The organism is Nonomuraea solani (assembly GCF_900108335.1).
Taxonomy (GTDB): domain Bacteria; phylum Actinomycetota; class Actinomycetes; order Streptosporangiales; family Streptosporangiaceae; genus Nonomuraea; species Nonomuraea solani.
In genome coordinates, this window is record NZ_FNVT01000029.1 from 1 (window position 1) to 111,555 (window position 111,555).

Annotated in this window: 107 protein-coding genes, 4 tRNA genes, 4 pseudogenes and 1 riboswitch (1 of these 116 only partly in view); of the genes and pseudogenes, 64 read left to right on the plus strand and 51 right to left on the minus strand. The window is 69.6% G+C overall.

Annotation, left to right across the window (positions count from 1 at the left end; all coding sequences use genetic code 11):
- The first annotated feature begins 77 nt into the window (after window positions 1-77).
- Window positions 78-602: a hypothetical protein gene (locus tag C4V41_RS53055; protein WP_103963703.1), complete on the plus strand. Its 525-nt coding sequence runs from the start codon at window positions 78-80 to the stop codon at window positions 600-602.
- Between the two features lie 415 nt (window positions 603-1,017).
- Here the strand turns inward: C4V41_RS53055 and C4V41_RS62485 are convergent, their stop codons facing one another.
- Window positions 1,018-1,182: a hypothetical protein gene (locus tag C4V41_RS62485; RefSeq protein WP_160150707.1), complete on the minus strand. Its 165-nt coding sequence runs from the start codon at window positions 1,180-1,182 to the stop codon at window positions 1,018-1,020.
- Between the two features lie 99 nt (window positions 1,183-1,281).
- Between C4V41_RS62485 and C4V41_RS53060 the strand changes: the two genes are divergently transcribed.
- The 7 genes and pseudogenes from C4V41_RS53060 (at window position 1,282) to gap (ending at window position 8,147) form a co-directional block, all read left to right on the plus strand.
- Window positions 1,282-2,055, plus strand: a complete 774-nt coding sequence (locus C4V41_RS53060) for a DUF6544 family protein (RefSeq protein WP_103963704.1) — start codon at window positions 1,282-1,284, stop codon at window positions 2,053-2,055.
- Between the two features lie 285 nt (window positions 2,056-2,340).
- Window positions 2,341-3,207 carry a hypothetical protein gene (locus C4V41_RS53065; RefSeq protein ID WP_146104159.1) on the plus strand — a complete coding sequence of 289 codons (867 nt, stop codon included), beginning with the start codon at window positions 2,341-2,343 and terminating at the stop codon, window positions 3,205-3,207.
- Window positions 3,208-3,209: 2 nt separating this feature from the next.
- A pseudogene (locus tag C4V41_RS53070) lies at window positions 3,210-3,356 on the plus strand (universal stress protein); the annotation flags it as partial.
- Window positions 3,353-3,823, plus strand: coding sequence for a CBS domain-containing protein (locus tag C4V41_RS53075; protein WP_103963706.1), 471 nt, complete (start codon window positions 3,353-3,355; stop codon window positions 3,821-3,823). The pseudogene C4V41_RS53070 and the gene C4V41_RS53075, both read left to right, overlap by 4 nt.
- A 10-nt stretch (window positions 3,824-3,833) precedes the next feature.
- Window positions 3,834-4,352 carry a flavodoxin family protein gene (locus C4V41_RS53080; protein ID WP_103963707.1) on the plus strand — a complete coding sequence of 173 codons (519 nt, stop codon included), beginning with the start codon at window positions 3,834-3,836 and terminating at the stop codon, window positions 4,350-4,352.
- A gap of 77 nt (window positions 4,353-4,429) precedes the next feature.
- Window positions 4,430-6,856, plus strand: a complete 2,427-nt coding sequence (locus C4V41_RS53085; protein WP_103963708.1) for a cation-translocating P-type ATPase — start codon at window positions 4,430-4,432, stop codon at window positions 6,854-6,856.
- Between the two features lie 295 nt (window positions 6,857-7,151).
- Window positions 7,152-8,147 (plus strand): type I glyceraldehyde-3-phosphate dehydrogenase, encoded by a 996-nt coding sequence (gap, locus tag C4V41_RS53090; protein WP_103963709.1) that lies wholly within the window; start codon window positions 7,152-7,154, stop codon window positions 8,145-8,147.
- 178 nt (window positions 8,148-8,325) lie between these two features.
- Here the strand turns inward: gap and C4V41_RS53095 are convergent, their stop codons facing one another.
- Window positions 8,326-8,982, minus strand: a complete 657-nt coding sequence (locus C4V41_RS53095) for a helix-turn-helix domain-containing protein (RefSeq protein ID WP_103963710.1) — start codon at window positions 8,980-8,982, stop codon at window positions 8,326-8,328.
- 293 nt (window positions 8,983-9,275) lie between these two features.
- Window positions 9,276-10,022, minus strand: a complete 747-nt coding sequence (locus tag C4V41_RS53105; protein ID WP_103963712.1) for an HAD family hydrolase — start codon at window positions 10,020-10,022, stop codon at window positions 9,276-9,278.
- Window positions 10,023-10,146: 124 nt separating this feature from the next.
- Between C4V41_RS53105 and C4V41_RS53110 the strand changes: the two genes are divergently transcribed.
- The 3 genes from C4V41_RS53110 to C4V41_RS53120 all read left to right on the plus strand — a co-directional run bounded on the left by C4V41_RS53110 (window position 10,147) and on the right by C4V41_RS53120 (window position 12,089).
- Window positions 10,147-10,989, plus strand: coding sequence for a universal stress protein (locus C4V41_RS53110; RefSeq protein ID WP_103963793.1), 843 nt, complete (start codon window positions 10,147-10,149; stop codon window positions 10,987-10,989).
- A gap of 95 nt (window positions 10,990-11,084) precedes the next feature.
- On the plus strand, window positions 11,085-11,741 hold the full coding sequence (locus C4V41_RS53115; RefSeq protein ID WP_103963794.1) for a CBS domain-containing protein: 657 nt from the start codon (window positions 11,085-11,087) through the stop codon (window positions 11,739-11,741).
- Between the two features lie 21 nt (window positions 11,742-11,762).
- Window positions 11,763-12,089 (plus strand): acylphosphatase, encoded by a 327-nt coding sequence (locus tag C4V41_RS53120; RefSeq protein ID WP_103963713.1) that lies wholly within the window; start codon window positions 11,763-11,765, stop codon window positions 12,087-12,089.
- A gap of 7 nt (window positions 12,090-12,096) precedes the next feature.
- On the opposite strand, the gene C4V41_RS53125 is transcribed toward C4V41_RS53120, so the two are convergent.
- Entirely contained in the window at window positions 12,097-12,738 is a 642-nt protein-coding gene (locus C4V41_RS53125) for a response regulator transcription factor (RefSeq protein ID WP_103963714.1), read from the minus strand.
- 146 nt (window positions 12,739-12,884) lie between these two features.
- Between C4V41_RS53125 and C4V41_RS53130 the strand changes: the two genes are divergently transcribed.
- From C4V41_RS53130 to C4V41_RS53145, 4 genes and pseudogenes are all read left to right on the plus strand, one after another.
- Window positions 12,885-13,715 (plus strand): universal stress protein, encoded by an 831-nt coding sequence (locus C4V41_RS53130; RefSeq protein ID WP_235030943.1) that lies wholly within the window; start codon window positions 12,885-12,887, stop codon window positions 13,713-13,715.
- A 462-nt stretch (window positions 13,716-14,177) separates the two neighbouring features.
- Window positions 14,178-14,971 (plus strand): annotated as a pseudogene (ppk2, locus tag C4V41_RS53135) (polyphosphate kinase 2).
- Between the two features lie 319 nt (window positions 14,972-15,290).
- Window positions 15,291-15,650 (plus strand): effector-associated constant component EACC1, encoded by a 360-nt coding sequence (locus tag C4V41_RS53140; protein ID WP_268808908.1) that lies wholly within the window; start codon window positions 15,291-15,293, stop codon window positions 15,648-15,650.
- A gap of 2 nt (window positions 15,651-15,652) precedes the next feature.
- The gene (locus C4V41_RS53145) at window positions 15,653-17,512 is read left to right on the plus strand and encodes a caspase, EACC1-associated type (RefSeq protein ID WP_103963717.1); all 1,860 of its coding nucleotides are present in this window, start codon (window positions 15,653-15,655) and stop codon (window positions 17,510-17,512) included.
- A 16-nt stretch (window positions 17,513-17,528) separates the two neighbouring features.
- On the opposite strand, the gene C4V41_RS53150 is transcribed toward C4V41_RS53145, so the two are convergent.
- Window positions 17,529-17,804, minus strand: coding sequence for a hypothetical protein (locus C4V41_RS53150; RefSeq protein WP_103963718.1), 276 nt, complete (start codon window positions 17,802-17,804; stop codon window positions 17,529-17,531).
- 55 nt (window positions 17,805-17,859) lie between these two features.
- Between C4V41_RS53150 and C4V41_RS53155 the strand changes: the two genes are divergently transcribed.
- Together C4V41_RS53155 and C4V41_RS53160 are read left to right on the plus strand one after the other, a co-directional pair.
- Window positions 17,860-18,120 (plus strand): hypothetical protein, encoded by a 261-nt coding sequence (locus C4V41_RS53155; protein WP_103963719.1) that lies wholly within the window; start codon window positions 17,860-17,862, stop codon window positions 18,118-18,120.
- 616 nt (window positions 18,121-18,736) lie between these two features.
- Window positions 18,737-19,714 carry an Acg family FMN-binding oxidoreductase gene (locus tag C4V41_RS53160; protein WP_103963795.1) on the plus strand — a complete coding sequence of 326 codons (978 nt, stop codon included), beginning with the start codon at window positions 18,737-18,739 and terminating at the stop codon, window positions 19,712-19,714.
- A gap of 36 nt (window positions 19,715-19,750) precedes the next feature.
- Here C4V41_RS53160 and C4V41_RS53165 read toward each other — a convergent pair whose 3' ends face one another.
- A complete protein-coding gene (locus tag C4V41_RS53165; protein ID WP_103963720.1) occupies window positions 19,751-20,170 on the minus strand; it encodes a pyridoxamine 5'-phosphate oxidase family protein in 420 nt (139 codons plus the stop codon).
- Between the two features lie 343 nt (window positions 20,171-20,513).
- Between C4V41_RS53165 and mihF the strand changes: the two genes are divergently transcribed.
- Window positions 20,514-20,885, plus strand: a complete 372-nt coding sequence (mihF, locus tag C4V41_RS53170) for an integration host factor, actinobacterial type (RefSeq protein ID WP_103963796.1) — start codon at window positions 20,514-20,516, stop codon at window positions 20,883-20,885.
- Window positions 20,886-21,158: 273 nt separating this feature from the next.
- Here the strand turns inward: mihF and C4V41_RS53175 are convergent, their stop codons facing one another.
- Window positions 21,159-21,803, minus strand: a complete 645-nt coding sequence (locus C4V41_RS53175; protein WP_103963721.1) for a hypothetical protein — start codon at window positions 21,801-21,803, stop codon at window positions 21,159-21,161.
- Window positions 21,804-22,455: 652 nt separating this feature from the next.
- On the opposite strand from C4V41_RS53175, the gene C4V41_RS53180 reads away from it, so the two are divergent.
- On the plus strand, window positions 22,456-22,698 hold the full coding sequence (locus C4V41_RS53180; RefSeq protein ID WP_200824869.1) for an STAS domain-containing protein: 243 nt from the start codon (window positions 22,456-22,458) through the stop codon (window positions 22,696-22,698).
- A complete protein-coding gene (locus C4V41_RS53185) occupies window positions 22,695-22,988 on the plus strand; it encodes a hypothetical protein (RefSeq protein WP_146104162.1) in 294 nt (97 codons plus the stop codon). The genes C4V41_RS53180 and C4V41_RS53185 overlap by 4 nt, the downstream gene beginning before the upstream one ends.
- 52 nt (window positions 22,989-23,040) lie before the next feature.
- Here the strand turns inward: C4V41_RS53185 and C4V41_RS53190 are convergent, their stop codons facing one another.
- Complete coding sequence (locus C4V41_RS53190) at window positions 23,041-25,122, minus strand: hypothetical protein (protein ID WP_103963723.1); 2,082 nt, start codon at window positions 25,120-25,122, stop codon at window positions 23,041-23,043.
- Window positions 25,123-25,900: 778 nt separating this feature from the next.
- Here C4V41_RS53190 and C4V41_RS53195 point away from each other — a divergent pair.
- From C4V41_RS53195 to narI, 5 genes are all read left to right on the plus strand, one after another.
- On the plus strand, window positions 25,901-27,082 hold the full coding sequence (locus tag C4V41_RS53195) for an MFS transporter (protein WP_200824870.1): 1,182 nt from the start codon (window positions 25,901-25,903) through the stop codon (window positions 27,080-27,082).
- A gap of 180 nt (window positions 27,083-27,262) precedes the next feature.
- Window positions 27,263-30,895, plus strand: coding sequence for a nitrate reductase subunit alpha (locus tag C4V41_RS53200; RefSeq protein WP_103963725.1), 3,633 nt, complete (start codon window positions 27,263-27,265; stop codon window positions 30,893-30,895).
- Window positions 30,895-32,556 carry a nitrate reductase subunit beta gene (narH, locus tag C4V41_RS53205; protein ID WP_103963726.1) on the plus strand — a complete coding sequence of 554 codons (1,662 nt, stop codon included), beginning with the start codon at window positions 30,895-30,897 and terminating at the stop codon, window positions 32,554-32,556. Before C4V41_RS53200 ends, narH begins: the two co-directional genes overlap by 1 nt.
- On the plus strand, window positions 32,553-33,164 hold the full coding sequence (narJ, locus tag C4V41_RS53210) for a nitrate reductase molybdenum cofactor assembly chaperone (protein WP_103963727.1): 612 nt from the start codon (window positions 32,553-32,555) through the stop codon (window positions 33,162-33,164). Before narH ends, narJ begins: the two co-directional genes overlap by 4 nt.
- A complete protein-coding gene (narI, locus tag C4V41_RS53215; protein ID WP_103963728.1) occupies window positions 33,161-33,871 on the plus strand; it encodes a respiratory nitrate reductase subunit gamma in 711 nt (236 codons plus the stop codon). The genes narJ and narI overlap by 4 nt, the downstream gene beginning before the upstream one ends.
- Window positions 33,872-34,787: 916 nt before the next feature.
- Here narI and C4V41_RS53220 read toward each other — a convergent pair.
- Both C4V41_RS53220 and C4V41_RS53225 read right to left on the minus strand, forming a co-directional pair.
- A tRNA-Lys gene (locus tag C4V41_RS53220) sits at window positions 34,788-34,863 on the minus strand.
- A 48-nt stretch (window positions 34,864-34,911) separates the two neighbouring features.
- Complete coding sequence (locus C4V41_RS53225) at window positions 34,912-36,066, minus strand: acyl-CoA dehydrogenase family protein (RefSeq protein WP_103963729.1); 1,155 nt, start codon at window positions 36,064-36,066, stop codon at window positions 34,912-34,914.
- Window positions 36,067-36,165: 99 nt separating this feature from the next.
- Here C4V41_RS53225 and C4V41_RS53230 point away from each other — a divergent pair, with 99 nt between their 5' ends.
- Window positions 36,166-36,453 (plus strand): PspC domain-containing protein, encoded by a 288-nt coding sequence (locus tag C4V41_RS53230; protein WP_103963730.1) that lies wholly within the window; start codon window positions 36,166-36,168, stop codon window positions 36,451-36,453.
- Here C4V41_RS53230 and C4V41_RS53235 read toward each other — a convergent pair whose 3' ends face one another.
- Together C4V41_RS53235 and C4V41_RS53240 are read right to left on the minus strand one after the other, a co-directional pair.
- Window positions 36,454-37,734 (minus strand): MFS transporter, encoded by a 1,281-nt coding sequence (locus C4V41_RS53235; protein ID WP_103963731.1) that lies wholly within the window; start codon window positions 37,732-37,734, stop codon window positions 36,454-36,456. It abuts the gene before it with no gap.
- Between the two features lie 101 nt (window positions 37,735-37,835).
- Window positions 37,836-38,186, minus strand: coding sequence for a metallopeptidase family protein (locus C4V41_RS53240; RefSeq protein ID WP_200824871.1), 351 nt, complete (start codon window positions 38,184-38,186; stop codon window positions 37,836-37,838).
- Between the two features lie 180 nt (window positions 38,187-38,366).
- On the opposite strand from C4V41_RS53240, the gene C4V41_RS53245 reads away from it, so the two are divergent.
- The 6 genes from C4V41_RS53245 (at window position 38,367) to C4V41_RS53270 (ending at window position 41,025) form a co-directional block, all read left to right on the plus strand.
- Window positions 38,367-39,779: a metallophosphoesterase family protein gene (locus C4V41_RS53245; RefSeq protein ID WP_235030944.1), complete on the plus strand. Its 1,413-nt coding sequence runs from the start codon at window positions 38,367-38,369 to the stop codon at window positions 39,777-39,779.
- Window positions 39,780-39,852: transfer RNA gene (locus tag C4V41_RS53250), tRNA-Glu, on the plus strand. It abuts the gene before it with no gap.
- 100 nt (window positions 39,853-39,952) lie between these two features.
- Window positions 39,953-40,027, plus strand: a tRNA-Asp gene (locus C4V41_RS53255).
- A gap of 5 nt (window positions 40,028-40,032) precedes the next feature.
- A tRNA-Phe gene (locus tag C4V41_RS53260) sits at window positions 40,033-40,109 on the plus strand.
- A 263-nt stretch (window positions 40,110-40,372) separates the two neighbouring features.
- A complete protein-coding gene (locus C4V41_RS53265; RefSeq protein WP_103963733.1) occupies window positions 40,373-40,633 on the plus strand; it encodes a type II toxin-antitoxin system Phd/YefM family antitoxin in 261 nt (86 codons plus the stop codon).
- Window positions 40,618-41,025, plus strand: coding sequence for a PIN domain-containing protein (locus tag C4V41_RS53270; RefSeq protein WP_103963734.1), 408 nt, complete (start codon window positions 40,618-40,620; stop codon window positions 41,023-41,025). The genes C4V41_RS53265 and C4V41_RS53270 overlap by 16 nt, the downstream gene beginning before the upstream one ends.
- Before the next feature lie 83 nt (window positions 41,026-41,108).
- On the opposite strand, the gene C4V41_RS53275 is transcribed toward C4V41_RS53270, so the two are convergent.
- On the minus strand, window positions 41,109-41,948 hold the full coding sequence (locus C4V41_RS53275; RefSeq protein ID WP_103963735.1) for an isocitrate lyase/PEP mutase family protein: 840 nt from the start codon (window positions 41,946-41,948) through the stop codon (window positions 41,109-41,111).
- 114 nt (window positions 41,949-42,062) lie between these two features.
- Here C4V41_RS53275 and C4V41_RS53280 point away from each other — a divergent pair, with 114 nt between their 5' ends.
- Entirely contained in the window at window positions 42,063-43,052 is a 990-nt protein-coding gene (locus C4V41_RS53280) for an ArsR/SmtB family transcription factor (protein ID WP_103963736.1), read from the plus strand.
- Here the strand turns inward: C4V41_RS53280 and C4V41_RS53285 are convergent.
- From C4V41_RS53285 to C4V41_RS53295, 3 genes are read right to left on the minus strand one after another with little or no spacing between them, the layout of a single operon-like run.
- Window positions 43,049-43,846: a hypothetical protein gene (locus tag C4V41_RS53285; RefSeq protein ID WP_103963737.1), complete on the minus strand. Its 798-nt coding sequence runs from the start codon at window positions 43,844-43,846 to the stop codon at window positions 43,049-43,051. The two genes, C4V41_RS53280 and C4V41_RS53285, sit on opposite strands and share 4 nt — an antisense overlap.
- Window positions 43,847-43,872: 26 nt before the next feature.
- Window positions 43,873-44,895 (minus strand): CU044_5270 family protein, encoded by a 1,023-nt coding sequence (locus C4V41_RS53290; protein ID WP_146104164.1) that lies wholly within the window; start codon window positions 44,893-44,895, stop codon window positions 43,873-43,875.
- A complete protein-coding gene (locus C4V41_RS53295) occupies window positions 44,888-45,454 on the minus strand; it encodes an RNA polymerase sigma factor (RefSeq protein ID WP_103963739.1) in 567 nt (188 codons plus the stop codon). Before C4V41_RS53295 ends, C4V41_RS53290 begins: the two co-directional genes overlap by 8 nt.
- 131 nt (window positions 45,455-45,585) lie before the next feature.
- Between C4V41_RS53295 and C4V41_RS53300 the strand changes: the two genes are divergently transcribed.
- From C4V41_RS53300 to C4V41_RS53310, 3 genes are all read left to right on the plus strand, one after another.
- Window positions 45,586-46,227 (plus strand): HNH endonuclease family protein, encoded by a 642-nt coding sequence (locus tag C4V41_RS53300; RefSeq protein ID WP_103963798.1) that lies wholly within the window; start codon window positions 45,586-45,588, stop codon window positions 46,225-46,227.
- A gap of 78 nt (window positions 46,228-46,305) precedes the next feature.
- Window positions 46,306-47,517 (plus strand): cytochrome P450, encoded by a 1,212-nt coding sequence (locus tag C4V41_RS53305; protein WP_235030945.1) that lies wholly within the window; start codon window positions 46,306-46,308, stop codon window positions 47,515-47,517.
- Between the two features lie 49 nt (window positions 47,518-47,566).
- A complete protein-coding gene (locus tag C4V41_RS53310) occupies window positions 47,567-48,064 on the plus strand; it encodes a phosphotransferase-like protein (protein ID WP_103963740.1) in 498 nt (165 codons plus the stop codon).
- 41 nt (window positions 48,065-48,105) lie between these two features.
- On the opposite strand, the gene C4V41_RS53315 is transcribed toward C4V41_RS53310, so the two are convergent.
- Window positions 48,106-50,145: a cellulose binding domain-containing protein gene (locus tag C4V41_RS53315; protein WP_103963741.1), complete on the minus strand. Its 2,040-nt coding sequence runs from the start codon at window positions 50,143-50,145 to the stop codon at window positions 48,106-48,108.
- 132 nt (window positions 50,146-50,277) lie between these two features.
- On the opposite strand from C4V41_RS53315, the gene C4V41_RS53320 reads away from it, so the two are divergent.
- Complete coding sequence (locus C4V41_RS53320; protein ID WP_103963800.1) at window positions 50,278-51,255, plus strand: LuxR C-terminal-related transcriptional regulator; 978 nt, start codon at window positions 50,278-50,280, stop codon at window positions 51,253-51,255.
- Here C4V41_RS53320 and C4V41_RS53325 read toward each other — a convergent pair whose 3' ends face one another.
- Window positions 51,256-54,834 (minus strand): S8 family peptidase, encoded by a 3,579-nt coding sequence (locus C4V41_RS53325; protein ID WP_103963742.1) that lies wholly within the window; start codon window positions 54,832-54,834, stop codon window positions 51,256-51,258. It abuts the gene before it with no gap.
- Between the two features lie 171 nt (window positions 54,835-55,005).
- Complete coding sequence (locus C4V41_RS53330) at window positions 55,006-56,385, minus strand: alpha/beta fold hydrolase (protein ID WP_103963743.1); 1,380 nt, start codon at window positions 56,383-56,385, stop codon at window positions 55,006-55,008.
- A gap of 90 nt (window positions 56,386-56,475) precedes the next feature.
- Between C4V41_RS53330 and C4V41_RS53335 the strand changes: the two genes are divergently transcribed.
- Complete coding sequence (locus tag C4V41_RS53335; protein WP_146104165.1) at window positions 56,476-57,462, plus strand: sensor histidine kinase; 987 nt, start codon at window positions 56,476-56,478, stop codon at window positions 57,460-57,462.
- Between the two features lie 5 nt (window positions 57,463-57,467).
- Window positions 57,468-58,094: a response regulator transcription factor gene (locus C4V41_RS53340; RefSeq protein WP_327537519.1), complete on the plus strand. Its 627-nt coding sequence runs from the start codon at window positions 57,468-57,470 to the stop codon at window positions 58,092-58,094.
- A gap of 78 nt (window positions 58,095-58,172) precedes the next feature.
- On the opposite strand, the pseudogene C4V41_RS66320 reads toward C4V41_RS53340, so the two are convergent.
- Window positions 58,173-58,475, minus strand: a pseudogene (locus C4V41_RS66320) (hypothetical protein); the annotation flags it as partial.
- On the opposite strand from C4V41_RS66320, the gene C4V41_RS53350 reads away from it, so the two are divergent.
- Entirely contained in the window at window positions 58,474-59,043 is a 570-nt protein-coding gene (locus tag C4V41_RS53350; protein WP_103963746.1) for a class I SAM-dependent methyltransferase, read from the plus strand. The pseudogene C4V41_RS66320 and the gene C4V41_RS53350 sit on opposite strands and share 2 nt — an antisense overlap.
- Here C4V41_RS53350 and C4V41_RS53355 read toward each other — a convergent pair.
- Window positions 59,040-59,789 (minus strand): hypothetical protein, encoded by a 750-nt coding sequence (locus C4V41_RS53355; protein ID WP_146104166.1) that lies wholly within the window; start codon window positions 59,787-59,789, stop codon window positions 59,040-59,042. The two genes, C4V41_RS53350 and C4V41_RS53355, sit on opposite strands and share 4 nt — an antisense overlap.
- A 125-nt stretch (window positions 59,790-59,914) precedes the next feature.
- Entirely contained in the window at window positions 59,915-60,409 is a 495-nt protein-coding gene (locus C4V41_RS53360) for a hypothetical protein (protein WP_235030947.1), read from the minus strand.
- A gap of 236 nt (window positions 60,410-60,645) precedes the next feature.
- On the opposite strand from C4V41_RS53360, the gene C4V41_RS53365 reads away from it, so the two are divergent.
- Window positions 60,646-61,464, plus strand: coding sequence for a hypothetical protein (locus C4V41_RS53365; RefSeq protein WP_103963748.1), 819 nt, complete (start codon window positions 60,646-60,648; stop codon window positions 61,462-61,464).
- A 48-nt stretch (window positions 61,465-61,512) separates the two neighbouring features.
- Here C4V41_RS53365 and C4V41_RS53370 read toward each other — a convergent pair whose 3' ends face one another.
- From C4V41_RS53370 to C4V41_RS53385, 4 genes are all read right to left on the minus strand, one after another.
- Window positions 61,513-62,991 (minus strand): hypothetical protein, encoded by a 1,479-nt coding sequence (locus tag C4V41_RS53370; protein ID WP_103963749.1) that lies wholly within the window; start codon window positions 62,989-62,991, stop codon window positions 61,513-61,515.
- Between the two features lie 90 nt (window positions 62,992-63,081).
- Window positions 63,082-63,642, minus strand: a complete 561-nt coding sequence (locus C4V41_RS53375) for a TetR/AcrR family transcriptional regulator (RefSeq protein ID WP_103963750.1) — start codon at window positions 63,640-63,642, stop codon at window positions 63,082-63,084.
- Window positions 63,643-63,715: 73 nt separating this feature from the next.
- Window positions 63,716-65,095, minus strand: a complete 1,380-nt coding sequence (gene lpdA, locus C4V41_RS53380) for a dihydrolipoyl dehydrogenase (protein ID WP_103963751.1) — start codon at window positions 65,093-65,095, stop codon at window positions 63,716-63,718.
- 39 nt (window positions 65,096-65,134) lie between these two features.
- The gene (locus tag C4V41_RS53385) at window positions 65,135-65,509 is read right to left on the minus strand and encodes a tautomerase family protein (protein ID WP_103963752.1); all 375 of its coding nucleotides are present in this window, start codon (window positions 65,507-65,509) and stop codon (window positions 65,135-65,137) included.
- Window positions 65,510-65,527: 18 nt separating this feature from the next.
- Between C4V41_RS53385 and C4V41_RS53390 the strand changes: the two genes are divergently transcribed.
- From C4V41_RS53390 to C4V41_RS53400, 3 genes are read left to right on the plus strand one after another with little or no spacing between them, the layout of a single operon-like run.
- Window positions 65,528-66,178 (plus strand): response regulator, encoded by a 651-nt coding sequence (locus tag C4V41_RS53390; RefSeq protein WP_103963753.1) that lies wholly within the window; start codon window positions 65,528-65,530, stop codon window positions 66,176-66,178.
- 6 nt (window positions 66,179-66,184) lie between these two features.
- Entirely contained in the window at window positions 66,185-67,237 is a 1,053-nt protein-coding gene (locus tag C4V41_RS53395) for a quinone-dependent dihydroorotate dehydrogenase (protein WP_103963754.1), read from the plus strand.
- 15 nt (window positions 67,238-67,252) lie between these two features.
- A complete protein-coding gene (locus tag C4V41_RS53400; protein ID WP_103963755.1) occupies window positions 67,253-67,804 on the plus strand; it encodes a GNAT family N-acetyltransferase in 552 nt (183 codons plus the stop codon).
- A gap of 1 nt (window position 67,805) precedes the next feature.
- Here C4V41_RS53400 and C4V41_RS53405 read toward each other — a convergent pair whose 3' ends face one another.
- The 4 genes from C4V41_RS53405 to C4V41_RS53420 all read right to left on the minus strand — a co-directional run bounded on the left by C4V41_RS53405 (window position 67,806) and on the right by C4V41_RS53420 (window position 71,704).
- Complete coding sequence (locus C4V41_RS53405) at window positions 67,806-69,398, minus strand: beta-N-acetylhexosaminidase (RefSeq protein ID WP_103963756.1); 1,593 nt, start codon at window positions 69,396-69,398, stop codon at window positions 67,806-67,808.
- Entirely contained in the window at window positions 69,395-70,219 is an 825-nt protein-coding gene (locus tag C4V41_RS53410) for an N-acetylmuramoyl-L-alanine amidase (RefSeq protein WP_103963757.1), read from the minus strand. The genes C4V41_RS53405 and C4V41_RS53410 overlap by 4 nt, the downstream gene beginning before the upstream one ends.
- Before the next feature lie 68 nt (window positions 70,220-70,287).
- Window positions 70,288-70,536 (minus strand): hypothetical protein, encoded by a 249-nt coding sequence (locus tag C4V41_RS53415; protein WP_103963758.1) that lies wholly within the window; start codon window positions 70,534-70,536, stop codon window positions 70,288-70,290.
- Between the two features lie 118 nt (window positions 70,537-70,654).
- Window positions 70,655-71,704 carry a LacI family DNA-binding transcriptional regulator gene (locus C4V41_RS53420; RefSeq protein ID WP_268808909.1) on the minus strand — a complete coding sequence of 350 codons (1,050 nt, stop codon included), beginning with the start codon at window positions 71,702-71,704 and terminating at the stop codon, window positions 70,655-70,657.
- A gap of 221 nt (window positions 71,705-71,925) precedes the next feature.
- Between C4V41_RS53420 and C4V41_RS53425 the strand changes: the two genes are divergently transcribed.
- Window positions 71,926-72,522 (plus strand): TetR/AcrR family transcriptional regulator, encoded by a 597-nt coding sequence (locus C4V41_RS53425; RefSeq protein ID WP_235030949.1) that lies wholly within the window; start codon window positions 71,926-71,928, stop codon window positions 72,520-72,522.
- 131 nt (window positions 72,523-72,653) lie between these two features.
- Here the strand turns inward: C4V41_RS53425 and bldC are convergent, their stop codons facing one another.
- Both bldC and C4V41_RS53435 read right to left on the minus strand, forming a co-directional pair.
- Complete coding sequence (bldC, locus tag C4V41_RS53430) at window positions 72,654-72,857, minus strand: developmental transcriptional regulator BldC (protein WP_013133571.1); 204 nt, start codon at window positions 72,855-72,857, stop codon at window positions 72,654-72,656.
- Window positions 72,858-73,179: 322 nt separating this feature from the next.
- Window positions 73,180-74,043, minus strand: coding sequence for a hypothetical protein (locus C4V41_RS53435; protein WP_103963760.1), 864 nt, complete (start codon window positions 74,041-74,043; stop codon window positions 73,180-73,182).
- A 107-nt stretch (window positions 74,044-74,150) separates the two neighbouring features.
- Here C4V41_RS53435 and C4V41_RS53440 point away from each other — a divergent pair, with 107 nt between their 5' ends.
- Together C4V41_RS53440 and C4V41_RS53445 are read left to right on the plus strand one after the other, a co-directional pair.
- Entirely contained in the window at window positions 74,151-75,230 is a 1,080-nt protein-coding gene (locus C4V41_RS53440; RefSeq protein ID WP_235030950.1) for a Leu/Phe/Val dehydrogenase, read from the plus strand.
- Between the two features lie 151 nt (window positions 75,231-75,381).
- Window positions 75,382-75,612 (plus strand): DUF3073 domain-containing protein, encoded by a 231-nt coding sequence (locus C4V41_RS53445; protein WP_103963803.1) that lies wholly within the window; start codon window positions 75,382-75,384, stop codon window positions 75,610-75,612.
- A 93-nt stretch (window positions 75,613-75,705) separates the two neighbouring features.
- Here C4V41_RS53445 and C4V41_RS53450 read toward each other — a convergent pair whose 3' ends face one another.
- Complete coding sequence (locus tag C4V41_RS53450) at window positions 75,706-76,542, minus strand: alpha/beta fold hydrolase (protein ID WP_103963762.1); 837 nt, start codon at window positions 76,540-76,542, stop codon at window positions 75,706-75,708.
- Between the two features lie 82 nt (window positions 76,543-76,624).
- Between C4V41_RS53450 and C4V41_RS53455 the strand changes: the two genes are divergently transcribed.
- Window positions 76,625-77,173: a CGNR zinc finger domain-containing protein gene (locus C4V41_RS53455; RefSeq protein WP_200824872.1), complete on the plus strand. Its 549-nt coding sequence runs from the start codon at window positions 76,625-76,627 to the stop codon at window positions 77,171-77,173.
- Window positions 77,174-77,225: 52 nt separating this feature from the next.
- On the opposite strand, the gene purM is transcribed toward C4V41_RS53455, so the two are convergent.
- From purM to C4V41_RS53475, 4 genes are all read right to left on the minus strand, one after another.
- On the minus strand, window positions 77,226-78,251 hold the full coding sequence (gene purM / locus C4V41_RS53460; protein WP_103963764.1) for a phosphoribosylformylglycinamidine cyclo-ligase: 1,026 nt from the start codon (window positions 78,249-78,251) through the stop codon (window positions 77,226-77,228).
- Window positions 78,248-79,684: an amidophosphoribosyltransferase gene (purF, locus tag C4V41_RS53465; RefSeq protein WP_103963765.1), complete on the minus strand. Its 1,437-nt coding sequence runs from the start codon at window positions 79,682-79,684 to the stop codon at window positions 78,248-78,250. Before purF ends, purM begins: the two co-directional genes overlap by 4 nt.
- A gap of 51 nt (window positions 79,685-79,735) precedes the next feature.
- Window positions 79,736-80,482, minus strand: a complete 747-nt coding sequence (locus tag C4V41_RS53470) for an SDR family NAD(P)-dependent oxidoreductase (RefSeq protein ID WP_103963766.1) — start codon at window positions 80,480-80,482, stop codon at window positions 79,736-79,738.
- Between the two features lie 71 nt (window positions 80,483-80,553).
- Window positions 80,554-80,976 (minus strand): MarR family winged helix-turn-helix transcriptional regulator, encoded by a 423-nt coding sequence (locus C4V41_RS53475; RefSeq protein ID WP_103963767.1) that lies wholly within the window; start codon window positions 80,974-80,976, stop codon window positions 80,554-80,556.
- Between the two features lie 142 nt (window positions 80,977-81,118).
- Between C4V41_RS53475 and C4V41_RS53480 the strand changes: the two genes are divergently transcribed.
- Complete coding sequence (locus C4V41_RS53480) at window positions 81,119-81,997, plus strand: DUF4190 domain-containing protein (protein WP_103963768.1); 879 nt, start codon at window positions 81,119-81,121, stop codon at window positions 81,995-81,997.
- On the opposite strand, the gene C4V41_RS53485 is transcribed toward C4V41_RS53480, so the two are convergent.
- A complete protein-coding gene (locus C4V41_RS53485) occupies window positions 81,994-82,416 on the minus strand; it encodes a sterol carrier family protein (RefSeq protein ID WP_103963769.1) in 423 nt (140 codons plus the stop codon). The two genes, C4V41_RS53480 and C4V41_RS53485, sit on opposite strands and share 4 nt — an antisense overlap.
- A 129-nt stretch (window positions 82,417-82,545) precedes the next feature.
- On the opposite strand from C4V41_RS53485, the gene C4V41_RS53490 reads away from it, so the two are divergent.
- Window positions 82,546-84,606 (plus strand): PhoX family protein, encoded by a 2,061-nt coding sequence (locus tag C4V41_RS53490; RefSeq protein ID WP_103963770.1) that lies wholly within the window; start codon window positions 82,546-82,548, stop codon window positions 84,604-84,606.
- 34 nt (window positions 84,607-84,640) lie between these two features.
- On the plus strand, window positions 84,641-86,515 hold the full coding sequence (locus C4V41_RS53495) for an ABC transporter ATP-binding protein (RefSeq protein ID WP_103963771.1): 1,875 nt from the start codon (window positions 84,641-84,643) through the stop codon (window positions 86,513-86,515).
- On the opposite strand, the gene C4V41_RS53500 is transcribed toward C4V41_RS53495, so the two are convergent.
- On the minus strand, window positions 86,482-87,891 hold the full coding sequence (locus tag C4V41_RS53500) for a DHA2 family efflux MFS transporter permease subunit (RefSeq protein ID WP_103963772.1): 1,410 nt from the start codon (window positions 87,889-87,891) through the stop codon (window positions 86,482-86,484). The genes C4V41_RS53495 and C4V41_RS53500 overlap by 34 nt on opposite strands.
- 72 nt (window positions 87,892-87,963) lie before the next feature.
- Between C4V41_RS53500 and C4V41_RS53505 the strand changes: the two genes are divergently transcribed.
- Window positions 87,964-88,620 carry a TetR/AcrR family transcriptional regulator gene (locus C4V41_RS53505; protein WP_103963773.1) on the plus strand — a complete coding sequence of 219 codons (657 nt, stop codon included), beginning with the start codon at window positions 87,964-87,966 and terminating at the stop codon, window positions 88,618-88,620.
- 10 nt (window positions 88,621-88,630) lie between these two features.
- Entirely contained in the window at window positions 88,631-89,380 is a 750-nt protein-coding gene (locus tag C4V41_RS53510) for a methylenetetrahydrofolate reductase (protein WP_200824873.1), read from the plus strand.
- Between the two features lie 5 nt (window positions 89,381-89,385).
- On the opposite strand, the gene C4V41_RS53515 is transcribed toward C4V41_RS53510, so the two are convergent.
- Genes C4V41_RS53515 through C4V41_RS53525 form a run of 3 tightly spaced genes read right to left on the minus strand, consistent with a single transcriptional unit; the run spans window position 89,386 to window position 93,594 of the window.
- Window positions 89,386-90,828 carry an MFS transporter gene (locus C4V41_RS53515; protein ID WP_103963775.1) on the minus strand — a complete coding sequence of 481 codons (1,443 nt, stop codon included), beginning with the start codon at window positions 90,826-90,828 and terminating at the stop codon, window positions 89,386-89,388.
- Window positions 90,829-90,873: 45 nt separating this feature from the next.
- Window positions 90,874-91,536: a Crp/Fnr family transcriptional regulator gene (locus C4V41_RS53520; protein WP_103963776.1), complete on the minus strand. Its 663-nt coding sequence runs from the start codon at window positions 91,534-91,536 to the stop codon at window positions 90,874-90,876.
- 33 nt (window positions 91,537-91,569) lie between these two features.
- Window positions 91,570-93,594 (minus strand): adenylate/guanylate cyclase domain-containing protein, encoded by a 2,025-nt coding sequence (locus C4V41_RS53525; protein WP_235030951.1) that lies wholly within the window; start codon window positions 93,592-93,594, stop codon window positions 91,570-91,572.
- 196 nt (window positions 93,595-93,790) lie between these two features.
- Between C4V41_RS53525 and C4V41_RS53530 the strand changes: the two genes are divergently transcribed.
- The gene (locus tag C4V41_RS53530) at window positions 93,791-94,702 is read left to right on the plus strand and encodes a collagen-like domain-containing protein (RefSeq protein ID WP_235030952.1); all 912 of its coding nucleotides are present in this window, start codon (window positions 93,791-93,793) and stop codon (window positions 94,700-94,702) included.
- Between the two features lie 46 nt (window positions 94,703-94,748).
- Here C4V41_RS53530 and purL read toward each other — a convergent pair whose 3' ends face one another.
- The 4 genes from purL to purS all read right to left on the minus strand — a co-directional run bounded on the left by purL (window position 94,749) and on the right by purS (window position 98,710).
- Entirely contained in the window at window positions 94,749-96,998 is a 2,250-nt protein-coding gene (gene purL / locus C4V41_RS53535; protein WP_103963777.1) for a phosphoribosylformylglycinamidine synthase subunit PurL, read from the minus strand.
- A 29-nt stretch (window positions 96,999-97,027) separates the two neighbouring features.
- Window positions 97,028-97,708 carry a phosphoribosylformylglycinamidine synthase subunit PurQ gene (gene purQ / locus C4V41_RS53540; RefSeq protein ID WP_103963778.1) on the minus strand — a complete coding sequence of 227 codons (681 nt, stop codon included), beginning with the start codon at window positions 97,706-97,708 and terminating at the stop codon, window positions 97,028-97,030.
- Window positions 97,709-97,856: 148 nt separating this feature from the next.
- Window positions 97,857-98,294, minus strand: coding sequence for an ATP-binding protein (locus C4V41_RS53545; RefSeq protein WP_235030953.1), 438 nt, complete (start codon window positions 98,292-98,294; stop codon window positions 97,857-97,859).
- A 170-nt stretch (window positions 98,295-98,464) separates the two neighbouring features.
- Window positions 98,465-98,710, minus strand: coding sequence for a phosphoribosylformylglycinamidine synthase subunit PurS (purS, locus tag C4V41_RS53550; protein WP_103963780.1), 246 nt, complete (start codon window positions 98,708-98,710; stop codon window positions 98,465-98,467).
- A gap of 222 nt (window positions 98,711-98,932) precedes the next feature.
- Between purS and pdhA the strand changes: the two genes are divergently transcribed.
- The 4 genes from pdhA to C4V41_RS53570 all read left to right on the plus strand — a co-directional run bounded on the left by pdhA (window position 98,933) and on the right by C4V41_RS53570 (window position 102,859).
- Window positions 98,933-100,024 carry a pyruvate dehydrogenase (acetyl-transferring) E1 component subunit alpha gene (gene pdhA / locus C4V41_RS53555; protein ID WP_103963781.1) on the plus strand — a complete coding sequence of 364 codons (1,092 nt, stop codon included), beginning with the start codon at window positions 98,933-98,935 and terminating at the stop codon, window positions 100,022-100,024.
- The gene (locus C4V41_RS53560; protein WP_103963782.1) at window positions 100,021-101,001 is read left to right on the plus strand and encodes an alpha-ketoacid dehydrogenase subunit beta; all 981 of its coding nucleotides are present in this window, start codon (window positions 100,021-100,023) and stop codon (window positions 100,999-101,001) included. The genes pdhA and C4V41_RS53560 overlap by 4 nt, the downstream gene beginning before the upstream one ends.
- 10 nt (window positions 101,002-101,011) lie before the next feature.
- Window positions 101,012-102,424 (plus strand): dihydrolipoamide acetyltransferase family protein, encoded by a 1,413-nt coding sequence (locus C4V41_RS53565; protein WP_103963783.1) that lies wholly within the window; start codon window positions 101,012-101,014, stop codon window positions 102,422-102,424.
- A gap of 141 nt (window positions 102,425-102,565) precedes the next feature.
- The gene (locus C4V41_RS53570; protein ID WP_103963784.1) at window positions 102,566-102,859 is read left to right on the plus strand and encodes a Dabb family protein; all 294 of its coding nucleotides are present in this window, start codon (window positions 102,566-102,568) and stop codon (window positions 102,857-102,859) included.
- Here the strand turns inward: C4V41_RS53570 and C4V41_RS53575 are convergent.
- The 3 genes from C4V41_RS53575 to C4V41_RS53585 form a co-directional block, all read right to left on the minus strand.
- On the minus strand, window positions 102,856-103,107 hold the full coding sequence (locus tag C4V41_RS53575) for a hypothetical protein (protein WP_235030954.1): 252 nt from the start codon (window positions 103,105-103,107) through the stop codon (window positions 102,856-102,858). The genes C4V41_RS53570 and C4V41_RS53575 overlap by 4 nt on opposite strands.
- A gap of 56 nt (window positions 103,108-103,163) precedes the next feature.
- The gene (locus C4V41_RS53580; protein ID WP_103963785.1) at window positions 103,164-104,102 is read right to left on the minus strand and encodes an MBL fold metallo-hydrolase; all 939 of its coding nucleotides are present in this window, start codon (window positions 104,100-104,102) and stop codon (window positions 103,164-103,166) included.
- Between the two features lie 114 nt (window positions 104,103-104,216).
- Entirely contained in the window at window positions 104,217-106,022 is a 1,806-nt protein-coding gene (locus tag C4V41_RS53585; protein ID WP_103963786.1) for an acyl-CoA dehydrogenase, read from the minus strand.
- Window positions 106,023-106,112: 90 nt separating this feature from the next.
- Between C4V41_RS53585 and C4V41_RS53590 the strand changes: the two genes are divergently transcribed.
- From C4V41_RS53590 to C4V41_RS53600, 3 genes are all read left to right on the plus strand, one after another.
- Window positions 106,113-106,922 carry a class I SAM-dependent methyltransferase gene (locus tag C4V41_RS53590; protein ID WP_103963807.1) on the plus strand — a complete coding sequence of 270 codons (810 nt, stop codon included), beginning with the start codon at window positions 106,113-106,115 and terminating at the stop codon, window positions 106,920-106,922.
- Window positions 106,923-106,945: 23 nt separating this feature from the next.
- Window positions 106,946-107,008, plus strand: a riboswitch (guanidine-III (ykkC-III) riboswitch).
- Between the two features lie 32 nt (window positions 107,009-107,040).
- Entirely contained in the window at window positions 107,041-107,355 is a 315-nt protein-coding gene (locus C4V41_RS53595; RefSeq protein WP_103963787.1) for a DMT family transporter, read from the plus strand.
- Between the two features lie 50 nt (window positions 107,356-107,405).
- On the plus strand, window positions 107,406-107,765 hold the full coding sequence (locus C4V41_RS53600; RefSeq protein WP_235030955.1) for a VOC family protein: 360 nt from the start codon (window positions 107,406-107,408) through the stop codon (window positions 107,763-107,765).
- 5 nt (window positions 107,766-107,770) lie between these two features.
- Here the strand turns inward: C4V41_RS53600 and C4V41_RS53605 are convergent, their stop codons facing one another.
- Window positions 107,771-108,220 (minus strand): hypothetical protein, encoded by a 450-nt coding sequence (locus C4V41_RS53605; RefSeq protein ID WP_235030956.1) that lies wholly within the window; start codon window positions 108,218-108,220, stop codon window positions 107,771-107,773.
- Window positions 108,221-108,297: 77 nt separating this feature from the next.
- Between C4V41_RS53605 and C4V41_RS64950 the strand changes: the two are divergent.
- Both C4V41_RS64950 and C4V41_RS64955 read left to right on the plus strand, forming a co-directional pair.
- Window positions 108,298-108,708 (plus strand): annotated as a pseudogene (locus C4V41_RS64950) (GNAT family N-acetyltransferase); the annotation flags it as partial.
- A gap of 42 nt (window positions 108,709-108,750) precedes the next feature.
- Window positions 108,751-109,221 carry a GNAT family N-acetyltransferase gene (locus C4V41_RS64955; protein ID WP_235030958.1) on the plus strand — a complete coding sequence of 157 codons (471 nt, stop codon included), beginning with the start codon at window positions 108,751-108,753 and terminating at the stop codon, window positions 109,219-109,221.
- On the opposite strand, the gene C4V41_RS53615 is transcribed toward C4V41_RS64955, so the two are convergent.
- Window positions 109,208-111,214 carry a molybdopterin-containing oxidoreductase family protein gene (locus C4V41_RS53615; protein WP_103963789.1) on the minus strand — a complete coding sequence of 669 codons (2,007 nt, stop codon included), beginning with the start codon at window positions 111,212-111,214 and terminating at the stop codon, window positions 109,208-109,210. The two genes, C4V41_RS64955 and C4V41_RS53615, sit on opposite strands and share 14 nt — an antisense overlap.
- Before the next feature lie 194 nt (window positions 111,215-111,408).
- Here C4V41_RS53615 and C4V41_RS53620 point away from each other — a divergent pair, with 194 nt between their 5' ends.
- On the plus strand, window positions 111,409-111,555 hold the beginning of the coding sequence (locus tag C4V41_RS53620) for a lysylphosphatidylglycerol synthase transmembrane domain-containing protein (protein WP_103963790.1). The gene runs 2,229 nt beyond the window's last position; only the first 147 of its 2,376 coding nucleotides appear in the window; the start codon lies at window positions 111,409-111,411; the stop codon falls past the right edge of the window.

The window sequence follows — 111,555 nt, forward strand, 5'->3', positions numbered from 1 at the left end:
CTGAGCGCGGGCCGTCCCAAGCGGTGTGATGGGGGTGCGACAAGGACTGTCACGAAGAGCTGAAAGGGAGGCTCGCCATGGCCACCACCATCCACAAGCCGACGGCGGCAGGTACGATCGCCGCTGCTCACCGTCCTGTCGATTATGTCTGGGCGGTCGCCCGGATCTCGATCGGCTGGGTGTTTCTGTGGGCGTTTCTGGACAAGACGTTCGGCTGGGGTTTCGCCACTCCGGCCAACCGGGCCTGGATCGAGGGCGGTAGCCCGACGACCGGGTTCCTGAAGGGGAGCGGCGAGAACGCGCTGGGCGGCTTCTTCTCGGGCCTGGCCGGGCATGCGTGGGTGGACTGGTTGTTCATGGCCGGTCTGCTGGGCATCGGCCTGGCGCTGACCCTGGCGGCCGGCCTGCGGATCGCCGCGTTCACCGGCGGCCTGTTGCTGGTCCTGATGTGGGCGGCCGAGCTGCCCCTGGCCAACAACCCGTTCATGGACGACCACATCATCTACGCCATCGTCCTGGCCGGCCTGGCCCTCGCCGGAGCGGGGACCACGCTCGGACTCGGCAACCTGCCGATCATCCAGCGCACCCCCTGGCTGAAGTAGCGCGAACGACCAGACGCCCACCCCCGCCCGCCGGGGTGGGCGTCTGGTCGGGTCCCCTTCCGGCCACAGAAATGGTGTCCGCCATGTATCTGCCCTTGTGGAGAGCCGTGGATCGGCTCCAGACGTTTCTGGTGAACCCGGTCGTCGCCTGGCTGCTCCGTACGCCATTGCATGACCTGCTGCCGGAGAGGTTCACGCTGCTCGCCCTCACCGGCCGACGAAGTGGGGCCGCCATACGGCTCCCGGTGCGATACGAGCAACTTGGGGGCACCTTCACCGTGCTCAGCAGGCCATCACGGCGGTGGTGGCGCAATCTCGATGACGGTGCGGCGGTTCGGCTCGCGCTGAGAGGAATGGCCCGGCACGGTAACGCCATCGTCACCCGGAAACCCCGCGAACCGACGCAGGGAGCAGGTCACTCGAACCCACCGACGAGATCGTCGTCACCATCCATCTCGAGGCGCAGGAGCCCGTACTCGAGAAGGACCGCGCCGGCTGGCTGATCGTCGCGATCGGCGTTCTCGGCGGGCTGGCCATGGCGGCGACGGTGGCGGCACTCACCGGAGCCGCGATCGCGCACATCCTCGCTCCCGCTCACCGAGTGCCGGTGCTGCGGCCGGCACCCGAGAGGAAGGCAGACGGTGAACAGACCTGAGAGACGTGTGTGGGGAGGACGGTCATGACCGTCGTCGTCGCGCCGCCGTATCTCACTGAGCAGGCACGCCAGGACTGGGAGCTGCTGCAGCGCCAGACCCGGCAGGCAGCCGCGTTCGACCCCGGGCAGGCCGACCTGCTGCCCGAGCCGGCGCGGCGCTGGATCCTCCACGCCATCGCGCCGGGCGCGGCACTTTCTCGGGCGGTCGTGCTGACCATGCGCGGCACGATCAAGCTCGGCAAGTGGCGGCGGTTCTACGCCAATCAGGCCCTGCTGCCGCTGGAAGGCTACGTCTGGTCGGCGAGCGCCTGGCTGGGCCCGGCACCGGTGAGAGGCTTCGACCGGTACCGCGCGGGAGCCGGGGAAATGCGCTGGCGGCTGTTCAACACCGTTCCCGTGATGTCAGGCAGCGGGCCGGACATCACGAGAAGTGCTGCCGGCAGGCTCGCCTGCGAGTTCGTACTGGCGCCCGCTGCCGCGCTCGACCCGCGCGTACGGTGGAAGGCGCTCGATGAGCAGCACGCGGTCGCCACCGTCCCGATCGACGGCGAGGACCATGACGTGACGCTGGCCATCGCGCCGGATGGCCGGCTGGAGCGGGTCACCATGAGCCGGTGGGGCATTCCCGACGGCACTATCTATCGTGAGCATCTGTTCGGCATCGAGTGTGCGGACGAAGGCACGTTCGACGGGTTCACCGTTCCCGCACGTGTCCGGGGCGGCTGGTGGCCGGGGACCGACAGGTGGCCGCAGGGGGAGTTCATTCGCTTTGCCCTCGACGACGTACTGTTCCGCTGACCGGTGATCAGCAGGGAAGGTCCCATCCGGACGGCGTCCGCAGGGCAAAGCTCAGCCGAGCCTTGGTGACGTTCGCTTCGATCATGTGGATCTTGGCGGCGTGCACGTCCTGGAGCAGGCGGGAGAGGTCGTGTTCGGAGGCGTGATCGCGATACCACTGCCGTGCCCAGGACCACCCATGGGACTTCCGGCGGCACCCTTCGGGGCGAACGCCTCTGGGCGGGCGTCGGAGCGGGCGGCAGTGTGGCGATGAGGGCTCGAAGCTCTCCCATGGGGGGTTTCACGATGGATGAGACGATCGTTTCCCGCAGTTGGCCACCGGCATCGGATCCGCCGCGTACCCGGCCAGGGCTTCGGTTCCGGGCGGCCTGGTGGCTGAGCGGGCTCGTGGTGGTCCTCACTGTTGCCGCCGCGGCGGCCGGTCTGTGGAGCGACGGCCTGTATTCCGGCCCGGCGGCGCTGGTCGCCAGGTTCCGCGGCAACGACCTGGCGACACTGGTCGCCGGCATGCCGATCCTGCTTGTGGCGCTCGCCGGATCGGTGAAGGGATCCACCCGCGCCGACCTGGTCTGGGTGGGCATGCTCGCGTACTCGATCTACAACTACGCCTACTATGTCTACGACCCCGCCTTTAACGACCTGTTCCTGCTGCACGTTGCCATCGTCGCCTTGTCGGCGACGTCGCTCGGCCTGGCACTCACGGAGTTGTGCGTCGCCGTCCGGGCGCGGAAGGCCATGCGCTGGGTCGGCGGCCTGCTGCTTCTGCTGGCCGCCGCGATGGTCGGCATGTACAGCGTCTCGCTCATCCGCCAGGCCGCCACAGGCGAGCTGCCGGGTGACGTTCTGCCGCTGCCGTCGGCGCAGGTCCACCTCGGCATGGCCCTCGACCTGACCATGGTGGCGCCGCCTATGGCGCTGGCGGGTTTGCTGTTGCTGCGCTCCGCCTGGGGATACGCGTTGGGCATCGCGACCTGCGTCTACATCGGGGTGTACCAGCTCAACTTCCTGGCGGCGCGGTACTTCGTAGCGGAGGCGGGCGTCCCCGGAGTGGCGCACGCCGATCCGCTGGACCTGATGATCCCGGTCCTGCTGCTGGCTGCCTTGCTCGCTCTCGCCGTCCACCCCCGCCGACCGCGCCAGCGACTCCGGTGAACGCCCGGACGGCCGATCTGGTCGTGGTGGGCTCTCGAGGGCGCGGCGGTCTGGCCTCCGCGGTGCTCGGCTCGGTCAGCCATGGGGTGCTGCACCACGTGACCTGCCCGGTCGCGGTAGTAAGGCCACGCATTGAGGAGACGTCATGAACATTGAGTCGCTGACCGCCGCGCAGGTGATGAGCCGCGTCCTGGTGGTCGTCAAACCGGACGAGTCGCCCCTGATGGCTTGGGAGCTGATGCGCCGCGCCGGTGTGCACCACCTGCCGGTCGTGGACGGCGGACACGTGCTGGGCATCCTGACCCGCGAGCAGCTCGCAGCGTCCTGGTCGGGCGGGCCCGAGCAGCAGTCGGGCCGCCAGGTCCGTGCCCTGCTCGACCGCGGTCAGCGACCACGCGTTCGACCGGACACGCCGCTGGCAAGGGTCACGGCGGTGATGCTCGACGCCGGCTGTGATGCCGTACCGGTGCTCTCCGGTGGCGGGCTGGCCGGGATGGTCACGGCTCGGGACGTGCTGGCGGCCGTGGCCGGACGCTGCAGGTCCGCCGAAGAGCCCGGCGAAGTGGTCGCCGGGATGTTCCACCTCGAACCCGTTCTGCCCCACGAGAACCGATAGGAGGCGCGTGATGGACGCGCTGGTCGTGTACGAGTCCATGTTCGGCAACACCAAGCAGGTCGCCGAGGCGGTCGCCGAAGGGCTGGCCACCCGGCTGCGAACTGAGGTGGTCGAAGTTGGGGCCGCGCCCGCAAGGGTGGGGCCGGAAGTCGGGCTGCTTGTGGTGGGCGGGCCGACGCATGCCTTCTCCATGAGCCGGGCCTCCACCCGCAAGTCCGCCGCCCAGCAGTCCACGCAGCCGCTGGTCTCCCAGGGGAACGGAGTGCGTGAGTGGCTGGCCGTTCTAGGCACGGCCTCGGCCGCGCTCGCCTCAGCCGCCTTCGACACCCGTGTCGCCAAGCCGCGCATGCCGGGCTCCGCCGCACGCGGCATCGCCAAGCGGCTGCGCCGCCTCGGTGTCAAGGCCGCGGCCCCGGCGCAGAGCTTCTACGTCACCGGGACGGAAGGACCGCTGGTGGCGGGTGAACTGGAGCGGGCCCGGCAGTGGGGCGAGAGCCTGGCAGCGTCGTCCCCCGTCGCGACCGCATGAAGGATGGGCCGAAGGTCCTCTCGAGTGAGGGCCTTCGGCTCACGCGCGCTCGGTACGGCGGATGATCTATTGAAGCCATGGACGCTCCCCCGCATGCCCTGACCGGGCTCGCCGCCGACGAGGCCACCCGGCTGCTGGCCGAGCACGGGCGCAACGAACTGCCCGAAGCGAAACCACCCTCCCTGCCGTCCCGGGTGGCGCGCCAGCTCGCCGACCCCCTGTCGATCCTCCTGCTGATCGCCGGCCTGGTCACTCTCGCCGTTCTGCGGGAGGTGCCCGAAGGGGCGGCCATCCTGGCCATTCTGCTGGTCAACGTGGCCATCGGGGTGACCCAGGAGGTCAAGGCCGAGCAGGCGGTCCGCGCCTTGCGGACGCTGACCGCGCCGATGGCCAAGATTCGCCGCAACGGCACAGTGCTCCGGATCCCGGCAGTCGAGGTGGTGCCCGGAGACGTGATCGAGGTCGCGGCGGGCGATCGGGTGCCCGCCGACGCGCGATTGGTCGAGGCGGCCTCGCTGGCGGCCAACGAGTCGATGCTGACGGGGGAATCGCGCTCGGCGACCAAGCGCACCAATGGGCGTACCGACGGACCGCTGGGCGACCGCGATGGCGAGCTGTTCTCCGGGACCATGGTCGTGCGCGGTTCCGGCGTTGCGGTGATCACCGCCACTGGGCCTCGCACCCAGATAGGTGCCATCGCCTCCGCGCTGCAGGGGCACGTGAAGGGACCGCTGGAAGTGGAGCTGGCCCGGGTGTCCAAACGCATCGGCGTCCTGGCGGTGGTGGCGGGCGTGGTCATGGTGGTGCTCGGCTTCACCCGGGGTGGGATCGAGCCGTTCGAACTGGTACTGGCCGGGGTCGCACTCGCCATCGCCGCCGTCCCGGAGAGCATGGCGGCGGCCGTCACCACCGCGCTCGCGCTGGGCTCACAGCGCATGGCCAAGCTCGGCGTGATCGTACGGCGGCTGTCGGCGATCCAGGCGCTCGGCGCCACCACCGTGATCGCCTCCGACAAGACCGGCACGCTCACCACCGGCCGCCTGGCCGTGGCCGACCACGTCACCGTGCCCGGCACGGACCTGTGGCGGGCCGCCACACGCTGCAACGACGCCCGTGACGGGCTCGGCGACGCGGTGGACGTCGCGCTCCAGACCGCCGCGGCAGGCCATAGCGTACGAGCGGACGAGCCGCGGCTGGCCACCAGGCCCTTCGACGCCGACACCCGGTCGATGGCCGTCGTCACCGCAGGACCCGTGCTCACAGTGAAGGGCGCCCCAGAAGTGGTGCTGGCCCGATGCGCTCCAAGCGAGGAGGCCGACCGGCTGCTCGCCACCGTACCCGAGCTGGCCGGACGCGGGCTGCGCGTGCTGGCGCTGGCCGAGGGCGACACCGCCGACCTGGACGCGGCCGGGCTGCGCCCGGTCGGCCTGGTCGGCCTGAGCGACGAGATCCGCCCGTCAGCGCGGCAGGCGGTGGCCGACTCCCGGGCGGGCGGCATCCGGGTGATCATGGTGACCGGTGACCACGCCGACACCGCGCGTGCCGTCGCCAAACAGGTCGGCATCGACCCGGATCCGCTAGTGACCGGGGCGGGACTGGACGGGGAGGACCGCCCGGCCCGGCTGCGTGAGGCGGGAGTGCTGGCGCGCGTCGACCCGGCGACCAAGCTGGACCTGGTACGAGCCCTGCGTGAGGGTGGCGAGGTCGTCGCGATGACCGGCGACGGCGTCAACGACGCCCCCGCCCTGCGCCATGCCGACGTGGGCGTGGCGATGGCGGGGGAGGAGGGCACCGACGTCGCCCGTGAGGCCGCCGCCGTGGTCGTCACCAACGGCGAGCTGGGCACCATCGTGACCGGCGTACGCGAGGGTCGCCGCCTGCATCGCAACGTCGCCTCGATGATCGGTTACCTGCTGACGGGGAACATAGCCGAGATCTTCCTGGTGCTCGTCGGCCTGTTCCTCTGGCCCGACCTGGTCATTCCGCTGCTGCCGGTGCAACTGCTCTGGATCAACCTGGTGCTCGACGGCATCCCCGCCATCGCGCTGGGCGTGGACCGGGCGCCCGGCGACCCGCTGGCCACCCGGCCGGGACGGGATGGCCTGCTGTCCCGGCGGGTGCTGGCCCGCATCGGCGTGCGCTCGCTGATCGTCGGCCTGCTGGTCGTCGCGGCCGTGGAGGCCGCCCGCCGGCTCGGCTGGGACGACACCATGGTCAGAACACAGGCCGTGCTCACCCTCGTCTTCGCCCGCCTCACCCTCGCCTACGTGGCCCGTGCCCGCCGCTGGACGTTCGAGCACGGCTGGTGGCACGGCCGCGCGGTCCTGCTCGCCGTCGCCGGGACCGCCGCGTTGCAGGCGCTGGTCACGCTGGTGCCGCCGCTGGGCGCCCTGCTCGCTCTCGCCCCGCTGCCGCCGCTCGGCTGGGCCATGGCCGTGGGAGCTGCCGTCCTCACTCCGCCTCTATGCGACCTCGTCCGACGGTGGAGCCGGACGTCCCGATAGGCCGAGGACCTTCGGTCCTACCTCCTGGCCTGTTGGCAGGGGATCATGGAAACAGACACCCGCCGAGGTGCGAGAGATATCCCCATCCCCGCGGCGGCCCCGGCCTGGAGCCGGACCAGTGGCAGTGACCGGCAGTCACCATGGCGAGCCTGGCCGGCCAGGCAGGCGCCGTCCATCCCCACCCGGCGAGGTGTCTTCGAGCATCCGGTTTCGGCGCTGGCAAGGGGCCGAAGGTCCATCGCACGCGGGACCGTAGCCTCTGACCCGTGAGCCCCGGGCGCCGGACGATGGAAGCATGAGAATCGGAATCAACGGATTCGGCAGGATCGGCAGGGCCGTCGTGCGCCGCGCACTGCGCACCGACCTGGACAGCGGCCTTGACGTGGTCGCCGTCAACGACATCGCCGACGCGGCCGCGCTGGCCCACCTGCTCAAGTACGACTCCACGTACGGGCCGCTGGGCCTGCCCGTCACCGCCGCCCCCGGCTTGCTCGAGGTTAACGGCCGCAGGATCGCCGTGCTCGGCTGCACCGACCCCGCGCAGATCGACTGGCGCGCCCACGACGTCGAACTCGTCATCGACGCTACCGGCCGCTTCCGCACCAGGGACGCTCTGGCGTGCCACCTGAAGGCCGGCGCCCGCAAAGTCCTGCTGTCGGCCCCCGGCAAGGGCCTGGACGTCACCATCGTGCCCGGCGTCAACGACGCCGCCTACGACCCGGCCCGGCACGAGATCGTCTCGCTCGCCTCCTGCACCACCAACTGCGTGACCCCGATGGTCAAGGTCCTGCACGAGCGCTTCGGCCTAATACGTGGCTTCATGACCACCATCCACGCCTACACCGGCGACCAGATGCTGCTCGACGCTCCGCACAAGGACCCGCGCCGGGCCCGCTCGGCCGCCGTCAACATCGTGCCCACCATTACCGGCGCCGCCCGCATGGTCGGCCAGGTCCTGCCCGAGCTGAACGGACGCCTGGACGGCATCGCCATCCGGGTGCCGGTCGAAGACGGCTCCATCACCGACCTGTCCGCCCAGCTCAGCCGTCCCGTCACAGCGCAGGAGGTCAACGACGCCTTCGCTGAGGCCGCCGAGAACGAACTGCACGGCATCCTGCGCCACAGCACCGACCCGCTCGTCTCCCGCGACATCATCGGCGACGCCTCCTCGTGTGTCTTTGACTCCGCCCTGACCCAGGCGAACGGTGACCTGGTCAAGGTGTTCGGCTGGTACGACAACGAGTGGGGCTACGCCAACCGGCTAGTGGAAATGGCCCGGCGGATGGTCTGAACTCGCTATGGCCGTAAAACTCGCGCAGCCCGTGCCCCTTTCGTCTGCCGCACCCCGGGGGACGGGGGATCTGGCTGACGCGCCGGCTGGCCGTCGAGGTCGTCTTCACCACCGGCCCCGACGGCCACCGTGCGGCTGGGCATGCGGCCACCCTGCCTGACGCGCAGAGCTCGGCCCTCTACAGACCGTGGACGCGGCGGCCGGTGACCTGTTGCGGGACGATGCGAATGTACAGGTGGCGCTCGCCGCCCGCCCACGGTGTGACACTGGCGTCGGACACCTTGGCCACCTCGTCCTCCGGCACGTGGTGCGCGGCTCCCTGAATGAGGACGCTCCAGCCGGCTCGCTGGACCTCGTCGATGCGGTCCACCTGGAAACCGATCTTGATGTCCACCCCTTCGAGGCCGGTCCGCAGGTCCTGGTCCATGGGGCCACCGCGGGCGGTGCGGAAGACGATGGCTCCGTCGTGGAGCTTGTAGTTGACGGGCAGCACCGTCGGCCCGTGCGAGCCGTTGAACGCGATCCGGCCGATGCCGCCCGGCGTGATCAGGCGCAGGCACTCCGCAGGGTCCAGAACCTCCAGGACCGGCTCGTCCATCGCTGGCCCTGGACCCGGGGGACGGTCGCGGCCCCCGCCCAGCAGGTCCTCCACGGTGGTTTCGAGCGCTTTGGCCAGCCGGGTCACCGTGCCCCTGTCGGGGGTGCCCAGATGGGTCTCCAGGTACTGGATGTATCCGGCCGACATGTTGGCGCGCCCGGCGGCCTGCTCGAGCGTGAGGCCGAGCCGGTCGCGGTGGTGGTGGATGCGACGTGCGAAGTCGCCGTTGCCGGTCATGGGCGTGTCCTCCAATGGAATCGTGGTACCGGAGCCGTGTGGCGGGGTGACGCCGCCGACACGGATGTGTTCGTGGTCGGCCTCGATGGTGAGCCGGATCCCGCGGAAGTGGATCGGCCCCGACAGCGCCCCGAGCCGCTCGGGCAGGAGACGGATTTGGGATCGAGGTGGAGGCCAGGGGCGCGGGCCAGGCCATCGGGCGTGGCGATGCGGCCGTTGCCAAGTGTGCACAATGCCTCGCGCAACCCCTCCGACGCGGGGTCGTAGCCCTCGTAGGCGAGCGTCCAAGGGGTTCATACCAGCCCTACGGGGACACGTCCGACCACGTCCAGGTCGTCCAGGTCCGGCACGACGACGTCCGCTCCCGTGCGGCGCAGCTCCGCCGTCTGCGACCCGCTCCGGTCCACCCCGATCACGAGGCCGAACGCGCCCCTGCGCCTGGCCTCCACACCGGGCAGCGCGTCCTCCACGACCGCCGCCTCGGCCTCGGCCACCCCCAGACGCCGCGCGGCCTCGAGGAACAGCGCCGGGTCTGGCTTGCCGGGCAGGCCGAGCCGGGCCGAGTCATTGCCGTCGACCACCACGTCGAACAAGTGGGTCAGGCCCGCGGAGGTGACGACCAGGAGGCAATGCCTGCTGGCCGACACCACCGCGGTACGGCAGCCGCGCCGCCGCAGCTCGTGCAGCAGGGCGACGGTCGAGGGAAACGCGGCCACGCCGTCATGGGTGACCTGGCGGACGAACAATGCGTCCTTGGCCAGGCCCAGCCCGTGTACGGTCGGCGCGCCCGGCGCGTCGCCGGAGGCTCCCTCGGGCAGCGTGATGCCGCGGGGGGCCAGGAACGTGCGGATCCCGTCGAGCCGTGGGCGGCCGTCCACATGACGCAGGTAGTCGTCGCGGACGTCAAACGGGGTGGAGCGGCCGCGCAGGAAGTCGTCGAACACGTGTTTCCACGCGGCGTGCACGCGGGCCGTGTCGGTGACGACACCGTCGGTGTCGAAGATCACGGCCCGGAGCCTGGTCAGAGCAAGAGCGGCCATGGCGTGACGGTACCCATCCAGCCCCGGCCACAGACAGGGCCCTTGGTCCTTTGCGCCGGCGACCTCTGACCCTGCCGCGGACGGGAAGCCGTGCATTTGATGGGAGGTGACGAAGGAGGAGATCATGATCATCGTAGGAGTGGACGGATCCGTGGCGTCGCGGGCCGCGGTGGAGTGGGCGGCCGGAGACGCCGTCCGCAGAGGTGTGCCGCTGCGAATCGTGCACGCGACCGACACCTCGTGGTACCTGGTCGGCAGGCGCCCGGAGGCCGTCCTGCCGGACACACTGCTGCGCGAGGGACGGCGGGTGCTCCGCGAGGCGGAGGCCCTCGGCCGCGAGCGTCAGCCGTCCGTCGAGGTCACCACACTCCAGGTGGAGGGCACACCTGCCGGGGTGCTGCGCGAGCAGGCCAAGGACGCGCTCGAGCTGGTGGTCGGCAGCCGCGGACTTGGCGGGTTCGCCGGGGCATTGCTGGGTTCGGTGAGTATCCACGTGGCCGGGTACGTGCGCTGCCCCGTCGTGGTGGTACGGGGCGAGCATCGATCGGCGCACGGTGAGGTCGTGGTGGGGGTGGACGACTCGCTCGAATGCGAGCCCGCCCTGGCCTACGCCTTCGAGCAGGCGAAGCTGCGCGGTGCCCCGCTCAGGGTCGTGCACGCCTGGCAGCTACCAGTGCACGCCTTCGCTCCGGAGGCCACGTACGACATGGACGAGGTCCGCACGGCTCAGCACCAGGTCGTCCGCGACCGGGTGAAGACCCTCAACCATGACTACCCGCAGGTAACGGTCGTCGAGGACGTTCAGTGCGCGCATCCGGTGGACGCGCTCATCACGGCGGCCGAACAGGCCGACCTGCTGGTCGTGGGCTCGCACGGGCGCGGCGCCCTTAGGTCGGCGCTGCTCGGCTCGGTCAGCCGGGGCGTGCTGCATCACGCCCGCTGCCCGGTGGCCGTGGTCCGCGCCTGAAACGAGGGACCTTCGGCCTGGTGGCCGGGGACGTTCGCCACTGACCGCGCGGGCCGTCGTACGCGAGCGTGGGACGTGGAAGAGAGGTGGACATCATGTCGATCGAAGTCAGGGACGTCATGGGACGTGTGGCCATTGCCGTGCTGGCGGAGGCGTCGTTCGCCGACATCGTGGCCGCGATGAAGCGGTACGCGGTCGGCGCGGTCACCGTGATCAACGCCGAACGGCGGCCCATAGGCGTGGTCTCCGAGGACGACCTGCTGCTGAAGGAGATCGACCCGGTACGGCACAGCGTGTCGCTATTCGAATCCCGCCGGCAACGGCGTGAACACGAGAAGGCGGCAGGTGTCACGGCAGCTCAGCTGATGACCATCCCGGCGATCACCGTCACGCCGGGCACCAGCGTGCGTGACGCGGCCCGGCTGATGCACGAGCGGCGGGTCAAGCAGCTGCCCGTGATCGACGCGGTCACCGGGCGGATCATCGGCACCCTGCACCAGCGGGACGCGCTGCGCGTCTTCACCCGCCCCGTCGCGGAACTGGAGGCCGACATCCGGGCCGTACTCCCGGAATCCGGCCGGTTCTCCCTTGAGATCGACGCGGGCGTGGTGCGGATCAGCGGCCGGGCGCGGTGGAGATCGCAGGCCATCGCCCTCACCGAGGCGGTCCGCAACGTCGAAGGCGTCGTGGACGTCGTGTGCGAGGTGGTCACCGACAACGACGACCTCATCGTCGTCCCTCCACTGATGTAGGGGCGCCGTCGTGGACGCGGCATGGCGGATCGAGGTGCACGGACGGTCCAGTACGTCGGCTTCCGCCCGTTCGTGCACTGGCTGGCGACGGCCATCGGGATCGGGGGACAGGTCAGGAACGCCGGCGGGCACGTGGTCATTTCCGCGATTGGGCCGCCGGAACAACAGGTCTCCGGCTTCGAGATCGTGGAGGGCCTGTCGGGCGGGGTGTTCCAGAACCGGTTGCCGGCCACTGATGTGCCGCCCCGGCTGTCGGCTGCGGGCTTCGAGCCGTACACCGGTGAGCGGGTCCGGTCAACGACGCCGGCATCAGCTACGGCTAGGCGGCCGTGGCGGCGGCGCGGCTGACCGTCTGTCATTCCTTCCTGTCGGCCCGCAACCGGGCCGACAGGGCCGCCGCCTGCGTACGGCGCTGCATATCGAGCTTGGACAGCAGGTTGGAGACGTAGTTCTTGACCGTCTTTTCGGCCAGGAACATGCGCTCACCGATCTGCCGGTTGGTCAGCCCCTCACCGATCAGGTCGAGGATGTGGCGCTCCTGCTCGGTCAGCGCCGCGAGCGGGTCCCTCCTGGCCGCCTGATCGCGCAAACGCTGCAACATGGCGGCGGTCGTCTGCGGGTCGAGCAGCGACTGTCCGGAGGCGACCGTACGCACGGCGCCGACCAGATCGGAGCCATGGATCTGTTTGAGCACGTAACCGGCGGCTCCGGCCATCACCGCGTCGAACAGCGCGTCGTCGTCGGCATACGAGGTCAGCATCAGGCACGCCAGCCCCGGCACCCGGGAGCGCACCTCCCGGCACACGTCCACGCCGCTGCCGTCGGGCAGCCGCACGTCGAGCACCGCCACGTCCGGCCTGAGCGCCGGGATGCGCGCGACCGCCGACTCGGCCGTCCCCGCCTCGCCGATCACCTCGATGTCGTCCTCGGAATCCAGCAACGCCGCCACGCCGCGGCGGACGACCTCGTGGTCGTCGAGGAGGAACACACGAATCATGTTCGTGACGCTACCGAAGCGGCGGCATGACCGAAAGGACGAAGGTCCCGAAGTCGCGCTGACGAAGGTCCTCCGGCGTGGGGCCGTACGGCGCTGGGCGGGCGGCGATCTTCCGAGTGTCCTGGAAGGGACTCGGAGGAGGAAGCATGATTCTCGTTGGTGTGGACGGCTCCAGGGCCGGACTCGAAGCCGTCGGCTGGGCGGCGCGGGAGGCGGTCCTGCGCGAGGCGCCGCTGACCGTCGCGCACGTCATCCCCCGATGGGTGTACGAGACGAAGACCGAGCGCTATGCCGAGGTGGCCGCGTGGATGAGAGAGGGCGGCAGAACCGTGCTGGCGGCGGCGGAGGAACGGGCCCGTCGGGACCATTCCGAGATCGGTTTGCGGACCACGTTGCTGCCCGGAGATCCACGTGCGGCGCTGATCGGCGCGGCGCAAGGCGCCGAGCTGCTGGTCGTTGGAAGCCACGGGCTCGGTGGGGTACGCGGGATGCTGGTCGGGTCGGTCGCCTATGGGGTGACCGGGCACGCTCCGTGCGATGTCGTGGTGGTGCGCGAGCACCTCTCGCCGCAGCGAGGTGAGATCGTCGCCGGAGCCGACGGCTCATCCGCGTCGTCCGGGGTACTGGAGTTCGCTTTCGCGGAGGCACGGATGCGGGGCATTCGGCTCCGCGTTGTCCACGCCCAGGCATACCTGTGGCCTCATGGGTTTGATCCCGCCGATCACGGCGAAGGGTACGACGATCTGCTGACGGCGCGGCGGAAGCTCGCGGCGCGGTATCCGGACGTCTCCGTGGTCGAGGACGTCGTCCACGGTCATCCCGCCGAGGTGCTCCGCCAAGCCTCCTACGGCGCCGACCTGCTGGTCGTGGGCTCCCACGGGCACGGCACCTTCGCCGGGATGGTCCTGGGCTCGGTCAGCCACGCGCTGCTGCACCACGCGCCCTGTCCGCTGGCCGTGGTCAGGAGGACAGGGTGAACGCTGTGACAGGATTGCAGGATCCGGCGTGGATGCAAGCCGACTCGGCTACACGCTCCTGCGTAGCGACCGCATCAGTGATGTGGCAGCAGTTCGGACCTCCAGTCGTCAGGTGAGGCTACGGTGCACGATCCTGCTTCCAGGCTGCCGCCGAGCGGCTGGCGCCACCTCTCGCCGACCCGTGTCCATACGGCCCAGGGAGGGGCGTCGCGGGCCGAGTCCCCGGCCGGGCCAGGATCGTTCACAGCCCCGCCATCGGTGACAGCCCCGCAACGGCGGCGTAGGCCATGACCTGGACACGGGATGGGCTGCCACGGTCATCCGGCGAGCAGGTCGTCCCGAAGCCAGTCACGCCGCTGACCGGCCAGCGCGCCAGGCCCGGCAGGAATCGGATCAAGCCCGAGGATGACACACCATAGGCCCAGGAGCCAGAGCCGCATGGTGGCGGAGTGGAGGTGTGACATGAGCGCTGGCAGGCTGCGGCGCAAGCCGTACGAGAAGCGGCTGTTCCGGTTGCAGGCCGAGCTGGTGAAGTTGCAGGAGTGGGTGAAGGCCGAGGGCCGCCGGATGGTCGTGGTCTTCGAAGGGCGGGACGCGGCTGGCAAGGGAAGCACGATCAAGCGGGTGGCCGAATACCTCAACCCGCAGATGGCCAGGATCGTCGCTTTGCCCGCGCCCACTGAGCGGGAACGTACGCAGTGGTACTTCCAGCGTTACATCGAGTATCTGCCCGCGGCCGGGGAGATCGTGCTGTTCGACCGGAGCTGGTACAACCGGGCCGGGTGGAGCGGGTGATGGGGTTCTGCACGCAGGAGGAGTACACAAGATTCCTGCACCAGTGCCCGATCTTCGAGCGGCTGCTGGTGGAGGACGGGGTTCTGCTGCGCAAGTACTGGTTCTCGGTCAGCGACGACGAGCAGGAGCGGCGCTTTCGTGCCCGGCTTGAGGATCCGATGCGGCGGTGGAAGCTATCGGAGATGGACCTGGAGTCGATCACCCGGTGGGAGGAGTACTCCCGCGCCAAAGACGAGATGATGGTGCACACCCACGTTCCCGAGGCGCCGTGGTACGAGGTCGAGAGCCATGATACGCGGCGGGCCAGGATCAACATGACCTCCCATCTGCTGTCCACGGTTCCGTACCGAGAGGTGCAGCGCCCGCCGCTGGAGATCCCGCCGCGGCCCGCTCCGACGGGTTACCGGCGCCCGCCAAGGGTGGAGACACCGGTGGCGGATGTGACGAACGGTCTTTCTTAACGGATCTTGTAGATGGGCGCGCCGCCGTCCAGCGCCGATGGTCCTTGGCCCAGAAAGACTTCGTCCTCTGTGGATGCACTGCATGCGGAACGAAGTGGCGTTGTACGCCGTCGCGGGCGGCCGGGCTCACGATGGCGGCAACGCGCCGATCACAGGATGGCGTGAATCCAGGCCAACCGGTTCCTCCGAATTTCGGCCCGAAATGATGGCCTATTGTTCCGGGCCGGTTATTCGGTCACGAATGCCGATGGTTAAGAGAGTGCCGCGCGTTACGCGCTCGCTGTGGTAGCTTCGCCTACCTCAACGCGAAGGGACCGTTGTGGATATATCCCTCACCGTAGACAGTGGTGACGACGTCGGTGATCTAGAGTCATTGGTTGATTGGTTGTCCGGAGAAAGCGCGCTGGTGGGCCGGGTGCGTCTATCCGCTGCCGCTCCGGCGCCCGGCGAAATGGGCGGGCTGGCTGAGACAGCCCTGGTCGCCGTCTCTTCCGGTGGCGCGCTCACCGCCCTGGCCGCCTCGCTCAAGGCGTGGCTTGCCCAGCCGCACAGGTCCGACGTACGCGTCCGGATCCGCACCGAGGGCGGCACGTCGATCGACGTGGACGCCAAGCACGTGGACGCCAAGCGTTTGGAGCGACTGCTGCGCGAGACGCTGTCCGCGCTGTACAAGGAGTGAACGTGCAGGTGGCCGACCCGGAGCGGTCGCGCGTCATCCTGATCGGAAGCAGTCGCTACACCGACGCCGAGCTTCCCGATCTGCCCGCTGTGAGCGCGACCGTCCGCGATTTGCGGGAGTTCTTCACCGACCCGCGCGCAGGTGTGGGCGTGGTGCCCGACCGGCACTGCGTCACACTCCTCAACGCACCCAGCCTGGAAAAGGCCGGTGACCAGATCTTCGCCGCCAGCCGTGCCGCCGAAAGTCTCCTGCTCGTTTATTACGTCGGCCACGGAGTGATCAGCGGCCGGAAACACGACCTTTATCTTTCGCTTCCCGGTACGCGCCCCGGTGCCCCGGAATTCTCCGCCCTGGAGTATGGGAAACTACGCGACGCGGTGCTGCACAGCCCTGCCCGTGTGAAAATCATCGTCTTGGACTGCTGCTTCTCAGGCCGCGTTCTCTCGCAGTCCATGGCTCCGGTGCGGCGCAGCCTGCTGGCCGAGCTGGATATAGAAGGCACTTATGTATTGACCTCGGCCGGGCAGAGCGAGAACGCGCTGATCGTTGCTGGGGAGAAGCACACGGCGTTCAGCGGGCGCCTGCTCCGGCTGCTGTGGGAAGGCGTCGAGGACGGCGGCGAGTTCCTCACCGTCGAGGACCTCTACCGGGCGTTGCGCTCCCGCATGCGGGCGGCCGGGCTGTCCACTCCGGAACGACGGCTGACGCAGGACGCGCAACTCATGGGCCTCACCCTCAACCGGGCCGTCCCGGGGAGCGGCCATCGTGCGCCCTCTCCGCCGGCCTTGGCGACGGGGCCACCGCGCCGCCGTGCCGTGCGACTGAGCGTCATTCCCGTTCTCGCCGTCGCGGCTCTCGCCGCTTGGAATCTGCGCCCGGACCCGTCCCCGCACCGGCAGTCCCCGCCGAGCGTCTCGCAAGCGGCACCGACCCTCACAACCGCCACGAAGACCCCGGCACAGACTCCCACAAAGACCTCGACCCCTACCGAGACGCCGGCCCCCAGGAACGTCGCTACCATCGTCGGCTCCTTCGACGCCGCGTCTTTCAGCCCCGACGGACGAACCCTTGCCATCAGCGGCACGGACCGCAGGATGCTCCTGCGTGACATGACCACCGGCCGCAAGACATCGATCACGCTCGCCGGCACGCCGCGAAGGGTCCGTCCCGCCGTGTTCAGCCCCGACAGCAAGACCGTCGCCGTACGGGGCGAGGAGGATCAGACCGTGCGCCTATGGAGTGTGCCGGGCCATCGCTGGCTCCCGCTCAGCGCGAGGCACGCCATCGGCACGTGGGCCGTCGCCTTCACTCCCGACGGCAGGACGCTGGCCACCGGCGGCAACGACAGAAACGTCTTCCTGTGGGATGTGACCGGTCAGCGCAAGATCGCCACTCTGCGCACCGACAATGGCTGGATCTGGTCGCTGGCCATCAGCCCGGACGGCAAGCTGCTCGCCGCCGGCAGCGCCGACCACTGGGTCTACCTCTGGGACCTGGACACGCACCGCACCGTCGGCAAACTCCCCGGCACGCCGGACGGCGTCTGGGGTGTGGCGTTCAGCCCCGACGGCAAGCTACTGGCGATCGCCGACGGCAAATCGAAGATCAGCCTGTGGAACGCGCGCAGCAGAAACCTTGTGGCGACGCTGCACGACGGCCACAAGAAGATCAACAGCCTGGCCTTCAGCCCTGACGGGCGGTATCTCGCCAGTTGCGGTGAGCCGGACACGTCCTACGTCTTCGACGTCGCCGCCCGCCGCAAGGTCGCTCAGTATGCGGGCAGCGTGGTCTTCAGCCGGGACCGGGATACCTTCGCCACCGTCCGGGCGTACGGCGACGTCAAGATCTGGCGGACGCGGTGACAACTATCGCCCGTCATCACAAGCGCCCGTTCATCGTCTGGACGAGATGGAAGTCGGCGCCGAGGGCGTCGGGGCGCGGCTCGTCCGCCCGCGGCTCGTTGGGCAACGGGCCGGGCGGTTGATCGGCCTCCGGCGTCCACAGGCTCAGGTCCTGCCGTACATAGACCGACGACAGGTTGGGACGGCGGGCTCCGAACAACTGGTACGGCAGCTCCTCATCCGCCTCAACCTGCGCTTGCAGCAGGCCGATGAGCTGATCGTCCAGCGGTGGCACGTGATCCCAGGTCGACACAAGCTGAGGGGGTTCTCACCGATCCGATTCACGAGAGTCCTACCTGGAGGTAGTGATGATGTTCGACCCGCTGTTCCTGATCCCGATCGCCATTGCGTTGGCCGGCGCCGGCTGCTCAGCGCGCCGGAGCATCCGAAGCGGCGAGATCCGTGCCGGGCGGACACTAACCGCCGTGGCCGTCCTGCTGATCTCTCTCCGGGGTACCACCCCGGCCCAGCGGGTGAATATCCTCAGGTGTCTTCCTGAACTCCTCACTGCCCTCGGCACAACACCCGGCAATCCGCGGGAAGCATGCCGCCGTCGCGAGAACCTGTAGATCGCTCGCTCCTCGGCGGACGCGTCGCCCAGCGTCCGCCCTTGGGGAAGTAAGCATTCATCAGCGCTGTGACGTTGTGTGATGTCTGCTGGTCAGTCGGTCAGAGCGACCGGGGGCATCCAGAGATGGCTGGTGAAGGCGCGGCGGATCGCGTCCAGGACGTTCAGACAGTGCTTGCGATCGCAGATCGAGCCTCTGGGGCGAACGGCTCTCCGGCGCGGTGGCCGCCGGGAGTGTTGCCGGTGTGCTTGCCGTACACGACGTTGGAGGTGATGGTGGGTACGGCCTGGTGCGCTCGGTGTCGCGGTACGGGCGGGGCTGGCGGATCGGCCATAAAAGAGTTGAGGACTCCGCGCCGCCGCTCCTCGGGAAACAGCGCCGATACCTGGCTCCGTACCAGCCAGGTACGTCGGGTAAGGCCGTGTCAACAAAGTCCTTGTCGCCCTTGCATGGCGTGTGGCTGGCCTGGACGAACATACGGCATCAGCAGCAAAGACCAAGGTCCTTGAGTCGATTGCAGAGGGCGGACGTCCCTGGAGGTCGGGACCTTCGGCCCTGACCAGGCCGGCCTCCCGCGTAGTGAGCTGAGCTTGGACGACTCGTGGAGGTGCTGGTCATGGCTACCCGTTCGGCAAAACGTGTGCTCGACGCTGCGGTGGAGGCCGCGCGCTGGGCTCCGTCCGTGCACAATACGCAGCCTTGGATGTTCTCGGTGGCCGAGGATGAGATCAGCCTGCGGGCCGACACGGACCGCAAGTTGCGTGTCGGCGACGCCTCGGGGCGGGAACTGCTGATCAGCTGCGGTGCCGCCCTGTTCACCCTGCGCACGGTCATGCGCTGCGAGGGCTTTGAGCCCATCGTGCGCATCCTGCCGGACCCGGACCGGCCGTCGTTGCTCGCGACGCTGCGGCCGGGCGCCGACATCCAGGCCGACGAGCTCACCGTTGCTCTGGGCGGTGAGATCGAACGCCGCCGTACGCATCGGGCGGGCTTCGCCGACGTGCCGGTGCCGGACGAGCTCATCGAGAGGCTGGTCAGAGCGGCGTCGAGCGAGGGGGCTCACCTGACCCCCGTTCGCTCTGCGGACGCGGTCGACGTGATCGCCGCTCTCACCCGGGCGGCTCAGGGCGTACAGGCGCAGGACCGGCGCTTCAGCCTGGAAGTGATCCGCTGGGCGCGGCCGCCCGGCAGCAACCGCAAGGACGGGGTGCCCGCCGAGGGCTATCCCCGCCAGGCACCGCGTACCGAGCCGCACTTCGCGCAGCGTGACTACGCCTGGCGGCATGACTGGGGAAGCCAGGCGGATCAGCGGGGCTCGGTGGCGACCGGGGTCGTGGCGGTGCTCACCACGCCGGGCGACAGCCGCCAGGAGTGGATCGACGCCGGTCAGGCGCTGCAACACGTCTTGCTGCACGCCTCTGCGTACGGCGTCAGCGCCGCCTTCCACACTCAGGTGCTGGAGATGGAGCCGCTGCGGGAGTTCCTGCGACGGGAGGTGTGCTCGGGCGAGTACCCGCAGATGATCATGCGGCTGGGCGTCACCTTCGACGACAAGACCTCGGTACGCCGCCCCCTGTCCGAGGTCCTGGAGTAAGGCTGGAGTTGGCGCGGGGAGCCGGAAGAACAGTGCTCAGACAGGGCGGCCTTCGATGATCCGGCGGCCCGACAGCTGTTCGGCGTCGACCACGATGTAGTGATCCCGGCTTCCCGGCGCCCAGGGGAACAGCGGGAGCGTGGCCAGCCGGTTGATCTCGGCGGGATCGGTCACCGCGCGCGCGTGCCCGACGGCCGTGACCGACCAGCCGGTGCGCATCTCGGGGTCGAACTCGTCGGCCTCGAAGGCCACCACGGTACGCCGGGTGGCCGCGGCCAGCTTGGACCCGATGGAGGTACGGATGACGATGCCGTCGCCGTCGAGACAGAAGTTGACGGGTTGGACGGCGGGCAGGGCGCGATCGGTGAACACGATCCGCCCGATGGGAGTGGCGGCCAGCAGGCACAGGCACTCTTCGCGAGAAAGGACTTGAAGTCCGGACGAATCGAGCTGCATGCCGTTCACGATGGCCGACCGTCGCTGTCCCCTGTTAGAGGCGAAAGTCCCGACATTGGCGGCGGTTGCCCATGGCCGGACGGTGGGGGCGGCGGGATGCGAGTGATGGCCGAGGAGGGCGCCGGGGGTGGCCTGCGAGACTGGCAAGAGTCGCTGATCAGGTAGTCGGTGTTCTCTTCGGGGTGGTTTCTGTTGTTACTTTCTGTGGTCGCCGGGGGCGTACTTGCTCCAGGGCGAACCGGGCTTGCTGCCACATTTGTTGACAGTGCTCCACGATGGAGGCCGACGCCCCGCTGAGCCCGACGATGTCGAGAGGGGGCAATCGATGTTGGAGGGCCGGTCGATGGCGGGATATGTGTTGACCGCTGAGCAGGGGGCGATGGCCTTGCTCAAGGCCGCGCAGGCGCGGACGGCGCGCAGCGAGCTGCTGGCCAAGGTCCGGGCCGGGACGGTCACCGTGGCGGAGGTGTTCGCCATGGCGCAGGACGATGATCTCGTCAAGCGGACGAAGGTCTCTCAGGTGCTGCGGGCGGTGCCTGGTTGGGGCTCGGCGAGGGTCGCCGCGGTGATGGCGACGTGCGGGGTCGAGGTGAAGCGGCGTGTTGGTGGCCTGGGGGAAACGCAGCGCGAGCGACTGCTCGCCGCTTGCGCGCTGATAAAGGAGACTTCGATCGTTATCTGGGTTCTTAGTCTATTCTCGCAGTTCAGAGCATGATGACCTTTGTCTGGCACGTAAGGCATGTAGCGTGGGCCGGGGAAGCCCGCCCCAGGACGTCGTGGTGATCACCGGCATCCCCAGGCGGCAGGGAAGTCGGCCGCCCTAGCGGCGAACGCCGGGCAGTCGCGTCCCCCGAGACACTGGATCTGCTGAGGGCGAAAGGCGTCGAGGTCTTACGTGGAGGAGGGGACGGCCGCCGTCCGGCGGTACGACGCGCTCACCGAGACCGCTGCGGTCGGCGGCCTCTTCCACTCCAGTTGCTGACAGCGCTCATCCCAGACTCGCGCGCACAGTCTTTCCGAAAGCGACCCGCAACGCCTTGTGCGCCGACCCGAGCATCAGACTCACAGGCACCGGCCACCCAGGCACTTGAGGGCCGCCCTCACCAAGGTGAATCACACCGCTGGATTCTATCGATCCGCTGAATTGGTCGATGATGGAGTCCACTCGGTCGAGATCCCGATGGCAGGACTCGTCGCACAGGGCCAATAACGCCGGCAGGTACTGCCGGGCCTTATCCAGATTCGACCTTATCTCCCTGGCTCTGGCCGCGTCCGCGTCGGTGAACCCGCCCTGCGGGTCGAGCTCGGCCACGTATTCCTGAAACTTGGCCTCGGCTTCCTGCACTAGCGCGATAGCAGTCATGTAGAGGTCAATCTGCTGGTCTAGGCGCCGGCGGTCCCGTTCGAGGTCACGTTCATGAGTCCGAGTTCGCTCGACTCGAGCGTTGTCCTCTGCGATCCTGGCTCGCTCGATCTCCACCTGGCGCTGCCATTGAATCGTGTCGCGTTCTCGCTGCTCATTCCACCGCTGTCTTTCGTGCTTCCACTGCAGGCGCGTGATGAGTACGGAGCCGAGCAGGGAACTGGCGGACCCCGCAATCACTCCGAGAAACGCCATCCAGGCAGCCGTCATGTGGGCCAGTCTAAAGTTGGGCTGTTTCGTCGTCATGCTGTATGCGCGAATATGATGACAAGCGAGGTCTTGGATCCGTAGAACTTGGACGTCGACGGCCGGGGCGGTTGACCTCAGCCTCCGGCTTCAACGCTCGCCAGACCACGTCCACTCCTGCGCCTGCTGCCAGGACTTACCGCATGGCAATGGTTGACACCGACGGCCGCCGCGATGTCGTCGATCGACACGGTGGCGAAGCCGCGCTGCTCACGGCCGAAGGGGCATCGCGTACACGATGCCGTTCGAGCTGCCGACGTAGGGGCCGACCGGAATACGCCAGGAATGGGCCGCATAAAGTCCGTGGTAGCTCTCACCTGCGGCTTTAGGTTGCAGTGACGATCCCGGCCCTGGCGAGCGGCCCCGGTCGCGGCGTTGATGGCCGTCTGCGGGGTGGCGGATCAGTAGCGTGTTGGCGCGCTGAATACGATGGCAGCCTGTGCGGGCTTTGATCAGCTGACGGCGCCGAGGTTGATCGTGTGCGCTATCGGAGCTCCGCGTTCGGGCGAGGTTGACTCTGCAGGCGATGGCGAAGTTTGGCCTCGCCAACGCCCAGGACTTCCGGCGTCGCGCGTTGGCCGCGGTGGATAAGCAGGAAGGCTCCGTGTCGTGATTCGTGCTCAACGCCGAGGCCAACGTGGAGGTGGACATCACGGCGCTGGACGCCGTCGAGTCGCTGCGCGCCGAACTGGCCCGCCGGGGCGTCGTGTTCGCGATGGCCAGGGTCAAGCAGGACCTGCGTACCTCGCTCGACGCGTTCGGTCTGACCGGCGCCGTGGGCGAGGACTTCCTCTTCCCGACTCTGCCGACCGCCGTGGCCGCCTACGAGCAATGGCGGTCCTCACCAGAGCGTCCGTGACGAGACAGCTCGAGCAGCCGAAGGTGGAGGCGAAGAAGGCCGCGCTCCTGGGCGATTCGCGTAGGGCCCTGGTCCGAGTATCGGAGGACGCGAAGCTACTGGTCATGGGCAGCCATGGATCGGAGGGGTACACGGACTACGACGTCGTTGTGGTCCGCGCGCCGCCTTCACCGCTGTGCGGCGAGATCGTGGTGGGCCTGGACGTCTCGCCCACGAGCGGAGTGATAGGCAGGCCTACGTCAGGCGCGTGTGGCCCAGTCGCGAAGGCGCTGGCGGACCTGGCACGTTGATCGCGTACAGACCACGCGCGCGCTCGCCATTTACATCTGAGTAGCTCGTCATCTACTGCGATGGTCGATGGGCGTCTTTCTTGGCGAGATGGTCGTGTAGATCTGCGTGCCGGAACTGATAGACCGGCCCGACGGCGCGCAGCAGTCCTAATCGGTGGGCGTCGTCGAGGAAGTTCATGATCCTAAGAGGAAGGCGTCGCGTGAGGACCAGCCGTGCGACCGCGAGCGTGCATGCCAGCCACGCATGGTGGTTCCCACCCCCGAGGCCGCCTCCAAGCCGACCCCAAAAACCTCCCCCTAGGCCGACTCCGAGCCCGCCCGCAAGCCCAACGGCGAGCCCTATGGCGAGCCCGAACGTGAGCAGATTTCCGAGTCCCATCATGAACACGCCCCCGAGCCCAACGACGATCCCGACCGCGATTCCGGCCAGGAGCGCTAAGAAGAGGGTGAGAATCCTCTCGGCCTGCCTTCCAGAGCGTGGTGTTCTGATCGGTGGGTGTGTGGATTGTTCCGCCCACTCGACCAGTCCGAACACAAGTCCGGCCATGAAGGTGATCTCCAGGCCGAACGCGACACCCCCTCCGGGCCCGAACACAAGCCCGGTCGCGAGTGCGAACGCGAGTCCGAATGAGAGGTTGCTTCTGATCGACTGAAAGAAAAGGGTCGTTCGTCCGCAAGGGCGGAGCGGCGCGTGCCCCGGCGCTTCGTCCACCCAGGAACCGGCGGCCGTGAGTCCGCCCACGAAGCCCCCCACCAGTCCGGCTGCGAGTGACGTGATGAGGCCGAACGCAAGCGTAGCCCCGAGCCCGAACACGAGCCCGGTGAGAAGTCCAGCGGTTATCCCGGCGGCGATCCGCAGATGGGGGACGGTGTTAGGGATGTGCCACCAGGTGATGTCCCGAGTGGCGGCGGGGTGGAAGTGGCTGGCCAGATAGGCGAGATAGCGACGAGTGGCCACTGCATCACGTGATCGACGGGGCCGGAAGTGCTCGGCGGGATTCATGCTGGCCAGCCGGGTTTTGGTGAGGGCGGGGATGAGGCGGTCAAGTAGGTGGATGCGTAGTGCGACCGCATCCCTTCCCAGGGGCCCGGCGAGGGAGGTGGGGTCGGAGGCGGTGTCGATGTAGACGGCACGGATCAGCCACAAACCCAGTGGAGCAGACGCGAGTTGGGCCAGGCCGGGGACGATGCCCTCGGTGAGGGCTGCCAGGACTTTTCGCCATGCCTCAGGAAGGTCTCCCGGTAGGCAAGCGGTCAAATAACGCGCGGCGTCAGCCGTGGTGAGGGTTGCTGGAATGATGACGGCAGCGCCGTTGATCGGTCGGCCGGTCTGGGTGATGGCTTCGGTGAACTCGCTGGTGCGGCAGGTGAGGATGACTGGATCGTGGGCGGTCAGGGAAATGTTCAGCGCTTTGATGACCTTGACGCGATTCTGGTCGGAAAGCTCGTCCAGGCCGTCCAAGATCGGCAGGATGTGGCCACCGTATGCCAGCGTGGCGGCGGCGCTTTGTCCGAACTCCGGTCTGGTGAGCGCCGGATAGTCCTGAGCCAGACGAACGGCCAGCCAGTCATGTAGGTGAGGATACGCGCGGCAATCCCAGCCGCTGATGGGAAGAAGCACTGGAACGGGAATGATTTCGCCGCCATGTGCCATCGTCTGTTCGGTGGTTCGGACGGCGAGTAACTCAAGGAGAAGTTGTACGGCCAATGTGGTTTTCCCCGTGCCTCCTCCACCTGTGATGATCAATCGACGGTGCTTGAGGGCGCGAAATTGGCGGGTCAGATCGACGATGTCGTCGGCGCGTGCGGAAAAGGCCAGATCTTCGGTCGTGATCAGATGAGGTTGGCTCATCTCCGCGGCTTTGGTGGTCAGTTGCCAGGTGATCGGCATGGGTTCCGGGTCGCCCAAGAGCCGAAGTCGCGATTCCGTCTTCCATTGCTGTTCCACCTGCTCAGCCAGGATCTGTCGGGCTGCGTCGAGATTGGCCGCCCGGAGAGGGGATACGGCGAAAGAACGTCTGAGCCAAGCGATCACTCCTGTGGCCGCCACTGCCGCTGCCAGGGTCAAGGCGGCTAGATCGGCCCTATTGACCTCGTCATCGCGGTCGAGGCGCTGCGCGGCGAAAGCGATCAATATTCCCAACAATGTGAGGGTTGCGACTGCGCCCAGCGTCCGCCAGCCTGCCCCTGGGGGAATCACACAGTTATCGTTCCCTCTTACTCATTTCGACATGCGTCGCGCTGGCGACCACCGCCACCTACGCGCCGATCCGGCGGTCGAGGCACCGGTCAGAAACTCTGTGGGAGTTACTGTGAGTCGGCCACCGGGGGCCGGCGCCGTCTACACCGATGTGTGGCTCTCCGTGGGATCCTCCAATCGCCCACGCGGCGCGCAGCACCAGATGCGCATCGTCCACAGCAACGGCCCGTCGGTGGGACTGCTTGCAGAGGACGGCGAACGCGACCCCACCCTGGAACGGTGGCGACCCCTCGACACACCGGCGGTCGCAGTTGCCACCCCAGGTCATCGCGGACCTTGCCGACCCCGCCCTCGCCAATGCCGCCGGATGGCCCGCCCTCGTCGCGGGCGTTGAACGAGTTCGCGGACATCGTCGCCGGCTCCCGGATCCAGTCCAGAGCTGGAGGCCGGCGATTTCGAGACGGACGCAACCAGCGGGCGCCTACCACGTCGGCGCTTCGGAGCGGACCATAGGCACCTCACCCGCAGGACCTTCGTCCCTACCTGACCGTGGATCGCTGCGCTGGGATACGGAATGAGCGTGGCTAGAAGATCGTGACGGATCGAGGTCGCCGCCCGCTGAGCGTGATCGACATGACGAGGACGGGATGAGATGCGTACTGATGCCACCGACAGGGCGGCCTCAACGAGGTCCGCCCGTCGGCCGACGTGGATGCTGGCGTTGGCGACCGTGGGGTTCGCGGTGAACTTCTGGGCCTGGGCGCTGCTCAGCCCGCTGGGCCCGCGGTTCAAGGAGTTGCTGGACCTGTCGGCTTCGGAGCAGGCGTTGCTGGTGGCGGTCCCGGTGATCGTCGGTTCGCTGGGCCGCATCCCCGTCGGGGCGCTCACCGATCGGTTCGGCGGCCGGGTGATGCTGCCGCTGATCTCGGCGGCCACGATCGTGCCGGTGCTGTTCATCGGCGTGGCCGGGCAGGGGTCGCTGGCGGCACTGCTGGTGGGCGGGTTCTTCCTGGGGATCGGTGGAACGGTGTTCGCGGTGGGGGTGCCGTTTGTCAGCGCCTGGTTCCCGCCCGAGCGCCGCGGTCTGGTCGTCGGTGTCTTCGGCATGGGCATGGGCGGCACCGCGATCAGCGCCCTGACCACGGTCAGGCTGATCAGAACCGGCGGCTCGGCGACCCCGTTCCTGATCACCGCGGCCGTGCTGGCCGTCTATGCCGCGGTGGCCTGGTTCGTGCTGCGCGACGCGCCGGGCCGTACGGCGCCGGCCCAGTCGACCGTCGCACGCCTGGCGGCGGCGGCGCGCCTGTCGATCACCTGGCAGGCATGCGTGCTGTACGCGGTCGCGTTCGGCGGGTACGTCGCCTTCTCCGTGTATCTGCCGGTCTACTTGCAGTCGGCCTACGGGCTGGAGCAGGCCGACGCGGCCAACCGGATGGCCGGGTTCGTGATCCTGGCGGTGGCGATGCGCCCCATCGGCGGCTGGCTGTCGGACCGGTTCGGGTCGATTCCCGTCCTGGCCACCGTGTTCGGCGTGGTCTCGCTGTGCGCCGCGGTGCAGGCGTTCACCCCGACGCTGATGATGGCGGGCACGATCGCGTTCCTGACCATGGCCGCCGCGCTCGGCGCGGGCAGCGGAGCCGTTTTCGCCCTGGTGGCGAAGGTGGCCCCGGCCGACAAAGTGGGCTCGGTCACGGGCCTGGTCGGCGCCGCCGGAGGGCTGGGCGGGTTCGTGCCGCCCCTGGTGATGGGCTTGGTCTACGGCCTGTTCGGCTCTTACGGGGTGGGGCTGGCCCTGCTGTCCGGCGTGTCGCTGCTGACGTTGGTGCTGACGGTCACGGCGGTCCGCTCGACAGCCGGGCGGAGTCCGGCCGCGCCGCCAAGTCCGTCAACGTAGGCGTCGCTCGGCCGGAAGATGGGACCAAAGACCCTGACGTGACCCTCGTACCGATCGAGAGGATTAAAAGACGTCCTCGGCATCCAGCGCCGGTGGGTAGCTAACCCACCGAACTCTTGTGCCATGAAAACGTCGCCAGCGGGCATGTCCGCTTTGCCCGCGAGATGAGGAGTCGGACATATGGCGGGTACAGACGGACCGGTCAGCGACGCCCTGCTGAAGCTGGGCCGGCACCTACGCCCAGGCACAGTCTCGGAAGACCTGCGGACGCTGCACCAGATCGGCGGCCGCCAGGGTGATGCGTTCTACCGTGACCGATGGAGCCACGACAAGGTGGTCCGCTCCACCCATGGTGTCAACTGCACCGGCTCGTGCTCCTGGAAGGTGTACGTCAAGGACGGCGTGATCACCTGGGAGGCGCAGCAGACCGACTATCCGAGCGTCGGCGGCGACCGGCCGGAGTACGAGCCGCGCGGTTGCCCCCGCGGCGCGGCGTTCTCCTGGTACACCTACTCGCCCACCCGCGTCCGTTTCCCCTACGCCCGGGGCGTGCTGGTCGAGATGTACCGGGAGGCCAGGGCCAGGCTGGGCGACCCGGTCGCCGCCTGGGCGGAGATCACCACCGACCCGGCCAAGCGCCGCCGCTACCAGTCGGCCCGCGGCAAGGGCGGCCTGGCGCGCGTCACCTGGGACGAGGCATGCGAGATCATCGCCGCGGCGCATGTGCACACCATCAAGACTTACGGCCCGGACCGGGTGGCCGGCTTCTCGCCGATCCCGGCCATGTCGATGGCCTCGCACGCCGTGGGCGCCCGGTTCATCTCGCTGATCGGCGGGGCGATGCTGTCCTTCTACGACTGGTACGCCGATCTGCCGGTGGCCTCACCGCAGGTGTTCGGCGACCAGACCGACGTGCCGGAGTCGGCCGACTGGTGGGACGCCGCCTACCTGATGCTGTGGGGCTCGAACGTGCCCGTGACCCGCACACCCGACGCGCACTACCTGGCCGAGGCCCGCTACCGGGGCCAGAAGGTGGTCGTCCTCGCGCCCGACTACAACGACGCCGCCAAGTTCGCCGACGAGTGGCTGGCGCCGCACCCGGGCACCGACGGCGCGCTGGCCATGGCCATGGGGCACGTGATCCTCAAGGAGTTCTTCGTCGACCGGCCGACACCCCCCTTCACCGACTACGTCAAGCGGTTCACCGACCTGCCGTTCCTGGTAAGGCTGCGCGAGCGCGACGGATCGTACGTGCCGGACAAGTTCCTCACTGCCGCTGACCTCGGGCAGGACGGGGAGGAGACGGCATTCGCCACGGTGCTGCTGGACGCGCGGAGCGGCGAGCCGGTCGTGCCGAACGGCTCACTCGCCTTCCGCTTCTCCGAGCCGGGCCAGGGCCGCTGGAACCTGGACCTCGGCGACGTGGACCCGCTGCTGACCGCGCTGGGGGAGGAGGCGGTGCAGGTGATGCTGCCCCGCTTCGACGGGGATACCGGCGGAGTGCTGGCGCGCGGCGTCCCGGTGCGGCGCGTCGGTGGCCACCTGGTGACCACGGTGTTCGACCTGATGCTCGCCCAGTACGGGGTGCCCCGCGACGGGCTGCCCGGGACCTGGCCGTCGGGCTACGACGATGCGGATGAGCCGTACACACCGGCCTGGCAGGAGGCGCTCACCGGAGTGCCGGCCAAGGCGGCGGCGCGCATCGCGCGGGAGTTCGCCCGCAACGCGGAGGAGTCCGGTGGCCGCTCCATGATCATCATGGGCGCGGGGACGAACCACTGGTTCCACTCCGACACGATCTACCGCTCGTTCCTGGCGCTGACCACGCTGACCGGCTGCCAGGGTGTCAACGGCGGCGGCTGGGCCCATTACGTCGGGCAGGAGAAGTGCCGGCCGGTCACGGGGTGGGCGCAGCTCGCCTTCGGCCTGGACTGGTCGCGGCCGCCCCGGCAGATGATCGGCACGGCGTTCTGGTACCTGCACACCGATCAGTGGCGCTACGACACCTACAGCGCGGACGTCGTCTCGTCTCCGCTCGGGGAGGGCGCGTTCGCCGGCAAGGCCACCGCCGATCTGCTGTCGCAGTCGGCGCGGATGGGCTGGATGCCGTCGTACCCGACGTTCGACCGCAATCCCCTGGACCTGGCGGACGAGGTGGGCGCCGATCCGGGATCGTACGTTGCGGAGCAGGTCGCCGCGGGGCGGCTCGGCTTCGCCTGCGAAGATCCCGACGCGCCGGCCAACTGGCCGCGCGTGCTGACCGTGTGGCGGGCGAACCTGCTCGGCTCGTCGGCCAAGGGAAACGAGTACTTCCTGCGCCATCTGCTGGGCACGGACTCGGCCGTGCGGGCCGAAGAGGCGACGCCGGATCAGCGTCCCGGCAGTGTGACCTGGCCGGAGGAGGCGCCCCGGGGCAAGCTCGACCTGCTGCTGTCGCTGGACTTCCGGATGACCTCCACCACGCTGTTCTCCGACATCGTGCTGCCCGCCGCCACCTGGTACGAGAAACACGACCTGTCCTCCACCGACATGCACCCGTTCGTGCACGCGTTCACCCCGGCGATCGACCCGCCCTGGCAGACCCGCACCGACTTCGCCGCCTTCCACGCCATCGCCCGCGCCTTCAGCGACCTCGCGCGCACCCACCTGGGCACCCGCAGGGACGTGGTGGCGGTGCCGCTCCTGCACGACACGCCCGACGAACTGGCCACCCCGCACGGACGGGTGACCGACTGGCGCGGCATCGGCCGGACCCCGATGCCCGGCCGCGACTTCCCCAAGATCGTCGTGGTGGAGCGCGACTACGGCGCCGTCGCCGGCCGGATGGCCGCGCTCGGCCCGCTCGCGGACCGGCTCGGCGCCACCACGAAGGGCCTCAGCTATGACGTTTCCGGCGAAATCGCCCGGCTCGGCCGCCTGAACGGCGTCACCGAGGACGGCCGGCCGAAACTGGACACGGACGTCGCCATGTGCGAGACCATCCTCGCCCTGTCCGGCACCACTAACGGCCGCCTCGCGGCCCAGGGCTTCGCCACGCTGGCCCGCCGTACCGGAACCTCGTTCGACGGACTGGCCGACGAGCACAAGCAGATCACCTTCGCCGACACCCAGGCCCGCCCCGTACCGGTGATCACCTCGCCCGAATGGTCGGGCAGCGAGAGCGGCGGGCGCCGCTACTCGGCGTTCACCATCAACGTCGAGCACCGCAAACCCTGGCACACCCTCACCGGCCGTCAGCACTTCTACCTCGACCACGACTGGATCCACGAGGCCGGCGAGGCCCTGCCGATCTACCGGCCGCCGCTCAACATGACCGCCATGTTCGGCGAGCCGGGCGTGGGCGACAGCGGCGAGAACGGCGTCACCGTGCGCTATCTCACCCCACACTCCAAGTGGTCCATCCACTCCGAATACCAGGACAACCTACTCATGCTCACGTTGTCGCGCGGCGGGCCGACCATCTGGATGAGCCCCGCCGACGCCGCCAAGGCGCGGATCGCCGACAACGACTGGGTGGAGGCCGTCAACCGCAACGGCGTCGTCGTGGCCCGCGCGGTCGTCTCGCACCGCATGCCCGAGGGCACCGTGTACATGTACCACGCTCAGGAACGCGTCGTGGACGTGCCCAAGAGCGAGACCTCCGGCCGCCGCGGCGGCATCCACAACTCCCTGACCCGGCTGCTGGTCAAACCCACCCATCTCATCGGCGGGTACGCCCAGCTCAGCTTCGCCTTCAACTACCTCGGACCCACCGGCAACCAGCGCGACGAGGTCACCGTGATCCGCCGCCGCTCCCAGGAGGTCGACTACTGATGCGGATCATGGCGCAGCTGGCCATGGTGATGAACCTGGACAAGTGCATCGGCTGCCACACCTGCTCGGTCACCTGCAAGCAGGCTTGGACCAACCGCGTCGGCGTCGAGTACGTCTGGTTCAACAACGTCGAAACCCGTCCAGGCCAGGGCTACCCCCGCACCTACCAGGACCAGGACAAGTGGAAGGGCGGCTGGGAGCTGAACCGGCGCGGCCGGCTGCGGCTCAGGGCAGGCGGCCGGCTCAAGAAGCTCCTCACCATCTTCGCCAACCCGCTCATGCCCTCCATCCAGGACTACTACGAGCCCTGGACCTACGACTACGACCGCCTCTTCTCCGCCCCCGCCACACAGGACACGCCCGTGGCCCGCCCCAGGTCGCTCATCACCGGCCGGAACACGAAGATCACCTGGAGTGCGAACTGGGACGACAACCTCGCAGGCGCCCCCCAGCTGGCGTCCGGCGACCCCGTGCTGCGCAAGGTGTCGGACCAGGTGAAGCTGGAGTTCGAGCGGGCCTTCATGTTCTACCTGCCGCGCATCTGTGAGCACTGCCTCAACCCCTCCTGCGTGGCCTCCTGCCCGTCGGGCGCGATGTACAAGCGGTCGGAGGACGGCATCGTGCTGGTGGATCAGGACCGTTGCCGGGGCTGGCGCATGTGCGTGACCGGCTGCCCGTACAAGAAGGTGTACTTCAACCACCGCACCGGCAAGGCCGAGAAGTGCACGTTCTGCTATCCCCGGGTGGAGGTCGGCATCCCCACCGTCTGCTCGGAGACCTGCGTCGGCCGTCTGCGCTACCTCGGCCTGCTCCTCTACGATGCCGACCGCGTCGCCGAGGCCGCCTCTGTCCCGGACGTGAAAGACCTGTACGAGGCGCAGCGCGGCGTGCTGCTCGACCCGCACGATCCCGAGGTGATCGCCGCCGCCCGCGCGGACGGCATCCCCGAGGACTGGCTGGCGGCGGCGCGCAACTCCCCGATCCACAAGCTGATCTTCGAGTACGGCCTGGCGCTGCCGCTGCACCCGGAATACCGCACGATGCCGATGGTCTGGTACATCCCGCCCCTGTCGCCCGTCGTGGACGTGCTGACCGGCACCGGCCACGACGGCGAGGACGCCGGCAACCTCTTCGGCGCCATCGACGCCCTGCGCATCCCGATCGGCTACCTGGCCGAGCTGTTCACCGCCGGCGACCCCGAGCCGGTACGTGCCGTACTGCGCCGCCTGGCCGCCATGCGCTCGTACATGCGCCGCCTCAATCTCGGCCAGAGCACCGACGAATCGATCGCCGCCTCCGTGGACATGACCGGGCGGCAGATCGAGGACATGCACCGGCTGCTCGCCCTCGCCCCCTACGCCGAGCGGTACGTCATCCCCAAGGCCCACGCCGAGCAGGGCGTCCAGTTGGAGGAGCCGGCCACCGGATGCAGCCTCGACTACGAGGGCGGGCCCGGCATGGGCGGCCCGTTCGGCGAGGCCTCCGGCACGCCCGCCCCTGTCGCGGTGGAGAACTTCCACGCCCTGCGCGACAGGCAGACGGGCGAGCTGAGCGACCGGCAGGCGGGCGAGCCGCACGGCCGCGTCAACCTGCTCAACTGGGACGGCAAGGGCGTCCCCGACGGCCTGTTCCCGAAGCGCAACGGGAGGAATCCGCGATGACGGCTCTGCGCACGGCCCACATGGTGGCTTCGGTGCTGCTCGGCTACCCCGACGACCGGCTGTACGGCGCGCGCGACGTGCTGGCCGAGGCGGTGGGGGAACTGCCCGCCGGCGAGGTCCGCGACCGCCTGACCGCCTTCCTCCAGCACGTCGCCGTCACCGCCCAGGCCGACCTGGCCGCGCACTACGTGGCGACCTTCGACCTCAAGCGGCGCTGCTGCCCCTACCTGACCTACTACGCCTACGGCGATACCCGCAAGCGCGGCGGGGCGCTGCTGCGTTTCAAGCACGCTCTGCGCCGGGCAGGCTTCGAACCGGTCGGCGGCGAGCTGCCCGATCACGTGGCCGTGGTGTGCGAGCTGTCGGGCCGTGGCGCCGTGTGGGAAGCGCGGCGCCTGCTGCAGGAGCACCGGGCAGGGCTGGAGCTGCTGCGCACGGCACTGGAGCAGGAACGCTCACCGTACGCCGACGTGGTGGCGGCCGTGACGGCGACGCTGCCCCCGGCCGGACCGCGCGAGCGAGAGGCCGCTCTGCGGCTGGCGGCCGAAGGGCCGCCGGCCGAGGAGGTCGGGATGGAACCCTACGCCGTCATGGAGGCATCGCGATGAACGTCGTGCTGTGGGTGGTGGCGCCGTACGTGGCACTGACACTGTTCGTGCTCGGGCACGTCTGGCGCTACCGCTACGACAAGTTCGGCTGGACCACCCGCTCGTCACAGATGTACGAGTCGCGGCTACTGCGCATTGGCAGCCCGCTGTTCCACTTCGGCATCCTCGTCGTGCTGCTCGGTCATGTCGGCGGGCTGGTCATCCCCAAGACCTGGACCGAAGCGGTGGGCGTCAGCGAGACCGCCTACCACGTGACGGCCGTCGCGCTCGGCACCGTCGCGGGCCTGGCCACACTCGGCGGGCTGGCGATCCTCATCTACCGCCGGCGCACGGTCGGGCCCGTGTTCACCGCCACCACCCGCAACGACAAGATCATGTACGCGGTGCTGAGCCTCACGATCGTGCTCGGGCTGTCGGCCACGGTAATGGCGAACCTCGTCGGCGGCGGCTACGACTACCGCACCACCATCTCACCGTGGTTCCGGTCGGTGTTCTACCTCAACCCGGATCCGTCGCTGATGGCGGGCGCGCCAATCCTGTTCCAGCTACACGCGTTGAGCGCGCTGGCGCTGTTCGCGATCTGGCCGTTCACCCGGCTGGTGCACATGCTCACCGCACCCGTCGGCTACCTGACCCGGCCCTATGTGGTCTACCGCAGCCGCGACGAGCAGCCGACCGGCGGACGGACGACGCGGCGCGCGTGGTAACCGTCGCGTTAGTCTCCAATCACCCTGGCGGGCCATCCGTTCCGGAATGAGAATCGGGCCGGGCGCCGCCGAGGTTGACCCTTGCTTGGTTCGGGTTGAGGCCATGCGTTAGTCGGACGCCGAAGCCGTGTAATGGGGTTTTGCCTCGAGTGGCGCCACGTGAGGCCCTGACGAAGCTCGCGGCTCTCCGGGAGGATATGCTCGCGGCCGCCCGAAGACACTGCGGCGACGAAGCCACAGGCCCAGGACCTCGAGCGGTGAGGACGGGCCAGCCCCGGAGCCCTGGTTCGCTCTCTGGTCCCTCGGTATCGACGTGCGACATTCCGGAGAATGTCGTAGGGGACTGCGAAGCTGCCGCGATGACGATCGACCCACCGGACCTGAGCTGTGCCAATACTCATGCATGGTGGTTGACCTGCGGTTTGGCCTCGGTCCTCATGTGCTTTCGTCTGCTGTAATTGATCTTTATGCCGCTTGAACTGCATGGGTGAACGTTTTTGGCAGGTGAAGCTGCGGGCAGGACGAAGAGGATGCTTCACGGAAGGGTAAAACGGGCGATCACGAGCAGATCCGTTCTGCGGAGGAGCTCGGTACGGCCGCCGTCATGAAGGCACGTGAATTCGGCCGGAGGCGGCTTGACCAGTGCTTGGACGGGTCTGCGGTCAAGCCGGGCGTGTCCCGCCCGCCAACCCTTCCGCCATGCCCTTCCGTTGGGCGTCGCTCGGGTCTGGCTTTACGATCCGGCCTCAGGCGCCCGATACCCGGCAGCGCAAACCGGCGCATTTCGATCACGCCATTGGCCCGCCGATGTGCCGGACGCGTGCCGAAGAGCATGTGACGAGCATGAACTCGGCCGTCTTCGCCTCGCAGAAGGCGCTCGAAAATCGAGAAAGTGCAGGTCGGATGGGGTATGGAGTGGTAGGGCGCCCGGGGCTCGAACCCGGAACCTACGGATTAAAAGTCCGCAGCTCTGCCAATTGAGCTAACGCCCCTCGAACAGCAAGGGTACAGAGATTACCGCCCAGTCCGCGACGCCTCCATCACCGGTAAGCCGCCAGCCCGGTAAGCGCCTCCCCCAGCACCAGCGTATGAATCTCCTGCGTCCCCTCGTACGTCAGCACACTCTCAAGATTGTTCATGTGCCTGATCACAGGGTACTCCAGCGTGATCCCGTTCCCGCCCAGGATGCTGCGGGCCTGCCGGGCGATGTCCAGGGCGGCCCGTACGTTGGCCAGCTTGCCGAAGCTGATCTGCCGGGGCTCCAGCCGCCCCGCGTCCTTGAGTTCCCCCAGGTGCAGCGCGGTAAGCCCGGCCTGGGCCGCCCCGACGTACATCCAGGCGAGCTTCTCCTGTGTGAGCTGGAAGGCGCCGATCGGCTTGTCGAACTGGACGCGCGTTTTCGCGTACGAGACCGCCGACTCCAGGCACGCCCGCGCGGCGCCCACGACGCCCCAGACGATGCCGAAGCGGGCCTCCGACAGGCACGACAGCGGGCCCTTCAGGCCCGTGACGCCGGGGAGGGCGGCCGTGGCGGGCAGGCGTACGTCGTCGAAATAGAGGGATGAGGTGATCGAGGCCCTAAGGGACAGCTTCTTGTGGATCTCAGGGGCGGAGAAGCCGGGGGTGGAGGTGGGGACGACGAAGCCGCGGACGCCCTCGTCGGTCTGGGCCCAGACCACGGCCACGTCGGCGATCGAGCCGTTGGTGATCCACATCTTGGAGCCGTTGAGGATCCAGTCGGATCCGTCTTTCTTGGCGTACGTGCGCATGTTGGCCGGATCGGAGCCGTGGTCCGGTTCGGTGAGGCCGAAGCAGCCGATCGCCTCGCCGGCCGCCATCCGCGGCAGCCACTCCTGTTTCTGCTCCTCAGAGCCGTACCGCCAGATCGGGAACATGGCCAGCGAGCCCTGCACCGACACGAACGACCGTAGCCCGGAGTCGCCCGCCTCCAGCTCCCGGCAGGCCACGCCGTACGAGATCGCGTCCGTCCCCGCGCAGCCGTAGCCCTCCAGATGCATCCCCAGCAGCCCGAGCGACCCGAGCTCCGGCGCCAGCTCGCGCGCCGGGAAGACCGCCTCCTCGAACCAGTCGCCCACGTGCGGCAGGACGCGGTCGGCGACGAACGACCTGACCGTGTCGCGGATCAGCCGCTGGTCGGCGTCGAGCTGGTCGTCGAGGCGCAGCAGGTCGTCCATCACGGGGATCCCTTCGAATGAGTCGCATAGGGGACTACCAGGGTTCTACCAGGGGTAATCCTGATGTGCGAATAAGCCGCCGCCGGGCAGTCTTGAGGCATGAGCGAATACAACGTCAAGAAGCTGCGTCGGACGCACAAGGGCCGGATCATCGCGGGCGTCTGCTCCGGTATCGGTGAGTACCTCGGGATCGACGCCAACATGGTACGAATCGCGCTCGCGATCGTCACCCTCTTCGGCGGGCTCGGCGTCGGCGTCTACGCGATCGGCTGGCTCCTCATGCCGGACGAGGAGCACGACACCTCGATCGTCCAGGACCTGATCAGCAAGCAGCAGGCGAAGAGCAACAACACCGACTGGAGCGGCGAGCACAAGCCGCAGGTGTGATCATGCGGCGGCCTCGGCGCGCACCCGCGCGGTCTTGTCGCCCCGAGACTCGGTCCAGATCATGGCCAGCACGGCTGCGCTGGTCAGCCCGGTGACGCCGGCCAGCGCCACCACCGGCTCCGGGCCGAGTCTCTCCGCCGCGAATCCGCCCACCAGGATCCCGATCCCCTGTACGGCCATCAGCCCCGACTGCACGAGACCGAACGCCTGGGCACGACGTTCGGCCGGTACGCACTGGACGAAGGCGGCATTGGCCGCGAGCTGGTACGCCCCGCCGATCCCCGACAGAACCCACGCCGCGAGCACGACGGCCAACGGCGGCCGCATCGCGGTGACGACCAGGGGCGCGCAGCTCAGCATGGCCATCCACCCCATGAGCCGCAGCCGCCGCGGCGGCGACACGAACCTGGCGAACAGGAACGCGCCCACCACCGTCCCGGTCGGCATGGCGGCCATGAGCAGCCCGGTGATCACGGGAATCGGCAGAGTGCCCGTGTAGAGCGTGGCCGCGTACGGCACGGCGATGCCCTCGGGCAGGATGTAGAAGCCGCACAGCCAGGCGAAGAGCACCAGTGTGCGCAGTTTGCGCGACCCGAACACCAGCCGGGCCCCGCCCACGGTCATCGTCCACATGGACGGCTGGGCGCCCTCGCGGGCGGCGGCGGGACGGCGGCGTACGCCGGAGACGAGGATCAGCGCCGAGCCCGCGAACGTGGCGGCGTCGATGGCGAGCGCCCGATAGGGGCCCATGGTCGCGATCAGCGCTCCGCCGGCCGCGAAACCGACCATCTGTACGGCCTGGTTCGTCATGTTCTGGAGGGCCGAGCCCATTACGTACGCGTCGCCTTCGAGTACCTCGGGCAGCAGCGCCGCCCGCGCGGCCGAGAACGGGGCGCTGAGCAGCACCACGAGGAAGACCAGCCCGCACAGCACCGGAAACGGCATGCCCGGAATGGCCATCACGGCCACGAGCGCGGCCCTGATGAGGTCGCAGGTCAGCATGACGCCCCTGCGCGCGAACCGGTCCGCCAGCCCCGCCAGCAGCGGCCCGCCGACGATCGAGGGCAGGTATGTCAGCGCGTAGACCGCCGCCGTGGCCAGCGGCGACCCTGTGCGGTCGTAGACGAGGACGGCCAGCGCCACCTGGGCGAGCTGGTCGCCGAGAAGTGAGAGGGCCTGGCCGTACCAGAGCGCCCGGAACTCCCTGATGGCGATGACTTCGCGATAGGTGATCTGTCGTGCTCCGGCACGGCGATGCCGTCCCGGCCGCCGTCGCGCCATTTGACTCCGCTGGGCCTGACTCAGGGTGCTCGTTACGTCACCTAAGGTGCCCGACCGGAGCCGTGGCACGCAAGCCGAAGCGGCCAACCAAAAGCAAAGGGTTACCAGCCCAGCTCATGAAGCCGGGCGTCGTCTATGCCGAAATGGTGACCGACTTCATGCACCACCGTGATGCGTACCTCGTCGATCACATCATCCTCGGTATCGCAAATCTGGCATATCGGATTGCGGTAGATCTCGATGCGGTCGGGCAGGACTGCGGAGTACCAGTCGCCACGTTCGGTGAGGGGGACACCGGTGTACAGGCCGAGCAGGTGGGGCTCTGGCGGATCATCGACGACAGTGACGACGACATTGCTCATGGCGCGCGTGAGATCTGGAGGGATCGTGTCCAAAGCCTCGGACACGAGCTCCTCGAACTTCTCCCGCGAAACCTCGATCACCCTTGCCATTCTGCCCCGTCATTCGGGTAGGCAAGAAGCTGTATGAAGTTCGTCCACAGGTCAAAGGCAGTCATCCGATCACGTGGCGCGAGGATCGCGGCGGTGCTCCTCGTGGCGGCCGTTGGTGCCTGGCTGGGGATTTTCCTCAGCGGGACCGTACGCGCCCAGGTGGGTCCGGTGGAGACGGGAATGTCCCTCCGACCGGCCTGGAACGGCGAGACGGTCGTCGACGCGAGCCCGCTCGGCACGCTCACGTTCCAGACCCACGACGCGCCGCTCAGGCTGCGCATCACGCTCGAGAACATCGATCAGGAGCGCGCCAAGGCCCTCCTCGAAGACCCGCGTCTGGCCGACCGCCTGCCCGGGGTGATCGAGGACGACCTCCTGGACGGCGTGCGCGCCCTCGTGATCCGCTCACTGCTCTGTGCGGGGGCGGGAGCCCTGATCGTGGTCCTGATGGTCTTCAGGCGCCCCAGAGTGGCTCTGCTGGGCCTTCTGGCGGCCTCTGTGGCGCTCGCGGGGACGGGGGTCCTGGCCGCCGTCACGTTCCGGCCCAGCTCGCTCGTCGAACCCCGTTACTCCGGCCTGGTGGCCGCCGCGCCGTCGCTCGTCGGCAGCGCGGAGTCGATCGTCACCAAATTCGAGTCGTACCGCTCTCAGCTCACCAAACTGGTGACGAACGTCTCGAAGCTGTACGACACCGTCTCGACCCTGCCCCTGTACGACGCCGACCCCAAATCCATCCGGGTCCTGCACATCAGCGACATCCACATCAATCCGATCGCCTGGAACGTCATCCGCTCCCTCAAGGACCAGTTCGCCGTGGACCTGATCGTCGACACGGGTGACATTTCCGACCATGGCACCAAGGCGGAGAACAAGTTCGTCGACGAGATCTCCACCCTTGAGGTCCCGTACGTGTTCGTCCGCGGCAACCACGACTCGATGGTCACCCAGAAGGCGGTCGAGAAGCAGAAGAACGCCATCGTCCTGGACGGCAGGGCGCAGAAGGTGGCCGGCCTGGACATCTACGGCCTCGGAGATCCCCGCTTCACCCCGGACAAATCCGTAGCCGTCGACTCGGACCCGGAAGTCCTCGCTCAGTACGCCCGCTCCCGCCTGCCCAAGGGCAAACCCGACCTGATCGCCGTCCACGACGGGGTCGTCGGCCAGGGCTTCTCGGGCGCCGCCCCCTTGATCCTGGCCGGTCACGCCCACGAACGCCGGACCACCATGCTTCCCACGGGCACCCGCATGCTCGTCCAGGGCTCGACGGGCGGCGCCGGTCTGCGCGCCCTCGAACACGCCCAGCCGACCCCCGTACAGGCGTCCGTCCTGTACTTCGACAAGGAGACCAAGCGCCTCCAGGCCTGGGACGACATCACGCTGGGCGGGCTGGGGGAGCAGTCGGTGTACATCCAGCGTCACGTGGAGCCCGAGCCACAACGTATGATTTCTCCGGAGCCAACGATCGCCCCGTCTCCAACGGGATCGATCACCGGCACCACGTCACCGACCGCCGGTCCGCCACTTTGGCATCAAGGGCAATCGTCCCCTATGCTTCAGAGGTCTCCCGACGGAAGGCGACAGGGAAGTTCCTAAGCCCCCATCGTCTAGCGGCCTAGGACACCGCCCTTTCAAGGCGGCGGCACGGGTTCGAATCCCGTTGGGGGCACAGCGAGCGCCTAGCGCACCCGCAAAACGGCTGGTCGAAGACCACCGAAGAGCTGGTAAGCTAAGCGAGCGCAAACAGAACGAAACGCAAGGCAAAGCAAGGTCCTGTAGAGCAGTTTGGAGTGCTCGCCACCCTGTCAAGGTGGAGGTCGCGGGTTCAAGTCCCGTCAGGACCGCTCTGGGTCAGGTAGCTCAGTTGGTACGAGCGTCCGCCTGAAAAGCGGAAGGTCGGCAGTTCGACCCTGCCCCTGACCACCAGCTTTGAACAGCCAAGATGCCCCGAAGCGACGATCGCTCCGGGGCGTTTTTGTGTCCGCTGACGGCAACAAACGAAGCGGACGGTCATCTGCAGTCGGGGTGTGAGCACCGGATGAACGGCTGGCAGATCGCTACGGCTGTCGCGCCTATGCATCGCCATGTGACCGCTTGATCCTTCTTGGCTGAAGTCAGTGACTTCACGAGAGCAAGGGCACGCTTCGACTCACTGAACAGGAGCCGACATCATCAGATAATCTGATTCTATGAAGGTGATGACTGCCACTGAAGCGTCTCGGAGCTTCGCCACCGTCCTAGACGAGGCGGAGCACGGGGAGACCATTGTGGTGACTCGTGGCGGGAAGCAAATTGCCGTGATCGGCCCTGCGCCTACTGCACCAGGGCGTATGGTCAAGGCGTTTCTGGCCAGAAGGGCGGGGACGCTGGACGCGGATTTCGAGGCTGATGTCGCGGCGGCCCGCGAGGCAATCGACGACGAGATGAGGGGCACGTGGCCCGACGCCTGATCCTGGACACGGGCGTGCTCATCGCGGCCGAGCGGGGCAAGGCGTCCGTGGACGCGGTGATCGAAGACCCCGATGATGTGGCGATCGCGGCGATCACTGTGGCGGAGCTGCTTGTCGGTGTGGAAATGGCCGATGCGGCTCGCCGGCCCAATCGGCAGGCCTTCGTGGATGAAGTCCTGGCGTTGATTCCCGTCGAGGAATACACGACAGACGTCGCCAGAGTCCATGCTCGTCTTATGGCGCATGTTCGACGAGAAGGTAAGTCTCGTGGCGCGTACGATCTCCTGATTGCGGCGACGGCCGCGGCCACCGCGAGAACCATTATCACGATGGACTCGTCGGCGGCCTTCGAGGATCTCCCTGGCGTGCGGGCTCAGGTGGTTCCCCGCTGACAGTCGGCGGCGGCCTTCAGAGCGGTGGGGTGGTTTCGCTCAACGGTGCACGCCCGGACACTTCTGCCTGGGCGTGGGTTTGATCAATGACGGAACAGGGCGTTGAGTTCGCCGAAGTCCAGTGAGTCGTCCAGCGTCGTGAAGGTTCCCGGGCCGAACAGTTCCGCGGCGGCCCTGCGGGTCGCGGTGTAGGCGGCCTGGGCCAGGCCGGTGCCGAGGCTGATCCGGCGGACCCCCGCCTGCGCGAGTTCGGTGACGCTCGGGCCGCCGGCGCCGGCCATCGCGTTGACCGGCAGGGGTGACTCGGCGCAGAGAGTCTTCAGCACGTCCAGGTCGAGCAGGCCGGGGACGAAGATGCCGTCGGCGCCCGCCTCGGCATAGGCCGCGGTGCGGGCCAGCACGTCGTCCAGCCGGGCCTCGGCCTGGCCGATGGCGAACAGGAAGACGTCGGTGCGGGCGTTGACGAACAGGTCCGGCAGGCCCGCCGCCGCGGCGGCCTCCCGGGCGGCGCGGAGCCGGGCGCTCTGGCCGGCGATGTCGAACAGCGGGCCGCCAGGGGCCGTGGAGTCCTCCAGGTTGACGCCCACCGCGCCGGCCTCGATCACCGCCCGTACGGTCGCGGCGACGTCCGCCGGGGCCGGGCCGTACCCGCCCTCCACGTCGACCGTCACCGGCAGGTCGACGGTGTTCACGATGCGCCGGGCGGCCGCCACCATCTCGTCCCGGCTCAGCCGCTGCCCGTCCCCGTGGCCCAGAGACCACGACACGCCGCCGCTGGTGGTGGCGATCGCCGTGGCGCCGGCCGCGGCGATCACGGCCGCGCTGGCGGCGTCCCAGGCGTTGGGCAGCACCAGTACGGACTCGGTGCTCAAGGAGCGGAACAACCGGGCCTTCCGCTCGGTGGAGGAGATGTCAACAGACATGTGGATGACCGCCTTCGCGTCGTTCGGTACCTGCTCACGGGATGCTGCCGGGCGGGAGCGCGGGCGTCCATTGATTAAGCTCGTACCGAATCGGCGAGCGACGGAGGAGGCGGGATGAAGGCGCGGCTGACCTTCTCGGTGAACGACCTGGCCGAGACCCGGTTCGCCGTCTCGCCGATGTGGGAGGTCGTCACGAGTTGCCGGGTGCTGAACGCCGCCGTGGTGCCGGAGCCCCATCGCGGCTGGGCCGACCAGGTGCGTCCCCGGCTCGCGGCCGCGGGGCTCGATCGTGGGTGGCTGGCCGACATGATTCCGGCCCTCGGCCACCTTCCCGACTTTCTCAACCCGGCACCCGCGACCGCGTCCCCCGATCTTGGAGACGAGCTGGCCGTCATCGAGGCGACCGACCCCGAGCTGGTACGGCGGGACCTCGGCCACCTGGCCGCCGAGCGCGACGGCCGGTTGTCCTCCCGGCTGCGCGGCCTGCACCGGGCCCCTCAGACCCAACTGCCCCGGATCGTCGCGGAGATCGACGCCTACTGGCGGCTCGCGATCGCGCCTTACTGGGGCAGGATCCGCTCGGTGCTGGAGGCTGACATCTTCCACCGGGGCCGCCAGGTGGCCGAGCAGGGCACGGCCCAGGCGCTCAACGACCTGCACCACACGGTGCGCTGGTCCGCCGGAGGCCTCCACCTGGTGCAGCGGCACTGCGCCATCACCAGGATCGAGACCGGCGCCGGGCTGCTCCTGGTGCCGTCGGTGTTCGCCTGGCCGCGCGTGCTGACCCGGTCCGTCGTGTCGGAGACGCCCCAGCTCGCCTACCCGGCGCGCGGGATCGGCACGTTGTGGGAGCGCCGGGCGCATGAGCGGGTGGAAGCCCTCGCCGCCGTGATCGGCCGATCCCGCGCCCTGATCCTGACCGAACTCGACTCGCCCGCCTCGACCACCGAGCTCGCCCAGCGGTCGGGGCTCTCCGCGGCGGGCGTGTCCCAGCACCTCACGGCGCTGCGGGCGGCCGGCCTGACCAGCACCCACCGGGCGGGCCGCCTGGTCCTCTACGCTCGCACCGGCCTCGCCGACGCGCTGCTCACCGCACAGGCTTAGAGCATGGGGGTCATGGCGAACTCCTGGTACACCCGCTCCTTGGCCGCCCAGGCCGCGGGCGAGTAGGCGGCGTAGAACGTCTTGCCGCACTCCAGGTCCTTGAGGGCCGCCTTGATCTCCTTGGCCAGGTACGGCCTGGCCTCGGCGGGCTTCATCGGCCCCCACATGACCGGCTTATCGCCCTTGTGGTTCTTCTTGGCGAGCTCCGTACGCTCCTTCAGGAACTTCGACCGCCCGAGCTCGGCCAGGACCGACGGCTTGGTCGGGCCGGCGCCCAGACACTTGGCGAACCGCTCGCCAAGCCCCACGAGTCGCGGGTCCTTGTCGAGCGGGGCGATCGAGTCCTCCAGTGCCGTGTCGAGCTTGGTGAGATAGTCGTCCCAGAACGAGGTGACGGTCATGCCCAGGTGCTCCTTGGCGGCCTTGGCGAAGCAGCCCTCGTCGGCGGCGCGCCACTTCTTCAGCTCTTTGGCTGACATCGCCATCATGTTCTTGTTGTTCGGGTTCTCCTTGGACGCGGCGTCCGGGAAGACGTGCTTGGACCAGACGCCGAATCCGTATTTAGCGCGATAAGCGCGCAGCGCCTCGTAGTCGCCGGCCAGGCGCTCGCGCTCACCGGGCTGCCACTGGCGCTTGACGACCGGTTCGGCCAGGTAGGTGAGGCCCTGCTCCTTCATGCAGGCGACCCGCGTCTCCTCCATGGCGGCCTTCTTCTCGTACGCGGCCTCCGTCCCGGGTGACAGGGCGCCGGCGATGAGGACGGCCGCGACGGCCTTGGTCGCTGTGATGATCATGACAGTGCTCCTTAGGAAGGGAACGTTCAGCAGGGGATCTTCATGCGGGACGCCTTCGGTGACACCTCGGGCAGTCCGGGTACGAGATCGACGGCGAGCACCGCGGTGCCGGTCGTCGTGTTCCTGGGGATGGTGTAGTCGCGGCCGCCGGGCAGCTCGACCTCGGTGTCCCTGACGTAGACGTAGCGCTCGCCCAGGTAGTGGTACGTCTTCCGGTCGAAGATCAGCTCGGATCGGGTGCCGTTGCCCTCGTCCATCGCCACGGCCAGACCGGGGCGGCCCGCCGCGTCCACCGCGTCAGGGATGAGGACGATGCCGTTCAGGCCGGCGGCCACCTGGTAGAGCGCGGCGCTCAGGCTGGGGCGTACCACCGACTCCATGGCCAGCCGCTTCAGTGAGGACCAGATGCGCAGCGGCTTCTCGCCCGTGCCGGCCACGATCTTCGCGCGCACCTGGGCCGGGTCCGTCGGCCAGGCGCCGAGCCGGGCGTAGGCGGGTTCGCCGGGGCAGCCCGCCGTCTCGGAGACGATGTCCTCGACGCCGTGGTCCCAGTATTTCCGGGGCGCCGGTCCCGTGGCCGACAGGGCCTGCTCGCGGCTCAGCCAGGGCTTGTTCACATCGGCGGCCTCCCAGCGCTCCTCGCTGGCCGTGATCGTGGTGCCCTGCGGTTCGCCCGACTTGCCCCGGGTGTGCAGGTACCGCTGGGCCAGCTTCTTGGTGTGGACGTACTGGCCGCGGTCCGGAACCGTGCCGGCCTGGCCTGCGGCGGCCTGTGCGGCCAGCTTGAGCAGCGCCTTGGCGTCGGCCGGCGGCGCGGCCATCGGAGAGCCGGAGCCGCCCAGGCTCACCTGGGTGGCGAGGATGCCGGCGGTCAGCGTCACCGCCATCGCGCCGACCAGGGCGACGCGCCGGACCGGCAGCGCGGTACGCCGGGTGCGGCGCGGCCGGTCGAACCGGGCCACCAGCTCGGCACGGGAGCCCGCCAAGTCGCGCTCCGTCGCCTCAGGAGTGCCGGCCCACAGCCGGCCGATCTCCCTCATCTCATCCATGGTCTGCTCCCTCCAGAGCCTGCCGGACCTTCTTGCGCGCCCGGTTGAGCCGGGATCGCACGGTCCCGACCGGGACGCCCAGCGCCCCGGCCACCTCCTCGTACGTCAGTTCCGCCCACGCCACCAGCAACAACGCGTCCCTGTCGCCCTTGCGTAACCCGGCCAGCGCCGCCACCAGCGGCCGGTTGACCGCGAGGGTGCCCACGCCGTCCTCCACCGGGCCGCCGGTGATCTCCGCCGGGTCCACGCCGCCGCGCACGTACGCCCGGTAGCGGGCCACCTCGCGCCGACGTCGTTTGCCGATCACGTTCGAGGCGATGCCGTACAGCCAGGGCCGGGCACTGATCTGGTCATGCTCGTAGCGGTGCCGGTGCTCGAAGGCGGCCAGGAACGTCTCGGACACCACGTCGTCGGCCGCGTCCGGGCCGAGCCTGCGGGCCGCGTAGCGGTGCAGGGCGGGTGCGTGCCGGTCGAACACCGTGGCGAACGCCTCCGGTTCGCGTACCGACCGGCGAATCAGGTCGGTGTCGGCGGCCTCGGCTGTCGCCGATTCGGCCATGAAGTGGTCAGCTCCCTTCACATGGCTAGCGGGCAGATTCGCCTGTACTTACCGCTGTTCCGACGGAAGGTTCACGGGGAGGCAAAATATCGCCGCCATGGATGGGCAGATCGTGGGGTATGGGCAGCACCATGATCTTCTTGAGGCGGGCAGTCTGGGTCGCCGTACTCGCTCTCGTGGTCACCTTGATCACCGTGCCACCGGCGACGGCCGAACCACGTCAGCGATCACAGGCCGCGAGCGCGGCCGTCGCCCGGCGCATGCTGGCCCAGCTCAAGGTCGCCAGGCCGCTGTCCATCCGGGGCTACAGCCGCGAGCGGTTCCAGCCTCTGTGGGCGCGGCACAAGGGCAAGTGCAGCACCCGGGAGGTCGTCCTGGCCCGCGACGGGCGGCACGTACGCCGGAACAAGGCCTGCCATCCGGTCAAGGGCCGCTGGTACAGCCCGTACGACGGCAGGCGGCTCAAGAGCGAGAAGCAGGTGGACGTCGACCATGTCGTGCCGCTCGCGTACGCCTGGCGCTCGGGTGCCAAACGCTGGAGCCAGGCCAAGCGGCGCGCCTTCGCCAACGACGTCACCCGCCCCGAACTGCTCGCGGTCAGCCACTCCGCCAACATCGCCAAGGGCGGTCAGGGTCCCCAGAGCTGGCGGCCGAAACGCCGCGCCTACTGGTGCCGGTACGCCACCTCCTGGATCACCGTCAAACGCCACTACCGGCTCTTCGTGACCCACAAGGAGAGGGTGGCCCTGCTCAACATGCTGCGCACCTGCTGATCGGGCCTTGACCTTCGGCGGCTGATTCCGTACGTTCCCAGCGAGTTTGTTGGACGACGGCATAGCCCGGAGGCGGCTTTGACAGAACAGTCCAGCACCACCCCGACGTGGCCCGATCTTCCCCCAGGCCCGTACGGCACCCTCTCGCCCGACATCCCGCGCCGGCACGCCGAGGCCCCGATGGAACCCGCCACGCTGCCCAGCGGCGACCGGGTTCCGATGCTCGTCCGGTACGCGGACGTCCGCACCGTGCTCATGTCCCCGGCCAGCAGCCGCAACCTGCGCGAACCCGGCCTGCCCCGGATGGCCAAGGGCATGTTCCTGGACGACGACCCGGCGGCGCTCATGAACCAGGACCCGCCGGAGCACACCCGCTACCGCCGCATCATGCACGGCACGTTCACCCCCAAGCACATCGAACGCTGGCGGCCTCGCGCGGCGGCCATCGCGGCCGAGCTGATCGACGCGGCCGGCGCGGAGTTCGACCTGGTCACGGACTACGCGCTGCTGCTGCCCGCCCGGGTGATCTGCGAGATGCTCGGCGTGCCGATGGACCGCTACGAGGACTTCCGGGGCTGGACGGAGACGTTCCTGTCCACCTCCGACGCCACCGCCGAGGCCAGGATCGAGGGGATGGCCGCGCTCACGGCCTATACGCGCGAGCTGCTCCAACAACACCGGGCCGAGCCGGGGGACGACCTGGTCGACCTGCTCATCGGGGCACGCGACGCGGGCGACGGGCTCAGCGAGGACGAGCTGACCAACATGGTCTTCACGCTGATCGTGGCCGGGCACGAGACCACCGCCTCGATGATCAGCCGGGGCACGTACCGCCTGCTCTGCCACCCTGACCAGTACGCCGAACTCGCCGCCCGCCCGGAGGGGGTGCCGGCGGCGGTGGAGGAGATCCTGCGCCACGAGGCCCCCGGCAGCAACGGCATGCTGCGGCGGATCACCGAGGACGTCGAGGTGTCCGCCGGGCCGATCGCGGCGGGCAGCGTCGTGCTGCCCAACATCTCGGCGGCCAACCACGACCCGGCGGTGTTCGAGGACCCGCTACGGTTCGACATCCACCGGTTCGCCACCACGCCGCCCAACCCGCACCTGGGGCTCGGCCACGGGCCTCACTACTGCCTGGGGGCGAACCTGGCCAGGATGGAACTCCAGGAGGCGTTCCACGCCCTGGTCACCCGCTTGCCCGCACTTCAGGCGCAGGAGGATCTGGCGGCCGTACGGTGGACCGACGGCTTCGTCTTCCGGCCGCTACGGCTGCTGGTCAAGGCCGGTTAGACAGCCGATCCGCCGGGGGTTCCTGGTTCGTGTCGATGATCGAGGGGTCATGCGGGTTCTGGTGTTGTCGGGGCCTCCGGCGGTGGGCAAGAGCACTCTGGGGCGGTTGGTGGCGGCCGGCCGGCCGGGGCGGTGTGCGTTCATCGATGTGGACGACGTACGGCAGCTCGTCGTCTCGGGCATGGTCGCCCCGTGGAAAGGCGAAGAGGGGCGGCGGCAGCGGTGGCTCAGCGCGGTGAACGCGTGCGGCCTGGCCCGCAACTTCGTCGCGGCCGGGATCGACGTCGTCATCGCGGACGTGCTCGACGCCGAGACCCTCTCCGTCTACCGGGAGCTGCTGGAGCGGCGGCTGGTGGTGCGGCTGGACGTCGCGTTCGAGCGGGCGCGGGAGCGGGCTGAGCGGCGGCCGGTGTATCTGAGCTGGGAAGAGTTCGCGATGTTGCACCGGGAGCAGGAAGCGGTGGACGGTGCCGACGTGCGGGTGGACACGACCGGGCTGAGCGTCGAGGAGACGGCAGCCCGGGTGGTGGCGGTCTGGAAGCCTTAGAGGGATCGCGCGCCCCCGGTGACCGGGGGCGCGCACAGAACCTATTGAAGGGTGCAGACGGTTCCGTTGAGGGTGAAGACGCGGGGCAGGACGTTCGGCCCGCTGTAGTTGCCGACGAAGCCGATCGTGGCCGTCGCGCCGGTGGCCAGCGAGCCGTTGCCGGGCTCGTTGACGGCCTTGACGTCGGACCCGTCCTGGGTCCAGGTCGCGCTCCATCCGCTCCCCAGGCTCTGCCAGGTCCTGGGCCAGGTGAAGGCCAGGGTCCAGCCGTTGAGCGGGGCGCCGTTGTTGGTGATGTCGATCGCGCCGACGTACCCGCTGGCCCAGTCGGTCGGGATGGTGAGCTTCACCGAGCAGGCGCTCGCGGCCGGGGTGCCGGTCGTGAAGGTCAGCGGCGGTGAGCTCCACGAGAGGGCGCCGCCGGTGTCGCGGGCGATCACGTTGAGTGTGTAGCGGGTGCCGGGCCGCAGGTTGTGGACCGTGAACGTGGTTCCGGAGGTCTCGCCGAGCTGCTCGGTGATGGCGCCGTTCTGGCGGTGGATCTCGTACTTGGCGATCGGGCGCGCGCCCCTGGAGGCGGCGGGCCAGGTGATCGTGGCGCTGTCGTGGGTGATCTGCGTGGTCTTGGGCTGCCCCGGCGCGCCCGGCAGGCCGGTCGACGGGGCGGACGGGCGCAGGACGAGCGTGGTGAGGGAGAGCGGCGGCAGGGTCTGGGTGGTCGCGGTGCCGGTGGTCGTGGTGGTGATGGTGGTGGCGCCGTTCGTGTGGGTCAGTACGGTGGGCGCGCCGGCGGCGGGGGTGAAGCCTTCGTAGTCGAGCGCCACGGGGTACGAGGTGTCCGAGGAGGTGTTGATCAGCAGCACCGACAGGTCGCCATTGGTACGCCGGGTGGCGTGCGCGGTGACCTTGGGCTGGTCGGTCGCGGCCCGGATGAACTGGTCGCCGGGACGGGCGAACTCGCTCATCATCCGCAGCGCGTAATAGGGCGCGAAGGGCGTGTTGAGCGGTGGCTCGCACACCGTGCCGTCGGCGTTGCACACGCCGCTCGACAGCAGGCCGAAGTCGCCGTAGTCGGTGTGGCCCTCGACCTCGGTGACGTTGCCGATGCCGTTGTGGACGTTCCACCAGTCCACCGTGAAGACGCCGCCCGCCAGCAGGGACGCGTAGGCGTCGGCGGCGGCCAGGGCGCCGGGCTGGGTGTTGGTGCCGTTGCTGCTCGAACCCGTGTTGAACTCGGTCATCGCGATGCCGATCCGGTCGGAGCCGGGGCCGGCGTACTGGGCGATCTGCTCGCGGGTGAGCTGGATGATGTCCTGGATATGTCCGGACTTGTCTAGGGCGCCGGGATACCAGTGCAGGATGGCGAAGTCGATCTTCTCGCCGGCCGCCGAAAGCACGACCTTGTTCCAGCTTCCACTGTCACCCGCGCCCACGATGGCGTCGGGCCAGTTGGCGGGCGTGGTCAGCACCGCGCCGATCTTGATGGTGGGATCGGCGGCCTTCATCGCGTCCGCGTACGAAACGACGTGGCGGGCGTACTCGTTGGGCGACTTGTCCGCGTGGTTGTCCGCCTCCCACGCGGTCCCGTAGTGGCCGTTGCCGTAGTTCTCGTTGCCGATCTCCCAGTACTTGATGCCGTACTTCTTGGTGACGTTGGCATGACGTACCCAGGCGGCCGCCTCCTCGGCGGTCCCGGTGCCGTAGTTGGCGGTCACCATCGCCTGCGCCCCGGTACGCCGCACGCCGCCCATGAACGTGTCGAAGTCGGTGTTGGGCGCCACATAGCCACCGGGAGCGGTGTGGTCGGCCCAGTGGTAGATGTCGGAGTACGAGCCGCCGGGATAGCGCAGCAGCTTCATCCCCGCGTCCTTGAGCAGGTCGGCGGTCTGGTTCGTGCCCAGATTCGTGTCCCAGATCGCATGGTTGGTACCAAGGCCGGTCTCAGGGACCTTCGAGAGCGCGGCACGGGCGTTGACGGTCACCGCGACGGGGGTGACCTCGTCCGCGTGCGCGACCGGGACGTTCAGCGCGGTCAGCGTCAGCATGACGGCGAACGCGGCTCTTAACGGGACTTTCGGCATCGGAGCACCTCGCCATGGCTAGCGGTATCCACTCGACGCCTCCTCCTGACCAGGAAGCATCATGATCATGGGGGTTGGCCCGGCTCCCGGTCAATCGCGGCTGAAACTTTCACGAGTGCCATCATGGACGGCATGCTGGAGGTTGCCGGGCTGGGTGAGGTGGAGGAACGGGCGTACCGGTTACTCGTGCGGGCCGGCGAGGCGGACGTGGCCGATCTCGCCGAAGAGCTGGGGCTCACGACGGACGCGACGACCGGCGCGCTGGCCGCCATGCGGGGCGCCGGGCTGGCGCGCGAGGTGGGGCCGGGCAGGTTCGCGCCGGTGGCGCCGGAGATCGCGCTCGGCCCGAAGCTCGTACGCCAGCAGGAGACGATCGACTGGGCCCGCCAGGCCGTGGAGCAGCTCGCCGAGGAATATCGGGGCAGTCAGCGCCGCAGGAACGCCGACCACCTGATCGAGATCCTGCCGAGCCGGGACGCGCTGCGCGAGCAGGTACGCCACCTGCAGGACACCGCCCGCGAGGAGGTCATGGCCTTCTGCCGGGCGGGGCACGTGGTGATGCCGTCGTCCGACAACACCGAGGAGCTGGAGGCGCTCGGGCGCGGCGTGGCCTACCGGGTCATCTACGAGCGGGCCCTGGTGGAGGAGCCCGGGATGATGGCCAACGTGGCTTATGGGATCGGCCTTGGAGAGCAGGCCAGGGCCGTACGGACGCTGCCGGTCCGGATGATGATCGCCGACCGGGCCACCGCGGTGCTGCCGCTGGTGCAGCACACGCGCGGCACGGCCGAGCCGACGGCCGCCCTCGTACGCGGAAGCAGCCTGCTGGAGGCGCTGATCGCCCTGTTCGACGTCCAGTGGGAGCGGGCCACGCCGATCAGGATCCAGGAGGACGGCCGCCTGGCCGACGCCGCCTCGTGCCCGCTGGACGCCGACGAGCTGTACCTGCTGTCGCTGCTGGTCGCGGGCGTGCCGGAGAAGACGATCGCGAGCCAGCTCGGGCTCAGCCTGCGCACCGTGCAGCGCCGCGTCTACCACCTCATGCAGCTCGCGGGCGCGCAGACCAGGATGCAACTTGCCTGGCATGCGGCCCGCGAGCGCTGGTTGTGACTACTTGACCCCGTACGCCCGGGTGACGGTCTGCTCGAACCGGCCGCCGTTCGGGCCGGTCGCGGTGACCCGCAGCGAGACCCCGGTGCCGGTGGGCCGGTGCGCCACCAGCGACGTGTACCGGCCGTGGCCCAGAGGCACGAGCGGCAACCGGCGCCAGGTCGAGCCGTCGTCGTAGGACATCTCGACGGTCAGCGAGCTCGACCCGGGCGCGGCGAAGCCGAGCAGCGCCGCCCTCGGCACCCGTCCTTCGAGGTCGGTGGGCAGGTCGTAGTCCACGCCCAGCAGCGGCAGCGCCTTGGTGCCCTCGGAGCGGGCCGACCTGAACGTCCAGGCGCTCTTCGTGGCCGTGGCGTAACGCCACTCCTCCGAGGTCCGCGTCGTGGACAGCTCCAGACGGTACTCGGCGTTCTCCGCCACGGCGGGCAGATCGCCGAACAGGTCGTCGCGCTCCTCCACCAACCGGCCGTTCCGGTAGTAGCGGGCCGCCGTGGTGTCCCTGTCGGCGCTCTCGAACGCGTAGCCGCGGTGCCCGTCGGCGTCCACGAACTCCGGCACCCGCACCGACAGCACGTCACCCGTCCGGGTGGCGGTCTCGACGACCGGGCGTACGACGGGGGCGAACCAGCGTTCCTTGACGACCTCGCCCGCCCGGTACGTCCGCGGCCCGTCGGTCAGGCCGCCGCGCAGCCGGCTCATCGACTCCCAGGTCAGCGCGTGCTGGACCACGTGCTGCCACTGGGTGTCGCCCGAGCTGACGTACTCGGCCCTGCGCAGCGGCGTCGGCAGGATGCGCTGGGTCTCCATCTGCAGGCCCAGGTCGTACGTCTGCCAGGGCCGCCAGCCGAACCGCTGGTCCTTGCCGAAGCCCTCGCCGCCGGACTCGTGGTAGCCGGAGTCGACCAGGGCGGTGTTGCGCCAGCTCACCTCGTGCACGATCCGCTGGGGGATCCGGCCGGACGAGACCTGCATGACCTCGTACAGGTAAGGGGTCGCGAACGCCCCCGTCACCTCCAGCGTGGCCCTGCCCGCCTGCTTCAGCAGCACCTGACCGCGGTCGTGCGTGATCAGCAGGGTCGGGATCGGGTCGCGGTCGCCGACCGGGGACCAGGGCTGCCACATCGCGCGGCCGTCGGGGCCGACGACGATCGCCGCCGCCGCGCCGGCCTCGGCCAGCTCCTTGACCTTGTCGTCCCAGTCGCCGAACTCCTCGCTGACGACGACGACGGCCTTGCCCTTGACGTCGCCCCCGGCCTTGACGAGCCGCCAGCGCCTGGTGCCGGTGATCTCCGGCGACCTGATCGCGGGCCGCACGACCAGCGTGTCGCGGCCCAGCCTGGCCGACACCCGGGGCGCGGCGAGCTGCCAGCGGGAGGAGAACTCGAACGTGCCGTTGGCGACCTGCGCGGTCGGGGTGACCGCCAGGCCCTCGACGGAGGGGAAGTTCATCGAGCCCAGAATGATCTCGCGGGAGCCGTACGTGCGGTGGGTGAAATAGGTGGAGATGCCGTCCTGGATCACCGGCTGGGAGGTCTTGATCTCCACGGGGACGGCGGTCCTGGCGTCGAGCACCACCTCCATGTCCCTGTCGACCCGCAGCTCGGGCTTGACGACGAGGGTGTCCATGGGCAGCTCGTCGCTGGTCTCGCCCATGATGGCCTGCGTGTGGTACGTGCCCTCGGGCACCTCCACGGTCCAGCCCTCGTTCTCGAACAGGATGTAGCCGTACACGTCGTCGCGGCTGGCGGCGCCGTACATGGCGATGAACGGGACCCGGGCCGGGCCGCCGTCGCGCTCGACGGCGGTGAAGTTCACCTTGTGCATCTTGCCGCGGCGGGTCAGCACGATCGTGGTGTGCGCGACCGCGGTGCCGTCGGTGGCGGTGACGGAGCCGGTGTGCCGGCCGTGCGCCAGCTTCGCCAGGTCCACCTTGGCCTCGACCGTGGCGGTCGAGCCCGGCTCCACCGTGACCGTCGTGGCGGACAGGCTCAGCGCGCCCGCGCCGGGCGCGGTGCCGTCCAGGTTGGTCAGGGCGGGGGTGAGCGTCAGCGTGACGGGGGCCTGGCCGGAGTTGCCGTAGGTGATGGTGCCGCCGGGGGCGGTGGTGTCGCCGTCCTCGTGCACGCCCATGCTGATCGAGGCGGTGGCGGTCACGGTCTGCCGTACGGCCTTCGCCACGTCCAGGCGGCCGCCGCCCTGCTCGTACGCGGTCTGCCCGTCGATCGTCTTCGCCGTGGACACCAGGGCGTCCTTGAGCTGCCCGGCCTTCCACTCGGGGTGCCGCTGGGCCAGGATCGCCGCCGCGCCGGCCACGTGCGGCGTGGCCATGGACGTGCCGGAGAGCTTCGTGTGCAGGTCGTCGACCGGCGTCCCGAGGCTCGTCCCCGCCGCCCGGGCGGCGATGATGTTCACGCCGGGGGCGGTGATGTCCGGCTTGAGCGCCTCGTCCAGGCGTGGGCCCCGGCTGGAGAAGGGGGCGAGCGCGTCGTTGGCGTCCACGGCGCCGACGGTCAGCGCCGAGGTGGCGGCGCCGGGCGAGCCGACCTCGTACTCGCCGCCCTCGTTGCCGGCCGCGATGACGAACAGCGCGCCGGTCTCCGCCGTCAGCGTGTCCACGGCGGTGCTGAGCGGGTCGGTGCCGTCGGTGGCGCCGCCGCCGAGGCTCATGTTGATCACATCGGCGCCGCTCTCCCTGGCCGCCCACTCCATGCCGGCGAGCACCTGGGACTCCGTGCCGCTGCCGCGCGCGTCGAGAACCTTGCCGATCACCAGCTCGGCACCGGGAGCGACGCCCTTGCGCAGGCCCTTCGAGGCGGCGCCGGTGCCCGCCACGGTGGCGGCGACGTGGGTGCCGTGCCCGTGCTCGTCCTTGGCCGAGCCGGTGTCGGTGAAGTCGCGGGTCGCGGTGACCTTGGCGGCGACGTCGGCGTGGGCCGGGTCGATGCCGGTGTCCAGGACGGCCACCTTGACGCCCTTGCCGTCGTACCCGTCCTGCCACGCCTGCGGGGCGCCCACCTGCGGGACGCTGTGCTCCAGCGACGCGGTGACCTTCCCGTCCAGCCAGATCTTGGCCAGCCCGTCGCGCAGGCGCGGCTCGGCGGTGGCGGCGCTCCACAGGACGGGTAGTTCGTCCTTGTCCGCCCGTAAGGCCCGTGCCTTGACGCTGCGCAGCGTGATCGCCTGGTCGTCGGCCTTCTCGTACGACAGGAGGAGCGGCAGGGTGTCGCTGCGCTCGTCGTCGTACCCCTGCTCGATCAGGTCGCCGACCGAGAACAGCCGCTCGTCCATGAGCCCGCGCGACAGGTACGGCACCATGTCGGCGGGCGTGACCACCAGGTCGCCGTTCTCCTCCCTGGTGAAGAACCTCACGTCCTCCCGGCCCTTGGCGGGCCGCACGGTCGCCGAGCGCCTGCCGCCGGCGAACTCCCGCACCGACACCACGTCACCGGTGATCAGCGTGACGTGGCGCAGGGCGCCGGGGGCTGTGGCGGGCTCGGGTGCGGCGGCCTGCGCCGGCACCGGTACGGCCAGCATCGCCAGGCCCACACCGGCGGCGCCGAAGCGGGTGATCCATCTCATGAACGAACCTACTTTGACTCGTCGCGCTATTCGTTCAAGAGAATGAAGGATCAGACCGGTCCAGAGGCACCCCTATGGCCTGGCTAAACAGCGACATGTCATGAATATGACACCTTCACTTCACCGACGTGAGCGGCAGCCGGCGCCCGGCCGCGACGTCCTTGGCGGTGATCAGGTTGAGCACGATGTCCCCTTCGAAGAGGGGGTGTCGCCGGCCGGCAGCGCGCCCGTCGTGACGTACCGGCTGACGTGGTCGATCACGCACGGGTTGGCCATGGCGGCGAACAGGTTGTGCCCGGGGCCGTCAAACTTGATCATCCGGCTGCCGGGCACCTGGGCGGCCACCCGGGACGTGCCGCCGAAGTCGAGCCAGGTGCCGGCGCCGAGCAGCGGCGGGAGCGTGCGGGGCAGCGGCTTCGGCGGGTTGCTGACCGGGGCCGGCCAGCCGGCGCAGGTGAGCGGGAGGTGCCAGGCGAGCGGGAACACGCCGCCCAGGTTGGGGGCGACCTTGTCCAGGCGCTTGACCGTACGCGCGACCTGCTTCGGCCCGGTGGGACGGGGGAAGTCGAGGCACTCCTTCACCCCGCCGCCCGACAGTCCCGGGTACGGGTTCTTCTCGGAGGCGGCGAAGTTCGAGGCGTCACCGCGCTCCGCCTCCCCGATGGCCGCCGTGAGCCTGGCGTAGTTCGACGAGTCCCACCTGACCTGCTGGAACAGCAGCATCCGCAGTTGCGCCCCGGTGTAGGCCGCGTTCACCTTCGGGGCCGGGATCGGTTTCTTGTCCGCGGCGGCGACCAGGGCCCGCCAGCGCCGCTCCAGCTCCGGTCCGCCCTGCTCGAAGAAGCGGTCCATCAGGGGCTCGTAGTCGCGGGCGAGGGCGTCGAGCTCACGCTGCCAGTCGCGCGGGCTGTGGTTGCCCGTGCCGTCGATGTAGATGGTGCGCACCCTTTCTGGGAACTGCCGGGCGTACGCCTGGGCGATGGTGCCGCCGTACGAGGTGCCGATGAAGTTCATCTCCTTCTCGCCGAGGGCCCGGCGGATGGCGTCGGCGTCGCGGGCGTCGCTCGCGGAGTCCATGTGGTCGAAGAGGCCGGGGTCGGTGCTGCGGCACTTGTCCGCCCTGGCCCGGTTCTCGGCCGCGAGGCGGTCGAAGGCGGCCTGGTCCGCGGGCACGCGGTCCGGCGTGCGGACGAGGCCCCAGTCGCAGTTCAGCACCGGGGTGCTGAGGCCGGGATAGCCGCGCGGGTCCCAGGTGATGACGTCCATCGACTCCCGGATCTTGGCGAAGATCTGCGGCCGCGCCCCCAGGGCGGCGATCTGGCCGCCCTGGGGGCCGCCGAAGTTGATCAGCACGGAGCCCTTCCTGGTTCCGGTGGCGGGCAGGCGGGCCATCTTGAGATTGAGCTTCCGGGTGCTGCCCGGCGCCAGGGCCACGGGCAGGTCCGCGCACCGCAGCGCGGACTGCCCGGGGCAGGCGGTCCACTGGAGCTCTTCGGCGGCGGCCGGGGCGGGGGTGGTCAGCACGGTCAGTGCCAGCAGAGTTCTGATCACCCGGAGAACGCTACGAACGGCGGGCCGGTCCGCTCTGCCTCCGGAAGTAGCCGTCTTTGTCCACGAAAGTTGATGAGTAGGGTGTGGCGCATGGCGTGGTTCGCGCGGGTTGTGGCGGTCGTGATCGCCGATGCGACGCTGTTGTGGCTGGACGGGATGGCTTTCGCCGGATACGCCGTGCTGACGGCGCTCGCCATGACGGCCGCCCGCCGGCTGCCCCTCGCCGCGTTCTTGGCCGCCGTGACCATGGCGTTGTTCACCGGCGGGTCGTACGCGCTGCTGGTCTGCACCGCGTACGAGGCCGGGCAGCGCATCTCCACGCGCAGGGACGTGGTGGTGATCGCCGGCGCGGTGGTGGCGCACCTGGGCGTGCTGCTGATGGCGGCGGAGCGATCGCTGATCGCGGACGAGCCGGTCGGCGTGCTGGCCCGGGTCGGGGTTCTCACGGTGCTGCCGGTGATGGCCGGGCGCTACCTCGCCCAGCAGCGCGAGCTGACCGCCGCCAGGGAGCGGCTGCGCATCGCACGCGACATGCACGACTCGCTCGGCCACCTGCTCAGCCTGGTGTCGGTGCGGGCGGCGGAGCTGGAGGTCGGGCCGTTGCCGCCCGAGCAGCGGCGGGCCGTACGCGGCCTGGCGGGCGCGGCGCGGGCCGCCGTCGCCGAGCTGCACCAGGTGGTGGGCGCCCTGCGGCACACCGGCGGGCCCGGCCTGGCGGACGTCGATGAGCTGGTCGAACGGTTCCGGGCGGCGGGCGGCGAGGTCACGTTCGAACGGATCGGGCCGGCCGCGCCGCTGACCGGCGAGTCCGCCTACCGGGTCGTCCAGGAAGGGCTGACGAACGCGGCCAAGCACGCTCCCGGCGCGCCGGTCCGCGTGTCGCTCGACTGGCAGCCCGACGCCCTCCTCGTCACCGTGGTGACGCCGGGCGCGCGCTCGGGGAGCGCGGGCGGGCACGGCCTTGCCGGGCTGGCCGAGCGGGTGCGCGAGGAGGGCGGGTTGCTGCGGGTGCACGACGAGCCGCACGAGTTCCGGCTGGTCGCGATGCTGCCGGTCCAGGTGGGGGCGGCCGCTTGATCAGGGTGCTGATCGCGGACGACGAGCCGCTCATCACGGCGGGCATCAGGACCGTGCTGGAGTCGGCCGGGGACATCGAGGTGGTGGCGGGCGCGGCGAACGGGCGCGAGGCCGTGGCGGCCGCCCGCCGGCACCGCGTGGACGTGGCGCTGCTCGACATCTCGATGCCGGTGCTGGACGGGCTGGCCGCGGCGGCTCAGTTGGGCGGGCCGCGGGTGGTGATGCTCACGGCGTTCGGGGACGAGGAGAACGTACGGCGAGCCCTCCAACAAGGCGTTTCCGGATTTGTCCTGAAAAGTTGCGACCCCGACGAGCTCATTCGCGCCGTCCGGGCCGCCCACGCCGGGCAGGCGTACCTCTCCCCGGCCGTGACGCGGCACGTCCTCGGCATGGTCTCCTTCGGCGGCGGCGACCGCGCCCGGGAGGCGGACCGGCGGCTGTCCGTCCTGACGCCCCGGGAGCGCGAGGTGCTCACCCACGTGGCCGAGGGGTTGTCCAACGCGGAGGTGGGCAGGCGGGTCCACATGAGCGAGGCCACGGTCAAGACGTACGTGAGCCGCGTCCTGGCCAAGCTCGGCTGCGCGAACCGCGTACAGGCCGCACTCCTGCTCAGAGACGCCGCCCAGGACTGACCGTGTACGCCCACCACAGCTCATCGCCACGACCATGACCGCCGCGAACGCGTCCACCCGCAGGTCCCGTTCGAGGCTCGCGGCCAGCCGAGCCGCGAAGAAGCGGCGTACCACGGCCATGGAGAAGCGGGCGAGTGCGAGGACGAGCAGCAGGGTCAGCCAGGGCGGCAGCGCCTGCCGCCCGGTCATCAGGACGTGGTCGACGATCTGGCGGAGCACCAGGGGAGACAGGACGTTGAGCGCGCCGGTGACGGCGGAGAGCGCCAGCCCGATGGCCGCGCGCCGGTCTCTGATCGTGGATAAGAGCATGAAAAGCAGAAATGCCCGGCCGTGTACGGCCGAGCTGTGATCATTATATCGGGTAACGGGAAGGTGGAACATGGCTTTCGATCACAACGACCACTACCACCGGGCACTGCTGCGCCTCGCCCCCCGCGACGGGAAGGCGCTGGACGTCGGGTGCGGGACCGGGCGGTTCGCGCGGCGGCTCGCGGCGCGCGGGCTGGAGGTCGACGCGGTGGACCCGGCCCCGGAGGTGATCGAGGCCGCCGCCCCCGCACCCGGCGTCCGCTACCTCCATGCCGACATCACGGACATGGAGCTGCCCCAGGGCCATTACGCCTACATCTCGTGCCTGGCGAGCATCCACCACGTGCCGTTCGGCACCGTCGCCGCGCTGCGGGACGCGCTGGCGCCCGGCGGCGTGCTGGCCATCCTCGGCTGCTACCCCGAGCGGACGGTCACGGACTACGCCTGGAGCGCCGTCGCCATCCCGGTGAACGCGGCCGCCCGGCTCGCGAACTCCGGCCGTGGCACCGCGAGCCCCGCCCCGGTGCGGCAGCCCGAGATGTCCCTGGAGGAGATCAGGCAGGAGGCCGGCGTGCTCCTGCCTGGATCAACTCTCCGCCGCCTGCTCTTCTGGCGGTACCTGCTCGTCTATCGCCGCTAGTTGTAGCGGTACAGCCTGGTGGCCTTGCGCCGGCCGTGGTCGAACACCGAGGCCCGGTACATGCTGATCGACAGCTCGCCGTGCTCGGCCTTGCCGCACGTGTTCAGCCCGGCGAGCTGGTGGATCTCGAAGCGGGCCGTCGGGTCGCCGCCCACGAAGTACTCGGCGCGGGCCTGGTACTCGTCGGCCTTGGTGTCGCAGGCGTACACGACCGTCTTGCGCTCGGAGAAGCAGGTGCTGGCGGCGGCCTTCGTCGAGGTGCACACCTTCGATTTGGCCTGGGCCGTGGCCGGGGTGGTGCGGGTGTCGCGCTTGACCGGGTACTTGGCGACGTTCTGGACCGTCTTCCAGCGGCCGTACTTCACGCGGTGGCCGCCCCGGTAGAGGGAGGCGCGGAAGGTCACGGTCTTGCCGATCTCGCGGTTGCCGCGTACCTCGCCGTTGCGGGCGAGGTTGTGGATGACGTACTTGGTGCCCAGGTAGCCGTTCAGGTAGTACTCGACCGCCGGGTGGAGCTTGTCGTCGGCGGTGTCCTCGACCGTGATGCCCGGCCGGTCGCTCCCGTCGGGGCCCACGCACACCTCGGCGCCCTTGAGCCGGGCGCACGTGGGATCGGCGGCGGCCTCCTCCGTGGCGGTCGTCGGAGCCGAGACGGGGACCGCCGTCGGAACGGCGGCCACGGACGCCGGGCGAGGCCCGACCTCGGCCGCCGCCCCGTCGATGCTGAGCGCGGTGGCCACCAACATGGCCGTCGCGATGAATGTGCGCTTTAACGCCACTCGGACCTCACCAGCCTCGTTTGTCACACTGCTTTGCCTGGGTGTGACGCGGAAAATGGGAGAAAGGTTCCGATCGGTTCAGCGCCCGTTCATCAAGAAGCCGGTTTCGCCTTCGATATCAAGCTGGCCAGCAGCAGGAGCAGCGAACTCTGGGCCAGCATGCCGGGCGCCAGCGGCGGCGCGTTTCCGACCGACTTCGTGAGCGCCTGCCACCACTGCGACAGGGGCGAGAGCGTGTCCCAGGCCGGGTCCATGGCGCCCATGCCGTGGTTGACGGACACGTGCATGAAGACGCCGTACGCCGAGGCGAGCAGCACGACGCCGGCCAGTGCCCGGACCACCGTCACCACCCGACCGGAGTCGCGCAGGGCGAGCAGGGCGAGCGCGGCCACCAGCAGCGCCACGGCGAACCAGGGGATGAGCTGCGTGAAGCTCTGCCAGTGACGTTCGAAGGCGAGCTCGAGTGCGGCGCCGCCGATGCCGATCGCGACCAGCGCCAGGAGCCCGAGGCGCAGCACGCCGGGGCCGGCCGGGGCGAGCCGGCGATGGTTCGGGCGAGCAGCGGTGCGAGGGGGAGTTGAGGTCATGCGGGACCACCGTCCGGATGCGAGGTCTCTTAGTCGCCTCCAAGTTCTCCGGACATCCTTGGAGAAACCTCAGCGAAGTCTGAAGATCTCGTGAGAACTGGCGCTGCACGACATCTTCACGACATTCGCACACCAACCTGGTGGAACGGTACGAGTCCACAGGGTGTGCTCGAAAGGCCCTGGCGTTCCACCGGCGGCGCGTTGAGAGTGGTGCCATAAGAAGGTGGGTGTGCGTGGTGACGAACTGGATTGACGAGCCCATCGTGGATCCCGGCGTGCCGGAGCGGGACAGATGGCGCATCATCGGCGCGTCCGGGCTCCTGCTCGGCCGCCCGGACCCCGAACCGCCCCCCTGGGTCCGCCACCTGTTCGCCGTGGGCGCGGCCGGGGCGGCCGCGATCGGAGGGGTGCTGAGCGTCGCGGCGATCGGCACCGGCCACGAGTCCGCCGGGCTCGCCGCCCTGATGGTCTTCCTGACCGCCGTGCTGTTCATCGGCGTCGCCCGGCCCAGCACGGGCCAGCGCCTGGCCACCCGGTACGCCGGTCACTACGTCATCCCCGCCCAGCTCGACGACCCCGCCCTCGACCTGCTGACCAGGGCCAGAAAGGCGATCCAGGACGTCACCGCGTCCCGCGTGCACCGCCTGGGCCTCCTGGACGGCATCGCCAACGACGTCGTGCTGCCCGAGCGCCTCTGGGACGTCGCCCGCCTCGTACGCACCCATGCCGACCTGCGCGTGGAGCAGGCCGAGGCGCTGGCCGAGCTCATGACCCCCGAGTTGGCCGCCGTCCTCGAACCCCAGCAGGAGGCCCTGCGCCGCTCGGTGGCGGCGGTCACCGAACGGGTGTGGGAGCTGGAGGTGTACGCCTCCCGGGTGCGCGCGGCCGATTCGGCGCTGCGGGCGAGCGAACTGCAGAAGAGCAACGACAAGTATCGCGACCTGTTGGCCCAGACGGGCGACACCGAGGGCCTGCGCGCCCTGACCGACCAGGCCGACGCCCTCACCACGACCCTGCGCGAGGCGATAGCCGCCGGCCAGACCCTCAGCCTCTAGCCTTGTGAATATCCGCGGCCTTCCAGAGAGCCTCTTTCTACAGAGACCTCAGAAGTCCCGCCACTCGTCGAACCACGAGCCCGCCTCCGCGTCCGGCACCCCGGCCCGCTCCGCCAGCCCCATGAAGGCCTCGTAAGCCTCCTCCCGCAGCGTGGTGTCGATCATCCCGTGCCGTAACTCGATCGCGTTGAGCCCCTGGACGAACTCCCGCAAAATCCCCCGTGCATCGGCCACGGCGGCCGGATCGTCGGCGTCCAGCCCTGCGATGGTCTGATCCGCCGTCGCATAGGCCCGGCAAGCCGCCGCACCGCCCCGCTTGTGCTCGTCCACCCAGTTACGCAGTGGATTGTCGATGTTGACCACCAGCCACTTGTCCGACTTCGCCCCGCTGAGCCGCACCACCACCCCGCTGCCCTTGTAACGCCGCCGGATCGGCCGGACCTGGCTGCTCCTCAGGCAGTCGACGTCGAGCCGCCGCAGCGGCCCCTCGGGCGAGGGCAACATCCCGGCCTCGACCCCGTAGGCGTCGGTCAGCTCCACCGTGTGCAGCCGCGAGAACGCCCCGAGCCCGCCGAGGGCTCCATATGCCCCGGTCCACCGCACCCGCAACCGCTCCAACTCCCCAAGGGCCGGCACCACCAAGTCACCCGCCCCTGCCAACTCCAGCTCACGCACCCCGCGCAACCCATCGGGCACCGTGCCTTGAGCGTCGGTCCACCGCCCGTCGGACATCCCGCTCCCGGTGACGGCCAGGGCCACCCACCGGCCGTCCGCGTTCGCCGTCACGGACTCCGGCAACCCGGCGCCGAACCGCAGCAACGTCAGCTCCGGCGGCAGCACGAGGCGGCGCGGCGCCCGGCCGGGGAAGACCAGCCCGGTCAGCCCGGTCTCGCTCACATCGACCTCGTCTGGCGGGTCATCCCAGGTCAGCGCCGTGATGATGGGCCGGCTCGCCAGCGCCCGCACGAGCCCCCGCTCGGAGCCCGCCCAGCCCAACGCCGTGACCTGCGGCAACGCGTCCAGCCCGGCCCAGCGCACCTCGCCCCGATGCTCCCGCAGGTCAAGCCGGGCCAGACGCCCGGGCCGGCGCGTGGGCGGACCGCCGAGGTCTCCCCCGAGATCGACCTCGACCTGCCGGGCGGACGCGCCCTTGTACGCCGCCTTGGCCGCGGCGCCCACCCGCAGGTCCCAGTGCCGCTGCAGGACGACCTGGAAGACCAGGTTGGCCCAGGCCGCGTAGGAGTCGCCCTCGCGCGGCAGGTCCGGATGCAGCGGCAACGCGCCCAGGGGCACGAAGTCGGCGGGAGGAGGATCGTCCACCAGAGTGGGCTGCGGCCCGCCCGTCCAGCTGTGGTGATCGACGAGCAGCGGCCCGGCGCCGCGCAGGTCGCCGAGCGCGGGCAGCGTCTCGGAGTGCCAGTCGAGCGCGCACACCAGCAGCAGACCGTCACGCGTCCCGGTCACCTGGCACGCGCCGAAACCGCCCAGCGGCAGCGGCATGGCCAGGACGTCACCCAACTCGAGCATGTCCGGGAGGCTAGCAACCGCCTCCGACAACTCAGAGCGACCGCCTGTGACAGGGCCTGTGACAGGGCCGGAGGCAGGCAGGGCGACCGGCTATGGGCAGCCGGGGCGCGTCGCCCGGTCGAAGATCTCGACGAGCTCGTCCGCCCCCGCCCCCGGATCCTCCCGCCCCGCCACACCATCGATGGAGGCCCGCAACACCGCGCTCATCAGCTCAGGATCGAACGCCCGGAAAGCCCCGGCCCGCTGCCCGCCCTCGAACAGCCCCGCCAGCCACCCGTCCACCACCTGCTCACGGGCGTTGCAGTCGATCTGCCGCCGCGCCCGCGCGTACTCGGGCCGGGCGGCGGCGAAGTCCAGGCTCGCCCTGATGTACGCCTCCAGCCGCCCCCGATCCCCCCGAGCCGCCGCCACGGCAGGCCGTACGAACGCCGCCACCTCCTCGGCCACCACCCGCGTCACGGTCGCGAGCAGATCCGCCTTGCCCGCGAAGTGGTAGGAGATCAGCCGCTTGCTGCTCAGCCCGGCATGCTCGCAGATCGCCTCAAATGTGGTCCCCGCGTAACCGCGCCGCGCCAGCACGGCGATCGTGGCCGCCGCGATCTGGGTTCTGCGCGCCTCGGAGGACGAGAGACGCCTCGCGGGGATCTCCATTCACACCAGACTGCCACGTCTGGCGACAAAGCACCTCCACCCGGACTTACTCAAAGGGATAAGAATCCGCAAACTACATGTTGATCATGTGTCCGGCGAGGCCGTGGATCGCCTCCTTGACCGCCTCCCCGAGCGTCGGGTGCGCGTGCACGTTGCGCGCGACCTCGTGCACGGTCAGGTCCCACTGCTGCGCCAGGGTCAGCTCCGGCAGCAGCTCGGTCACCTCGGGACCGATCAGGTGCGCGCCGAGCAGCTCACCGTGCGTGTTGTCGCTCACGATCTTCACGAAGCCGGCCGTGTCGCCCAGGCCGTGCGCCTTGCCGTTCGCCGTGAACGGGAACTTGGCCACCTTCACGTCATAGCCCAGGTCACGGGCCTGCGCCTCGGTGTAGCCGAAGCTCGCCACCTGCGGCTGGCAGTATGTCGCCCGCGGGATCATCACGTAGTCGAGCTCCATGGTCTCCGCGTCGGCGATCGTCTCGGCGGCGATGACACCCATGGACTCGGCGGCGTGGGCCAGCATCAGCTTGGCGGTGACGTCGCCGATGGCGTAGATGTGCGGCACGTTCGTCCGGCACCGCCCGTCGACCGCGATCGCGCCCCGGTCGGTCAGCGCCACGCCGGTCTTCTCCAGCCCGTAGCCCTCGACGCGCGGCTGGAACCCGATGGCCTGCATGACCTTGTCGGCTTCCAGCGTCTTCGTCTGGCCGTCGCGCGTGACGGTGACCTTGACGGAGGAGCCGGTGTCCTCGATGCCGTCGACGCGGGTCGAGGTCAGCACCTCGATGCCGAGCCGCTTGTAGCGCTTGGCCAGCTCGGCCGACACCTCCTCGTCCTCCAGCGGCACGACGCGGTCGAGGAACTCCACGATGGTGACCTTGACGCCGTAGTTGTGCAGCACGTACGCGAACTCCACGCCGATCGCGCCCGCGCCCGCGATGATGATGCTGCGCGGCAACTCCTCGGTGAGAATCTGCTCCTCGTACGTCACCACCCGCTCCGACAACCGCGTGTTCGGGATCAGCCTGGTGGTGGCCCCGGCGGCGATGATGCAGTTGGCGAACGTGATCGTCTCGCCGTTCACCTGGATCGTGTTCGCGTCGAGGAACGTGCCGCGGCCGTCGTACTCGGTGATGGCGTTCTTCTTCATCAGGTAGTGAACGCCCTTGACCCGCCCGTCGGCCACCTTGCGGCTGCGCTGGAAGGCCGCGCCGTAGTCGAAGGTGACCTCGCCGCTGATGCCGAAGGTCTTGGCCTCGTTGTGGAAGATGTGGGCCAGCTCGGCGTTGCGCAGTAGCGCCTTGGACGGGATACAGCCCACGTTCAGGCAGACGCCACCCCAGTACTTCTCCTCGACGACCGCGGCGCGGAGCCCGAGCTGGGCGGCGCGGACCGCGGCCGTATATCCTCCTGGACCCGCGCCGAGAACGACGACGTCATAGTGAGTGCTCATGAGTCGGACCATACCGTCCGGCAGTCCTGACCCCCGACGTCAGACCTCCACCTTGTACGGCAGAGTGAGCTCATCTGCGGGAACCCCGCGAATTCCCCAGTTGACCTTGGGCATCTCGATGATCGTGATCTCCACGTCCTCGGGGTCATAGCCCGATTTTTGGTAGATCTCCCGGATCAGCGCTCGCTTGGCGTCGTCGCTGCGGCCCGTGAAGCAGACCACCTCGATGATCAGATAGCGCTCGCTCCGCCCCGGGCACACGAAGTCGTCGGCGTCGAGCAGCAGGAATCGGTGGAACCGCTTGGCCTCCGGCACACCCCACGCGCTCACCAGACACGACTGGATCAGATCGGAGACCTCCCGCCGCCGGCCGGCCCACACGTCTCTCCTGCCGTACACCTTCACCTGCGCCATGCCGTCACTATAGAAGGTGTGATCCGCATCCTCCTGGCCGACGACGAGGCCATGATCAGGGCCGGGGTCCGCGCGATCCTCGCCTCCGACCCCGAGCTGGACGTCGTGGCCGAGGCCGGCGACGGCAGACAGGCCGTGGACCTGGCCATCAGCCACCACCCGGACGTCGCGCTCCTCGACATCCGCATGCCCAGGCTCGACGGCCTGGCCGCCGCGGCCGAGATGCGCAGGGCCGCGCCGGGCACGGCCGTGGTGATGCTGACGACGTTCGGCGAGGACGACTACATCGCCAAGGCGCTCGACATCGGGGCCAGCGGGTTCCTGCTCAAGTCGGGCGACCCGCGCGAGCTCATCGCCGGGATCCACGCGGTGGCCGACGGGGCGGCCTACCTGTCGCCCAAGGTGGCCCAGCGGGTCATCACCCAGCTCGCGGGCGGCCGGATGGCCAGAGGGGCGCTGGCCCGCGACCGCATCGAGGTGCTCACCGAGCGCGAGCGCGAGGTCCTCGCCCTGGTGGGGGCGGGCATGTCCAACGCCGAGATCGCCCGTGAGCTGCTGATCGTGGAGGGCACGGTGAAGGCGTACGTGAGCGCGATCCTCACCCGCCTCGACGTACGCAACCGCGTACAGGCCGCGATCATCGCCCACGAGGCCGGCTTGGTAGCCTGACCCGTGATGTATCGCCTCGTGTTCTCGCAGGTCTTGCGGCGTTTCGACGCCGAGGCCGTGCACCATTTCACCGTGAGCGCCCTCGCGCTCCTCGCGCGGCTGCCGCTGCTCAAGCGGCTGCTGCACCGGGCGTTCGCGCCGCACGACCCGGCCCTGCGCGTGAGCGCGTTCGGCGTGCACTTTCCCGGGCCGCTCGGGCTGGCCGCCGGGTTCGACAAGGACGCCGCGTGCGCCGAGGGCATCGCCGCGCTCGGCTTCTCCCACGTCGAGGTCGGCACCATCACCGCGCACGCCCAGCCCGGCAACCCGCGCCCGCGCCTGTTCCGGCTGGTGGGGGAGCGGGCGGTGATCAACCGGATGGGCTTCAACAACGCCGGTGCCGCCGCCGCGGCCCGCCGGCTGCGCCGCACCCGCGGCGTCCCGGTCGTGGTCGGGGTGAACATCGGCAAGACCAAGGTGGTGCCCGAGTCCGAGGCCACCGCCGACTACGTGGCCGGCGCCAGACGGCTCGCCCGGCTGGCCGACTACCTGGTGGTCAACGTCAGCTCGCCCAACACGCCGGGCCTGCGCAACCTGCAGGCGGTCTCCCTGCTGCGCCCGCTCCTGACCGCCGTCAAGGAGGTCGCCGACGCCACGCCGCGCCGCACCCCGCTGCTGGTCAAGATCGCTCCCGACCTGGCCGACGAGGACGTCGACGCGGTCGCCGAGCTGGCCGTGGAGCTGGGCCTCGACGGGATCATCGCGACCAACACCACGATCAGGCACGGGGGCGAGACCGGCGGCCTGTCGGGCCGCCCGCTGAAGGCCCGCTCCCTGGAGGTCCTGCGGCGCCTGCGCGCCAAGGTCGGCGACCGCCTCACCCTGGTGTCGGCCGGCGGGGTCGAAGACGTGGACGACGTCTGGGAACGCCTCCTGGCCGGCGCCACCCTGGTCCAGGGCTACACGGGCTGGATCTACGGCGGCCCCCTGTGGGCCTCCCGCATCCACCGGCAACTCGCCCGCCGTGTCCGCCGTCACGGCATGAAATCCATCACCGAGGCCATCGGCCGCACCGCCTGACCCTAGGGTGGGACGGTGATCGAAGAAGTAACGCTCGCCGGGAATGTCACCTTGCGCCCGGTGACCGAGCACGACGCCGAGGCCCTGGCGGCCGCCTACATCCGCAACCGCGATCATCTGCGTCCCTGGGAGCCGCGCCGGCCGGCCGAGTTCTTCACGCCGGACGGTCAGGCCCGGCGCCTCAAGGGCCTGCTCGACGAGCAGGCCAGGGGCGGGGCGATGGCGTGGGTGCTGGCCGACGGCGACCAGGTGGTGGGCCGCATGACGCTCAACGGCATCGTCCGCGGCCCCTTCCTCAACGCCAACCTGGGCTACTGGATAGACGCCGGATATCTCGGCCGCGGCCTGGCCACCCGGGGCGTGGTCGAGGTGTGCCGGATGGCCGACCAGGACCTGGGCCTGCACCGGGTCGCGGCCGGCACCCTGCTCGACAACGTGGCCTCCCAGAGCGTCCTGCTCAAGACCGGCTTCGAGTCGTACGGCGTCGCCCCCCGCTACCTGGAGATCGACGGCCGCTGGCAGGACCACCGGATGTTCCAGCGCATCCTCAACGAACGCCCCGCCTGAGTCACACGCTGGGCCGGGTCGACTCCGCGTCGTGCGTCATCGAGTCGATGCGGGCCATCACGTCGGCGACCCGCACCCCGCTCGGCCGGTGCGGGCGCCGCCGCTGCCACGGGTGCGGCCCCGCCGGCGGGCGATACTCCACGCCGAGGGCGTCCAGCCGCCCGTAGTGCTCCGTCAGCCGCTCGCCGAAGCCGGCCGCGGTGGTGCCCGACCAGGCCACCTCCGCGAGCGCGCAGGCCCGCGGCCACAGGCGGTAGTCGACCGTACGGGGGTCCGGCACGCGTTCCGTCCACAACTGCGCCTGCACCCCGATGACGCGGGCGCGTTCCTCGTCCGTCCAGTCTTCGGGCGCCGGACGGAACGCGGCCACGTCCTCGACCGTGATCGCGTCGCCGATGGCCATCGGCTCGTCCGGCGAGGCGGCCTCGGCGTAGTCGAAGTACAGCGGGAAGACCGGCGTCGCCACCACGTCGTGCCCCGCCGCGGCCGCCCGCCGCCCCACGCCCATGCCGCGCCACGGCATCACGATCGTGTCCTGCCGCAGCCCGCCGCTGACGAACGCCTCGTCCCACACCACGGCCCGCGCGCCCCGCTCGGCGAGCGCGTCGGCCAGTCGCCGCAGGAACCACGCCTGCAGGTCGTTGATGGTGGCCAGCCCGAGCGACTCCCGGTACGCGGTGATCTGCGCTGATTCGGCCCAGTGGTCGAGCACGACCTCGTCACCGCCGATGTGCACGTAGGGCGTCTCGCCCAGCGCGCCGATCAGCTCGTCGAAGATCGTGGTCAGGAACTCCACGGTCGGCGGCAGCGGCGACAGGATCGCGGGGGAGATGCCCCACCGGTCGAGTACGTCGTGCGGCTCCCCCGTGGCCCCGAACGCCGGATAGGCCGCCAGGATCGCCGACGCGTGCCCCGGCACGTCGATCTCGGGCACGACCGTGACGTGGCGGGACCGCGCGTAGACCCCGATCTCGGCCAGGTCGTCGAGCGTGTAGTAACCGCCGTGCGGCACCTCGTCGTAGGTGTCGGGCTCGCGGTAGTAGTTGGTCGCCGTACGCGGCCGGTGCGAGGACACCTCGTGCAGCAGCGGATAGGCCCGGCTCTCCACCCGCCACCCCTGGTCGTCCACCAGGTGCAGGTGCAGCCGGTTGAGCTTGTGCGCCGCCATCAGGTCGATCAGGCGGAGAATCTCCCGCTTGGGGGAGAAATGCCGGGCCACGTCCAGATGCAGCCCCCGCCACCCGAACCGCGGCGCGTCCTCCACCCGCGCCCCTGGCACGGGCCACGACGCGCCGGGGGAGAACCGGTAGGAGGCGGCGGGCAGCAACTGGTGCAGCGACTGCGCCGCGTAGAACGCCCCCGCGGGCCCACCGGCAGCGATCTCCACGCCCCGCGAGCCGGTCGTCAGCCGGTACGCCTCCTCGCCCAGCGCGGGATCCCGCCGGACGTCGATCTCGCCTGAGTCGCCGGGACGCAGGTCCAGGCCGGGCAGCGCCGTACGCACGGCATCGACGAGGTCGCCGGACACCGTCGCACCCGAGGTCAGCACACAGGAACCGGAAAGATCATTCAGCAGCGCCGGACGAGGAATCATGATTCGAGATAGTGCTGCAATCCGTTCGACAGCGCCAGAGCGATCCTCTGCCGGAACTTCGGATCCTGGAACTTGGCCGCCTCCGCGGCGTTACGCATGTTGCCGCTCTCGAACAGGACCTTCGGCACCGTGGACAGGTTGAGCCCGCCGATGTCGCTGCGGTAGTTGAGCGCGTCCTTGCCGACGTAGTTGGAGTAGGGCAGCCCGGTGCCCTTCCGGTAGGCGTCGCGGATGGCGATCCCCAGCTTGCTGGAGTCGCCCACGACCTTGGCCACCGGCCCCTTGATCTTCTTGGGCAGGATGATGTGGAAGCCGTGGTTGGCCGCGCCGGAGCCGTCGGCGTGCACCGAGATCGCGGCGTCGGCCTTGGCCCTGTTGCCGATGGCGGCACGCTCGTCGATGCAGGGCCCGACGCCGTTGTTGCTGGTCCTGGTCAGCTTCACGGTGGCACCGCGGGCTTCGAGGATCTTGACCATCCGTTTGGAGACGTCCCACGTGTAGGCGGCTTCGCTGTAACCACTGTTGGTCGCGGTGCCGGTGGTGTCGCATTCCTTCCACTGGGTCATGATGTTGACCTTGCGGTTGATGGCCTTGGGATTGCGGTAGTTCGCGCCGTTGTGGCCGGGGTCGATGACGATGACCTTGCCGTCGAGCGGCTTGGCGTCCGGCGGCGACTGCTTGGCCTGCCCAGCGGTGGAGGGCTGCTCCGCCGTGGTCGCAGGGGCTGCTTGGCCTGCTGCGGCGCCACCAGGGTCGGTGCCGCCGCACGCGGTGGCGATCAGGCCGCAGACGGCGAGGACGGTGACCGGTAGAGCACGCATGCCGTCCAACTTACGACACGGCGGGAGCACAAGCCCGTTTTATGCCGAGCGCGGCGCGTACCCGCGACTCACCACACGCGCTCGCCGACCTCCTGCCGTTCGAGCAGGGCGGCCAGCTCCCGCGCGTCCTCGGCGTCAAGCCCGAGGACGACGCGGGGGCGGCCCCACGGATGGTCGAGCGAGTGGGCGACGTAGCTGGCGACCGATTCCGCGCCGCCATCGGTGCCCCGTCCCCTGCCCGCCCGCCAGTGACCCCAGGCGCGTTCGAGCTCGGCCGCCGCGCGCTGGGCACAGGACACCAGTTCCGGATCACGCATGACTGTTCCCCCGGATCAGACCGTGGCCGGAGATTCCGGCCACAATTAGCATGACCCTGCCGAGTAAACCGCCGTGCGGCCGCGCCTCCACACGGCTTGACCCAGCTTTGGTGTGTTCTTAGGCGGGACCCGTGCTCCGTCGCACGATCAGTTCTGGGCGGACCTCCCGCAGGCGCGCAAGCTTGCCGGGATCTCCGATCCGATCGCTCAGCAGCGCGGCCGCCGACCTCCCCATGGCACGGCGAGGCTGGTCGACCGAGGTGAGCGAAATGTGGTGGGAGGCTGACAGATGGGTGTTGTCGTAGCCGACCACCGAAAGGTCTTCAGGCACACGCAGGCCCAGTTCGCTCGCGGCTGAGAGCACGCCGAGCGCCACCACGTCATTGGCGGCGAAGATCGCCGTGGGCCTGGGGTCGCGGGTCAGCAGCGCGATCGCCGCCTCCCTGCCGCCCTCTTCCGTCGAGTCCGCCGCCTCGACCATGATGTACGGCGCCAGCGAATGCCTGCGCATCGCCACGAGGTAACCCTCGCACCGAGACGATCGCCGGCCCTCGATGTGCGCGATCCGCTTGTGACCGTGTTCGACCAGGTGGTCGATGGCCAGGCGGGCACCGAGCTGGTCGTCGTCACAGACGATGTCGACGCCGTCGAGCTCGATGTCACGTTCCCCTACGACGACCGTCGGGGTGTAGGCGGTGGCCTCGATCAGCGTCTCGCTGGTCGGGGCGATGCCGAGCAGGACCAGCCCGTCGACCCTGAGTTCGAGGAAGGCCTCCACGGCCTCGTCCTCGAACGCCGGATCCCATTGGCTGTTCCCGATCAGCATGCGCAGTCCGTCGCCGTGCAGGCTCTCCTGCAGTCCGTCGAGGAACTCCGCGTAGAACGGGTTGTGCAGGTCGGCGACGAGCGCGCCCACCAGATGTGTACGACCTTCGACGAGGCTCCTCGCCACCGCGTTCGGCCGGTAGCCGAGCTCGCGAGCGGCCTGCAGCACGGCCTGACGCCGGTGCTCGCTCACGTGCGGGGAACCGCGCAGCACGAGTGAGACCAGCGATTTGGACACGCCGGCTCGTTCGGCGACGTTGCGGATGGTCGGTCTGGGCCGAGGCAGCGTATCTACCTCTCTTAGCTCAGTGATGGTTGAAGTGTTGACGGGCGGTCCTGACATGTGTCTCCCCCGCGATGCGGATATGGGCACCTGTCTGACCAAACGATCGAGTTAGCCGCAGGGTACGGCCTCCGTTACGGATTGGCTCAACATCCGTTACGGCGAGGGGGATGTTGACTACAAACCCACACGTCAGCTATTGGCACGACGTCGGATACTGTGCAGGTGTGACACCCGGGAAGTCAGCCGAGACGGCACGGCCGGCGCGGCGCAGGCTCAGCGTGAACCGGCGTCGGGAAGAGCTCATGGCGGCCGCGCTGGAGTTGTTCAGCACGCGCGACGCGGAAGACGTCTCGATCGATGACGTGGCCTCGGCCGCGGGGGCTTCGCGGGCCCTGGTCTACCACTATTTCGGCGGCAAGCAGGAGCTCTACGTGGCCGCGCTGACAAGCGCGGCGGAGCAACTGGAGTCCCGGCTGCGCCCGCACGGGGGCGGGAGCCCGCTCGACGAGCTGGCCTCCGGGCTGCGGCGCTACTTCGACTTCGTCGAGGAGCACGCGGCGGGCTTCGCCGCGCTCCTGCGCGGTGGCCCGGCCAACAGGACCGGCGAGGTGGGCGAGATCGTCGACGGCGTGCGCCGGCGCCTTTTCCGCCTGATCCAGCGGCAAATGGGCGTCGAAGAGCCGAGCCCGGTGCTGCGCACGACCCTGCGGTCGTGGATCGCCCTGGTCGAGACGGCCGGTCTCGACTGGCTGGAGCATCGCGACATCGAGCGACCGAAGCTGGAGAAACTGCTGGTCGATCACATGGTCGCGCTGCTGGGCGTCGCCGCCGCCCATGACGGTGACGTGGCGGGGTTGCTGGAGCGGTTGAGGTGACTCGATGACGATGGGAAGGATGGCGCCGGGCGGGCGGCGCCAGCTTCCCATGCGACGTCATGTCGTCACGTTGGTGGACCGGGCCCGGTGACCTGGTCCACCCATCAAACCCCCCTGACGACCCTTTTTCGCTACTCGGAGCGCTGCTGCGGAATCCCCGCAAGCAGCGCGCGGACCTCGGTCTCCCGGTAACGCCGATGACCGCCGAGGGTACGAATCGACGTCAACTTGCCCGCCTTGGCCCACCGCGTAACGGTCTTGGGGTCGACCCTGAACATGGTCGCGACCTCAGCGGGCGTGAGCAGCGGCTCGGCCTCGGGTGTACGAGCTGACATTTGTGCGGCCTCTCCTCCGTGTGGACCGGCTTAGCGATCCTGTGACTGCCTTTGCGCGTGTCACGGATGTCCCCCTATGGCGCAGAGCGTGCGGCTTTTCTGAGCCATATGCGGCATCACCCGATGTGACCATACCGCCACGCAGAGCGATTGGCGAGCCCTTCTTTGACCCAACTGCCCGCCCCCGTGGCGATGTCACGCTCGGTGATTCTAGCGACACGGTTCGTGGTATCGCAGTGAAAACGGCAAACTACTCAGTTCGCAGAAGAGAGCAGCCGCGAGACGTGACCTACTCATGCAGGTCAGACGGCCGTATTGGGGCTCAGTTGGCAGATTCCAGCTGTTGCATTGACTTCCACCGGAGGATGACCCTCTGGTACATGGCGTAGGCAAGTTCTTCTTGACCCGTGTCCAGGCCCGTCAGAGCCGCGGAAAGCTCCGCCACGGACTGGTCGGCCTGCAGCGCGTCGTCGTCCATGAGGTGCACGAGGCCGCCGTAGTCGAGCTCGACCAGGGAATGCGGGTGGAACTCCTCAAGCCACCTGGCGATGTCCTCGACGTCGAAATTGGCGGCCACGTCGCCCAGGTGCTTGCGCAGCACGTTGAGCGCCCGCGCCGACCGCCTCCTGGCCTGCGCCATGGAGGTCACGTAGATCAAGTTACGCCCTGTAGCGGTGGTCACATCCTGTCCAGGGTTGGCCGACCCGAGCACCAGCCAGCGCTCGTTCCCATCAAACGGCACGAACCACGATGGCGGCACATGCCACGCCGTGGTGCGAATGTGGGTGCGCAAGGCGGCGGAACCGGCCTTCCGCTTGTACCGGTCGAAGTCGTCCGCCGTCTGCTCGGCGACCGCCTTGGGCACAAGGTGATCCATCAACTTCACCGGCGTGGTGCCACGAAGCCGTGAGAACGCCAGCCACGAGCGCAAACGGGTCTGCCATGGGCACACGTACAGACGGTCTTCAACACGCCTGAGATAGGCGTTGGGGCTCTCCTGAGCGGGAACGGGTTGAGGGGGCATGCCGAGGAGGCGCATGACGGACTCGCCGTGCTCCGCATTGAGCGCGTTCGCGCGGCGCGGGCGATCACGTGAGTCGGCGTAGTCGGCCCACACCTTGCGGTCGGACTCGGCGAACGCGGTCAGTGGCTCATAGACACGGAGGTAGGCGGCATAGGGCAGCACGGAGGCATCGTGTCACGAAGCGCACCTGCGTGCACCGTCGAGGCTTACTACTGTGTGAGGTGATCTCCGCCGCAATGGAGCGGTGGACCGGACAGGGAGTCACTACCGTGACCGACGTCTTCGGAGCGTCCCACAAGGACGTCCACGAGCAGGTCGTGTTCTGCGCCGACGAGCAGAGCGGCCTGCGCGCCATCATCGCCATCCACAACACGGCGCTCGGCCCGGCACTCGGGGGCACCAGGTTCTACCCCTACGAGAGCGAGCAGGCGGCCCTCACCGACGTGCTCAACCTGGCCAAGGGCATGGCCTACAAGAACGCGCTGGCCGGCCTCGACCTGGGCGGGGGCAAGGCCGTCATCATCGGCGACCCGGCCCGCGACAAGAGCGAGGCGCTGCTTCGCGCGTACGGCAGATTCGTCCAGTCGCTCGGCGGGCGCTACATCACCGCCTGTGACGTGGGCACCTACAGCGAGGACATGGACATCGTGGCCCGCGAGTCACGCTTCGTGACCGGCCGCACGCTGGCCCACGGCGGGGCCGGCGACTCGTCCATCCTCACGGCGTTCGGCGTGTTCCAGGGCATGCGCGCCTCCGCCGAGGTCGTGTACGGCACGCCGTCGCTGCACGGCAGGCGGGTCGGCGTCGAGGGGGTCGGCAAGGTGGGCCACCGCCTGGTCGAGCTCCTGTACGACGACGGCGCCGAGGTCGTCATCTGTGACGTGGACCCCAGGGCCGTCGAGCGGGTGCGCATGCGCCATCCCCAGGTCGGCGTGGTGGCCGACGCGCGGGCGCTGATGGCGTCCGACATCGACGTCTTCGCCCCGTGTGCGCTGGGCGGCGCGCTCGACGACACGACGGTGGCCGAGCTCCGGGCGAAGATCGTCTGCGGCGCGGCCAACAACCAGCTCGCCCACCCCGGGGTGGAGAAGCAACTCGCCGAGCGCGGCATCCTGTACGCGCCCGACTATGTCGTCAATTCCGGCGGTGTGATCCAGGTCGCGGACGAGATCGAGGGCTTCGACATGGAGCGTGCCAGGTCGAAGGCGACCCAGATCTACCAAACGACTCTGAAGATCTTCGGAATGGCGGCCGATGAGGGCGTTCCTCCTGCCGTCGCAGCGGATAGGCTAGCCGAGCGCAGAATGTCGGAAGTCGGGCGTATAAGGGCCATTTGGCTAGGGCGCTGACGCCCCACGCCCATACGGCGTACCGAGCTGGGCACAAAACAGGTACGGTAATAGGCGAACGATAGGCTGACGCCCAAAGTCAGGCGGCGTCAGTGTGTGGTGCGTTAGCGACGAGGGGTCGGGGACGACCCCACACGAGGGGGTCGAGCCAATGGGGCGCGGCCGAGCAAAGGCCAAGCAGGTCAAGGTTGCTCGCCAGCTGAAGTACAACAGCGGTGGCACGGATCTTGACCGTCTTCGCGACGAACTCGGGGTCGGAGACTCCAGCAGCGATGACGACGCCGACGACCGCAATGACGAGCTGGCGGATCGGTATGCCGATTACGCCGATGACTATGGCGCCGGAGACGACGACGATGGCCGTACGTCCGGCCGCCGATAGGCGTTCTCCAGGTTGACGTGGCCGAGGGCCCGGCGCGGGTGCCGGATCCTCGCTCACGATCGTCGGGCCCCACGGGCAACCGTGGGGCTTTCGTCACGTGTGCTCCCTCCTGCTGAGGAAGTCCGCGATGACCGGTGCGATCTCCGGCAGCTTCTCCTCGAGCGCGAAGTGCCCCGTGTCGAACACGTGCACCTCGGCCTCGGGCACGTCACGCCGGTAGGCGTGCGCGCCCGGCTCGACGAAGATCGCGTCACCCCGCCCCCACAACACCAGCGTGGGCGGCCGATGCTCGCGCAGCCATGCCTGCCAGGCGGGATATCGCTCGACGTTGGACGAGTAGTCCAGGGCGAGCGCGAGCTGCGCCTCCTTGCGGCCGGGCAGCTCCAGGAAGTGCTGGTCGAGCGTCCAGCCGTCGGGCGGGATCAGTGACGGGTCGCTCGTGCCGTCCTCGTACTGGCCGCGCGTGACGGGCAGCGTGAACAACTCCTCGGGCGGCGCCGCGATGGTCCGCCTGGCGACCTCGGACAGCCCTTCGTCGTAGGCGTTGGCGTTCTGCACGATCAGCGCCGAGATCCATTCGGGGTGCCGGGTGGCGATCCGGAAGCCGACGGGGCCGCCGAAGTCGAAGGCGTACAGCACGAACGTCCTCAGCCCGATCTTGGTGACGAACCCTTCGACGACGTCGGCGAGCCGGTCGAAGGAGTAGGTGAACGTGTCAGGCGTGCGCGTGTGGCCGAACCCCGGATAGTCGGGCGCGATCAGTCGATAACGGTCACCGAGTGCGTCCATGAGCCGTCTGTACTGGTGCGACGCGGACGGAAACCCGTGCAGGAGCAGCACCGGAAGCCCGTCGGCGGGGCCGGCCTCCCGGTAGAAGACCTCCACGCCGTCCACGTCCACGTGTCCATGCCTGATGTCAGGGATCTTCATAATGCCTCTTTCGTCTAAAGATGCATTAGTTATAGAGCTTGACGATCTAATGCGTCAACGGGTGGAGGTAGCATTAGGGGTCATGGACTTACTGATGGGCGAGCCTCTGGCACTGGATCTGGTGAACACGCGGTCGGGTAGCGGCTTTGACGCGCTGGACGGTGCGGACGACTTTCAGGCATGGCTGACGGGCCAGTCTCATCGCCTGACCGTCCCGGAGGAGCCCCTCAAACCGTCGGACCTGTCCGCGCTGCGGGCGTTGCGCGCTCACGTGGAAGCGACGCTGGCCGCCATTCGTGAGGCCGCCCCGCCGCCCCCGGAGGCTCTGAAGGCGCTCAACAAGGCTCTCAGGGGCGCGCCGCCGTACCCGTACCTGGAGGCGAGGGGCGCCGTCCTCACCACGGGCACCCGCCGAGCGGGCCCGCCCGTGACCGTCCTGCTCACCGAACTGGCCGAGGCCGCGATGGCCCTGCTGACGGATCCGAACGTGGGCAAGATCCGCTCCTGCGAGGCCCCCGACTGCCGCATGCTCTTCCTGCCGGCCCACCCCCGCCGCCGCTGGTGCTCCCCAGACCTCTGCGGCAACCGCGTCCGCGTCGCCCGCTACTACCAACGCCACAAGCCGACATGACGGCTGGGGCGCAACGCGGGCGGCGGTGTGGCCGCCCGCCGTCAGAAAAGCTCTAGCGGTAGTGGGCCTGGCCGGTGCCGGGGACGATCTCGCCCAGCACCCAGGTGTCCACCCCGCGCCCCCGGAGCACCCGGATCGCCTCGTCGGCCGAGTCGGCCGACACCACGGCCGCCATCCCGATCCCGAGGTTGAAGGTCCGGTCCATGTCCCGCTGGGCGATCTGCCCGTACGAGGCCAGCAGCCCGAAGATCGGCGGCGGCGTCCAGGACGAGCGGTTCAGGACGGCGTCGAGCCCGGCGGGCAGCGACCGGGACAGGTTGTTCTCGATCCCGCCACCGGTGATGTGCGCGTAGGCGTGCACGTCGACCACCCGCGCCAGCTCCAGGCAGTCCAGCGAGTAGATCCGCGTCGGCTCCAGCAGCTCCTCGCCCAGCGGCCGCCCCAGCTCGGGCAGCACGGTGTCCAGCGACAGCGCGGCCTCGCGCAGCACGTGCCGGACCAGCGAATAGCCGTTGGAGTGCACCCCGGACGACGCCATCCCCAGCACCACGTCGCCCTCGACGACCCGCTCGGGACCCAGCAGCGCGGACGCCTCGACCACGCCGGTGCCGGCGCCCGCGAGGTCGTATTCGTTCGGCCCCATCGCCCCCGGGTGCTCGGCCGTCTCGCCGCCCACCAGGGCGGCCCCGGCCAGGCGGCAGCCCTCGGCGACGCCGCCGACGATCTCCGCGACGAGCTCGGGGACGACCTTCCCGCAGGCGATGTAGTCGGTCATGAACAGCGGCTCGGCCCCCACGACCACCAGGTCGTCGAGGACCATGCCGACCAGGTCGATGCCGATCGTGTCGTGCTTGCCGTACTGCTGGGCGATCATGACCTTGGTGCCGACGCCGTCCGTGGAGGAGGCGAGCAGCGGCCGCTGGTAGCGCAGCAGCGCCGAGACGTCGAACAGCCCCGCGAACCCGCTGGCGTCGTCGACGACCTCCGGCCGCCGGGCGCGCGCCACCTTGTCCTTCATCAGGGTGACCGCCAGCTCGCCGGCCTCGATGTCGACGCCGGCGGCCTCGTACGTACTCACGCCTTGGTCTCCAATACGAACTTGCCCACGTTGTCCTGGTCGATCGGGATGGGGTAGGAGCCGCTGAAGCAGGCCATGCAGAGGCGTTCAGCCGGGATGGTGGTGGCCGCCGTGAGGCCCTCCAGGGAGATGTAGCCGAGCGAGTCGGCCCCCAGCGAGGCCCGGATCTCCTCGACCGAAAGCGAGCCCGCGATCAGCTCGGCCCTGGTGGCGAAGTCGATGCCGTAGAAGCACGGCCAGGCCACGGGCGGCGACGAGATGCGTACGTGCACCTCACGCGCCCCCGCCTCGCGCAGCATCTTGACGATCGCGCGCTGGGTGTTGCCGCGCACGATCGAGTCGTCCACGACGATGAGGCGCTTGCCCTCCACGACCTCGCGCAGCGGGTTGAGCTTGAGCCGGATGCCGAGCTGCCGGATGGTCTGCGAGGGCTGGATGAACGTGCGGCCCACGTAGGAGTTCTTGACCAGCCCCTGCCCGTACGGGATCCCGCTCTCCTGCGCGTAGCCCACGGCGGCGGGCGTGCCGGACTCGGGCGTGGGGATGACCAGGTCGGCCTCCACCGGGTGTTCGCGGGCCAGCGCGCGGCCCATCTCGACCCGGGCGACCTGGAGGCCGCGCCCCGCGATGGTGGTGTCGGGGCGGGCGAGATAGACGTACTCGAACAGACAGCCCTTCGGGTCCGCCAGCGCGAAGCGGCGCGACCTGACGCCGCGCTCGTCGATGGTGAGCATCTCGCCGGGCTCGATCTCCCTGACGAACGTGGCGCCCACGATGTCGAGCGCCGCCGTCTCCGAGGCCACCACCCAGCCGCGCTCCAGGCGGCCCAGGACCATCGGGCGGATGCCCTGTGGGTCACGGGCGGCGTAGAGGGTCTTCTCGTCCATGAACACCAGCGAATAGGCGCCCTTGACCTGCGGGAGCAGCTCGGCGGCGGCGTCTTCGATGGAGCGGGTGCGGTCTTGCGCGAGCAGCGTGGTCAGGACCTCGGTGTCCGTGGTGGCGCGGGTGGAGCCCGGAGCCAGGCGCTGGGCCAGCTCCGGGGTGTTGATGAGGTTGCCGTTGTGGGCGAGCGCGAGCCCGCCGACGTCGGTGGAGCTCAGCGTGGGCTGAGCGTTCTCCCACACGCTGGATCCGGTCGTGGAGTAGCGGCAGTGGCCGATGGCCAGGTGGCCGCGGAGGGTGCCCAGCACCGACTCGTCGAAGACCTGGGCGACGAGGCCCATGTCCTTGTAGACGAGAATGCGGCTGCCCTCGCTGACCGCGATGCCCGCGGACTCCTGGCCGCGGTGCTGCAACGCGTACAGCCCGTAGTAGGTGAGTTTGGAAACTTCCTCGCCTGGGGCCCATACGCCGAAGACGCCACAGGCGTCTTTAGGTGCGCGGTCGTGGGGGTCCAGGTCATGGCCGAGCCGGCCGTCGCCCTTCAGCACATGCCTCAGTCTAGGTCGAGGGCTTCCGTGCTCGCGCACCCGGGGGCGATATCACTGCGCGTGGGCCGACCTGCCGGCGTTGGAGCCGTCGCGGATGATCTCGCCCGTGACGTTGTGGTTCGCCGCCGAACCCAGGAACACGATGAGCGCCGCCATGTCCTCCGCCGTGGACAGCCGGCGGCTCGGCGTGCGGGCCGCGAGCCGGTCGAGTACGTCCTGCGGGATGTGCCGGGGCCCGTCGGTGAGGGTGAGCCCGGCGACGGCCACGTTGACCAGGATGCCGTCGCGGCCGGCCTCCCACGCCAGTGCCCGGGCCATGCCGTGCAGGGCCGCCTTCGCGGTGCCGTACGGGCCCGGCCCCGGCACCCCCTCCTCGGCGATTCCCGACGAGACCAGCACGATCCGCCCGAAACCCTTGCGCCGCATCTCCGGCAGCACCGCCTGGACGAGCAGCGCGTTGCCGGCCACGTTCGCGTGCAGGACGGCCGTCCACTCGGCGGCGGGGACGTCCTCGAACGCGATGCTCCCCGGCATGATCGTGCCCCAGCGCACGGCGTTGGCCACGAGCGCGTCCACGGGCCCCGCCTGCGCGACCGCGGGCCCGATCGTGGCGTGGTCCTCCAGGTCCAGGTGTACGGCCGCCGCCGCGCCGCCCTCCGCCTCGATCCGCTTGACGATCTCGGCCGCCCGGTCCGCGCCCGTGTTGTAGGTGATCGTGACGCGCGCGCCGGTCTTGGCGTACGCGAGCGCGGTGGCGGCGCCGATGCCCGACGAGCCACCGGTGATCAGGACATGCATGGTTCTCCTTGAATTAGCCGACTAATTAGCCAGCTAAGTCGAAGAGAAGACATGCCCGCAAGGGTGTTTCGCTAGGAGTGAAACGCGTTGTTGGGCATGGCACGGATCAGGCGGTTGAGGAGCGCGCGTTCTTCCGGGGTGAAACCCTGCAGCATGTCCTCGTCCATCCGGTTCCAGATCTCCTCCACCGGCTCGCGCAGCGCCTTGCCCGTGTCGGTGAGGTGCACGCGGCCCACCCGCGGCCGCTCGGGATCGGGGGCCCGGTAGACGATGCCCGCGCGTTCGAGGCGCTGGAGGGTCTTGGTGACCGTCGGAGGCTCGACGCCGAGCCTGGCGATCAGCTCGCCCTGGGTCAGGCCGTCCTCGTGCCACAGCTGGTTGAGCAGCAGCTCCTGGCCGACGTGCAGCCCGAGGGGGACCAGCGCGGCGGCCAGCCGGTTGCGATGCGTCTTCATGGCCTTGATCAGCGCGTAGGTCAGGGTCTCGTCCAGCATGCACTCATCTTGCCCGCCGCCTGCCGTTTTGGCGCATGGTGACCCAAGGATGAGCCTCCTCTTACCGTGTCGCGCGGTTTAGCCGGCGCCTGCCGAGTAAGGGTGAGGTATCCGGCATGCTGACCCGTCGGGAGACGCAGACGTGACCACACCTGGGGACCCGAACGAGCCCCGCCCGGGGCAGGACCCGCGCGAGGACCGTTCCGATGAGGACGCTCCGCCGCAGCACGAGCCCGAGTGGTGGAGCGAGGGTACGGTGCCGCGCGACGAACGGCCACCCGGCGGTGGCAGCGGTGAGGAGCGGCCGCCCGGCGGTGGCAGCGGTGAGGAGCCGATCACGCCCGTGCCGCCCGTGGTGCCGCCCGTGCCGCCGCGGCCCGACGTGCCGCCGGCGCACGAGCCCAGGCCCGCCGGCGAGCCCGGCCATCCCGACCTGCCCACCTCGCCGGAGACGCCGCAGCCCACGGGGAGCGACGCCGAGCGGACCCAGGTGTATCCGGTGCCGGGCGCCACGCCCACCTATCCGGGCTGGTCGGGCACCCCGCCGGAGGAGCCGCCCGGCAGGCCGACGCCGTCGCGCTACGACCAGGGCGGCCGGCCGAACTACGGCGAACCGACCGTGCCGGGCACCTCGCCCTCCAGTCCGTACGGTGGCCCGCCCGGCTACCCGCCGCCCCCCGGCCCCTACGGCCATCCCTACCAGCAGCAGTCACAGCCGGGCAGCGGCCTGGCGACCGCCTCGCTCGTCCTGGGCGTGGCCAGCCCCTTTCTGGTGTTCGTCTGTTTCACCGGCCTGATCACCGCCATCCTGTCGATCGTCTTCGGCTGCGTGGCGCTGGCCAAGCAGGCCGGCCGGGGCCGCGCCCTGGCCGGCATCGCCATCAGCGTCCTGTCGCTGATCCTGTTCGCGATCGTGGCGATCTGGTTCTGGAACGTGGTCCAGGAATGCGCGCACCTGCCCGGCCAGCTCGCCGACCGGTGCTTCGAGGACAAGTTTCCCTGGATGAACGGCAGCCGCTAGAGCGGCAGGTGCTCTGACAGGTCCGCCCGGGAGCCGCTGGCGGCGATGGCGCCCTTCGCCATGGCCTCGGCCCAGGTCAGGCGGCCGAGAGCGAGCTCGATCCAGGTGCGGCCGTCCGTTTCGACCACATTCGGTGGGGTACCGCGGGTATGGCGGGGGCCGACGATCGCCTGGACGGCGGCGTACGGCGGCACCCGCACCTCGACGGTCCTGCCCGGCGCCGCGGTCGCCAGTTTGTCGAGCAGGTAGCGCACCGCCTGCCTGGCCGCGTCGCGCTCGGGCCGCTCCCCGCGCTCGTAGGCCGCCAGCACGGCGGCCACGAGCGCGTCGGGCAACGCGGACGCCGGGCCGTCGTAAGGAGGCTCGTCGAGGGCCACGAGCTGACCGTCGAGGGCCGATCTCAGCTTTTCCTGGTCCATCTTGCGTGGTGGCACACCAACATTGTCTCCCGGGCAGCGTTCATCGAGATGGAGGTCATCGTTCACCTCCGGTTTCGACGGCGACCGTAGCCTCCCCGCCGTACAACCGCGCACTTTTATGGAGGACCTGTGGCGAACCCCCACGCGGGCGGGCGGCTGCTGCCGCTGCTTTCCACCCCGCACAAAGGTGGCCGATCCGCGCTGACGTGCCAGTTCCGCTGCGGCAACGCGTGCGCGCATGACGTGGCGAACACCACTTCCAACGCCTACTTCGGCGACGTGGTGAAGGAGGCGCTGTCGCGGCGCGGCGTGCTGCGGGCGGGCGTGCTCGGCGCCCTCGTGGCGGGCGTGGGCGTGTCGGGCGCCGTACCGGCCCTGGCGGACGAGACGACCCCGGCGCCGACGCCCACGCGGCCCGGCACCGGCGGCCTGACCTTCACCCCCGTGGCGCCGAACAAGGTCGACGCGCTGACCATCCCGGACGGCTACAAGTCCTCCGTGGTCGTGCGCTGGGGCGACCCCGTGCTCTCCGACGCGCCGGCCTTCGATTTCGACAACCAGAGCGCCGACGCCCAGAACAAGCAGTTCGGCTACAACTGTGACTTCGTGACGGTGTTCCCGATGGGCACCGACCGGGCGCTGCTCTGGGTCAACCACGAGTACACCGACGAGAACCTGATGTTCCGCGGCTACACCGGCGGCGCGGCGGCCACCGTGGAGCAGATCAAGATCGGGCTGGCCGCGCACGGCGGCTCGATCGTGGAGATCACGCGGGCGGGCGGCACCGGCCAGTGGGAGCTGCTCACCGGCGGCCGCCGCCGCTACAACCGGCGCATCACCGCTCAGACCCCCATGAAGTTCACCGGTCCGGCGGCGGGTCACGACCTGCTCAAGACGGCCGCCGACCCCGAGGGCCGCACGCCCGTCGGCATGCTGAACAACTGCGCCGGCGGCACCACCCCGTGGGGGACCGTGCTGACCGCCGAGGAGAACTTCGACCAGTACTTCGTCAACGGCGACAAGGTGCCCGACGCGCAGAAGCCGTACATCTCCCGCTACACCATCACGAACGGCACTCCGGCGAGCAGTCGCAGGTTCGACCGCGTCGAGGAACGCTTCGACCTGGCCAAGCACCCGAAGGAGGCCAACCGGTTCGGCTGGATCGTGGAGATCGACCCGTTCGACCCCGAGTCCACGCCGGTCAAGCGCACGGCGCTGGGCAGGTTCAAGCACGAGGCCGCCACCACGACGCTGGCCGAGGACGGCCGCCTGGTCGTCTACATGGGCGACGACTCCCGCTTCGAGTACATCTACAAGTTCGTCTCGAAGGAACGCTTCATCACCGGGAACGAGGCCCACAACCGGACGCTGCTCGACGAGGGCACCCTGTACGTGGCCAAGTTCACCGGCGACAGCCCGGCCACCGAGATCGACGGCACCGGCAAGCTGCCCGCCGACGGCGGCTTCGACGGCTCGGGCCAGTGGATCCCGCTCGTCTCGGGCACCACCTCGCACGTGCCCGGCATGTCCGCCGCCGAGGTGCTCGTCTACACCCGCACCGCCGCCGACAAGGCGGGCGCCACCAAGATGGACCGCCCCGAGGACATGGAGCGCAACCCGATCACGGGCGGCGTGTACGTGGCCCTGACCAACAACACCAACCGCACCGCGGCCCAGGCCGACGAGGCCAACCCGCGCTCGTCGAACAAGCACGGCCACGTCCTGGAGATCGTCGAGGCGGGCGACGACGCGGGCCGGACGACGTTCTCCTGGTCGCTCCCGCTCGTCTGCGGCGACCCGAAGGACCCGGCCACCTACTTCGCCGGCTACGACAAGACCAAGGTCTCGCCGATCTCCTGCCCGGACAACGTCACGTTCGACCGCGACGGCAACCTGTGGATCTCCACGGACGGCAACGCGCTCGGCACCAACGACGGCCTGTTCGTGATGCCCGTCCGGGGCGCGGAGCGCGGCCACCTGCGCCAGTTCCTCACGGTCCCGGTCGGCGCCGAGACCTGCGGGCCGCTGGTCACCAGCGACCAGCTCAGCGTGTTCGTGGCGGTGCAGCACCCCGGCGAGACCGACGGCGCGACCCCGGACAACCCGGGCAGCCGCTGGCCCGACGGCGACCAGCCGCGCCCGTCGGTCGCGGTGGTCTGGCACGCCCAGGGCAAGAAGATCGGCTCTTGACCTCAAGTTAAGTTGAGGCCATAGCGTTCCTCCCATGAGTATGGAAGTGACCGCCTGGCATCAGCTCTATTCGATGAACAACCAACCGCAGCGTCGCTCTGTCTCCAGAGTGACGCTGCGGCGTATCGCCGCCTTCGCCCGGCCGCACCGGCGCAGGATGACGCTGTTCCTGCTGCTCAGCGTGGTGACGGCGGGCCTGGCCGTGGGCGCGCCGCTGCTCGCGGGCCGGGTGGTGGACGCCATCTTCAAGGGTGAGCCGCTGGACGTGGTCGTCATGGTGGCCCTGCTGATCGCGGGGCTGGCGATCGCCGAGGCGGGGCTCGGGCTGGTGAACCGGTGGCTGTCGGCGGGGCTCGGTGAGAGCCTGATCCTCGATCTTCGTACGGCCGTGTTCGACCACGTACAGAAGATGCCGATCGCGTTCTTCACCAGGACCCGCACCGGCGCGCTGGTCAGCCGCCTGAACAACGACGTGATCGGCGCGCAGCGGGCCTTCACCGACACGCTGTCCGGCGTGGCGGGCAACCTGGTGACGCTCATGCTCACGCTCGTCGCCATGATCGGCATCTCCTGGCAGATCACCCTGCTCGCGCTGCTGCTCCTGCCGGTGTTCGTGCTGCCCGCGCGGCGCATGGGCACCAGGATCGCCAGGCTGCGGCGCGAGGCGGCCGACCACAACGCGGCCATGGGCACGCAGATGACCGAGCGCTTCTCGGCGCCGGGCGCGACGCTGGTGAAGCTGTTCGGCCGGCCCGCGCGAGAGTCGGCCGAGTTCGCCGCCAGGGCCCGCCGGGTGCGCGACATCGGGGTGCGCTCGGCCATGACCCAGTCGGCCTTCGTCACGGCGCTGACGCTGGTCTCGGCCCTGGCCCTCGCCCTCGTGTACGGCCTCGGCGGCTTCTACGCCCTGCGCCACCAGCTCGCCCCCGGCGCGGTCGTGTCGATGGCCATGCTGCTCACCCGCCTGTACGCCCCCCTGACCGCCCTGGCCAGCGCCCGCGTGGACGTGATGAGCGCGATCGTCAGCTTCGACCGCGTCTTCGAGGTCCTCGACCTCAAGCCGCTCATCCAGGAGAAGCCGGACGCCCGCGAGGTCCCCGACGGCCCGGTGGCGGTCGAGTTCGACGACGTGCGCTTCGCCTACCCGTCGGCCGACAAGGTCTCGCTCGCCTCGCTGGAGGAGGTCGCCACGCTCGACTCGCGCGGCGGCGTCGAGGTGCTGCACGGCGTCTCGTTCCGGGCCGAACCGGGTCAGATGGTGGCGCTGGTCGGCTCGTCGGGCGCGGGCAAGTCCACGATCGCCCAGTTGCTGCCCCGCCTGTACGACGTCGACTCCGGCGCCGTCCGGCTCGGCGGCGTGGACGTGCGCGACCTGACCGCCGACTCCATCCGCGACACGCTCGGCATGGTCACCCAGGACGGCCACCTGTTCCACGAGACGATCCGGGCGAACCTGCTGCTGGCCAGGCCGGAGGCGAGCGAGGAAGAAATCTGGGACGCGCTCACCAGGGCCAGGCTCGCCACGCTCATCGAGTCCCTGCCCGACGGCCTCGACACGGTCGTGGGGGAGCGCGGCTACCGGCTGTCGGGCGGCGAGCGTCAGCGGCTGACGATCGCCCGGCTGCTGCTGGCCAGGCCCAGGGTGGTCATCCTGGACGAGGCCACGGCGGCGCTCGACTCCACCTCGGAGGCGGCCGTGCAGGCGGCGCTCGGCGAGGCGCTGGAAGGCAGGACCGCCGTGGTGATCGCGCACCGGCTCTCCACCGTCCGGGCCGCCGACCTGATCCTGGTGATCGAGGACGGGCGGGTGGTCGAGCGCGGCACGCACGCCGAGTTGCTCGCCGCCGAGGGACGCTACGAGGAGCTGTACCGCACTCAGTTCGACGAGCCCACGGTGGCCGCCGCCTGAGGCTCCTCACGCTCGACGGGGGCGGGGCGCAGCGAGTAGAGCGCGACCGGGATCGCCGCCAGCACCACGATCGCCGCGACGACCAGCGTGAACTGGTAGGCGTCGAGGAAGGCCGGCAGCGGTGGCCGGTCGCTCGCGCTCTGCCGGGCGCTCAGGAACGCCCCCAGGAGCGTGATGCCGAGCAGCCCGAACACCTCGCGGGAGACGTTGAGCATGCCCGACGCCACGCCTGAGCGGTCCTGGGGCATGCCGCTGAGGATGGCGGCCGTCAGGGGGACCAGGAGGCCGCCGCCGAGGCCGTACAGGATGAACCAGGGCGCGACGTCCGCGTAGTCGCCGTCGGCTCCGACGCGGGAGATCAGGTAGATCGCGGTGCCCATGAGCGCCATCCCGAGCGCCACCGTGCGGCCGATGCCGATGAGCGCGCTGACCCGCTGCGACAGGAGCGCGGTCACGGCCATGACCAGCGCCATCGGCACGAACGACGCGCCCGCCTGGGTGGGGGAGAAGCCGAGCACGTTCTGCAGCCACAGGGCGCTGAAGAAGTAGACGCCGAACACGCCGAACGACCAGATCCCGCTGGTGAGCAGACCGCCGCTGAACACCCGCGACCTGAACAGCGACATCACGATCATCGGCTCGGCGGCCCGCGACTCCGCCAGCACGAACGCCACGGCCGCCGCGGCGAACACGCCGAACGCGGCCAGGATCTCCGGTGAGGTCCAGCCGGCGGCCTCGCCCTCGATGAGCGCATAAGTCAGGGCGAACAGGGCGATCGCCGAGGTGACCAGACCGGGCAGGTCGAGGTTGCGGCGTACGCGGGTGAAAGCCGGCCTGATGGCCCAGAGCGCGAGCCCCGACGTCACCAGCCCGATCGGGACGTTGATCAGGTAGATCCAGCCCCAGTGCAGGTTCTCGCTGATGAAGCCGCCCGCGGCGGGACCGAGCGCCATGGAGAGCGCCCCCGAGGCGCTCCAGATGCCGACGGCCCGGCCGCGCTCGGCCGGGTCGGGGAAGATCTGGCCGATCAGCGCCAGCGCGGTGGGCGTGAGCAGCGCGGCCCCGACCCCCTGCACGGCGCGCGCGCCGACCAGCATCCCGCCGGACGTGGCCAGCCCCGCCGCCAGCGAGGACAGCGTGAAGATCGCCAGCCCGCCCAGGAACACCCGGCGCGCGCCGAACACGTCCGCGAGCCGCCCTCCGGCCAGCATGAGCCCGGCGAAGACCAGGATGTACGAGCTCACGATCCACTCCAGCCCCGAGATCGTCAGCCCGAGGTCCCGCTGGATCGTCGGCAACGCGACGTTGCCCACGTTGTTGTCGAGATAGGTCATGAAGGTGCCCAACGTCACTGCGACCAGTGCCCACCATCGCATGCCACTGCCTCCTATACAGCGTACTTGTACGCCGTATAGTGGAACTTGTACGTCGTATAGTTGTCAACCGTGATGGGAAAACTGACCGCGCAGGCGATCGCGGAACGTGCTCTGGAGATCGGCGACGCCGAAGGTCTCGACGCCGTCACCATCAGACGCCTGGCCACGGACCTCGGCGTGACCCCGATGGCCCTCTACTGGCACTACAAGAACAAGGACCTGCTGCTCGTCGGCATGGCCGACCACCTGATCGGCGGCTTCGTCCCCGAGCCCGCCGACGAGCGCCCGTGGCAGGCCCAGCTCCGCGACCTGGCGGAGGGCCTGATCAGGGCGCTGCGCACGCATCCTTGCGCCAAGAACGTGATCGAGCAGATCGACCCGGTCGAGGTGCCGAACTTCCTGATCGTCTGGGACAAGGGCCTCGGGCTGGCCCGCAAGGCGGGCTTCGATGTGGACGAGAGCTGCCTGGTCACGAAATATCTGCTGCAGAGCGCCATCGCGATCGCCGACGCCCCGGTCCACCACAAGGCGAACTGCCGGACGGAGGAGGAGGCCGAGCAGCTCATGCGGGCGAAGAAGGCCGGGTTGCAGTCGCTGTCGCCGGAGCGCTACCCACACCTGGTGGAGATGGCCCGCCCGCTCGTGGAGGGCACCGCGCCGGGGCTCTACGACACGTTCGGCGTCGACCTCGTCCTGGGCGGCATCGAGGCGCTGGCGGCCAGGCGCTAGGGTCATGATCATGTCCTTCGAGCTGATCTGCGAGATCGAACCGCCCACCACGCCCGATCTGAAGCACGTCAGGCACCAGATCGGCACGATGAGCAAGATCGCCCACTCGTTTCTCATCCCGGACAACCACATCGGGCGGGCGACCGTGTCCAGTGTGGCCGTGGCGCACGAGGTCGAGGCGATGGGCGGGCGCGGCATCGCCTGCCTCAACTCGCGCGACCGCAACCTGCTGGGCTTCCGCCGCGACCTGCTGACGGCGGCGGCGTACGGGGTGGACCAGTTCCTGTTCGTCTTCGGCGACAAGCCGTCGAGCGGCAACCGGACGAGCGACCTGACGGTCCGGTCGATGATCGAGGAGGCGCGCGCGTTCACGCCGGGCGTCCGCCTGGGCGCCGCCGCCGGCCTTCGTCCGCTGCCGTCGTGGAAGCGGGCGGCCGACTTCCTGTTCTCCCAGGTGAGCTTCTCGGTGGAGGCCCAGCTCCGGTGGCGCGACGAGCACCCGGTGGACGTGCCGGTCTATGCCGGCGTCATGGTCCTGGCCAGCGCGAACCACGCCCGCACCCTCTCCGCCGCCATCCCGGACATCGCCCTGCCCGACGACCTCGTCGCCCGGGTGGCCGCGGACCGCATGGCGGGCGTGGAGGCCGCCTGCGAGCAGGTTCTCGCCCTGCGCGACTCGGGCGCCTTCGCCGGCGTCCACCTCATCCCGGTCTCCCGCTACCGCGACATCGAACCCAGACTGGCCGCGGCCCTCAGGTAAGGCGCTCAGCGGGTGCGTGGGCGGGCCAGGGTGGACAGGAGGAGGCCGGTCAGGGCGACCGTGAAGAGGACCGCGTACGCCCGCTGGAACCCGTCCATGAGCTGCCCCACCGCCACCGGCGACAGGCGCGACAGCGTCCCCGCGTAGACCTGTTCGCGCAGCGCGGGCCCCACCGACGAGGTCAGGACGCTCAGCGACAGGCCGATGCTGATCACGATCCCGACGTTCATCACCATGACCCGGAACCCGTTGACCACCCCCAGGCTGCCGGGCGGCAGGGCGCGCATGACCTGGGTCGTGTTGCCGGTCAGGAACGTCCCGCTGCCGCACCCGGCCACGAACAGGCCGATCCCGATCACCCAGTGCGGCGTCGCCGGGTCGGCCGTCAGCAGCAGCGTCCCGAGCCCGGCCGTGGTCAGCGCCGCGCCGCCGATCGACAGCGCGTACGGAGACACCCGCCGCCCCAGCAGGCCCACGATCGGCGAGGCCAGCCCGATCCCGACGGGCACGGGCAGCACGCTCAGCCCCGCCGCGAACGCGTCCGCCCCCCTGACCGCCTGGAAGTACAGCGCCACCACGAGGATCAGCGCCGACCGGGCCAGCGCGTTGCAGAACGAGGCCGCGTTGGCATAGGCCAGCAGTCGCCCGCCGAACAACCGCAGGTCCAGCACCGGGTTCGAGGAGCGCCGCTCGGCCAGCACGATCAGCGGCAGCAGCACCACGAAGACGCCCGCCCCGGTCAGCACCACAGGGCTGGACAACCCGCTGGAGCCCGCCTCCGAGAGGGCCAGCAGCAGCGCCGACAGCGCCGCGAACAGCAGCACGTTGCCCAGCGCGTCCACCGGCTCCTTGGGCCGCCTGGGCATCTTGCGCAGGAGCGTCGCGCCCACGCCGAACGCGAGGAGCCCGGCGGGCACGTTGACCCAGAAGATCCACTGCCAGCCGGCGACCTCCGCGATCAGCCCGCCCAGCGTGGGCCCGGCCAACTGCGCCACCGACAGCGTGCCGATGTAGACGCCCATGCCCTGGCTGAGCCGGTCCGGCGGGAACGCGTCGGTGATGATCACCGTGCCGTTCGCCAGGATCATCGCCGCCCCGATCGCCTGCAGCACGCGCATCGCGATCAGGAACCACACGTCAGGCGATAACCCGGCCAGCAGCGAGGCCACCGTGAACAGGGCGAACCCGGTCAGGTACACCTCCCGCCTGCCGAGCAGGTCGGCCACCCGGCCGAAGAACACCAGGCTCGCGGTGTTGACCAGCAGGAACGCCAGCAGGATCCAGCCGGATTCGAGCGCGCTGGCCTGGAAGTGCCGTACCACGGCAGGGAGCGCGACGTTGAGGGTGCTGCCGGCGATGCCGATGAGGACGAGACCGAGGCTGGTGACCGCGCACACCCGCCAGGCGTAGCGGAGGCGCCCGGCGTCCTGGGGGGTGACCGCGACCATGACCTCCACTATGACGTACGACGTACGTCCGTTTTGTGTCAGGGGTTACCGCGCGCGCTTCCGCAGTCCGTCGATGTCGTGGATCACCACGCGCCGCCGGCCGGTCTCGATCAGGCCCCGGTCGCGCAGCGTGCGCAGGGCCTTGCTGACGGCCTCACGGGAGGCGCCGGTCCAGCCGGCCAGCTCGTCCTGTGAGAGGGGCAGCGCGACGCGTACGCCGCTGTTGGTCTTCTCCCCGTAGCGCTCGGCCAGCTCCAGCAGCCGCGTGGCCACCCTGCCCGTGGTGTCGAAGGCGCCGTACTCGATGCGTTTGCGGTCGGCGTCCCGCAGCCGGCCGCTGACGAGCTGCATGAGCAGCACGGCCACGCGCCCGTGCGACTCCAGGAACGTGGGGAAGTCGCGCACCACGATGCCGGAGATCGGTTCGAGTGCGGTCACCGTGGTCGAGCGCGGCGACCCGTCGATGGCCGACAGCTCGCCGAGCAGCGCGCCGGGACCGCGTACGGCCAGCACCACCTCGGTGCCGCTGCTCGTGTGCGACGAGCACTTGACCCGGCCCTCCATCAGCAGGAGCACCCAGTCGGACGTGTCGCCCTCGGTCATGATGGTCGTGCCCCGGTCCCAGCGCCGCGGTCGTCCGGCCGAGCGCAGCGCCTCGACCTCCTCGTCGGTGAGCATGGACAGGAACTCGCCGGGCTCTGGATCCATGCGCCCGATTATGTCGGTACCGGCCCCGCCCTTCTATGTCATTTCGGTCAGAACGTAGGCCGCGACAAGTTCCTCCTTGCCCTTGAGGTTGAGCCGTCCCAGCGGGTTCACTGTCACGTCGGGCCCCAGTTGCCCGCGCGTCGTCTCACCGATCACCACCGTGCCGGGCTCGGCGATGCCCTGGAGCCGGGCGGCCACGTTGACGGCGTCGCCCATCGCGTTGAAGCCGCGCAGCTCCGGGCTGCCGATGTTGCCGACGAGCGCGGGACCCGTGTTGACGCCCACCCGGAACGTCGGCCACTCCACCCCGTCGTCCATCCGCCAGGCCATCTCCTCGGCGATCTCGGCCGCGGCCTGCTGCATGTCGAGCGCGGCCCGGCAGGCGGACCGGGCGTGCCCCGTCTGCGTGGCCGGGGCGTTGAACAGGGCCAGCAGCGCGTCGCCGACGAACTGCACGATCGTGCCGCCGTTGTTGAGAATGCAGGGGACGGCGGCCGTGTGATAGCGGTTGAGCATCTCGACGATCTCGCCGGGCGTGACCTTCTCCGAGAAGGTGGTGAAGCCCTTGAGGTCGGCGAAGAGCGCGGTCAGCTCCTTCAGCTCGCCGCCCAGCGCCGCCTGCCCGGGGTCGGCGAGCAGCGCGTGCGCCACGTCGGGCGACATGTACTGGTGGAAGAGCGTGTGCAGCTCCTGGTAGAGCCGGGCGTTCTCCAGCGAGATGGACAACTGCCCGGCCAGCGTCGCGGCCAGCGCCTCGTCCTGGTTCGTCCGCCCGATCGGCACCTCCAGCACGCCCGCCAGGTTCCCCTTGACGGTCAGCGGGAAGGCGAGCAACTGGTCGCGCTTGATCGGGTTGCCGTCGTTGAACTGATAGTCGCGCGAGCCGATCTGTGTCCTGCCGTCGGCCACGAGCGCGATCTTCACATCGCCGTACGCCTGCCGCACCCGCTCAAGCGAGGTGGTCAGCAACTGGTCCTCCGGCAGGCCGACCCTGGTCTGGGCGCTCACGGCCACCAGCGCGGCCAGCCGCTCCGACAGCTCCCGCTCGTTGGCCAGCGCCTCGCCCGCCCGGTCGAGCACCGCCACCTGCCCCTCGTTGAGCTTGAACTTGCCCGCCATCCGGGTCGCGGCCAGCGGTTCGCCCCTGCGTACGTGCTCGACCAGCTCCTCCAGCGCCTCGGCGTAGTCGCGCTGGATGCGCCGCACGGTCGCCGACAGCGTCACCGAGTCGAACAGGCCCGCGCTGGAGCCCTCGCGCCTGAACTGCAGGTAGGCGCTGTAGGCCACGAACACGAAGGCCAGGGTGAGCAGCAGGTGCCACTCCCACCAGGACAAATGCCAGTTGAGCTGCGACATCCCGGCGATCATCGACTCGGCCAGCAGCGCGTACGCGGTGATCAGGCTGATCAGCATGGCCGACGGGCGGCGCCGGTGGAGCAGGAACATCATCACGCTCGCGGCCACGTACAGGAGCAGGCCAGGAATGGAGGCCCAGGCCAGCCAGGGGACCGGTGTGACCGGCGGCGGCTCGCTGAGCGCCGTCAGCCCGGGGACCAGCGACGCGAACCCCCACAGCAGCATGAAACCGACCAGCGCCGAGCGGATGAAGTGCTGCGACCCCAGCACGCTCTTGGCCGCCCGCTCGCCGAGCGGCAGGGCGGAGGCGAACGCGAACGCGGCCGCGACCGAGAGCCCCACCTGCTGGCCCACGTCGAAGCCCAGCGAGCCGATCGGCAGGATGACGTCCGGCGTGGCCAGGCCGTGCATGAAGAAGAACCCGGCACTGCTCAGGAAGACCATGGAGCTGAGGAACAGCCGCGCGTCCTGACGCCGCCGCGACGCCTCGCTGATCATCACGCCCAGCGCGACGTTGATCCCGGCCACGGTGATGATCAGCCAGAAGTGGCTGGGGTTGTGGTGCCACTCGATGTTGATGGTGGGCTGGGCGAGCAGCAGCCAGAGGCCCAGCAGCGGCAGGATCAGGTGGATGGCCCACACCACGCCGCGCACGGGCTGCGTGGCGGGAGGCAGGTAGGTACCGGGACCGGGGATTGACACAGACCGATTATCCACGGGTGATCGGTGTCGCCAATGCGTCGTTTTACTCACCTCTGTGGACAACAATCGGTCAATCTGGTCAGTAACGCTCCGCTTCGTGATAAATACGTTATGTAGTCGGCGTCATCCTTTGGAACGTTTGAAGCGTGAATCTCATGCACCACATGAGCATCACCTGTCCTCTGGAAGGAAAGCCGTGGCCATCAAGATCCGCGGCGGGCGTACGATCACGCTCGCCACCGTCGGGGCGCTCGCCGCCTCGCTGCTCGCCATCGGTGGCACCGCCACCGCGTCCTCCGCCGCCGCCGAGGTGCACGCCTGCGTGCACAAGAAGACCCGGTACGCGCGCATCGTCAACCCCACGACGAAGTGCAGGAGGACGGAAGAGCGGATCCTGATCGGCGGCGGCACCTCCACGACCACCGTCCAGCAGGGTCAGCAGGGTGCTCAGGGCGAGCAGGGAAAGCAGGGCCCCAAGGGCGACACCGGCCTGAGCGGCCCGGTCGGCCCCCAGGGAAAGCAGGGCCCACAGGGCACCCAGGGTCCCCAGGGCCCTCAAGGCCCGAAGGGCGCGACAGGACCGCAGGGAGAGACAGGCCCGCAGGGTACGAAGGGCGACAAGGGCGACAAGGGCGTGCCCGGCTCCAAGGGTGACAAGGGCGACCGCGGCCTCCAGGGCCCGAAGGGCGACACCGGCCCGCAGGGACCGCAGGGCCCGAAGGGTGAGCAGGGCCCGAAGGGTGAGCAGGGCCCGAAGGGTGAGCAGGGCCCGAAGGGTGAGCCCGGCTCCGGCGCCAACTACACGACCTACGTCAAGACCGCGTCCATCAACTCGACCGGCGAGGAGTCGGTCAGTTGCGGCCAGGGCGGGATGGTGACCGGCGGCGGCTTCTCGTTCGGCACGCTCAAGAACGCCACCGTCATGAGCAGCGCCCCCGACGGCAACGGCTGGTCGGTGTACGTCGCCAAGAGCGACAACGGCAACCACGGTGCCGCCGCCACCTCCACCGAGACCCCCAAGGCCGACGACAAGATGACCACCAGCGGCCACGGTAACGGCACCAGCGTCAACGGCACCGTCTACGCCGTCTGCCTGAAGAAGGGTTAAGACGCAGAAGAGGGCCGGCGTACCGGCCCTCTTCAGTGAAGAACTCTCAGCCGAACAGCGCGGGAAGCGCCGCCGAGTGCGTTTCCCGCAGTTCCTCGACCGGCACCTCGAACACGTCCTCGACCACCAGCGACGCCCCGCCGGTCGTCCCGAGCCCGTAGCAGGGCACCTCGTGCCGCCCGCAGAGCGAGGCGAACTCCTCGTAGGCCTCCGGCCGCACGGCGACCAGGGCCCGCGAGGCCGACTCGCTGAACAGGTCGGTGAAGGCGTCACCGCTCAGCGCCACCGAGGCGCCGACGCCCCGCGCGAGGCAGGACTCGGCGAGCGCGACGGCCAGGCCGCCGTCCGAAAGGTCGTGCGACCCTTCGAGCAGCCCCCGGCCGGCCGCCTCGACCAGCACGGTCGCCAGCGCCTGCTCGGCCACGAGGTCGGCCCGCGGCGGCAGCCCGCCCAGGTGGCGGTGCGCCACGTGCGCCCACTCGGAGCCGCCGAACTCCTCGTGCGTGTCGCCGAGCAGCACGACCCGCAGCCCCTCGGCCACGAACCCGGTCGGCACCCGCTTGGCCACGTCGTCGATGACGCCGAGCACGCCCACGACCGGAGTCGGGTGGATCGCGGTGGAGCCGGTCTGGTTGTAGAAGGAGACGTTTCCGCCGGTCACCGGCACGCCGAGTGCCCGGCAGGCGTCGGCCAGGCCGCGCACGGCCTCGGCGAACTGCCACATGACCTCCGGGTCCTCGGGGGAGCCGAAGTTGAGGCAGTTGGTGACGGCGAGGGGCTTGGCGCCGCTCACGGCCACGTTCCGGTACGCCTCCGCGAGCGCGAGCTGCGCCCCCGCGTACGGGTCGAGCTTGGCGTAGCGGCCGTTGCCGTCGGTGGACAGCGCGATGCCCCGCGTCGTCGGCTCGGCGCCTTCGATGGCCTCGGAGATCCGCAGCATGCCCGCGTCGGCCGGCTGGGCCAGCACGGTGTTGGACCGGACATAACGGTCGTACTGGGAGGTCACCCACTCCTTGGAGGCCAGGTTGGGCGAGCCGAGCAGCTTGAGCAGCGTCTCCCGCAGGTCCGCGGGGCGCTCCAGCCGGTCGGGCGTGTCGGCGTTGAGCGCGACCTGCCCGGCGGGCTCGTGGAACGGGCGCTCGTAGACGGGGCCGTCGTCGGCGGCGGTGCCCGGCGGGATGTCCACGATGACCTCGCCGTCCCAGGTCATCACCAGGCGGCCGCTGTCGGTCACCTCGCCGATGACGGTGGCGGGGACGTCCCACTTCTCGCAGATCGCCATGAACGCGGGGATGTCGGAGGGCCGGACCACGGCCATCATCCGCTCCTGCGACTCGCTCATGAGGATCTCTTCGGGCCTGAGCGTGGGGTCGCGGAGCGGGACCAGGTTGAGGTCGACGTCCATGCCGCCGGTGCCCTTGGCGGCCAGCTCGGTCGTGGCGCACGAGACGCCGGCCGCGCCGAGGTCCTGGATGCCGACGACCACGTCGGCCGCGTACAGCTCCAGGCAGCACTCGATGAGCAGCTTCTCCATGAACGGGTCGCCGACCTGGACGGCGGGCCGCTTGGCCTGCGACTCGTCCTCGAAGGTCGCGCTCGCGAGCACCGAGGCGCCGCCGATGCCGTCGGGGCCGGTGGAGGCGCCGAACAGCACGACCTTGTTGCCAGGGCCGGGCGCGGTGGCGAGCTTGATCTGGTCCTTGCGCAGCAGGCCGACGCAGAGCGCGTTGACCAGCGGGTTGCCGATGTAGCAGGGGTCGAAGACGACCTCGCCGCCGATGTTGGGCAGGCCCAGGCAGTTGCCGTAGGAGCTGATGCCCTCGACCACGCCGGGCAGCACCCGGCGGGTGTCCACGGCGTCGGCGGCGCCGAAGCGCAGCGCGTCCATGACGGCGATCGGGCGCGCGCCCATCGACATGATGTCGCGGACGATCCCGCCGACGCCGGTGGCCGCGCCCTGGTGCGGCTCGACGTAGGACGGGTGGTTGTGCGACTCGATCTTGAACGTGGCCGCCCAGCCGTCGCCGATGTCGACCACGCCGGCGTTCTCGCCCATGCCCACCAGCAGCGCCTCGGACTTGGGCGCCTTGGTGGCGAACTGCTTGAGATGCACCTTGGACGACTTGTACGAGCAGTGCTCGGACCACATGACGCTGTAGATCGCCAGCTCGGAGCCGGTCGGACGGCGCCCCAGGATCTCCTTGACCCGGTCGTACTCGTCCTGCTTCATGCCCAGCTCGGCGAAGGGCATCGGCTCGTCGGGGGTCTCGGACGCCCGCTTCACGCTGTCGGTCATGTGTCTGCTGGCTCCCTCGCCGCGCTCGCTCACGTGTTCACCAGGTTCTTCAGAATGGAGCCGAAGATACCGAGGCCGTCGGTGCTGGGCGCGCCGACCAGGTCTTCGACGGCGTGCTCGGGGTGCGGCATGAGACCGACCACGTTGCCGGCCTCGTTGCGGATGCCGGCGATGTCGTTGAGCGAGCCGTTGGGGTTGCCGAGGTAGCGGAACACGACGTGGCCGCCGGACTCCAGCGCGGCCAGGGTGTCGTCGGAGGCCACGTAACGGCCCTCGCCGTGCTTGATCGGCAGCGTGATCTCCTGCCCCTGCTCGAAGGCGCCGGTCCAGGCGGTCGCGGTCTGCTCGACCCGCACCCGCTGGTCACGGCAGACGTAGTGGAGCGAGGCGTTGCGGGTCAGCGCGCCGGGCAGCAGGTGCGCCTCGCACAGGATCTGGAAGCCGTTGCACGTGCCGATCACCGGCAGCCCGGCCCTGGCGGCCGGGATGAGCTCCTCCATGAGCGGCGCGAACCGCGAGATGGCGCCGCAGCGCAGGTAGTCGCCGTAGGAGAAGCCGCCGGGCAGGAAGACGGCGTCCACTCCCTTCAGGTCGTGGTCGGCGTGCCACAGCGGAACCGCCTCGGCGCCCACGAGGCGCACGGCTCTGGCGGCGTCCTGGTCGTCGAGAGTTCCTGGAAACGTGACTACGCCCACGCGGGCAGCGCTCATGACAGTCGTCCCCTCCGGAGGAATGCGCGCGCCACCGCCCCTTCGGGGTGGACGGCGGTGTAATCAGGTTATCGGGTGCTCTCAAATGGTCCGCATCGGCACGCGCCCAGCGAACGAACCCGAGGGACGGGCAGAGCGAACGGGCAGGTCAGACCGCTGCCAGCTCGCGGGGACGGGCATCGGCCGCGTCATCCCAGGCGAGCAGCTTGCGCAGGTGGACCGTGGTGCCCCGGCCGGGCGTGATGCCGAAGGAGATCTCGTCGACCACGGAGCGCATGATCAGCAGACCGCGGCCGTTCTCGGTGTCAGGAGGAGGAAAGCAGGGCGGAAAGGACGGAACGCCGTCACCGTTGTCGGCGACACGGACGTCGCACCGGCCGTAGCCGATCGCCGCCGTCACCTCGTAGCGGTTGGCCGGCCCTCCGTGCCGCACCGCGTTGGAGCAGGCCTCGGACACGGCGAGCAGCATGTCGGCGATGCAGGTTTCGCTCACGTTGAGTGATCGCATGGCATCGCCAAGCACTCGCCTGACCATCGGTATGCCGATCGCATCCCGAGGCAGTGCCAACGAGAACTCAATATCCACCGGGCTCCTCCGGGCGCCTGAATGTCACCTGGAGTAAGTTTCCCTGAGAAATCGGGGCTAACCGCAAAATCACGTTGTTGTTATTTACTGTTGGCAAGCCCGTGGCATTGTGGCACGTCGGAACCACGCTTTAACCCCCCAGGGGGAAATCCAGGCACCAAAAGTGCTCTCTAGCCCTCAACCCGGACGCTGTAGTCCTCGATCACGGTGTTGGCCAGCAGGGTCTCGGCCATCTTGCGGACCTCCTCCAGCGCCGCCTCGTCGGCCGGGCCCTCGAGTTCGACCTCGAAGCGCTTGCCCTGCCGCACTGCCGAGACGCCGGAGAAGCCGAGCCGGGGCAGTGCCCTGGCGATCGCCTGGCCCTGCGGATCGAGGATCTCGGGCTTCAACATGACGTCCACGATGACGCGGGCCACTGCGTTCCTCCTGGGTACGGCGGGTGGATGGCAAGCACAGCCTACCGGCGCGTGTGGCTGCCGACACAACGGGAACGGGGAGGACATGGGGCTTGCGCACAGGGCTGTGACGTCTGCCACGATGGCCCCATACGCGTACGAACCACCACCTCATGGTTCTCGCAAGGTAAGGCCGGCCAGGTGGCGACCCCATCGACAACGGCCCCGACCAGCAGGAGTGGCATGACAATCGACGCCTCTCGCGGTGCTGAGGCACCCCCGGAGCTCGTCCAGCTACTGACCCCCGAGGGTGAGCGGGTCGAGCACCCCGATTACGACATCGATCTGACGCCGGAGGAGGTCCGGTCGCTCTACCGCGACCTGGCACTCGTACGGCGCGTCGACCTGGAGGCCGTGGCGCTGCAACGCCAGGGCGAGCTGGGCATCTGGGCCTCGCTGCTGGGCCAGGAGGCGGCCCAGATCGGCTCGGGCCGCGCGCTGACCGACTCCGACATGGCCTTTCCCACCTATCGCGAGCACGGCGTGGCGTGGTGCCGCGACGTCGACCCGGTGAAGCTGCTCGGCCTGTTCAGAGGGGTCAACCACGGCGGGTGGGACCCCAAGGAGCACAACTTCCACCTCTACACGATCGTCATCGGCAGCCAGACGCTGCACGCGGTCGGCTACGCGATGGGCATCCAGCGCGACGACGCGAGCGCCGCGACCATCGTCTACTTCGGTGACGGCGCCACCTCCCAGGGCGACGTCAACGAGTCGTTCATCTGGGCCAGCGTGTTCAACGCGCCCATCGTGTTCTTCTGCCAGAACAACCAGTGGGCCATCTCCGAGCCGCTGGAGAAGCAGACCCGCATCCCCCTCTATCGCCGGGCCTCCGGGTTCGGGTTCCCCGGGATCAGGGTCGACGGAAACGACGTGTTCGCCTGCCTCGCGGTGACTCGCAAAGCGCTCGAAGCAGCCCGTACGGGGCAGGGGCCGACGCTCATCGAGGCGTTCACGTACCGGATGGGCGCCCACACCACGACCGACGACCCGACGCGCTACCGGGTGGCCAGCGAGCTGGAGGCGTGGAAGCTGAAGGACCCGATCGAGCGGGTCAAGTCCTACCTGTTCAAGAACGAGCTGGCCGACCAGGCGTTCTTCGACTCGGTCGAGGCGGAGGCCGACCAGCTCGGCGCCGACCTGCGCCGGCGCTGCCTGGCCATGCCGGACCCCCGGCCGCTTGACATGTTCGACCACGTCTACAGCGAGCCCCACGCCCTGATCGACCAGGAGCGCGCCCAGTTCGCCTCTTATCTGGAGGGGTTCGAAAAATGAGCGTATTGAGTCTTTCCAAGGCGCTCAACGAGGGCATGCGCAAGGCCATGGAGGACGATTCCAAGGTCCTCATCATGGGCGAGGACGTCGGCAAGCTCGGCGGCGTGTTCCGGGTCACCGACGGCCTGCAGAAGGACTTCGGCGAAGACCGCGTCATCGACACGCCGCTGGCCGAGTCGGGCATCATCGGCACCGCGATCGGGCTGGCGCTGCGCGGTTACCGGCCGGTGTGCGAGATCCAGTTCGACGGGTTCGTCTTCCCTGCCGCCGACCAGATCATCACCCAGCTCGCCAAGATGCCGATGCGCTCGCTCGGCGCGATCAAACTGCCTGTCGTCGTACGCATTCCATGCGGCGGCGGCATCGGCGCGGTCGAGCACCACAGCGAGTCGCCCGAGGCGTACTTCACCCACACGGCCGGGCTGCGGGTGGTCGCCTGCTCCAACCCGGCCGACGCCTACACCATGATCCAGCAGGCCATCCGCAGCGACGACCCGGTGATCTTCTTCGAGCCGAAGCGCCGCTACTGGGAGAAGGCCGACATCGACACCACCACGACCGACTGGTGGACGCCGCTGCACGCCGCCAAGGTCCTGCGCCCGGGGGCCGACGTCACGCTGCTGGCGTACGGGCCCATGGTCAAGACCTGCCTGGAGGCGGCCACGGCGGCCGAGGACGACGGGCGTTCGCTGGAGGTCGTCGACCTGCGCTCGCTCAACCCGCTGGACGAGCCGGTGGTGATGGAGTCCGTACGCCGGACCGGGCGGGTCGTCGTGGTGCACGAGGCGCCCGTGAACAGCGGCTTCGGCGCCGAGCTCGCGGCCAGGATCACCGAGCGGTGCTTCTACCACCTGGAGTCGCCCGTGCTGCGGGTCGGCGGCTTCTCCACTCCCTACCCGCCGTCGAAGCTGGAGGAGCACTACCTGCCCGACCTTGACCGGGTGCTCGACGCCGTCGACCGGACCTTCGGGTACTGAGGGGATTGCCATGCGACGCGAGTTCAAGCTCCCGGACGTCGGCGAGGGGCTGACGGAGGCGGAGATCGTCCGCTGGCACGTCAAGGCCGGTGACGACGTCAAGGTCAACCAGATCGTGGTGGAGATCGAGACGGCCAAGTCGATCGTCGAGCTGCCGATCCCGTGGGAAGGGGTGGTGGCGGGCCTGATGGCGGAGGAGGGCCAGACGATCGAGGTGGGCCTGCCGATCATCGCCGTGGACACCACCGAACCCGGCGACCCGCCCGCCGGAACCGGCGGGCCGGCCGGGACCGCCGCACCCGCCGGGACCGCCGGCCGGGTCGAGGCGCTGGCCGAGGACATGGTGCCGAACCCGCCGGCGGAGGGCGCGGTCGAGCCCGGCGCCCACGGCAGCCCGGCGCCCAAGGAGGAGCGCCAGGCGGTCCTGGTGGGCTACGGCGTCAAGACCGGCGCCACCAAACGGCGCGCCCGCAAGCCGTCGGCCACCCCCGCCAACCCCGTGGCCAACCCGTCCCGCGTGGAGGTCGGCGGCCCGCTCGTCAGCGCACCTCCTCCCACGACCGGCCGGGTGGCGGTGCTGGCCAAGCCGCCGGTCCGCAAGATGGCCAAGGACCTGGGCGTGGACCTGACCGCCGTCACCGGCACGGGCCCCGAGGGTTCGATCACCCGCGAGGACGTCCAGTCGGCGGCACAGGCGCCCGCCCCCGAGCCCCGGCGGCAGCAGCCCGAAGAGCGCATCCCCGTCAAGGGCGTGCGCAAGATGACCGCCAAGGCCATGGTCGCCAGCGCGTTCACGGCCCCCCATGTCACCGAGTTCCTCCAGGTCGACATGACCAGGACCATGGAGGCCGTCCAGCGCCTGCGCACCCTGCCCGAGTTCGCCGGCGTCAAGGTCTCGCCGCTGCTCCTGGTGGCCAAGGCCGTGCTGACGGCGGCCGGACGGCACCCGATGATCAACTCGGCGTGGGACGAGGAGGCCCAGGAGATCGTGGTCAAGCACTACGTGAACCTGGGGATAGCCGCCGCCACCCCGCGCGGCCTCGTGGTGCCCAACGTGAAGGGCGCGCACGAGCTGTCACTCCCCGAACTGGCGGCCCGGCTCGCCGAGCTCACCGAGACGGCCAGGTCAGGCCGTACGCAACCGGCGGAGATGTCGGGTGGCACCATCACGATCACCAACGTCGGCGTGTTCGGCGTGGACGCCGGCACCCCGATCCTGAACCCCGGCGAGGCCGCCATCCTCGCCTTCGGCCAGGTCAGGGACATGCCGTGGGTGGTGGACGGCGAGCTGGCGGTGCGCAAGGTGTCGACGCTGTCGCTCTCCTTCGACCACCGCGTCGTGGACGGCGAGCTCGGCTCGCTGTTCCTGCGCGACGTGGGCGCCATGCTGGAGGACCCCCTGCGGGTGCTGGCGTGGAGCTGACGAGCTGATGGGATACGGCGGCCGCCGGGAGGACCCCTCCCCCGGCGACCGCCGTAGGCCGGGACACCCGCACCCGACCACCTCAGAGTCGGGGACGCCCCGATCGAATACATCGATCGGGCATCTCGCTAAAGTTGCCGCATGATCCGCCACATCGTGCTGTTCACCTGGACCGAAGAAGCGACCGACGAGCAGAAGGCCGCCGTGACGGCCGAGCTGCGCAAACTGCCGGGCCTCATCCCGCAGATCCGCTCCTACACCGTGGGCGCGGACGCGGGCATCAACCAGGGCAATCACGAATACGCCGTGGTGGCCGACTTCGACAGCGTCGACGACTACCTCGTCTACCGTGACCACCCCGACCACCAGACGGTGATCGCCGAGCGCATCAGGCCGATCCTGGGCGCCCGCGCCGCCGTGCAGCTGAGCGTTTAGAGGTCGGGCGGGTTGTTCTCGCGGTGCATCAGCCTGTTGTCCGACGTCTGACCCCGCCGGGGAGCCAGCACGATGCTCAGCACCACCCCCACGCCACCGACGATCATGAAGATGACGCCGATGATGTCCATGTGCACGCTGTCGCCGAACACATCCGGTTCGATCGCGAACCTCAGGATGGCGCCAAGCGTGAGGAAGAAGATACTTACCCCGACACCCATGACGACCTCCAGGCAAATGGCGAGCATATGGCGAGTACAGCACCCGTCATACCCGGGTATCGCCGATCACACCCGCCCGGATGTCAGGCCAGGCAGGACAGCGGCTCGCCACCGTTGTACGTGATCATGTCGAGTACGGCCGTGACCAGGTCGATCGGGGCGCCCGGCGGCTTGCCGTCGAGTTCGGCGTATGCACGGTGCAGGTTGCCCACGATGCGCTCGGAGTCCAGCAGCCCGCCCCATTCGCCCAGATCGGTCTCCCTGGCCGCGTCGAGCGGAGACAGCCCCGCGGCGTGGCCCCGCTCGGCGGTCCGCCGCACGAAGCGCAGATAGCCCTCGACCCGGTCGTACTCCTCGGGCCCGCACACCTCGCCGTGCCCGGGCACGACGGTGGCGGCGTCCAGCAGCCGGAGCTGGTCGAGGGCCTGGAGCGCGCCGGTCACCGAGCCCATCAGCACGAACGGCGTGCCCCCGTTGAAGACCAGGTCGCCGGCGAACAGCAGCCGCCGCTCCGGGATCCAGACGTAGGAGTCGTTGGTGGTGTGCGCGGCGTGCCCGACGTGCCTGACCTCGCACCGCAGGTCGTCGGAGTACATGGTGATCTGGTCGGTGAAGGTGAGGAACGGGGGCGCCACTTCGAGCTTGCCCCATTCGACCTCGGGCGACCACGCGGCCCGGTAGGTGGGGATGCCGTCGGCGATGATCTGGTCACGTACGCCCTGGTGGCCGACGATCGTGGCCTCGGGGAACAGCCAGTTGCCGAACGTGTGGTCCCCGTGGTGATGGGTGTTGATCAGCGTGGTGATCGGCCGGTCGGTGACCTTGCCGATGGCCTCGCGCAGGGCGCGGGTGCGGCGCTCGGTCGAGCAGGAGTCCACGCAGATGACGCCGCGCCGTCCGGCCAGGAAGCCGGTGTTGTTGATCCACCAGCTCCCGTCGGGCTGCAGGTAGACGTAGACGCCGTCCGACACCTCTTCGACACGCGGCGGAGGCAGGGGATGATCGTGGGAAGACGAGCTCATGCCGGTGAAACTACTCGCCGCGAGCCCGGCTGACTGTGTCGAAAACGACAGAGCGCCCACTTCTCGGAAGCGGGCGCTCTGTCTGTGTGACTGCCGCGGGTGGCAGAGGTGGTCCTAGAAGGCCTCCTCCGGCAGCTCCATGAGCTCCTGGCCGGTCGAGGCCAGCACGCGCCGCTCGGCGGCGAGCCGGGGCAGCACGGTCTTGGCGAAGAAGGACGCGGCGGCGACCTTGCCCAGGTAGAACGGGTCCTCGTGGTCGGCGAGGCGGGCCAGCGCCACCTCGGCCTGGCGCAGCAGCAGCCAGCCGATGATCAGGTCGCCGAGCGAGAGCAGGAACCTGGTGGTGTTCAGCCCGACCTTGTAGACCTCCTGCGGCGTCTCCAGCGAGCCGAGCGCCCAGCCCGCCATGGTGTCGCCCATGGCCTTGACCTCGCCGGCGGCCTCGGCGAGCAGCTTGCGCTCCTCCTTGAGCCGCCCGTTGCCGGCCTCGGAGCCGGCGAACTCGTTGATCTCGTTCAGCAGCGAGCCCACGGCGGCGCCCTGGTTGCGCAGGATCTTCCTGAAGAACAGGTCGAGGCCCTGGATCGCGGTCGTGCCCTCGTACAGGGAGTCGATCTTGGCGTCGCGGATGTACTGCTCGATCGGGTAGTCCTGCAGGTAGCCGGAGCCGCCGAGGGTCTGCAGCGAGCGGGAGAGCAGCTCGTACGACCGCTCAGAGCCGACGCCCTTGACGATGGGCAGCAGCAGGTCGTTCATGGCGTGCGCGTGCCGGTCGGCCGGGTCGATCAGCAGGGTGTCCTGGAACGTGGCCGTGTAGAGGACCAGGGCGCGCATGCCCTCGGCGTACGACTTCTGCAGCATGAGCTCGCGGCGTACGTCCGGGTGGTGCGTGACGGTCACCCGCGGCGCGGCCTTGTCGGTCATCCTGGTCAGGTCGGCGCCCTGCACCCGCGACTTGGCGTACTCCAGGGCGTTCAGGTAGCCCGTGGAGAGCGTGGCGATGGCCTTGGTGCCGACCATCATGCGGGCGTGCTCGATCACCATGAACATCTGCTTGATGCCCTCGTGCACCTCGCCGACCAGCCAGCCGACCGCCGGGTGCTTGGCGCCGAAGGTGAGCTCGCAGGTCGTGGAGACCTTCAGGCCCATCTTCTTCTCGACGTTGGTGACGTAGGCGCCGTTGCGCTCGCCGAGCTCGCCGGTCTCCAGGTCCACGTGGAACTTCGGCACCAGGAACATCGACAGGCCCTTGGTGCCGGCGCCGTGGCCCTCGGGGCGGGCCAGCACGAGGTGGAAGATGTTCTCCGACATGTCGTGCTCGGCGCTGGTGATGAAGCGCTTGACGCCCTCGATGTGCCAGGTCCCGTCGGGCTGCCGCACCGCCTTCGCGCGGCCCGCGCCGACGTCGGAGCCGGCGTCGGGCTCGGTCAGCACCATGGTGGCGCCCCAGTTGCGCTCAATGGCCAGCTCGGCGAAGCGCTTCTGCTCCTCGGTGCCGACCTGCCACAGGGTGTAGGCGAAATTGGGGCCCGCGGCGTACATGTAGAGGGCCGGGTTCGCGCCCAGCACCATCTCGGCCGTGGCCCAGGCCAGGCTCCGGGGGATCCCGGGGCCGCCCAGCTCGGCCGGCAGGTCGAGGTGCGCCCAGCCGCCGTCCATGAGCGCCTGGAAAGACTTCTTGAAGCCTTCGGGAACGGTCACAGAGCCCGTCGCCGCGTCGAAGACCGGCGGGTGCCTGTCGCCCTCCTCGAAAGAGTCGGCGAAGACGCCGGTCGCCTGCCGGTTGACCTCGTCCAGGATGCTGCGGGCGACGTCTTCGTCGACCTCCGCGAAGGGCCCTGTACCGAGGATCTCACGTCTCCCGAACACCTCGAAGAGGTTGAACTCCAGGTCACGCACGTTGCTCTTGTAGTGGCCCATGGGCTTCGATCTCCTTGAACCGAGGCGTCTGTACTGGCGAGTAACCTTACTCTGAAATGCTACCCGCGGGTAACCCATGCCATGCATGGCATGCTCGTCCTCATGGACGCCGAAGAACTCGCCACCCGATGGCGGGAGCGACTGGATTCCTGGGCCATTCCGGACGCGATCCTGGCCAAGGCTCCCGAGGATCCCTGGAGCCATTCGCCTGAACGGTTCGGCACCCGTACCGACCGGGCCCTGGCCGAGCCCGACGACGGCCCCACCATGACGCGGCTGTCCGAGGCGCTGCCCGACAAGGGCACGCTGCTCGACGTCGGCTCGGGTCCTGGGGCCTCGTCCCTGCCGCTGCACGCGCGCATCGGCCACCTCTACGCCGTCGACACCTCCGCGTCCATGCTGGAGGGGCTGACGGCCAGGGCGGAGAAGCTGGGCGTCCCGGTGACGACGGTCGAGGGCCGCTGGCCCGACGTGGCGGACCAGGTGCCGGTGGCCGATGCCGCCGTGGCGGCGCACGTGGTCTACAACGTGCCCGACCTGGCGGACTTCCTGCGCGCGCTCGACGCCCGCACCCAGGGGCGGGTCGTGCTGGAGCTGCCGCACCGCCATCCCATGAGCTGGATGACACCGCTGTGGCAGCACTTCCACGGCGTCGACCGGCCGGTCAGGCCCATCGCGGAAGACTGTGTGGCGCTGGCCGCGGCGCTCGGGTTCGCGGTGCAGGTGGAGGAGAGGGAGGCCCCTCTGGAACGTTTCACGTCGCTGGAGGAGCTGGCCGCCAGCGCGTGCCGGCGGGTCTGCCTCGACCCCGCCAGGGCGGAGGAGGTCGCGGCCACGGCGCAGGAACTGGGCATGTGGCCGATGCCGCGTGACCGGTGGGTCACGATCTGGTGGGAATGACCGGCCCGCCTGCCACGTTCTCTCCCATGAGCTGAGAACGCTCCCGGACGAGACGCGCCGTACCCGGAACGCCAAGACGACGCACCGTAGTCGGTCTCGTCTTCAAGGAGTTGCCATCATGGCGTGGATCCTGCTCGTTCTGGCCGGCGTCTTCGAGGTCGCCATGGCCCTTTCACTCAAGCTCAGCGACGGGTTCGCCCATCTGTGGTGGACCCTGTCGTTCCTGGTCATGGCCGTGCTGAGCTTCGGCCTGCTCGCGTACGCGCTCAAGTCCCTCGACGTCGGCACCGCGTACGCCGTCTGGACCGGCGTCGGCGCCGCGGGGACCGCGATCCTCGGCATGATCGCCATGGGCGACGACGTCTCGCTGCCGCGCATCATCTCGATCGCCCTGATCCTGGCCGGTGTCATCGGCCTGCGGACACTGGCTTGACGTCTTAGGTGGTGTCGGGGTTGGGTGGCCTGGTGATCGAAATCCATGCAGTGACCATTGACGCCGCCGACCCGTACGCGATCGCCACCTGGTGGAGCAAGGCCACGGGCCTGCCCCTGGGAGAGGGCGACGAGCCGGGCGACGACGAGATCATGCTGCGCACCAAGCAGGACCCGTTCCTGCTGTTCATCCGCGTGCCCGAGGGCAAGACCGTCAAGAACCGGGTTCACTTCGACGTCAACGGCACCGAGGGCAGAACCCGTGACCAGGAGGTCGAGCGGCTGACCGAGCTGGGCGCGACCGTCTTCGACGACCAGCGCAAGCCTGACGGCACCGGCTGGGTGATCATGCTCGACCCCGAGGGCAACGAGTTCTGCGTGTGCAGGAGCCAGGCGGAGCGGGAGGGCTGATCGCGTCACCGGCCCGAGCGCGCTCGTCCCTGCATCGCGATCGTCAGAACGCCGGCGATCAGGTAGACGAGCGCGCCGTGCCACAACGCGTGCACCGCCGAGCCGAACACGCCTTCGCCGTCGAGCACGAGCTGCACCGGGTAGTCCAGCACGGCCGTGATGCCGGCCGGCAGGAGCGCGAACTTGAACGGGTGCTTCAGCGACCACTGGCGCGCCTGGCGGGTCACCCGGTCGCCCTCGTCCGGCTTGGCGACGGCGCCGATCGCGGCGATCAGGGCGAACAGGCTGATGCCGAGCCCCAGCGCCCACACCAGGTCGCCACCGCCTGTGAGCAGGCCCACCCCGAAGCTGGCCGCGGTGATCGCACCGCCACCGATGGCGGCGGCCTTCCAAGGGGCGCCGCGGAGCGCGGCACCCGACAGCGAGACTTCGTCGCGTCGACTGATTTCGTTCATGTCATTAATGCTGCCTTTTGTCCCACCCTGGGAGCATCGGGGACAGACCCTGAGAGGTCCCTGACATGATGCGGGACATGCACGACATCGACATTGCGCACCTCAAGCCGGGCGAGGGTGAGCGGCTGCGGGAGATCCGGCTCCGCGCCCTCCAGGATTCCCCCGACTCCTTCGGCTCCAGCTACGGCCGGGAGATCGAGTTCGGCCCGGAGAAATGGGCGGAAAGACTGGAGTCGCCGGAGTCGCGCTGGTGGGTGGCCACCGCCGGCGGCGCCGATGTGGGCCTGGTGTGCGTGCGGATCGAGGAGGCCGGGGCCCACCTGCTGTCCATGTGGGTCGCCCCCGAGGCCAGGGGCGCCGGCGTGGGCTCCCGGCTGGTGGACGCGGCCGTGGCGTGGGCCGCGAGCACCGGCGCCGAGGAGGTCGGGCTCTGGGCCGTCGACCAGAACCAGGCCGCCCGCGCCCTCTACGCCCGCAGGGGTTTCACCCCCAGCGGCAAGGTGATGGCCCTGCCGTCCAATCCCGGCCTCATGGAGTCGCACTACGTGCTGTCCCTGATCTTCCGCCAGGCCCGCAGGGAGGACGTGCCCGCCATCGTGGCGATGCTGGCCGACGACCCGCTCGGGGCGAAGCGCGAGGGCGACCCCGGCGACGCGCGCTACCTGGCGGCGTTCGACCGGATCGACGCCGACCCCTACGACGAGCTGATCGTGGCCGAGATCGACGGCAAGGTGGTGGGCACGATGCAGCTCACGTACCTGGCCGGGCTGTCGCGGATGGGGTCCGAGCGGTGCCAGATCGAGGCCGTCCGCGTCTCGGCCGCCGCGCGCGGACAGGGGCTGGGCCGCAAGATGATCACGTGGGCCGTCGGCAGAGCGCGGGCGCGCGGCTGCGCGATGGTGCAGCTCACCTCCGACAAGACCCGTACGGACGCGCACCGCTTCTACGACTCCCTCGGCTTCACGGCCTCCCACGAGGGCTACAAACTCAGCCTGGGCTGATCTCGACCAGGTTGTCGTGGAAGGCCGGCCCCCTGCCCATGTCCCCGTCGCGCTCGGCCACCACCGCGTTGGGGTTGGCGCCGCCGGGGCTGAGCTTGGGCCAGCGGCCCTTGGTCGAGGCCACCACCCCGGCCGACACCCGGTCGCTGATCTCGACGTCGGCCAGGAACTCGCCGCCGTCGTTGTGGACGCGTACGCGCTGGCCGTTCTCCAGCCCGCGCGCCGCCGCGTCGGCCGCGTTGACCAGCACCACGGGGTCCTTGGCGCGGCGCCGCAGCTCCGGGTTGTTGCCGAAGGTCGTGTTGAGGAACGTGTGCGAGGCGGGCGTGACCAGCCGCAGCGGGTACGGCGACCGCCCCGCCTCGTCCGCCGTGTGCGGCGGCACGTACGCCTTGCCCGCCGGCGGGAAGCGCAGCCGCCCGGACTTCGTCGGAAAGCCCTCGGCGAACGGCATGAACGGCTTGGGGTAGTTCATCCGCACCCAGCCCTCCTTGCGCAGCCGGTCCACCGTGATGCCCTCCAGCGACGGATCCCCGCCCGACAGCAGTTGCTCGGCCAGCTCCAGGTCCGAGTCGTACAGCGACGGCTCGGTCATCCCCATGTGCGCCGCCAGCCGGCGGAACGTCTCCGTCGTGGACAGGCACTCGCCGGGCGGCTCGGTGGCAGGCTCGTTCCACAGCAGGTACATGTGCCCGTAGCCGGCGTGCACGTCGAAGTGCTCGGTCTGCATGGTCGCGGGCAGCACGATGTCGGCGTAGTCGACGGTGTCGGTCGGGAACTGCTCCATGACCACCGTGAACAGATCCTCACGGGCGAGCTGCCGCCTGATCGCGTTGGCGTCGGGGGTGGAGCCGAGGGGGTTGGCCGCGTACACCCACAGGCACTTCACGTCGTCGAGCTGGGAGCCCAGCTTGGTCATGACGAGGGTGCGGACCGGCTTGGCCAGCAGGTCGTCGCGCCTGTCGACGGTGAGCTTGACGTGGTCGCTGGTGGAGAAGGCGACGCCGCCGCCGGGGTGGCGCCAGTCGCCGGTGACGCCGGGAATCGCCGCGATCGTCCGCATCGTGGTGCCGCCGCCCTTGTGCCGCTGCAGGCCGTGCGTGGCGCGGATCGCGGTCGGGCGGGTGTGGGCGAGCCTCATCCCCAGGCTGTGGACGGCCTCGGCCGGAATCCCGGTGATCTCGGCGACCTTCTCGACCGGGTGGTTCAGGATCTCCTCGCGGAACTCCGCCCAGCCCTCCGTGTGCTCGGCCAGGAACTCCTCGTCCTGCGCGTTCTCCGCCAGCACGACGTTGAGCAGCCCGAGCGCCAGCGCGGCGTCCGTGCCCGGCCTGATCGGCAGCCACTCGTCGGCCTGGTCGGCCGTCCTGGTGCGAATCGGGTCGATGGCCACGATGTGGGCGCCGTTCGCCTTGGCGTCCTGGATGAACTTCCACAGGTGGTGTCCGCTGGTGAGCGTATTCGTGCCCCAGAGCAGGATCAGCCTGGCCTGCGCGAAGTTCTCCGGGTCCATGCCGCCCGCGGTGCCGTTCGTCCGCCACAGGCCGCTGCTGCCCGCCGCCGAGCAGATGTTCAGCCAGTGCCTGGAGGCGCCCAGCATGTTCCAGAACCGGCGGCCGGCCACGGCCTCGCAGCCCTGCAGGTAGCCGAGCGTGCCGGTGCCCAGATAGGGCCAGATGGCCTCGCCGCCGTGCTCGTCGACGATGCCGCGCAGCCGTACGGAGATCTCGTCGAGCGCCTCTTCCCAGGTGATCCGCTCGAACCGGCCGGAGCCCTTCGGCCCGGTCCGGCGCATCGGGTACAGGATGCGGTCGTCCGCCCGCGTGTGCTCCAGATAACGGTTGACCTTCACGCACAGCGCGCCCCTGGTGTAGGGCTGGTCGGGATTGCCGCGGAGTTTGACCGCCTCGCCGTCCTTGACGGTGACCACCCACGAGCAGGTATCCGGGCAGTCCAGAGGACATGCCCCCAAAACCCTCAGTTCACCCGACATGCGTCACAGCCTACGTCCCCGGCCAGGCAGAATGCCCGATCGTGTAGCGTGCCCGGTGCGATGACCGGGGGCACGATTAGGACACTGGACGTTAAGAGATCGCACGCTCCGGCCAGGAAGGTGCAGAATCGCTGTCGGTGGCCGATATCAGGGAACGAGATGACACGGAGGACCTCTCGGAGGGGGATCCAGCCGTGGCGGAGTCGCGCGCGGACGACGACATCTACGTCGTCGAGCCGCTCCTGCCCCAGCGCCTGCGCCGCCCGTCCGACCTCCTGCGCTTCTTCGCCGCCCTCATCGTGCTCGCCGCGGTCATCCTGCTCGCGCTGGTCGCCAAGCAG

Coding starts and splice junctions, on each gene's coding strand:
- C4V41_RS53450 (WP_103963762.1), bottom strand. CDS start 76,542: ATGAAGATCCCTGACATCAGGCATGGACACGTGGACGTGGACGGCGTG.
- C4V41_RS53245 (WP_235030944.1), top strand. CDS start 38,367: ATGTCCCTCCGACCGGCCTGGAACGGCGAGACGGTCGTCGACGCGAGC.
- C4V41_RS53265 (WP_103963733.1), top strand. CDS start 40,373: ATGAAGGTGATGACTGCCACTGAAGCGTCTCGGAGCTTCGCCACCGTC.
- C4V41_RS53110 (WP_103963793.1), top strand. CDS start 10,147: ATGATCATCGTAGGAGTGGACGGATCCGTGGCGTCGCGGGCCGCGGTG.
- C4V41_RS53095 (WP_103963710.1), bottom strand. CDS start 8,982: ATGACCGGCAACGGCGACTTCGCACGTCGCATCCACCACCACCGCGAC.
- C4V41_RS53060 (WP_103963704.1), top strand. CDS start 1,282: ATGACCGTCGTCGTCGCGCCGCCGTATCTCACTGAGCAGGCACGCCAG.
- C4V41_RS53280 (WP_103963736.1), top strand. CDS start 42,063: ATGAAGGCGCGGCTGACCTTCTCGGTGAACGACCTGGCCGAGACCCGG.
- C4V41_RS53155 (WP_103963719.1), top strand. CDS start 17,860: ATGATGTTCGACCCGCTGTTCCTGATCCCGATCGCCATTGCGTTGGCC.
- C4V41_RS53580 (WP_103963785.1), bottom strand. CDS start 104,102: ATGAGCTCGTCTTCCCACGATCATCCCCTGCCTCCGCCGCGTGTCGAA.
- C4V41_RS53310 (WP_103963740.1), top strand. CDS start 47,567: ATGCGGGTTCTGGTGTTGTCGGGGCCTCCGGCGGTGGGCAAGAGCACT.
- C4V41_RS53295 (WP_103963739.1), bottom strand. CDS start 45,454: ATGGCCGAATCGGCGACAGCCGAGGCCGCCGACACCGACCTGATTCGC.
- C4V41_RS53315 (WP_103963741.1), bottom strand. CDS start 50,145: ATGCCGAAAGTCCCGTTAAGAGCCGCGTTCGCCGTCATGCTGACGCTG.
- lpdA (WP_103963751.1), bottom strand. CDS start 65,095: ATGAGCACTCACTATGACGTCGTCGTTCTCGGCGCGGGTCCAGGAGGA.
- C4V41_RS53495 (WP_103963771.1), top strand. CDS start 84,641: ATGAGTATGGAAGTGACCGCCTGGCATCAGCTCTATTCGATGAACAAC.
- C4V41_RS53375 (WP_103963750.1), bottom strand. CDS start 63,642: ATGGAGATCCCCGCGAGGCGTCTCTCGTCCTCCGAGGCGCGCAGAACC.
- C4V41_RS53285 (WP_103963737.1), bottom strand. CDS start 43,846: ATGATCATCACAGCGACCAAGGCCGTCGCGGCCGTCCTCATCGCCGGC.
- C4V41_RS53470 (WP_103963766.1), bottom strand. CDS start 80,482: ATGCATGTCCTGATCACCGGTGGCTCGTCGGGCATCGGCGCCGCCACC.
- C4V41_RS53500 (WP_103963772.1), bottom strand. CDS start 87,891: ATGCGATGGTGGGCACTGGTCGCAGTGACGTTGGGCACCTTCATGACC.
- C4V41_RS53120 (WP_103963713.1), top strand. CDS start 11,763: ATGGCGGATCGAGGTGCACGGACGGTCCAGTACGTCGGCTTCCGCCCG.
- C4V41_RS53160 (WP_103963795.1), top strand. CDS start 18,737: ATGGCTACCCGTTCGGCAAAACGTGTGCTCGACGCTGCGGTGGAGGCC.
- C4V41_RS53075 (WP_103963706.1), top strand. CDS start 3,353: ATGAACATTGAGTCGCTGACCGCCGCGCAGGTGATGAGCCGCGTCCTG.
- mihF (WP_103963796.1), top strand. CDS start 20,514: ATGGCGGGATATGTGTTGACCGCTGAGCAGGGGGCGATGGCCTTGCTC.
- gap (WP_103963709.1), top strand. CDS start 7,152: ATGAGAATCGGAATCAACGGATTCGGCAGGATCGGCAGGGCCGTCGTG.
- C4V41_RS53130 (WP_235030943.1), top strand. CDS start 12,885: ATGATTCTCGTTGGTGTGGACGGCTCCAGGGCCGGACTCGAAGCCGTC.
- C4V41_RS53105 (WP_103963712.1), bottom strand. CDS start 10,022: ATGGCCGCTCTTGCTCTGACCAGGCTCCGGGCCGTGATCTTCGACACC.
- C4V41_RS53590 (WP_103963807.1), top strand. CDS start 106,113: ATGCTCGTCCTCATGGACGCCGAAGAACTCGCCACCCGATGGCGGGAG.
- C4V41_RS53560 (WP_103963782.1), top strand. CDS start 100,021: ATGAGCGTATTGAGTCTTTCCAAGGCGCTCAACGAGGGCATGCGCAAG.
- C4V41_RS53085 (WP_103963708.1), top strand. CDS start 4,430: ATGGACGCTCCCCCGCATGCCCTGACCGGGCTCGCCGCCGACGAGGCC.
- C4V41_RS53300 (WP_103963798.1), top strand. CDS start 45,586: ATGATCTTCTTGAGGCGGGCAGTCTGGGTCGCCGTACTCGCTCTCGTG.
- C4V41_RS53125 (WP_103963714.1), bottom strand. CDS start 12,738: ATGATTCGTGTGTTCCTCCTCGACGACCACGAGGTCGTCCGCCGCGGC.
- pdhA (WP_103963781.1), top strand. CDS start 98,933: ATGACAATCGACGCCTCTCGCGGTGCTGAGGCACCCCCGGAGCTCGTC.
- C4V41_RS53235 (WP_103963731.1), bottom strand. CDS start 37,734: ATGGCGCGACGGCGGCCGGGACGGCATCGCCGTGCCGGAGCACGACAG.
- C4V41_RS53605 (WP_235030956.1), bottom strand. CDS start 108,220: ATGAACGAAATCAGTCGACGCGACGAAGTCTCGCTGTCGGGTGCCGCG.
- C4V41_RS53585 (WP_103963786.1), bottom strand. CDS start 106,022: ATGGGCCACTACAAGAGCAACGTGCGTGACCTGGAGTTCAACCTCTTC.
- C4V41_RS53455 (WP_200824872.1), top strand. CDS start 76,625: ATGGACTTACTGATGGGCGAGCCTCTGGCACTGGATCTGGTGAACACG.
- narI (WP_103963728.1), top strand. CDS start 33,161: ATGAACGTCGTGCTGTGGGTGGTGGCGCCGTACGTGGCACTGACACTG.
- C4V41_RS53410 (WP_103963757.1), bottom strand. CDS start 70,219: ATGCGTGCTCTACCGGTCACCGTCCTCGCCGTCTGCGGCCTGATCGCC.
- C4V41_RS53520 (WP_103963776.1), bottom strand. CDS start 91,536: ATGGATCCAGAGCCCGGCGAGTTCCTGTCCATGCTCACCGACGAGGAG.
- C4V41_RS53225 (WP_103963729.1), bottom strand. CDS start 36,066: ATGGACGACCTGCTGCGCCTCGACGACCAGCTCGACGCCGACCAGCGG.
- C4V41_RS53420 (WP_268808909.1), bottom strand. CDS start 71,704: ATGTCAGGACCGCCCGTCAACACTTCAACCATCACTGAGCTAAGAGAG.
- C4V41_RS53230 (WP_103963730.1), top strand. CDS start 36,166: ATGAGCGAATACAACGTCAAGAAGCTGCGTCGGACGCACAAGGGCCGG.
- C4V41_RS53405 (WP_103963756.1), bottom strand. CDS start 69,398: ATGATTCCTCGTCCGGCGCTGCTGAATGATCTTTCCGGTTCCTGTGTG.
- C4V41_RS53165 (WP_103963720.1), bottom strand. CDS start 20,170: ATGCAGCTCGATTCGTCCGGACTTCAAGTCCTTTCTCGCGAAGAGTGC.
- C4V41_RS53115 (WP_103963794.1), top strand. CDS start 11,085: ATGTCGATCGAAGTCAGGGACGTCATGGGACGTGTGGCCATTGCCGTG.
- bldC (WP_013133571.1), bottom strand. CDS start 72,857: ATGTCAGCTCGTACACCCGAGGCCGAGCCGCTGCTCACGCCCGCTGAG.
- C4V41_RS53335 (WP_146104165.1), top strand. CDS start 56,476: ATGGCGTGGTTCGCGCGGGTTGTGGCGGTCGTGATCGCCGATGCGACG.
- C4V41_RS53395 (WP_103963754.1), top strand. CDS start 66,185: ATGTATCGCCTCGTGTTCTCGCAGGTCTTGCGGCGTTTCGACGCCGAG.
- C4V41_RS53565 (WP_103963783.1), top strand. CDS start 101,012: ATGCGACGCGAGTTCAAGCTCCCGGACGTCGGCGAGGGGCTGACGGAG.
- C4V41_RS53385 (WP_103963752.1), bottom strand. CDS start 65,509: ATGGCGCAGGTGAAGGTGTACGGCAGGAGAGACGTGTGGGCCGGCCGG.
- C4V41_RS53515 (WP_103963775.1), bottom strand. CDS start 90,828: ATGGTCGCGGTCACCCCCCAGGACGCCGGGCGCCTCCGCTACGCCTGG.
- C4V41_RS53575 (WP_235030954.1), bottom strand. CDS start 103,107: ATGCTCGCCATTTGCCTGGAGGTCGTCATGGGTGTCGGGGTAAGTATC.
- C4V41_RS53505 (WP_103963773.1), top strand. CDS start 87,964: ATGGGAAAACTGACCGCGCAGGCGATCGCGGAACGTGCTCTGGAGATC.
- C4V41_RS53510 (WP_200824873.1), top strand. CDS start 88,631: ATGTCCTTCGAGCTGATCTGCGAGATCGAACCGCCCACCACGCCCGAT.
- narJ (WP_103963727.1), top strand. CDS start 32,553: ATGACGGCTCTGCGCACGGCCCACATGGTGGCTTCGGTGCTGCTCGGC.
- C4V41_RS53320 (WP_103963800.1), top strand. CDS start 50,278: ATGCTGGAGGTTGCCGGGCTGGGTGAGGTGGAGGAACGGGCGTACCGG.
- C4V41_RS53570 (WP_103963784.1), top strand. CDS start 102,566: ATGATCCGCCACATCGTGCTGTTCACCTGGACCGAAGAAGCGACCGAC.
- C4V41_RS53445 (WP_103963803.1), top strand. CDS start 75,382: ATGGGGCGCGGCCGAGCAAAGGCCAAGCAGGTCAAGGTTGCTCGCCAG.
- C4V41_RS53175 (WP_103963721.1), bottom strand. CDS start 21,803: ATGACGGCTGCCTGGATGGCGTTTCTCGGAGTGATTGCGGGGTCCGCC.
- C4V41_RS53065 (WP_146104159.1), top strand. CDS start 2,341: ATGGATGAGACGATCGTTTCCCGCAGTTGGCCACCGGCATCGGATCCG.
- C4V41_RS53485 (WP_103963769.1), bottom strand. CDS start 82,416: ATGGACCAGGAAAAGCTGAGATCGGCCCTCGACGGTCAGCTCGTGGCC.
- C4V41_RS53415 (WP_103963758.1), bottom strand. CDS start 70,536: ATGCGTGATCCGGAACTGGTGTCCTGTGCCCAGCGCGCGGCGGCCGAG.
- C4V41_RS53325 (WP_103963742.1), bottom strand. CDS start 54,834: ATGAGATGGATCACCCGCTTCGGCGCCGCCGGTGTGGGCCTGGCGATG.
- C4V41_RS53195 (WP_200824870.1), top strand. CDS start 25,901: ATGCTGGCGTTGGCGACCGTGGGGTTCGCGGTGAACTTCTGGGCCTGG.
- narH (WP_103963726.1), top strand. CDS start 30,895: ATGCGGATCATGGCGCAGCTGGCCATGGTGATGAACCTGGACAAGTGC.
- C4V41_RS53615 (WP_103963789.1), bottom strand. CDS start 111,214: ATGTCGGGTGAACTGAGGGTTTTGGGGGCATGTCCTCTGGACTGCCCG.
- C4V41_RS53595 (WP_103963787.1), top strand. CDS start 107,041: ATGGCGTGGATCCTGCTCGTTCTGGCCGGCGTCTTCGAGGTCGCCATG.
- C4V41_RS64955 (WP_235030958.1), top strand. CDS start 108,751: ATGGAGTCGCACTACGTGCTGTCCCTGATCTTCCGCCAGGCCCGCAGG.
- C4V41_RS53370 (WP_103963749.1), bottom strand. CDS start 62,991: ATGCTCGAGTTGGGTGACGTCCTGGCCATGCCGCTGCCGCTGGGCGGT.
- C4V41_RS53055 (WP_103963703.1), top strand. CDS start 78: ATGGCCACCACCATCCACAAGCCGACGGCGGCAGGTACGATCGCCGCT.
- C4V41_RS53080 (WP_103963707.1), top strand. CDS start 3,834: ATGGACGCGCTGGTCGTGTACGAGTCCATGTTCGGCAACACCAAGCAG.
- C4V41_RS53275 (WP_103963735.1), bottom strand. CDS start 41,948: ATGTCTGTTGACATCTCCTCCACCGAGCGGAAGGCCCGGTTGTTCCGC.
- C4V41_RS53240 (WP_200824871.1), bottom strand. CDS start 38,186: ATGGCAAGGGTGATCGAGGTTTCGCGGGAGAAGTTCGAGGAGCTCGTG.
- C4V41_RS53355 (WP_146104166.1), bottom strand. CDS start 59,789: ATGTTGGTGGCCACCGCGCTCAGCATCGACGGGGCGGCGGCCGAGGTC.
- C4V41_RS53290 (WP_146104164.1), bottom strand. CDS start 44,895: ATGGATGAGATGAGGGAGATCGGCCGGCTGTGGGCCGGCACTCCTGAG.
- C4V41_RS53475 (WP_103963767.1), bottom strand. CDS start 80,976: ATGCTGGACGAGACCCTGACCTACGCGCTGATCAAGGCCATGAAGACG.
- C4V41_RS53350 (WP_103963746.1), top strand. CDS start 58,474: ATGGCTTTCGATCACAACGACCACTACCACCGGGCACTGCTGCGCCTC.
- purL (WP_103963777.1), bottom strand. CDS start 96,998: ATGACCGACAGCGTGAAGCGGGCGTCCGAGACCCCCGACGAGCCGATG.
- C4V41_RS53360 (WP_235030947.1), bottom strand. CDS start 60,409: ATGACCTCAACTCCCCCTCGCACCGCTGCTCGCCCGAACCATCGCCGG.
- purQ (WP_103963778.1), bottom strand. CDS start 97,708: ATGAGCGCTGCCCGCGTGGGCGTAGTCACGTTTCCAGGAACTCTCGAC.
- C4V41_RS53200 (WP_103963725.1), top strand. CDS start 27,263: ATGGCGGGTACAGACGGACCGGTCAGCGACGCCCTGCTGAAGCTGGGC.